General features: G+C 59.1%; 100 protein-coding genes and 1 pseudogene (1 of these 101 only partly in view). 49 read left to right on the top strand and 52 right to left on the bottom strand.

The features are described 5' to 3' along the window. Together Q1A20_RS09205 and Q1A20_RS09200 are read right to left on the bottom strand one after the other, a co-directional pair. Positions 1–340 (bottom strand): annotated as a pseudogene (locus tag Q1A20_RS09205) (signal recognition particle-docking protein FtsY); the annotation flags it as partial. Between the two features lie 83 nt (positions 341–423). Next, the gene (locus Q1A20_RS09200) at positions 424–2,124 is read right to left on the bottom strand and encodes an NAD(P)H-dependent oxidoreductase subunit E (protein ID WP_299403140.1); all 1,701 of its coding nucleotides are present in this window, start codon (positions 2,122–2,124) and stop codon (positions 424–426) included. 215 nt (positions 2,125–2,339) lie between these two features. Here Q1A20_RS09200 and Q1A20_RS09195 point away from each other — a divergent pair, with 215 nt between their 5' ends. Both Q1A20_RS09195 and Q1A20_RS09190 read left to right on the top strand, forming a co-directional pair. After that, positions 2,340–3,425 carry an alkane 1-monooxygenase gene (locus tag Q1A20_RS09195; RefSeq protein WP_299916783.1) on the top strand — a complete coding sequence of 362 codons (1,086 nt, stop codon included), beginning with the start codon at positions 2,340–2,342 and terminating at the stop codon, positions 3,423–3,425. A 91-nt stretch (positions 3,426–3,516) separates the two neighbouring features. Further along, on the top strand, positions 3,517–3,849 hold the full coding sequence (locus Q1A20_RS09190) for a hypothetical protein (protein WP_299403260.1): 333 nt from the start codon (positions 3,517–3,519) through the stop codon (positions 3,847–3,849). A 112-nt stretch (positions 3,850–3,961) separates the two neighbouring features. On the opposite strand, the gene xseA is transcribed toward Q1A20_RS09190, so the two are convergent. Beyond that, a complete protein-coding gene (gene xseA / locus Q1A20_RS09185) occupies positions 3,962–5,503 on the bottom strand; it encodes an exodeoxyribonuclease VII large subunit (protein WP_299916782.1) in 1,542 nt (513 codons plus the stop codon). Between the two features lie 80 nt (positions 5,504–5,583). Here xseA and purD point away from each other — a divergent pair, with 80 nt between their 5' ends. Beyond that, positions 5,584–6,855, top strand: coding sequence for a phosphoribosylamine--glycine ligase (purD, locus tag Q1A20_RS09180; protein ID WP_299916781.1), 1,272 nt, complete (start codon positions 5,584–5,586; stop codon positions 6,853–6,855). Here purD and Q1A20_RS09175 read toward each other — a convergent pair. Both Q1A20_RS09175 and Q1A20_RS09170 read right to left on the bottom strand, forming a co-directional pair. Next, a complete protein-coding gene (locus Q1A20_RS09175; RefSeq protein WP_299403129.1) occupies positions 6,852–7,595 on the bottom strand; it encodes a VCBS repeat-containing protein in 744 nt (247 codons plus the stop codon). The two genes, purD and Q1A20_RS09175, sit on opposite strands and share 4 nt — an antisense overlap. After that, positions 7,595–7,918, bottom strand: a complete 324-nt coding sequence (locus tag Q1A20_RS09170; RefSeq protein ID WP_298973502.1) for a 2Fe-2S iron-sulfur cluster-binding protein — start codon at positions 7,916–7,918, stop codon at positions 7,595–7,597. Before Q1A20_RS09170 ends, Q1A20_RS09175 begins: the two co-directional genes overlap by 1 nt. A 265-nt stretch (positions 7,919–8,183) precedes the next feature. Here Q1A20_RS09170 and Q1A20_RS09165 point away from each other — a divergent pair, with 265 nt between their 5' ends. Next, a complete protein-coding gene (locus tag Q1A20_RS09165) occupies positions 8,184–8,732 on the top strand; it encodes a peptidoglycan-binding domain-containing protein (protein ID WP_299403126.1) in 549 nt (182 codons plus the stop codon). Positions 8,733–8,780: 48 nt separating this feature from the next. On the opposite strand, the gene Q1A20_RS09160 is transcribed toward Q1A20_RS09165, so the two are convergent. From Q1A20_RS09160 to rpiA, 6 genes are all read right to left on the bottom strand, one after another. Continuing rightward, positions 8,781–10,262: a Do family serine endopeptidase gene (locus Q1A20_RS09160; protein ID WP_299403123.1), complete on the bottom strand. Its 1,482-nt coding sequence runs from the start codon at positions 10,260–10,262 to the stop codon at positions 8,781–8,783. Between the two features lie 190 nt (positions 10,263–10,452). Further along, a complete protein-coding gene (locus Q1A20_RS09155; protein ID WP_298973507.1) occupies positions 10,453–10,656 on the bottom strand; it encodes a DUF2065 domain-containing protein in 204 nt (67 codons plus the stop codon). Beyond that, positions 10,653–11,549: a protease modulator HflC gene (gene hflC, locus Q1A20_RS09150; protein WP_298973508.1), complete on the bottom strand. Its 897-nt coding sequence runs from the start codon at positions 11,547–11,549 to the stop codon at positions 10,653–10,655. The genes Q1A20_RS09155 and hflC overlap by 4 nt, the downstream gene beginning before the upstream one ends. Beyond that, complete coding sequence (gene hflK, locus Q1A20_RS09145; protein ID WP_298973511.1) at positions 11,549–12,709, bottom strand: FtsH protease activity modulator HflK; 1,161 nt, start codon at positions 12,707–12,709, stop codon at positions 11,549–11,551. Before hflK ends, hflC begins: the two co-directional genes overlap by 1 nt. A 74-nt stretch (positions 12,710–12,783) precedes the next feature. Next, a complete protein-coding gene (locus tag Q1A20_RS09140; protein ID WP_299916780.1) occupies positions 12,784–14,247 on the bottom strand; it encodes an FAD-dependent oxidoreductase in 1,464 nt (487 codons plus the stop codon). Between the two features lie 106 nt (positions 14,248–14,353). After that, positions 14,354–15,142, bottom strand: a complete 789-nt coding sequence (gene rpiA, locus Q1A20_RS09135; protein ID WP_298973514.1) for a ribose-5-phosphate isomerase RpiA — start codon at positions 15,140–15,142, stop codon at positions 14,354–14,356. Positions 15,143–15,331: 189 nt separating this feature from the next. Between rpiA and Q1A20_RS09130 the strand changes: the two genes are divergently transcribed. The 3 genes from Q1A20_RS09130 to Q1A20_RS09120 all read left to right on the top strand — a co-directional run bounded on the left by Q1A20_RS09130 (position 15,332) and on the right by Q1A20_RS09120 (position 18,377). After that, on the top strand, positions 15,332–16,024 hold the full coding sequence (locus tag Q1A20_RS09130) for a glutathione S-transferase family protein (protein ID WP_299916779.1): 693 nt from the start codon (positions 15,332–15,334) through the stop codon (positions 16,022–16,024). Beyond that, on the top strand, positions 16,025–17,398 hold the full coding sequence (locus Q1A20_RS09125) for an L-serine ammonia-lyase (protein WP_299403114.1): 1,374 nt from the start codon (positions 16,025–16,027) through the stop codon (positions 17,396–17,398). It begins immediately after the preceding gene. Between the two features lie 61 nt (positions 17,399–17,459). After that, complete coding sequence (locus Q1A20_RS09120; RefSeq protein ID WP_299403111.1) at positions 17,460–18,377, top strand: DMT family transporter; 918 nt, start codon at positions 17,460–17,462, stop codon at positions 18,375–18,377. Here the strand turns inward: Q1A20_RS09120 and Q1A20_RS09115 are convergent. Beyond that, complete coding sequence (locus Q1A20_RS09115; RefSeq protein ID WP_299403108.1) at positions 18,295–19,014, bottom strand: thiamine diphosphokinase; 720 nt, start codon at positions 19,012–19,014, stop codon at positions 18,295–18,297. The two genes, Q1A20_RS09120 and Q1A20_RS09115, sit on opposite strands and share 83 nt — an antisense overlap. Positions 19,015–19,152: 138 nt before the next feature. Between Q1A20_RS09115 and Q1A20_RS09110 the strand changes: the two genes are divergently transcribed. Beyond that, positions 19,153–21,348, top strand: coding sequence for a hypothetical protein (locus tag Q1A20_RS09110; RefSeq protein WP_299916778.1), 2,196 nt, complete (start codon positions 19,153–19,155; stop codon positions 21,346–21,348). 72 nt (positions 21,349–21,420) lie between these two features. Here Q1A20_RS09110 and Q1A20_RS09105 read toward each other — a convergent pair whose 3' ends face one another. Both Q1A20_RS09105 and Q1A20_RS09100 read right to left on the bottom strand, forming a co-directional pair. Next, complete coding sequence (locus tag Q1A20_RS09105) at positions 21,421–21,645, bottom strand: DUF2842 domain-containing protein (RefSeq protein WP_299403103.1); 225 nt, start codon at positions 21,643–21,645, stop codon at positions 21,421–21,423. A gap of 9 nt (positions 21,646–21,654) precedes the next feature. Continuing rightward, positions 21,655–22,947 carry an adenylosuccinate synthase gene (locus tag Q1A20_RS09100; protein WP_299403100.1) on the bottom strand — a complete coding sequence of 431 codons (1,293 nt, stop codon included), beginning with the start codon at positions 22,945–22,947 and terminating at the stop codon, positions 21,655–21,657. A gap of 177 nt (positions 22,948–23,124) precedes the next feature. On the opposite strand from Q1A20_RS09100, the gene Q1A20_RS09095 reads away from it, so the two are divergent. Continuing rightward, positions 23,125–23,520, top strand: a complete 396-nt coding sequence (locus Q1A20_RS09095; RefSeq protein ID WP_299916777.1) for a DUF6524 family protein — start codon at positions 23,125–23,127, stop codon at positions 23,518–23,520. A 79-nt stretch (positions 23,521–23,599) separates the two neighbouring features. Further along, complete coding sequence (locus tag Q1A20_RS09090) at positions 23,600–23,818, top strand: hypothetical protein (protein WP_299504296.1); 219 nt, start codon at positions 23,600–23,602, stop codon at positions 23,816–23,818. On the opposite strand, the gene Q1A20_RS09085 is transcribed toward Q1A20_RS09090, so the two are convergent. From Q1A20_RS09085 to nthA, 3 genes are read right to left on the bottom strand one after another with little or no spacing between them, the layout of a single operon-like run. Beyond that, positions 23,815–24,132: a nitrile hydratase accessory protein gene (locus Q1A20_RS09085; RefSeq protein WP_299403091.1), complete on the bottom strand. Its 318-nt coding sequence runs from the start codon at positions 24,130–24,132 to the stop codon at positions 23,815–23,817. The two genes, Q1A20_RS09090 and Q1A20_RS09085, sit on opposite strands and share 4 nt — an antisense overlap. Continuing rightward, on the bottom strand, positions 24,129–24,800 hold the full coding sequence (nthB, locus tag Q1A20_RS09080) for a nitrile hydratase subunit beta (protein ID WP_299403088.1): 672 nt from the start codon (positions 24,798–24,800) through the stop codon (positions 24,129–24,131). The genes Q1A20_RS09085 and nthB overlap by 4 nt, the downstream gene beginning before the upstream one ends. Continuing rightward, positions 24,797–25,429 (bottom strand): nitrile hydratase subunit alpha, encoded by a 633-nt coding sequence (gene nthA / locus Q1A20_RS09075; protein ID WP_299403085.1) that lies wholly within the window; start codon positions 25,427–25,429, stop codon positions 24,797–24,799. Before nthA ends, nthB begins: the two co-directional genes overlap by 4 nt. Before the next feature lie 323 nt (positions 25,430–25,752). Here nthA and secG point away from each other — a divergent pair, with 323 nt between their 5' ends. The 17 genes from secG (at position 25,753) to Q1A20_RS08990 (ending at position 41,520) form a co-directional block, all read left to right on the top strand. Beyond that, positions 25,753–26,115 (top strand): preprotein translocase subunit SecG, encoded by a 363-nt coding sequence (secG, locus tag Q1A20_RS09070; RefSeq protein WP_298973533.1) that lies wholly within the window; start codon positions 25,753–25,755, stop codon positions 26,113–26,115. 173 nt (positions 26,116–26,288) lie between these two features. Further along, complete coding sequence (locus tag Q1A20_RS09065; protein WP_299403081.1) at positions 26,289–27,932, top strand: CTP synthase; 1,644 nt, start codon at positions 26,289–26,291, stop codon at positions 27,930–27,932. 185 nt (positions 27,933–28,117) lie between these two features. Then, positions 28,118–28,768 carry a hypothetical protein gene (locus Q1A20_RS09060; protein ID WP_299403078.1) on the top strand — a complete coding sequence of 217 codons (651 nt, stop codon included), beginning with the start codon at positions 28,118–28,120 and terminating at the stop codon, positions 28,766–28,768. Between the two features lie 113 nt (positions 28,769–28,881). Next, positions 28,882–29,664 (top strand): 23S rRNA (adenine(2030)-N(6))-methyltransferase RlmJ, encoded by a 783-nt coding sequence (gene rlmJ / locus Q1A20_RS09055; protein ID WP_299403075.1) that lies wholly within the window; start codon positions 28,882–28,884, stop codon positions 29,662–29,664. Positions 29,665–29,724: 60 nt separating this feature from the next. Further along, a complete protein-coding gene (locus Q1A20_RS09050) occupies positions 29,725–30,375 on the top strand; it encodes a hypothetical protein (protein WP_299916776.1) in 651 nt (216 codons plus the stop codon). A gap of 6 nt (positions 30,376–30,381) precedes the next feature. Beyond that, a complete protein-coding gene (locus Q1A20_RS09045) occupies positions 30,382–30,819 on the top strand; it encodes a TerB family tellurite resistance protein (RefSeq protein ID WP_299403070.1) in 438 nt (145 codons plus the stop codon). A 37-nt stretch (positions 30,820–30,856) separates the two neighbouring features. Beyond that, a complete protein-coding gene (locus tag Q1A20_RS09040) occupies positions 30,857–31,297 on the top strand; it encodes a TerB family tellurite resistance protein (RefSeq protein ID WP_298973541.1) in 441 nt (146 codons plus the stop codon). After that, on the top strand, positions 31,294–32,034 hold the full coding sequence (locus tag Q1A20_RS09035) for a PhnD/SsuA/transferrin family substrate-binding protein (protein ID WP_299403067.1): 741 nt from the start codon (positions 31,294–31,296) through the stop codon (positions 32,032–32,034). Before Q1A20_RS09040 ends, Q1A20_RS09035 begins: the two co-directional genes overlap by 4 nt. 128 nt (positions 32,035–32,162) lie before the next feature. Next, the gene (locus tag Q1A20_RS09030; RefSeq protein WP_299403064.1) at positions 32,163–32,939 is read left to right on the top strand and encodes an ABC transporter ATP-binding protein; all 777 of its coding nucleotides are present in this window, start codon (positions 32,163–32,165) and stop codon (positions 32,937–32,939) included. 28 nt (positions 32,940–32,967) lie between these two features. Then, the gene (locus Q1A20_RS09025; RefSeq protein ID WP_299403061.1) at positions 32,968–33,693 is read left to right on the top strand and encodes a transporter substrate-binding domain-containing protein; all 726 of its coding nucleotides are present in this window, start codon (positions 32,968–32,970) and stop codon (positions 33,691–33,693) included. Positions 33,694–33,744: 51 nt separating this feature from the next. Continuing rightward, positions 33,745–34,629: an ABC transporter permease gene (locus Q1A20_RS09020; RefSeq protein WP_298974361.1), complete on the top strand. Its 885-nt coding sequence runs from the start codon at positions 33,745–33,747 to the stop codon at positions 34,627–34,629. Next, entirely contained in the window at positions 34,626–35,432 is an 807-nt protein-coding gene (locus Q1A20_RS09015; protein ID WP_298973549.1) for an ABC transporter permease, read from the top strand. Before Q1A20_RS09020 ends, Q1A20_RS09015 begins: the two co-directional genes overlap by 4 nt. Before the next feature lie 85 nt (positions 35,433–35,517). Next, the gene (locus Q1A20_RS09010) at positions 35,518–36,852 is read left to right on the top strand and encodes a glutamine synthetase family protein (RefSeq protein WP_299403058.1); all 1,335 of its coding nucleotides are present in this window, start codon (positions 35,518–35,520) and stop codon (positions 36,850–36,852) included. A gap of 7 nt (positions 36,853–36,859) precedes the next feature. Further along, complete coding sequence (locus Q1A20_RS09005) at positions 36,860–37,537, top strand: type 1 glutamine amidotransferase (protein WP_299403056.1); 678 nt, start codon at positions 36,860–36,862, stop codon at positions 37,535–37,537. Continuing rightward, positions 37,537–38,895, top strand: a complete 1,359-nt coding sequence (locus tag Q1A20_RS09000) for a glutamine synthetase family protein (protein ID WP_299403053.1) — start codon at positions 37,537–37,539, stop codon at positions 38,893–38,895. Before Q1A20_RS09005 ends, Q1A20_RS09000 begins: the two co-directional genes overlap by 1 nt. Positions 38,896–38,937: 42 nt before the next feature. Beyond that, positions 38,938–40,242 carry an FAD-binding oxidoreductase gene (locus Q1A20_RS08995; protein ID WP_299403051.1) on the top strand — a complete coding sequence of 435 codons (1,305 nt, stop codon included), beginning with the start codon at positions 38,938–38,940 and terminating at the stop codon, positions 40,240–40,242. 87 nt (positions 40,243–40,329) lie between these two features. After that, entirely contained in the window at positions 40,330–41,520 is a 1,191-nt protein-coding gene (locus tag Q1A20_RS08990; protein ID WP_299916775.1) for an aminotransferase class I/II-fold pyridoxal phosphate-dependent enzyme, read from the top strand. A gap of 3 nt (positions 41,521–41,523) precedes the next feature. Here Q1A20_RS08990 and phaR read toward each other — a convergent pair whose 3' ends face one another. The 3 genes from phaR to Q1A20_RS08975 form a co-directional block, all read right to left on the bottom strand. Then, positions 41,524–42,087: a polyhydroxyalkanoate synthesis repressor PhaR gene (phaR, locus tag Q1A20_RS08985; protein WP_298973563.1), complete on the bottom strand. Its 564-nt coding sequence runs from the start codon at positions 42,085–42,087 to the stop codon at positions 41,524–41,526. Positions 42,088–42,221: 134 nt separating this feature from the next. Further along, a complete protein-coding gene (locus Q1A20_RS08980) occupies positions 42,222–42,668 on the bottom strand; it encodes a phasin family protein (protein ID WP_298973564.1) in 447 nt (148 codons plus the stop codon). Positions 42,669–42,807: 139 nt separating this feature from the next. After that, a complete protein-coding gene (locus tag Q1A20_RS08975) occupies positions 42,808–44,613 on the bottom strand; it encodes a class I poly(R)-hydroxyalkanoic acid synthase (protein ID WP_299403045.1) in 1,806 nt (601 codons plus the stop codon). A gap of 108 nt (positions 44,614–44,721) precedes the next feature. On the opposite strand from Q1A20_RS08975, the gene phaZ reads away from it, so the two are divergent. Beyond that, positions 44,722–46,002, top strand: coding sequence for a polyhydroxyalkanoate depolymerase (gene phaZ / locus Q1A20_RS08970; protein ID WP_299403042.1), 1,281 nt, complete (start codon positions 44,722–44,724; stop codon positions 46,000–46,002). Positions 46,003–46,011: 9 nt separating this feature from the next. Here the strand turns inward: phaZ and Q1A20_RS08965 are convergent, their stop codons facing one another. The 6 genes from Q1A20_RS08965 to Q1A20_RS08940 form a co-directional block, all read right to left on the bottom strand. Beyond that, positions 46,012–46,722 carry an alpha/beta fold hydrolase gene (locus Q1A20_RS08965; RefSeq protein ID WP_299916774.1) on the bottom strand — a complete coding sequence of 237 codons (711 nt, stop codon included), beginning with the start codon at positions 46,720–46,722 and terminating at the stop codon, positions 46,012–46,014. 128 nt (positions 46,723–46,850) lie between these two features. Further along, a complete protein-coding gene (locus Q1A20_RS08960) occupies positions 46,851–47,657 on the bottom strand; it encodes an ABC transporter substrate-binding protein (RefSeq protein WP_299916773.1) in 807 nt (268 codons plus the stop codon). Next, positions 47,654–48,748 carry a transporter substrate-binding domain-containing protein gene (locus tag Q1A20_RS08955; protein ID WP_299916772.1) on the bottom strand — a complete coding sequence of 365 codons (1,095 nt, stop codon included), beginning with the start codon at positions 48,746–48,748 and terminating at the stop codon, positions 47,654–47,656. Before Q1A20_RS08955 ends, Q1A20_RS08960 begins: the two co-directional genes overlap by 4 nt. Before the next feature lie 108 nt (positions 48,749–48,856). Beyond that, positions 48,857–49,477: a hypothetical protein gene (locus Q1A20_RS08950; protein WP_299632243.1), complete on the bottom strand. Its 621-nt coding sequence runs from the start codon at positions 49,475–49,477 to the stop codon at positions 48,857–48,859. A 17-nt stretch (positions 49,478–49,494) separates the two neighbouring features. Continuing rightward, a complete protein-coding gene (locus Q1A20_RS08945) occupies positions 49,495–49,929 on the bottom strand; it encodes a VOC family protein (RefSeq protein WP_299916771.1) in 435 nt (144 codons plus the stop codon). A gap of 9 nt (positions 49,930–49,938) precedes the next feature. Further along, positions 49,939–50,691 carry an alpha/beta hydrolase gene (locus Q1A20_RS08940; protein ID WP_299916770.1) on the bottom strand — a complete coding sequence of 251 codons (753 nt, stop codon included), beginning with the start codon at positions 50,689–50,691 and terminating at the stop codon, positions 49,939–49,941. Between the two features lie 118 nt (positions 50,692–50,809). Here Q1A20_RS08940 and Q1A20_RS08935 point away from each other — a divergent pair, with 118 nt between their 5' ends. Both Q1A20_RS08935 and Q1A20_RS08930 read left to right on the top strand, forming a co-directional pair. After that, complete coding sequence (locus Q1A20_RS08935; protein WP_299916769.1) at positions 50,810–51,568, top strand: SRPBCC domain-containing protein; 759 nt, start codon at positions 50,810–50,812, stop codon at positions 51,566–51,568. A gap of 3 nt (positions 51,569–51,571) precedes the next feature. Next, the gene (locus Q1A20_RS08930; protein ID WP_298973589.1) at positions 51,572–51,985 is read left to right on the top strand and encodes an MAPEG family protein; all 414 of its coding nucleotides are present in this window, start codon (positions 51,572–51,574) and stop codon (positions 51,983–51,985) included. 22 nt (positions 51,986–52,007) lie between these two features. On the opposite strand, the gene Q1A20_RS08925 is transcribed toward Q1A20_RS08930, so the two are convergent. Further along, positions 52,008–52,253, bottom strand: coding sequence for a hypothetical protein (locus Q1A20_RS08925; RefSeq protein WP_298973592.1), 246 nt, complete (start codon positions 52,251–52,253; stop codon positions 52,008–52,010). Positions 52,254–52,446: 193 nt separating this feature from the next. On the opposite strand from Q1A20_RS08925, the gene thrS reads away from it, so the two are divergent. From thrS to Q1A20_RS08900, 5 genes are all read left to right on the top strand, one after another. Beyond that, entirely contained in the window at positions 52,447–54,405 is a 1,959-nt protein-coding gene (thrS, locus tag Q1A20_RS08920; protein ID WP_299403022.1) for a threonine--tRNA ligase, read from the top strand. Between the two features lie 205 nt (positions 54,406–54,610). Continuing rightward, complete coding sequence (locus Q1A20_RS08915) at positions 54,611–54,913, top strand: DUF2282 domain-containing protein (protein ID WP_299403020.1); 303 nt, start codon at positions 54,611–54,613, stop codon at positions 54,911–54,913. A gap of 96 nt (positions 54,914–55,009) precedes the next feature. Continuing rightward, the gene (locus Q1A20_RS08910) at positions 55,010–55,864 is read left to right on the top strand and encodes a DUF692 domain-containing protein (protein ID WP_299916768.1); all 855 of its coding nucleotides are present in this window, start codon (positions 55,010–55,012) and stop codon (positions 55,862–55,864) included. Continuing rightward, the gene (locus tag Q1A20_RS08905; protein ID WP_299916767.1) at positions 55,861–56,616 is read left to right on the top strand and encodes a DNA-binding domain-containing protein; all 756 of its coding nucleotides are present in this window, start codon (positions 55,861–55,863) and stop codon (positions 56,614–56,616) included. Before Q1A20_RS08910 ends, Q1A20_RS08905 begins: the two co-directional genes overlap by 4 nt. Then, positions 56,617–57,165 carry a DoxX family protein gene (locus tag Q1A20_RS08900; RefSeq protein WP_299916766.1) on the top strand — a complete coding sequence of 183 codons (549 nt, stop codon included), beginning with the start codon at positions 56,617–56,619 and terminating at the stop codon, positions 57,163–57,165. It begins immediately after the preceding gene. A gap of 2 nt (positions 57,166–57,167) precedes the next feature. Here Q1A20_RS08900 and Q1A20_RS08895 read toward each other — a convergent pair whose 3' ends face one another. Beyond that, complete coding sequence (locus tag Q1A20_RS08895) at positions 57,168–57,485, bottom strand: arsenate reductase family protein (protein ID WP_299403009.1); 318 nt, start codon at positions 57,483–57,485, stop codon at positions 57,168–57,170. A gap of 184 nt (positions 57,486–57,669) precedes the next feature. Here Q1A20_RS08895 and Q1A20_RS08890 point away from each other — a divergent pair, with 184 nt between their 5' ends. Continuing rightward, positions 57,670–57,876 carry a cold-shock protein gene (locus Q1A20_RS08890; RefSeq protein ID WP_195820234.1) on the top strand — a complete coding sequence of 69 codons (207 nt, stop codon included), beginning with the start codon at positions 57,670–57,672 and terminating at the stop codon, positions 57,874–57,876. Positions 57,877–58,057: 181 nt separating this feature from the next. On the opposite strand, the gene Q1A20_RS08885 is transcribed toward Q1A20_RS08890, so the two are convergent. The 5 genes from Q1A20_RS08885 to thyX all read right to left on the bottom strand — a co-directional run bounded on the left by Q1A20_RS08885 (position 58,058) and on the right by thyX (position 61,732). Continuing rightward, the gene (locus Q1A20_RS08885; protein ID WP_299738003.1) at positions 58,058–58,348 is read right to left on the bottom strand and encodes a hypothetical protein; all 291 of its coding nucleotides are present in this window, start codon (positions 58,346–58,348) and stop codon (positions 58,058–58,060) included. Between the two features lie 57 nt (positions 58,349–58,405). Then, complete coding sequence (locus Q1A20_RS08880; protein WP_299916765.1) at positions 58,406–59,590, bottom strand: cytochrome P450; 1,185 nt, start codon at positions 59,588–59,590, stop codon at positions 58,406–58,408. A gap of 50 nt (positions 59,591–59,640) precedes the next feature. Next, a complete protein-coding gene (locus Q1A20_RS08875) occupies positions 59,641–59,964 on the bottom strand; it encodes a TraR/DksA C4-type zinc finger protein (RefSeq protein WP_299916764.1) in 324 nt (107 codons plus the stop codon). A gap of 204 nt (positions 59,965–60,168) precedes the next feature. After that, positions 60,169–60,831 (bottom strand): hypothetical protein, encoded by a 663-nt coding sequence (locus Q1A20_RS08870; RefSeq protein WP_299916763.1) that lies wholly within the window; start codon positions 60,829–60,831, stop codon positions 60,169–60,171. Beyond that, positions 60,824–61,732, bottom strand: a complete 909-nt coding sequence (gene thyX / locus Q1A20_RS08865) for an FAD-dependent thymidylate synthase (RefSeq protein WP_299916762.1) — start codon at positions 61,730–61,732, stop codon at positions 60,824–60,826. Before thyX ends, Q1A20_RS08870 begins: the two co-directional genes overlap by 8 nt. Before the next feature lie 185 nt (positions 61,733–61,917). On the opposite strand from thyX, the gene Q1A20_RS08860 reads away from it, so the two are divergent. From Q1A20_RS08860 to Q1A20_RS08850, 3 genes are read left to right on the top strand one after another with little or no spacing between them, the layout of a single operon-like run. After that, on the top strand, positions 61,918–62,346 hold the full coding sequence (locus Q1A20_RS08860; protein WP_298973622.1) for a VOC family protein: 429 nt from the start codon (positions 61,918–61,920) through the stop codon (positions 62,344–62,346). Continuing rightward, complete coding sequence (locus tag Q1A20_RS08855) at positions 62,343–63,056, top strand: DUF1194 domain-containing protein (protein WP_299916789.1); 714 nt, start codon at positions 62,343–62,345, stop codon at positions 63,054–63,056. The genes Q1A20_RS08860 and Q1A20_RS08855 overlap by 4 nt, the downstream gene beginning before the upstream one ends. Before the next feature lies 1 nt (position 63,057). Then, positions 63,058–63,774 (top strand): DUF1194 domain-containing protein, encoded by a 717-nt coding sequence (locus Q1A20_RS08850; RefSeq protein WP_299403250.1) that lies wholly within the window; start codon positions 63,058–63,060, stop codon positions 63,772–63,774. Here Q1A20_RS08850 and Q1A20_RS08845 read toward each other — a convergent pair. The 3 genes from Q1A20_RS08845 to Q1A20_RS08835 all read right to left on the bottom strand — a co-directional run bounded on the left by Q1A20_RS08845 (position 63,768) and on the right by Q1A20_RS08835 (position 65,032). Then, entirely contained in the window at positions 63,768–64,280 is a 513-nt protein-coding gene (locus tag Q1A20_RS08845; RefSeq protein WP_298973629.1) for a winged helix DNA-binding protein, read from the bottom strand. The genes Q1A20_RS08850 and Q1A20_RS08845 overlap by 7 nt on opposite strands. 94 nt (positions 64,281–64,374) lie before the next feature. After that, complete coding sequence (locus Q1A20_RS08840; RefSeq protein ID WP_299402990.1) at positions 64,375–64,641, bottom strand: succinate dehydrogenase assembly factor 2; 267 nt, start codon at positions 64,639–64,641, stop codon at positions 64,375–64,377. Then, on the bottom strand, positions 64,625–65,032 hold the full coding sequence (locus Q1A20_RS08835) for a helix-turn-helix domain-containing protein (protein ID WP_298973633.1): 408 nt from the start codon (positions 65,030–65,032) through the stop codon (positions 64,625–64,627). Before Q1A20_RS08835 ends, Q1A20_RS08840 begins: the two co-directional genes overlap by 17 nt. Before the next feature lie 88 nt (positions 65,033–65,120). On the opposite strand from Q1A20_RS08835, the gene Q1A20_RS08830 reads away from it, so the two are divergent. Continuing rightward, positions 65,121–66,323, top strand: coding sequence for a pyridoxal phosphate-dependent aminotransferase (locus Q1A20_RS08830; RefSeq protein ID WP_299402987.1), 1,203 nt, complete (start codon positions 65,121–65,123; stop codon positions 66,321–66,323). A 13-nt stretch (positions 66,324–66,336) separates the two neighbouring features. Then, entirely contained in the window at positions 66,337–66,744 is a 408-nt protein-coding gene (locus tag Q1A20_RS08825) for a hypothetical protein (RefSeq protein ID WP_298973638.1), read from the top strand. 165 nt (positions 66,745–66,909) lie between these two features. Here Q1A20_RS08825 and ychF read toward each other — a convergent pair whose 3' ends face one another. Next, positions 66,910–68,007 (bottom strand): redox-regulated ATPase YchF, encoded by a 1,098-nt coding sequence (gene ychF, locus Q1A20_RS08820; RefSeq protein WP_299402984.1) that lies wholly within the window; start codon positions 68,005–68,007, stop codon positions 66,910–66,912. A gap of 46 nt (positions 68,008–68,053) precedes the next feature. Next, complete coding sequence (locus Q1A20_RS08815; RefSeq protein WP_298973643.1) at positions 68,054–68,257, bottom strand: hypothetical protein; 204 nt, start codon at positions 68,255–68,257, stop codon at positions 68,054–68,056. A gap of 159 nt (positions 68,258–68,416) precedes the next feature. Between Q1A20_RS08815 and trpA the strand changes: the two genes are divergently transcribed. Continuing rightward, a complete protein-coding gene (gene trpA, locus Q1A20_RS08810) occupies positions 68,417–69,208 on the top strand; it encodes a tryptophan synthase subunit alpha (RefSeq protein ID WP_299402981.1) in 792 nt (263 codons plus the stop codon). Here trpA and Q1A20_RS08805 read toward each other — a convergent pair. Next, entirely contained in the window at positions 69,200–69,664 is a 465-nt protein-coding gene (locus Q1A20_RS08805) for a MarR family transcriptional regulator (RefSeq protein ID WP_298973648.1), read from the bottom strand. The genes trpA and Q1A20_RS08805 overlap by 9 nt on opposite strands. Beyond that, positions 69,657–70,763 (bottom strand): twin-arginine translocation pathway signal protein, encoded by a 1,107-nt coding sequence (locus Q1A20_RS08800; protein ID WP_299402978.1) that lies wholly within the window; start codon positions 70,761–70,763, stop codon positions 69,657–69,659. Before Q1A20_RS08800 ends, Q1A20_RS08805 begins: the two co-directional genes overlap by 8 nt. A 144-nt stretch (positions 70,764–70,907) precedes the next feature. On the opposite strand from Q1A20_RS08800, the gene Q1A20_RS08795 reads away from it, so the two are divergent. Beyond that, entirely contained in the window at positions 70,908–72,074 is a 1,167-nt protein-coding gene (locus Q1A20_RS08795) for an alpha-hydroxy acid oxidase (RefSeq protein WP_299916761.1), read from the top strand. An 18-nt stretch (positions 72,075–72,092) separates the two neighbouring features. On the opposite strand, the gene Q1A20_RS08790 is transcribed toward Q1A20_RS08795, so the two are convergent. Continuing rightward, positions 72,093–73,256: an MFS transporter gene (locus Q1A20_RS08790; protein WP_299916760.1), complete on the bottom strand. Its 1,164-nt coding sequence runs from the start codon at positions 73,254–73,256 to the stop codon at positions 72,093–72,095. A 149-nt stretch (positions 73,257–73,405) separates the two neighbouring features. Between Q1A20_RS08790 and Q1A20_RS08785 the strand changes: the two genes are divergently transcribed. The 5 genes from Q1A20_RS08785 to Q1A20_RS08765 all read left to right on the top strand — a co-directional run bounded on the left by Q1A20_RS08785 (position 73,406) and on the right by Q1A20_RS08765 (position 77,481). Further along, positions 73,406–74,062, top strand: a complete 657-nt coding sequence (locus tag Q1A20_RS08785) for a 50S ribosomal protein L25/general stress protein Ctc (protein WP_298973657.1) — start codon at positions 73,406–73,408, stop codon at positions 74,060–74,062. A gap of 103 nt (positions 74,063–74,165) precedes the next feature. Further along, a complete protein-coding gene (gene pth, locus Q1A20_RS08780; RefSeq protein ID WP_299916759.1) occupies positions 74,166–74,879 on the top strand; it encodes an aminoacyl-tRNA hydrolase in 714 nt (237 codons plus the stop codon). Then, positions 74,876–75,931, top strand: coding sequence for a DUF2332 domain-containing protein (locus Q1A20_RS08775; RefSeq protein WP_299916758.1), 1,056 nt, complete (start codon positions 74,876–74,878; stop codon positions 75,929–75,931). Before pth ends, Q1A20_RS08775 begins: the two co-directional genes overlap by 4 nt. A gap of 1 nt (position 75,932) precedes the next feature. Then, complete coding sequence (locus Q1A20_RS08770) at positions 75,933–77,120, top strand: serine hydrolase (RefSeq protein WP_299402972.1); 1,188 nt, start codon at positions 75,933–75,935, stop codon at positions 77,118–77,120. After that, positions 77,107–77,481 (top strand): DUF2237 domain-containing protein, encoded by a 375-nt coding sequence (locus Q1A20_RS08765; protein WP_299916757.1) that lies wholly within the window; start codon positions 77,107–77,109, stop codon positions 77,479–77,481. Before Q1A20_RS08770 ends, Q1A20_RS08765 begins: the two co-directional genes overlap by 14 nt. Positions 77,482–77,504: 23 nt before the next feature. Here the strand turns inward: Q1A20_RS08765 and Q1A20_RS08760 are convergent, their stop codons facing one another. The 11 genes from Q1A20_RS08760 to trmB form a co-directional block, all read right to left on the bottom strand. Continuing rightward, the gene (locus Q1A20_RS08760; RefSeq protein ID WP_299402970.1) at positions 77,505–77,849 is read right to left on the bottom strand and encodes an SH3 domain-containing protein; all 345 of its coding nucleotides are present in this window, start codon (positions 77,847–77,849) and stop codon (positions 77,505–77,507) included. Between the two features lie 87 nt (positions 77,850–77,936). After that, positions 77,937–79,169, bottom strand: coding sequence for a tryptophan synthase subunit beta (gene trpB / locus Q1A20_RS08755; RefSeq protein ID WP_299402969.1), 1,233 nt, complete (start codon positions 79,167–79,169; stop codon positions 77,937–77,939). Positions 79,170–79,183: 14 nt separating this feature from the next. Next, the gene (locus tag Q1A20_RS08750) at positions 79,184–79,633 is read right to left on the bottom strand and encodes a GNAT family N-acetyltransferase (RefSeq protein ID WP_299916756.1); all 450 of its coding nucleotides are present in this window, start codon (positions 79,631–79,633) and stop codon (positions 79,184–79,186) included. Next, positions 79,630–80,274: a phosphoribosylanthranilate isomerase gene (locus Q1A20_RS08745; protein WP_299916755.1), complete on the bottom strand. Its 645-nt coding sequence runs from the start codon at positions 80,272–80,274 to the stop codon at positions 79,630–79,632. Before Q1A20_RS08745 ends, Q1A20_RS08750 begins: the two co-directional genes overlap by 4 nt. A gap of 45 nt (positions 80,275–80,319) precedes the next feature. Further along, positions 80,320–80,670, bottom strand: a complete 351-nt coding sequence (locus Q1A20_RS08740) for a LapA family protein (RefSeq protein WP_298973673.1) — start codon at positions 80,668–80,670, stop codon at positions 80,320–80,322. Continuing rightward, positions 80,670–80,954 carry an integration host factor subunit beta gene (gene ihfB, locus Q1A20_RS08735; RefSeq protein WP_298973675.1) on the bottom strand — a complete coding sequence of 95 codons (285 nt, stop codon included), beginning with the start codon at positions 80,952–80,954 and terminating at the stop codon, positions 80,670–80,672. The genes Q1A20_RS08740 and ihfB overlap by 1 nt, the downstream gene beginning before the upstream one ends. A 410-nt stretch (positions 80,955–81,364) precedes the next feature. Next, a complete protein-coding gene (gene rpsA, locus Q1A20_RS08730; RefSeq protein WP_299916788.1) occupies positions 81,365–83,134 on the bottom strand; it encodes a 30S ribosomal protein S1 in 1,770 nt (589 codons plus the stop codon). A 153-nt stretch (positions 83,135–83,287) separates the two neighbouring features. After that, positions 83,288–83,833 (bottom strand): hypothetical protein, encoded by a 546-nt coding sequence (locus tag Q1A20_RS08725; RefSeq protein ID WP_299504170.1) that lies wholly within the window; start codon positions 83,831–83,833, stop codon positions 83,288–83,290. Positions 83,834–84,066: 233 nt separating this feature from the next. Next, on the bottom strand, positions 84,067–84,684 hold the full coding sequence (locus Q1A20_RS08720; protein ID WP_299738048.1) for a d(CMP) kinase: 618 nt from the start codon (positions 84,682–84,684) through the stop codon (positions 84,067–84,069). Between the two features lie 6 nt (positions 84,685–84,690). Continuing rightward, entirely contained in the window at positions 84,691–86,043 is a 1,353-nt protein-coding gene (aroA, locus tag Q1A20_RS08715) for a 3-phosphoshikimate 1-carboxyvinyltransferase (RefSeq protein ID WP_299916754.1), read from the bottom strand. Positions 86,044–86,125: 82 nt separating this feature from the next. Next, a complete protein-coding gene (gene trmB, locus Q1A20_RS08710; RefSeq protein WP_299402957.1) occupies positions 86,126–86,827 on the bottom strand; it encodes a tRNA (guanosine(46)-N7)-methyltransferase TrmB in 702 nt (233 codons plus the stop codon). A gap of 142 nt (positions 86,828–86,969) precedes the next feature. Here trmB and Q1A20_RS08705 point away from each other — a divergent pair, with 142 nt between their 5' ends. Continuing rightward, positions 86,970–87,482, top strand: partial view of a response regulator gene (locus Q1A20_RS08705; RefSeq protein WP_299916787.1) — the 5' portion only. 360 nt of this gene lie beyond the right edge of the window; 513 of the gene's 873 nt are visible here — the first part of the coding sequence; its start codon is at positions 86,970–86,972; its stop codon lies off the right edge, out of view.

The raw sequence follows: 87,482 nt of genomic DNA, 5'->3' as shown, positions 1-87,482 counted from the left end.
CTGGCTCTGGCTCTGGCTCTGGCTCTGGCTCTGGCTCTGGCTCTGGCTCTGGCTCTGGCTCTGGCTCTGGCTCTGGCTCTGGCGAAACAACCTCGGGTTCGGGGTCCGCGTCAACAACAATCGTATCCGCTACCTCAACGGCGCGTTCGCGCGCAGCTTCAGGCACGATCGCTTCAGGCGCCAGATCAGCGGTCTCTGCAATCGTTTCCGCCGCCTCTTCAACCGCAGCGGGGACAACGGCCTCCTCAACCCCACCATCCTCGACAATTGCCTCAAGCCCCTCATCGATCTTGGACGAGGATTTGAACAGACGGTCTTTGAGTTTTTTGAAAAATGCCATGCACGGCCCCACTTCTCACGTGATCCCCATCTAAGGGGATTTTGTCAGAAGGGAAAGGGCCGCACCCGGATTGATACGCGGTGTCAGATCTCGTCGGGGAAGTGCTTCATGACCAGACGGATCGGGTTCGGCGCCGCCTGCCCCAGCCCGCAAATCGATGCATCGACCATGGCTGTGCTCAATTCCTCAAGCAGGCCCTGGTCCCACGTGTCCTGCTGCATCAGCTTCACGGCCTTTTCGCAGCCCACCCGGCAGGGCGTGCATTGCCCGCAGCTTTCATCCTCAAAGAACCGCAGCATGTTGAGGGCGGCGGTCCGTGCGGAATCCTGATCTGACAAAACCACAACCGCAGCCGATCCGATGAATGAACCCAGGGGTTGCAATGTATCGAAATCCAGCGGCACGTCATTGATCGAGGCGGGCAAGAGGCCCGAGGACGGCCCACCCGGCTGATAGGCCTTGAATTGATGACCCTCCGCCATGCCACCCGCTGCCTCGACGATGTCGGTAATCGTTGATCCGGCGGGCAAGAGATAGACGCCCGGTGCCGCAACGCGGCCCGAGACCGAATAGCTGCGCAGGCCCTTGCGGCCATTCTTTTCGGTGGAGGACAACACCTCCGGCCCCTCACGGCAAATACGAGCCACCCAATGCAATGTCTCGACGTTATGAACCAGCGTGGGCTGACCAAAAACGCCCACCTGCGCCACAAAGGGCGGGCGGTGCCGTGGCATGCCGCGCTTTCCCTCAATGCTTTCGATCATCGCGGATTCTTCACCGCAGATATAGGCACCCGCGCCACGGCGCAGATCGATATAGCCCGGCTCCACGATCCCGGCTTCTTCCAACGCGTTGATTTCACGCGCCAGAATTTCCAGCACGGCGGGGTATTCGTCCCGCATGTAGATGAAGGCCGTTTCCGCCTCAACAGCCCAGGCTGCGATCAGCATGCCTTCGAGGAATAGATGCGGCACCCGTTCCAGATAATAGCGGTCCTTGAAGGTCCCTGGCTCGCCCTCGTCGCCGTTGACGGCCAGATAGCGCGGGCCTTCATTCGCGCGGACAAAGCCCCATTTCTTGCCGGACGGGAAGCCCGCCCCACCCAGACCGCGCAGACCGGAGGCGAGCACCTTGTCCTGGACCGCTTCCCAATCGCCCTGCGCGCGCAGCTCTTTTAGCGCCGCATAACCGCCTTCGGCCTCATAGGCTGCAAAATCCTGATACGCGGGGATATGCGCATGGGTATCCCCCGCGGCAATTGCCGCCTCTACCTTCTGGGGCGTCGCATGATCGATGTGCGCATGACCCAGCTCCAGCACCGGCGCCGTATCACACCGGCCCATGCAGGGCGCGCGCAGAACGCGGACCTGCGCCGGGTCGAGCCCCTCCTCAAGCGCGGCTTTCAACGCCTGTGCGCCCGCCAATTCACACGACAGCGAATCGCAGATCCGAATGGTCAGTGCAGGCGGCGGTGTTTCCCCCTCTTTGACCACATCGAAATGCGCATAGAAGGTTGCAACCTCATAGACCTCTGCCATCGACATACGCATTTCTTCGGCCAGGGCGCGCAAATGGGCCGCGGACAAATGGCCAAAGTGATCCTGGATCTTGTGCAAATGCTCGATCAGCAAATCGGCGCGGCGCGGCGCATCGCCCAGCAGCGTCTTGACCGCCTCCCAGGCGTCATCTTGCAACTGGCGGCCCTTGGTATGGCGACGACCTTTGCCTTTGCCTGACTTCCACACCCCCTTGCGCGGGGATTTATCTGACGTATCCAATGCCATATTCGGGTCTCCGTGCCGGAGCGGATCGCTCCTGCCTTAGTTTTCATTCGGTTGCACGGACCGTATCAGCCCGGTTTCGCGCAGGATACGGCCAAACCACACGCCAAGTAGGACCAGAAGCGACACTCTGTGTCTGATCAGAAACTTCTGACGTTAACTGAGACAAATTGCGGCGCTTGGAGCAGCGCCTGCAACACGGTAAACAGTTTCCTAATATGACTGCGCGCGCATCTTCATCAACCTTCGCCCTTGCGAGCCTTGGGCCAGCGATTTTGCTGGGTATCGGCGCCTACGCCGGGGGTATCTATGTCTATCTGGGCCTGCTTGGCATCACCGCGCTTGTCCTGATTGCAGACAAATCCGGTCTCGCGGCTGCCAGTACCCCGCGGCAAGGCTATTGGTTGCCGCGCCTTGTCGGTCTCTCCCATTTCGCAGTTCTGACTGCAGGTGTCTGGGCCATCGGTCTGAACGCAGGTCTGGATCTGGCGGAAAAGGCGGCGCTTTTTCTAGGCATTGGGTTATACCTTGGACAGGTCTCAAATGCCTGCGCGCATGAGCTGATCCATCGCAACAACAGGTCCCTGCGCGCCCTTGGCACGGCCATCTATTGTTCGCTGCTGAACGGGCAGCATGTATCGGCTCATATGCTTGTGCATCATGTGCATGCCGGCACCGCGCGCGACCCCAATTCCGCGCCCATCGGCCAGGGGTTCTGGCGCTTTTTCTCACGCGTGGTCGTGCGTGAGTTTCGCGAGGGGCTTTTGGCAGAAAACAAGCGCAGACAGACACATGCCTCCGGGCTGCACCCCTATGCGATCTACATCTCCGGGGCGCTTTTGAGCCTGGGGGCCGCCTATCTGCTGAGCGGTTTTGCGGGGCTTCTGGTGCTTTTGGGGCTGAGCGCACACGCGCAAATGCAACTGATGCTGTCGGATTATCTGCAGCACTACGGGTTGCGACGACAGACGGATGAAAACGGACGGACAGAGCCAATGGGGCCGCACCACAGCTGGAATGCGCCGCACGCCTATTCCGCCGCGCTGATGCTGAACGCGCCCCTGCATTCCGACCACCACATGAACCCCGCGCGCCCCTTTCCCGACCTGCGCCATGATGCGGAGGTCATGCCCACCTTACCGCGTTCGGTGCCGGTGATGGGGGCCATCGCCCTGATCCCGCCCTGGTGGCGAAAAGTGATGGACCCGCGCGTGCGCGAATATCAGCCAGTTGATGCGGCATATCACGGCAACGTCATACGCAACGCCACCCCTGCCCCTGTTCCCAAAACGTCAAACCTGTAAGAGTTATTGTATGTTTTCAGTCTCCAAATTCACCGGCGCGTGCCTGATCGGCCTTTGCCTTGCGATGTCTCCTGCTGTCGCCGAAGGCACCATGAGTGCCGAAGAATTCGACAGCTACACACGCGGTAAAACCCTGTTCTACGGCCAGAACGGGGCTTCGTATGGCGCTGAGGTTTACATGGACAATCGTCGCGTCCGCTGGTCGTTTCTGGATGGTCAGTGCAAGGAAGGCGAATGGTACGAAGACGCCGGTCACATCTGTTTTGTCTATGACGACAATCCTGACCCGCAATGCTGGACCTTCCGGAAAGAGGGCTCCGGGCTGGTGGCGCGTTTTCAGAATTCCCCCGGCACAACCGACCTTTACGAGGCGGATGATCTGGGCCAGGAAATGATCTGTCTGGGTCCTGAAATCGGCGTTTGACCAAATGCCTCAAAGCATTTCACCGTGAACTCGCGTCGCGTAACGCTGCCTGAAACCAACGATTTCAGCGTGTTAGGCGACACACCATGTTTCCAGCTAAGTCCGAAGCGCGCTAGAACAGCGATCCCTGCTCAGGGGTTTTGCGCGCCTCTTTGCGCGCGCCGGGTTTTCCGCCCAGGCTGACGCGACCATCCGCGAACTGGATTTCCAAAGAGGTCGCCGCCTTTGCCGTCTTGCTGTCTGTCACCACCGCGCCGTCGCTGCGCACAACGGCAAACCCCCGTTCCAGCGTCGCCTCATACCCCAGCGTGCGTCTGAGCCGTTCCATCGCGTCAACCTGCCCCCGCCACATCCCGATATTGCGCTGACCAACATCGGACAGGCGTTGGGCGGCGGCAGCAAAATCCTTGGCTTTGCGCGCATGATCCTGGGCCAATGCCGCCGGTCGAAAGCGCCGCGCGCAGGCGGTCAATTGTTCTTGTTTGGCTGAAACGCGTCGGATCAGCGCCGGGGCCAGGCGGGCCGATATCTCGCGCAGGCGGCGTTCTTCGACCGCCAACGATCGGCGCAGCGTCGCAGGCCGCAGGCTGCCGCTCATATCCGCCAGCCGCACCTTGCGTTTTTGCACGCCTGCAATCAGCGCCGGACCCAGACGGGCACTGACCATATCCAAGCGCTGACGGGGGGTGTCCAACAGCGTCTCCGCCCGTGGCAGCGCCCGCGCCACATCCCGCAACCGCTGCCCCCGCTGTGTAAGACCCTGGCTCAACGCCTGCCGCATCCGGGCATCCTGCCCGTCGAGCCAGGCCATCAGCTCGTGACGCACAGGCACCGCAAGCTCCGCTGCCGCCGTTGGCGTCGGCGCGCGCTTATCGGACACATAATCGATCAGCGTTGTATCCGTCTCATGCCCCACCGCGGAAATCAGCGGGATGTCAGAGGCCGCTGCCGCACGTGCGACGCTTTCCTCATTGAACCCCCAAAGGTCTTCAACCGACCCGCCCCCGCGCGCGACAATCAGCAGATCGGGCCGGGGCAACGCGCCACCGGGGGTCATCGCATTGAAGCCTTCAATCGCGCAGGTCACTTCGGGCGCGCATTTTTCGCCCTGAACCGCCACCGGCCAAATCAGCACCTTGCGGGGAAAACGATCCCGCAAGCGGTGCAAAATGTCGCGGATCACCGCACCCGAGGGCGAGGTCACAACGCCGATCACCTCAGGCAAATAGGGCAGCGGACGTTTCCGCGCGGGGTCAAAGAGCCCCTCCGCCTCCAGCATCTTCTTGCGTTTTTCCAGCAGCGCCATCAGCGCGCCCATGCCCGCGGGTTTGATATCTTCGATGACGATCTGATACTTCGACTGCCCGCCAAAGGTTGTCACGCGGCCGGTTGCAACAACCTCCATCCCCTCTTCGGGCTGAGTCTGCAGACGGGCCGCAACCCCTTTCCAGATGACGCCCGAAATCACCGCGCGATCATCCTTGAGGTCGAGATAAATGTGACCGGACCGGGGGCGGGACACGCGCCCGATCTCACCCTTGATCCGCACATGCCCGAACTCGCCTTCGATCACACGTTTGATCGCGCCCGACAGTTCGGTCACGGTGAATTCAGGGCTGTTGAGCCCATCTTCAGGAGCGTCGATCAGATCCATGAAACCTCTGGTGTTGTATCGCCGGTGCGCGCAGCTTAGAACGCGCGGAACCCGAGGCCAAGCAGATCAGGAGCGCGCCCATGAACATTCTTATCCTTGGCAGCGGCGGGCGCGAACACAGCCTGGCCTGGGCGGTGATGCAGAACCCCAAATGTGACCGGCTGATCGTGGCCCCCGGCAATGCGGGCATTGGGGAGATTGCGGAATGTGCGGCGCTGAATATCGAAGACGGCGGTGCGGTCACCGTGTTTGCCGAGGAAAACGCCATTGATTTCGTAATCGTCGGGCCAGAGGCACCGCTCGCAGCGGGCGTCTCGGACCGGTTGCGCGCGGCGGGTTTTCTGGTCTTCGGCCCAAGCGGTGCGGCGGCACGGCTGGAGGCATCCAAGGCCTTCACCAAGCAGATTTGCGATGCTGCGGGTGCGCCCACGGCGGCTTACGGGCATTTCAGTGACGCAGCCTCGGCCAAGGCCTATGTGCAAGCGCAGGGCGCGCCGATTGTCATCAAGGCCGATGGTCTGGCCGCGGGCAAAGGCGTGATCATCGCTGAGACGGTTGCGGATGCTGAAACCGCGGTGGATGAGATGTTCTCCGGCGCTTTCGGCGATGCGGGTACCGAGGTGGTGATCGAAGAATTCATGCAGGGCGAGGAAGCCTCGTTTTTTGTGCTCTGCGATGGCGAGGATGTGCTGCCCATCGGCACGGCGCAGGATCATAAACGGGTGGGCGAGGGCGACACTGGGCCGAACACCGGCGGTATGGGCGCATATTCCCCGGCCCCGGTGATGACCGATGATGTCGTCCAAGCCGCGCTGGACCAAATCGTGAAACCCACCATGGCCGAGATGGCCCGGCAGGGCACACCCTATCAAGGGGTCCTTTTTGTCGGGTTGATGATCGAAAACGGCGTGCCCCGGCTGGTAGAATACAACGTGCGGTTCGGCGATCCGGAATGCCAGGTGTTGATGATGCGACTGGGCGCGCAAGTGCTGGATTTGCTCCAGGCCTGCGCCGAAGGGCGCTTGGCAGATACCCAGGTCAATTGGGCCGCGGACCACGCCTTGACGGTCGTTCTGGCCGCCAAAGGCTATCCCGGCGCCTATGAAAAGGGCTCCGTCATCGGGGGCCTGGAACACCTGCCCGAAGACAGCAGTCACATGGTCTTCCATGCTGGCACGGGCCGGGCGTCAGGGCAGTATATTGCGCAGGGCGGGCGCGTTCTGGCCGTCACCGCGCGCGCGCAAACGCTGTCAGACGCACGGGACGAGGCCTATGCAATGGTGGACGATATCGATTGGCCCGACGGGTTTTGCCGACGTGACATCGGTTGGCGTGCGTTGTCAGGAGACTAAGGCGCGCAGTCCAGCGCCCGGGCAAAAGCGGCACGGCTGGTATCCGTCCCGATCGGACGGGCCACCAGCGTGCTCTCCAGCGTCACACTGATCATCTGAGACCAGTCTGCAGAGGCCACCAGCATTTCCGGCAAACCGTTGCAGGTGCGTATGCCGCCAGCAATGTCTGTTTCGCCAATCCTGTGGTTTGTCAGCCCATCAAGGCTAACTATCGCTTCAAGTTTCTGATCGCGATAGCGAAAGAGACGCAGAGTCTTGGCCAGATGGGGCCGGTCGATAAATGCGATTTCCGTATGGCCATCACCATCCAGATCCGCGGCACCCACAGGTGCCAGCCAGCGAAAACGCGTCCCGATGAACTCTGTTGCCGTGATGCGCCCCCGAGCATCGTAAATCGCCAGGCGGGCACCGCGCGTCTGGCTGCTTTCGACCACAATGACTTCCGGCACCCCATCGAAATCCAGATCACCGACACGTGGGGCGGTATCTTCAAAGACAAGATCTTCCGGAAGGACAAATCGCCGAAATGTGCCATCCGACAGCCCGATCACAAGGGCCGCATGTTCAACAGCATCGCCAAGCACACCATGTGCGTAGCGTGTCGTAGGATCCTCATAGCGGGCCGAGATGATCGCTTCTGTCGCCGCCAAAGACCCTGGCAACACGCACAACGCCAGCAGCGCGCGGCGCGCGACACGGTGCAGACAGCGCGACAACAGACGCCGCGCCTTGGCCCACATCAGATTTGTTTTTCCGGCATTTGCACGACCAGACCGTCCAGGGCATCGGTCACCTTAAGCTGACAGGTCAGACGCGAGCGGGCCGGATCAGGCTCATAGGCAAAATCCAGCATGTCCTCTTCCATGTCTTCCTTGGCAGGCAGCTTGTCAGCCCAGGCGGGATCCACATAGACGTGGCAAGTCGAGCAGGCACAGGCACCACCGCAATCCGCTTCAATCCCGGGGATGTTATTGTCCCGCGCGCCTTCCATCACGGTGAGGCCGTTGGCGACGTCCACCACATGTTCCGTGCCGCCGTGTTCGATATAGGTGATCTTGGCCACGTCTGTCGTTCCCTTCTGATCTGTTTCAGCCTGTCTACCGGGGCGATATAGGACGCGCCAGCCTCTTTTGCGACCCCGAACGACCAGAGGTGCGACAATGCATGTTTGTTTTATCTTTGTTCCCACGCGCTGGCCGAAACCATCGAGGACATCTGCCGCGCGCCGGATGCGCTGTTGGTTTCGAAGGGGGGACCCATACCCCCTAGGCACCTCGGGGCAAAAGCGATAGAAAACCTGCAACGAAAGACCCAAGAGGCATTGGGCCATGACACAGGCACGCAAAATCCCTCTCAGAAATGCGGCATATACCGTTCTCGCCACCGCGCTGCTGACCGCCTGCACCCCCGAAACACCGGTTTTGTCGGCGTCATCACCAGCAAACCAATCCCCCGCCGGCACCCGGACAAGCCCACCGGACGCGGCGCCGGGGACCTGCTGGGATAAGACAGAGACACCGGCAATCATCGAAACGGTCAGCGAACGTATCCTGATCGCGCCTGCGGACATCAGCGACGACGGGATCATCCGCAAGCCTGCTCAATACAAGAAGGAAAATCGCCAGCGCATTCTGCAGCCCAGACAGGAAAACTGGTACCAGATCGTATGCGCGGACGTGCTGACGCCGGACTTCGTAACAACACTCCAGCGTGCGCTCTCTGTGCGCGGGTATTACCAGGGCGCCCCGACGGGTCAGCTCGACACCGCAACGCGGGATGCCATCGCGGGGTATCAAACAGCCCAGGATCTGCCCGGATTCGAGCTGACAATCGAAGCCGCCGAACGCCTCGGGCTTATCGCTGTGCGCAGGTCCTGACACGAAAAGGGCGCCACCAGGGCGCCCCGATCTCATATTTGCTTGAGGCTATTCAGCCAGCGACAGCGCCACGAACCGCGGATCGCCTGCCCGTCGGACCAAAAGCAGCAGCGACTTGCGCCCGGCTTCTTCTGCGGCTTCCACACGTTTTTCCAGATCGGAAATGCTTGTCACTTTCTGCTGCCCGGCTTCGGTGATGATATCACCGGCGCGCAGACCTTTCTCAAAGGCCTCCGAGGTTTCATCAACAGCGGTAACCGCGAGCCCCTGCGCACCCGCATCCGTTCCCAGCTCCTGGCGCAACTCATCCGTCAACGACGTCAGGGTCAGCCCAAGCAGATCTTTGGTAACGGGGTCCTGATCTTCATCAGGGGCAGTCGCAACGGCCGGAACGGCGCCTTCGGCTTCTTCGCGACGGCCCAGCGTCACTCTGAGTGTCACCGACTTGCCGTCACGCATGACAACCACGCGGACCGTTTCGCCGACGGGGCTGTTGCCGACCGTCCGCACCAGACCGCGCGTATCCGCCACTTCGTTGCCAGCAAAGCTCATGATCACATCACCGGCTTCCATACCGGCCTCTTTTGCCGGCCCTTCGGGCACGTCTGTCACCAGCGCACCGGATGCGGACGCCAGACCCATCGCTTCAGCCACATCTTCGGTGACGTCCTGAATGCGCACGCCAAGCCAGCCGCGGCGGGTTTCGCCGAATTCTTTCAATTGGTCCACGACGCGCGTGACAACATTGGAGGCCATCGAAAAGCCAATCCCGATCGATCCACCGTTGGGTGACAGGATTGCCGTATTTACGCCGATCACCTCGCCGTCCATGTTAAAGAGCGGCCCACCGGAGTTACCTCGGTTGATCGCGGCATCGGTTTGAATGTAATCGTCATAGGTGCCGCTCAACGCCCGATTGCGCGCTGAGACAATGCCCGCACTGACAGAAAAGCCCTGTCCCAACGGGTTGCCCATGGCCACCACCCAGTCGCCAACGCGGGCGATATCGCTGTCCCCGAAGGAGACAAATGGCAGCGGGCCATCCGCTTCGACCTTCAACAGCGCGATATCGGTGTTGGGGTCGGTCCCGATCACTTCGGCTTTCATCAACTCGCCGTCGCCGGGATAGAATTCGATCATGATTTCATCGGCACCTTCGATGACATGGTTGTTGGTCACAACATAGCCATCCTCGGAAATTACAAACCCTGACCCCAGGGCCGAGGACCGTCGTGGTCGGTTGCCATCGCCATTGTTACGGTCCTGGAATTCACGGAAGAAATCCTCAAAGGGGGATCCTTCCGGCGCGATCCCCTGCGGACCGGTGCGACCAGCTACCACAGTGGAGGTGGTGATGTTCACCACGGAGGGGCTGATTTTCTCTGCCAACGGTGCCAGACTGGATTGCTGTGCGACCGCGCTCAGCGGTTGCACAAGCATGAAAGCCAGTGTCAGAACCGCCAAGAGCAACAGGCGCATCTGGACGGTGATGGGACTGATGATGGACGTAGTTACTGCCTTGGGCTGCATGCGTCGTCTCCTGAAAATACTTGTTTCTTGGCCTTGGGGCCACATTGGTCTTTGCTCGGTGTGATTGCTCACAGAGTGCATTTAGGGTGACCTTGGTGCAACATCAAAGATGTATCACGCTGGCACAGTTTCAACAGTGTGTTACCAAACTGTGAAGATGGCGCTCTATTTTTAAGGCGTTGCGCAACAGTCAGCCGAAGGTGGCGCCAAGCTGCCAGGCCAGCCAGACAAGGATCAGGCCGCTGACCACGATCAACAATCCGATCTGCCGAACGGCGGCCTCGGGCATCGCGCGCAGGGCCTCCAGCATCCGTTCAATAAGCGAAGGGGCCAGCGCATAGGCCAGCCCCTCCACAATCATCACCAGCCCGAGAGCAAGCAGAAGCGTGCTCACCGCTCGCCCTCATCGGACCGCGCGCCCTGATCGCTGCGCAGGTAGTTGAAGAACTCGCTGTCCGGCGACAGAACCATCGTCGAATTGCTGCCCTTCAGCGAACGCTCATAGGCGGTCAGCGACCGGTAGAACTCAAAGAATTCCGGGTCCTCGCCAAAGGCTTGAGCAAAGATCGCGTTGCGTTCCGCATCCGCCTGACCGCGAATGATGTCCGCTTCTCGCGTTGCATCCGACGTCAGCTCGACCACGGTACGGTCGGCAAGGGCGCGCACCCGCTGGGCAGCTTCCTCACCACGCGCGATCTCGTCCGCCGCTTCGCGTTCCCGCTCCGCCCGCATCCGCGCAAAGGTCGCGTCCAGGTTCTGCTCCGGCAGGTTGGTCTGCTTCAGACGCACGTCAACCACTTCCAGACCAAGCGGCAACGCCCGCAGGCGCGCCTGTTCAGTGATCCGTGCCATCAATCCGGCGCGATCCGCCGACAGGATCGTGTTCGAGGTCACACCGTCCGAACCCAGCACGGCCCGGATGGTCGGGTTCAGAATACCCTCCAACCGGTCCTCGGCGGTGCGCATACCGCCCACACCAACCGCCTGACGGAACTGTGTCACATCCGAAATACGGTAGCGCGCAAATGCATCCACGACGAGCCGGCGATCATCGGAGGGCGTGACCTCGGTCACATCCGTATCCAGCGACAGGATCCGGTCGTCATAGCGGACGACCTCCTGGATCAGCGGGATCTTGAACGCCAGACCGGGGTTTTCCTTCACGGATTTGATCTGGCCGAACTGCAGCACCAGCGCCTTTTCACGCTCATCAACGATGAAAACCGAACCGAGAACGCCCACCACGGCGATCACAGCAATAGGGATCAGAAAATTGCCAGCACGCATCAGTTGTTTCCTCCAGCAACAGCGCCGCGACGCAATTCATTCAAAGGCAGATAGGGCACAACGCCCTGCCCACCGTTTCCGCCGCCCAGATCACTTTCGAGAATGATCTTGTCGACATCGCCAAACACCCGCTCCATCGTCTCAAGATAAAGCCGCTTGCGGGTCACTTCAGGCGCCTTGGCATATTCTTCCAGAACGGAGGTGAAACGTGCCGCCTCACCCTGCGCTTCGTTGACCTGCTGGGCGCGATAGGCCTCGGCCTGTTCCAGCTGACTTGCGGCTTCACCACGTGCGCCCGCTGTCACCCGGTTGGCATAAGCATCCGCCTGACGTTCCAGACGGTCACGCTCCTGCTCCGCCGCCTGAACTTCGCGGAAGCTGTCGATCACCTCGCGCGGCGGATCCGCCTTGTCGAGGTTGAGCCGCACGATATTCACGCCGCTGTCATAGGCGTCGAGCGTGCCCTGGATCAGCTGCTGCGCCTCGTCGGCGATGATCCCACGGTCCCGGTTGAGGATTGGCGCCAGCTGATTGCGCGCGATCACCTCGCGCATGGCGGATTCAGAAACGGCGCGGATCGTCTCCTGCGCCTCGGCGAGGTTGAAGAGATATTTCGCCGGGTCGCTGATGTTCCAAACCACCTGGAAATCGATGTCGATGATGTTTTCATCCGTGGTCAGCATCAGCCCGCTGTCCACGCGCGATCCGATGTCTTCGGTTTGCTCGCGTGTCACAGGCAGAACCTCGGCGGTGACCAGCGGCCAGGGCGCGAAGTTCAGACCGGGATCGCCGGTCGCGTAATATTCGCCCAGGAACAACTCAACCGACTGCTCTTCCGGCGCCACGGTGTAGAAACTCGCCATGCCCCAGAGGATCACAGCACCCAAAACGCCAAGACCAATGGTCCCGCGGGTAAACGCCGGCCCGCCGTTGCCGCCACGACCACTGCCGTTGCCCGCGCCGCCACCTTTGCCGCCCATCAGAACGCGAAGACGTTCCTGACCTTTTTTGACCAGCTCATCGATTTCCGGAATCTGGGGCCCGTCGCCACCTGGCCCACGTGGGCCTCCGCCATTGTTCCCGCGGTTTCCGCCGCCGGGTCTGTCGTCATCGGAATTTCCGCCGCCGCCCCCCCAGGGGCCGCCATTATTGCCAGCCATTCAGTCTCTTTCCCTCCTAAATCGCGCTCATGTGCGATTAAATCATGCCATAGGTACGCAAGGTTGCGCGGAATTCAAGCAGTACGCATCGGGGTGCGCATCGTTACAATCTCTTCGGACATGGTCGGGTGCACCGCCACCGTCCGGTCGAAATCCTCTTTTGTCGCGCCCATCTTGATTGCAACGCCCGCCAGCTGAATCATTTCACCTGCGCCCGGTGCGACGATGTGACAGCCCAGGACCTTACGCGTTTCCTTGGAAACCACCAGCTTCATCAGGACCCGGTCCGGGCGCCCGGCAAAGGCCGTCTGCATCGGGCGGAACGAGGTGCAATAGACCTCAATCGGCTCCAGCTCCCGCGCGTCTTCCTCGCTGAGGCCAACGGTGCCCATCTCCGGTTGGGTAAAGATCGCAGAGGGGATCAGCTCGTGATCCACCGGCGTCGGGTTGCCCTTGAACACGGTCTCGACAAAAGCCATGCCTTCGCGGATCGCCACAGGGGTAAGGTTCACACGGTCGGTGACATCGCCGATCGCGTAGATCGAGGGCACCGCGGTCTGGCTGTATTCATCGACCTCGATCTGCCCGCGACGGCCGAGTTTCACGCCCACGTCCTCCAGTCCCATGTCGCGTGAGTTCGGATCACGTCCGGTAGCAAAGAGCACCATGTCAAAGACACGCTCGCCGCCATTGGTCGATTTGACCCAGATCGGCCCATCGGTGGCTTTGGCAGTGGTCTGCATCTCCTCGCGCTGCTTCACATCCGCGCCCATCGCCGCGTCGGACGCAGTGCCCGCCGAGCTCATCAAATGGTCTTCACTCGCCGGCGCCATCTCCAGTATATTCGTGCCGACCCGCAAATCGATGCCGCGCTCGCGCATGGATTCGGCAACCAGGCCGCGGGCCTCCTCATCAAATCCCCGGAGAATCTGTGCACCGCGATAATATTGGGTCACCTCGACCCCAAGGCCGTTCATGATGCCCGCGAATTCACAGGCAATGTAACCGCCACCGACAATCAGCAGGGATTTAGGCAAAGCCTTCAGATGGAAAATATCATCTGACACAATCCCAAGATGCGCGTTAGGCGTATCAGGTCGCACCGGATGCCCGCCGGTGGCCACCAGGATATGTTTGGCCGTCTTCGTCTCGCCGGTCGAAAGCTTGACCTCATGCGGCCCGGCCACCGACGCCCGCGCATCGAAGGTGTCGACCCCGGAGCCTTTGAGCAAATTGCGATAGACCTGTTCCAGCCTGTCTAACTCGTCATTCAGCCGTTTGCGGAACGCGGGCCAGTCAAACGGCCTTTGTTTCAGATCCCAGCCGTAGGATTGCGCGTCTTCGACAACGCCCGCGTATTCGCTGGCAAACACCATCAGCTTTTTGGGCACGCAGCCCCGGATGACGCAGGTGCCGCCATAGCGGTCGTCTTCGGCCAGCGCCACCTTTGCGCCCGCCTCGCCAGCGGCCACACGCGCGGCGCGCACACCGCCCGACCCGCCTCCGATGACAAAGAGATCATAGTCAAAATCGCTCATCGCGCGGGCCTTTCCAAGTCTTTCGGGTCTTTGAGGGGTCTATATAAGTGTGCGGCAGGTCATTACCACAAGGTCTCGGTGTTTTTGGCAGGCCCTTGAGCGGCACTCAGTCGGACAGATCGGCAAAAAGGTTATCTGATTCAACGAAATCCAGCTGCCCCTTTTCGACCGTGCCTTCGTTGATGTCGCGCACTTCCACCTTGCCGTCGCCGAAGCCGATGATCACCCGATCACAGATATCGATGAACAGGCCATTCTCGACCACACCCGGCATCTGGTTAAGCACCAAGGAAAGCTGCCGCGCATTGCCGATACGCTTGAGATGCAGGTCAATGATGTGATTGCCCTCGTCTGTCACGAAGGGGACCGCGCCATTCATGCGCAGGCTGCTTTCACGGCCCAGCACATCCATGGACACCAGCGTTTCCTCAACCAGCGCCTGGGTTGTCTGCCACCCGAAAGGGATAACCTCGATCGGCAGGGGGAAAGCACCGAGCGTTTCGACCTCCTTGCCCACGTCGGCAATCACAACCATTTGATCAGAGGCCGTCGCCACGATCTTTTCCTGCAGCAGCGCGCCGCCGCCCCCTTTGATCAGGTTCAGCTGACCGTCGAATTCATCGGCACCGTCAATGGTGATATCGAGCCACTTAGCCTCATCAAGCGAGATCACCTCGATGCCGACATCCCGCGCAAGCTCCGCCGTGCGGGTGGAGGTGGGCACCCCTTTGATCCGCAACCCGTCATCACGCACCATCTCACCAAGACAGCGCACCAGCCAGGCGGCGGTTGATCCGGTCCCCAATCCAACGCGCATCCCCGTTTCCACCAGCTGCGCTGCGCGTTTGGCGGAGACGAACTTGGCTTTGTCGATGGGAGAGAGTTCAGAAGGCATGCGCGGAATCCTTGGCGAGAGATGTCAGCCTTATAGAAAACATGTGCACCGGTTGCGAGGGGTGATTTTGAGCAACTTGTGTCTGGTTTGCGGACAATTGGCCTCAGGGCGATGTGCCATGTGCAAATCGCTTTGAAAAACGTCGTTTCCTGCACCGCGCCAAAGGTGGAATCGGAATAGATCTGGGGCATGAAGAACGCTGCCTACATGCTCCATTACGCCCCTGACAACGCCTCGCTGGTGATCCGCTTGGCGCTGGAAGAGATTGGCGCGCCGTATACAACGCAGCTGGTGGACCGCCGCGCGCAGGGACAGCGCACACCGGCCTATCTGGCATTGAACCCCGGCGGCAAAATCCCGGTGCTGGAGACAGAACATGGCGCGCTTTTTGAAACTGCAGCCATACTTCTGTGGTTGGCAGACAAACACGGCGGCTTGGCCCCTGCGCCCGATGCTCCTGAGCGCGGCGACTGCCTGAAATGGCTGTTTTACGTCTCCAACACGGTGCACCCCGCCCTGCGGATGCTGTTTTATCCCTCCGCCTACATCGGGGCTTCCGAAACAGATCAACGGCAGCTTCAAACCGCCGCACGCGCAAGTATCCTGGAGCATTTCGCCCTATTGGACGCGCATTGGCGTCACCGTGAAACACCCTCGATTCTCGACCTCTACACCGCACCGATGCTGCGCTGGATCAGGCTTTATCCCCATAACACCGATACCAGCTGGTTTGACCTGCACCGCTTTCCTGCTCTACATCGCATGGCAAGTGCGCTTGAGACCCGCGCGTCGGTCATCGCGGCCCAGGATGCGGAGGGTCTTGGACCATATCCTTTCACCGCGCCGCAAGCGCCAACCCCGCCCGAAGGAAGTGCTCTTTAGATGTTTCTGTCTGTCTTCGATATGTTCAAGGTAGGGATCGGTCCGTCCTCATCACACACGATGGGGCCGATGGTGGCTGCGGCACGCTTTCTGGACAAAATGCGCGCCTCGCCCTTTGTGTTTCACGGGCTGCGCGCCTCCCTGCATGGCTCGCTGGCCTTCACCGGCGTCGGTCATGCCACCGACCGCGCGACCATCCTTGGGCTCGCCGGGTTTGTGCCCGACACCTACGACGCCGATAAAGCGGACGCAGCGCTTGCGCGGATCAAGGCGGAGGGAGTGATCCACCCCGACGGCCTGCCGGAGTTGTCTTTTGATCCCGCGCAAGATCTTATCTTCGATTTCGATACCATTCTGAGCGGGCACGCCAATGGCATGATGCTGATGGCCACGGATGCGCAGGGCGACGTGACGCTGCGCGAAACCTATTATTCCATCGGTGGTGGTTTTGTCATGACCGAGGCAGAACTGGCCGAAGGCAAGGACGTTGAAGAGGGTGCACCGATCCCCTTCCCTTTCAAAACAGCAGCACAAATGCTGGAGATGTCCGAGGCCTCGGGCCGCACAATTGCGGAAATGAAACGTTCCAATGAATCGGCGCGGGGTGGTGTGGATAACCTGCGCTCCGGCACCAAACGGCTCTGGCAGGTGATGAACGATTGCATCAATCGCGGTCTTTCCAGCGAAGGCGAACTGCCCGGCGGGCTGTCTGTGAAACGGCGCGCCAAGGGGATCCACGAAAAGCTGCTGGAGGAGCGCGGCATGAACCTCACCGCGCCCCACACCATCAACGACTGGATGAGCGTCTACGCGATGGCGGTGAACGAGGAAAACGCCGCCGGTGGTCAGGTGGTCACGGCCCCAACCAATGGCGCGGCCGGCGTGTTGCCGGCAACCCTGCGCTACTATCTCGATCATGTGCCCGGCGCATCAGAGGCGCATATCGAGGACTTTCTGTTGACCGCCGCGGCCATCGGCGGGCTGGTCAAATACAACGCCTCAATCTCCGGGGCCGAGGCAGGCTGCCAGGCCGAAGTTGGCTCGGCAGCAGCGATGGCCGCGGCAGGGCTATGCGCTGTGCTGGGGGGCACGCCACAGCAGGTCGAAAACGCCGCCGAGATCGCCCTGGAACACCACCTCGGGATGACCTGTGACCCCGTGAAGGGGTTGGTGCAAGTGCCCTGCATCGAACGCAACGGGTTGGGCGCAATCAAAGCCGTCTCAGCCGCCTCTCTTGCCCTGCGCGGAGATGGTACGCATCTTGTCCCGCTGGACGCCTGTATCGAGACAATGCGTCAGACCGGGGTGGATATGTCAGAGAAATATAAGGAGACATCGCTGGGCGGGTTGGCGGTAAATGTGCCAAACTGCTAAAAGTTGTGTTAAACGCCGTGCTCTTCTTGCAATGATTGAGTTCCGGTTCTAGCCTCCGCCAATGGCCCTAGATCGTCCCCTCCTCGGCATCACCCTGATGCTCGGCTTCTGCATTCTTGCTCCCGTGGGCGATGCCGTGGCAAAGATATTGGGGCAGACCGTCCCCATTGGTCAGTTGGTGCTCGTGCGATTTGCGGTGCAGGCGCTTGTTCTGATCCCACTTGTCTGGGCGACCGGGCGCATGTGGAAAATGCGCGGCCGCATCCTGGCCCTGACCTTCATACGCACATTGCTTCATATCCTCGGGATCGGCGCAATGGTCACCGCGCTGAAGTTCCTGCCGCTGGCTGATGCCGTTGCCATTGCCTTTGTCATGCCCTTCATCATGTTGCTGCTGGGCAGATACGCCTTGAAAGAAGAGGTTGGTCCGCGACGCATGATCGCCTGTTTGGTGGGTTTCATCGGAACACTCTTGGTGGTGCAACCCAGCTTCACGCAGGTCGGCTGGCCCGCCTTGCTGCCACTGGGGGTGGCGGTCAATTTCGCCCTGTTCATGCTGGTCACACGCCAGATTGCCAAGGAAACCGACCCCATCGGGCTGCAAGCGGTCAGCGGTGTCATGGCGGTTGGCGTCATGCTGCCGGTGCTGCTGATATTTCAGGGCAGCAGCCTGGCGCAGTTGCACCTGATCCAGGTCAGTAACTTCGAGTGGACGCTTTTGATCAGCATCGGGCTCCTGGGCACGGTCGCGCACCTGCTGATGACCTGGTCGCTGCGCTATGCGCCCTCAGCGACGCTGGCGCCGATGCAATATCTGGAAATCCCCTTCGCGACCATCATCGGCTTTCTGGTCTTTGGCGACTGGCCGAATCCGCTGGCCGCCACCGGCATTCTGATCACGATGGCTGCGGGTCTCTATGTGGTGCTGCGCGAGCGGGCCACCGCGCGTGATCTGGCAGCGCAGCAAGCCGTTCCGTAACCGCCGCCAGAAACCGGCGCGGCAGGATACAGAGCATCAAGGGCGCATCAACTTCCAGGCGCAGATCGCCCGTCGCCCGGTTTGACGTCCCCGAGGTGCCGGTGGGTGAAAACGTGAGGCCCTCAATCGGCCACTCCAACCCCCGCGAAACCCCGCGCACCTCTCCCATCGGGAATAACGACACGCGTGTGCCCGGGGCCATGGGAATTTCTATCGTCGGCGGGCAGAGAAAAATGACATCTTCATCCCCCAGCAAGAGACACGCCACATCGGGGCGCATGACAAGTGTGTGCAACACACCCAGTTGATGATCGATCCGCCGACCGCAAAATCCAACGGCCAAAACAACCGGCGCGCTGATATTGCGCAAGGCCTTGTCAAAATCCGTGCTCATCTGTTCGGGGATCTTGTGGAACCGCGCGGTGGGAATTTGCGCTTGCGCCTCGGGTGAGATGGAATCCATATCACCAATGACTGCCGTCAGTTCGATACCCGCCCGCAGTACAACATCCGCCCCGCTATCTGCCGCCACGCAGACCGGCGCCAGGGCCAGAGCCGCCTGCAAATCCTCGGGCCCAACCGCGCCCCCACCCACCAAAGTGACTGCCTCAAATTCGTCTACAATTTTATTATTCACCGAAGTTTAATGTCCTTTTTGGAAACAGAACACAATCTCGCCACGAAATGATACGGTAAAAAGCACAGATTCGCACCGGTTTGGACTTTTGCCGTATGGTAAACAGTTTGTTGAGATCACGCAGAGGACGAGCATCCGATGATGAATAACAACAAGATTTTGACAGTCTCCTACGGGACATTTTCTTGCACGCTCGAAGGATTTGACGATTCTTTCGACACAATGAAAGCGATTGCGGAGTATTTCCGCGATCTGGCTGCAGATGACAGGTATTTTGGCGCAGAACCGCCACAACCCGATGCAGAGATGCTCGCTCGGATTGCCGAACGCGAGGTTGCGCGGCGTGTTGAAGCGCGTGAACATGACGGCCGTATCATGCTTAAGGCACATGATGAGGTTGTCGAAGCCGTCGAACCTCCCAAAGCTGCAGCGGTAACGACAGCTGCTGTCGCCGCGGTTCCGGAGGCGGAAGCCGCTGAAGATATCGTTTCCAATGAGGCAACAACACCGGAGCCGGTTGCGGAGCGCGAAACCGCCTTTGTGGCGGAAGAGGCACCTGCTGCCGAAATTTCGCCCGAAACCCCGATCATCGAAGACATCGCAGAAGAAGAGCCTGCTGAAACGGCGGTTGAGGAAACCGAACCCGCAGTCGATGCATCAGCCTCCGACGCCGATGAGGCGGCACCGGTTGAAGCGGTCACGCCCGCGTTCGAAGACGGTGAAGCTGTCACAGACGCCACGGTGCAAGAGGATTTTGCCGAAGAGATTGTGGCACAGGACGTCGCTTTGAGCGCGGAGGCCTTTTTTGCCGATAGCCCTTCCATCGACGACATCGAAGACGACGTGGAAATGGAAGCAGAGGCCATTGAGCCCTTCGACAGTTTTGTTGCTGAACCCGAATTCGTCGCACCGCCCACCGCTACCGCTGACGCGAGCGATAGTATTGCGGCCAAGCTGCAACGCATTCGCGAAGTGGTCTCGCAGCACGACGACGAAGCCGAGGACGTTGATTACGAAGAAGACATCGTTGAAGCGGAGGATCAGCACGCCAGCGACATCCTCGACGCAGCGTTTGAGACAGAAGCATCAGACAGCGTGCATGATGAAGACACCACGCTGACGGACGCCGCGGAGGACATCGAAAGCGCGCTCGACGCGGATGACCAGATCGCTGCCGAAGCGGAAGAGCCACAGAATGAGGCGGAGGACGAGCTTTCTGGCATCCTGAGCCGTCTTGAGGCTGGCGATGCGCAAAGTGACGCGCTTGAGGAAGAAGACACTCTGATCGGTGCAGACGATGATGATGTGATCGCGGACGAAGCGGGCGAGAACCTTTTTGACGACGACGATCATCTTGAACATGATCATCCCGATGCGGACGACCATGAAGAGCCGACTGCCGAAGTCGAAGAGGCCATTGCAGCCCAGGAAGAGGATGACGACCTGCCCGTAGCCCCCGTTCAGGGCCGTGTGATGAAAGTGGATCGCGCGGAACTGGAGGCTGCTCTGGACTCCGGTGAGCTCGAAGAATTTGACGGCTCCGACGCGCCGGAATTGTCCGATGAAGACGAAGCAGAGCTTCAGCGTGAATTGGACGCGGTTGCCGCCGAAGCGGGTTCTGATGACACAGATGCCCAAGCCACCCGCCCGAGCCTGCCTGCCATCGATGCGGATGCGAGCGAAGACGTGTCACGTCTGATGGCCGAAGCGGACAGCCAAATGGAAGAGCCGGAAGGCGCCACACGGCGCAGCGCATTTGCGCATCTTCGCGCGGCGGTTGCGGCACGTTTTGCCGACAAGACCATGCGCGAGGAACCAACCGAGGAAGAGACCACAAAGGCCTATCGCAGCGACCTTGCAGAGGTGGTTAAACCGCGCCGCCCTGTCGCTTCCGGCAACCGTACAGAGCGTCCGGCAGAAGCCCGCCCGACACCGCTGAAACTCGTGGCCGAACAGCGCATTGACATCGATGGGGCGGGCAATAACGCACCCGTCACACCACGGCGTGTTGCCGCGGCCTTCGATGACGATTTTGATATGGATGAGGACACAGGCTTTGCAGATTTTGCCGAAGAGATGGGCGCAACCAAGCTGCCCGAGCTTCTCGAAGCTGCTGCTGCCTATCTTTCGTTTGTGGAAGGGCATGAGCAGTTTTCCCGCCCGCAACTGATGACACGCGTGCGCCAGGTCGATTGCGGTGAATTTAGTCGCGAAGACGGTCTGCGCTCTTTCGGGCAATTGCTGCGCGCGGGTAAAATCGAGAAAATCAAGGGTGGGCGTTTCACCGCATCCGAGGCAATTGGTTTCAAGCCGGATGAACGCGCAGCAGGGTAACTGCTTATTGCGAAACAAAAAAATGGCAGGCTTTCATCGCCTGCCTTTTTGCATTTCAGACGCCTGTTCTAGCTATTCATCGGGTTTATCCGGATCAGCTTGGCCAATTCCCTTGAAGACAAACTTGAAGGGCAGCGCCCATACGATGCCCAGCACGACATAGACACCAAGCTCCACCCAGAGCGATGGACGTTCCAGCCAATTCACAACCGTCACCGCAGCAACGATATAGGCGGGCAGACCCACCAGCAGGATCAGAAGCGACAGTCGGCGGCGGGCTTTGTAACTGACGGGCATGGGGTTTTCTCAATCGGCAAAAGGGTCCGTCACAAGGATCGTGTCCTCACGCTCGGGTGAGGTGGAAAGTAGGGCAACGGGGCAATTGATCAACTCCTCAACCCGGCGCACGTATTTGATCGCATTGGCAGGCAGATCTGCCCAACTGCGAGCCCCTTCAGTAGATTCGTGCCAACCCGGCATTTCCTCGTAGATCGGCGTGCAACGCGCCTGATGATCCGCCGCTGTGGGCAGATAATCCACCGGCTCGCCATCGAGTTCATAGCCTGTGCAGATTTTCAGCGTGTCAAAGCCATCCAGCACGTCGAGCTTGGTAAAGGCGATCCCATTCACGCCGGAGGTCGCGCAGGTCTGACGCACAAGCACCGCGTCAAACCAGCCACAGCGGCGCTTGCGCCCCGTAACGGTTCCGAATTCGTGACCGCGTTCACCGAGCCGTTGGCCGTCCGCGTCGTCAAGTTCCGCCGGGAAAGGGCCTTCGCCCACACGCGTGGTATAGGCTTTGACGATCCCCAACACGAAGTCGATGGACCCCGGCCCGATGCCCGTGCCCGTTGCCGCCTGCCCCGCGATCACATTGGAAGAGGTCACGAAAGGATAGGTGCCGAAATCGATGTCCAGCAACGCGCCTTGCGCGCCCTCGAATAGAATACGCTTGCCCGCCTTTCGTTGTTCGTTCAGCACCTTCCACACCGGCGCCGCGTACGCCAACACAACCGGTGCAATCTCTCGCAATTTTGCCAACAATTCGTCGCGGTCGACAGCCTCTAGCCCCAACCCGCGGCGCAGCGCGTCATGATGCACCAGCGCACGGTCGACCCGCAATTCCAGCGTCGCCTCATCCGCCAAATCAGCCACACGCACAGAGCGGCGGCCCACTTTATCTTCATAAGCGGGGCCAATCCCGCGCCCGGTTGTGCCGATTTTGGCAACGGAATTCTGCGCCTCACGGGCGCGGTCCAGCTCCCCGTGGATCGGTAAAATGAGCGGGGTATTTTCCGCAATCATCAGCGTTTCAGGCGTGATTTCAACACCTTGGTTGCGCAACCCCTTGATCTCGCTGTCCAGGTGCCACGGGTCCAGAACCACTCCGTTGCCGATCACGCTCAGCTTGCCGCCGCGCACGATCCCGGATGGCAGCAGGCTCAGCTTGAAGACCTCCCCGTCAATCACCAGCGTATGCCCGGCGTTGTGCCCGCCCTGAAACCGCGCGATCACATCCGCCCGCTCAGAGAGCCAGTCCACGATCTTGCCTTTTCCCTCATCGCCCCATTGAGCGCCGACAACGACAACATTTGCCATGGCTGGTCCTTCTTTTCTGTGCTTCAAACCCGCGCCGGTATAGCCGCGCGGCGCGACGGGCGAAACCCGAAAAGAGCCTGCCGCCTGCCGTAAGTTCGGATCTCGACCGCCATAGACATTCCAGCCGCCACGCGGGTATTTTCCGCCAAACCGATCAAAAGCCGGGAGCAATGGATCATGGGATTTCTAACGCGGTGGTTTTTTGCCTTTGCGCTGTTGGCGCTGACGTTCAACCCGACGCAATACAATTACATCAACTGGGCTCGTGACTACGGGGCCATGAACCTGTCGATTGCGGTGCTGCTCGCCCTGATCCTGACCGTCGGGTACATCATTTATTTGCGCGCGACTCTGCGCTCCATCGGCGCTGGAGGCATGGTGCTGGTGCTTGCCATTGTCGGTGCCCTGATCTGGGTGCTCTACGATCTGGGCATTCTGCAGTTGGATAATTCAAGCTTCCAGGTCTGGCTTGGTGTCTTTGCACTGTCTTTTGTGCTGGGGATCGGCCTGAGCTGGAGCCATGTCAGGCGGGCACTGTCAGGGCAGTCAGATGTGGATGATGTCGATGAATAGCGGTCTTTAAACTCATTTGTTCAATCGATCATGGCCAAGTGCTGCGTCACAGACTAGATTTCAGGCGAGGAGACGACATATGCGAAACACGCCGGACAAACCTGAAGACTTTCAAAAGTTCTACTATGCCAAGGTTGGTCTGGGTGAAGGATGTGGCTGCGCCGAGCGGGTCATAGACATGCACGAATTTGATCGTCTCGCAGGCAAGCCACGTTTGCGATTGCCTCGGTTCCCACAAAAGGGCGCATGGCGACGGTTTCTGAACAAAGCCGGGCTCACCGCACGGCCGAAAGGCTAATCTGCAAGCCGAACCGGCGCGCCATGCGGTGTGCTGAGGTAGGCGGCTTCCCACGCGGCCTTGGCCGTCAGAACATCCTGCGTTTCCGCCATGCCCATGCTCGCCAGGTAGTGCTCAAGCGTTTCCAGCCAAGCGATGAAATAATCGTCACCACCGTCGAGTTCCTTGTCCAGACCGTGTCGTTTCAGGGTGGCACCAAATCGGGTGGCCCAATCGGGCCAGTCAAAGTGACCGGCCTCGTTCAGAACCACCGTCAAGGCGAAAACCTGGGCGTGCCACGGCTCGGAAAACTTGGGCTCCGGCGCGCTCGTCATGCCGGAGCCAGATAGGATTGCCAAAGATCAAGGATCACCTCATCGGCAGGGTTTTCCGGATGTGACCATAATTCCGACGCCGCAAAGGCCACGGCGTAAAGCGGCTCCGGGGCGTCTCCTAACCGGTGCGCGGAACTGTCGGGCAGAACATGGGTACCGTGATAGCGGACCACGCGGCCAGTGGCCCCCGCGGCATATTGCGGCAAACGGGTGTGGCCGCCATCGACAAGCATATTCGCCGCGATCTGGCGGGTACGCACCACGTCACCAGGTTTGAAAGCAGGCCCGACGCTGCTTGGTCGATCCGCCGGCCCGCCGCGCGCCAGAACAGCAGGCACGTTTTCCTGGGTTAACATTTTATCCGCCGGTGGTTGGGGTGCCGCATCTCCTGCCGCCAGTTCGGCGGCAGTGACTATACCCGCCTCAACCAAAAGATCTGCGAGCCCGGCCATCCATTTTTCGTAATAGGAAAAGCGCGCATAGTCCATCGGGGCCAGTTTTTCACGAGCATGCCGAGACACGTCGATGTTCCATGCCCCATGGGCGGCGGCCGCCAGCGTAACAGACAGCGCGCGCGCGTGCCAATCTGCATGAAATACCTCACCCTCGGCTTCCGGGATCACCGGGCCGTCCCCATAGCGGCCACCCATATCATGCGGGCGTGTCATGCTTTGGCCTCCGAGGCCTGTGGGTCCAGCGCCAACCCGGTGCCGATCATGCTGTCGCGCGTGACAAGCGCCATCAACTCGGCCTCGTGCATATCCTCGGTGCCGACGGGGCGTTGCGGGATCACCAGATATCGAATTTCTGCCGTCGAATCCCAGACGCGCACCGCCGTTTTTTCTGGCAAGATCACGCCAAAATCCGCCAGAACGGCCCGTGGTTCCCGGACCGTCCGGGCGCGGTAGGCGTCTGATTTGTACCAGCCCGGCGGGATGCCCAACAGCGGCCACGGATAACAGCTGCACAGCGTGCAAACGACCATATTGTGGATGTCGTCGGTGTTCTCGACCGCCACCATGTGTTCGCCCTGTCGTCCGTAATAGCCAAGCTCGGAGACCACAGCCGTGGCATCCTCCAGCAACCGCGCCTTGAACGCAGGGTCCAACCAAGCACGCGCCACCACATGGGCGCCGTTGCGTGGGCCGATCTTGTTTTCATAGGTATCGATGATCTCATCCAGCGCCGCCGGATCAATCAGCCCCTTTCGGGTCAGGATTGTTTCAAGTGCCTTGATGCGCAGGGCGGGATCAGGCGGCAGGAGGCTATGGGGGTGATCAGGGTCATCATGGGGCATGCGTATATCATTGCGGGCCGGTGAATGACTTGTCCAGCGGTTCTCTGCCGCACTTATCCACAGGTTGTATTTTGAGGGCGATTTCTAGCGCAAATCGTGCTATGCATTTTGTATGAAGTGAGTCTTCAGCGCCTCAATTCCAGGATAACCCTCTTAGTCTGCGCGCGAGAGAGAGTAGCTTCGACAGACCGTCGCCCGGACAAATCGACTGGCGGCGGTCTTGACTTGTGAAAACCCCAACGGATTAGCGGCTTTCCTCCCTTGCGAGCCGGGGCAAACTTGCCTAGATACCCCCAAAGCCAAATCAAACCCGCAGGTCCTTAATGGAAAACGTCATCCTGATCGTCCACCTTATTCTGGCGCTGAGCCTGATCGCTGTTGTGCTGATGCAGCGGTCCGAAGGCGGTGGCCTGGGGATGGGCGGCGGTGGCGGTGCCGTGTCCGGGCGCGCGGCGGCGACGGCTCTGGGCAAACTGACATGGCTTCTGGCCATCGCGTTTATCTGCACATCAATCACATTGACCATTTTCGCCGCCGAAAACGCCTCTGGCAGCTCGGTTGTGGATCGGCTGGGCGTCACGCCCCCCGCCCTGAATGAACCTGCAACGCCTGCGGTTCCGGAAAGCGACCTGCTCTTGCCGCCGACACCGGGCGACAACGCACCGCTTGTTCCGACAGCAGATTAACCTCTAACTACAACCCCTTGCGGACGCGAGATGTTTTGCAACATCATGTTGCGGTACGTCTTGCCTTTGCACACCGAATCCTGTTAGGCTTAAGTCCCGTGGAACTGCGAATATCGCGGTCTATTTGAGCGGCCTTTCACACACCGCAAAGATGCACGGGAGCATATCAGACCATGGCACGTTATATCTTTATCACCGGTGGTGTGGTGTCTTCGCTTGGCAAGGGGTTGTCCTCCGCCGCCTTGGGCGCGCTGCTGCAGGCCCGTGGATTTTCGGTGCGGTTGCGCAAGCTTGATCCCTATTTGAACGTTGACCCCGGCACGATGTCGCCCTTTGAACACGGCGAGGTGTTTGTCACCGATGATGGCGCAGAAACCGACCTTGATCTTGGCCACTACGAGCGGTTCACCGGCGTGTCCGCACGCAATACTGATTCCGTCTCTTCGGGCCGCATCTACTCCACCGTCCTCGAAAAAGAACGGCGCGGCGACTATCTGGGCAAAACCATTCAGGTGATCCCCCATGTGACCAATGAGATCAAAGCGTTCCTCGATGTGGGCGGCGATGAGGTGGATTTCATGCTGTGCGAGATCGGGGGCACGGTTGGGGACATCGAGGGCCTGCCCTTCTTCGAGGCCATCCGCCAATACGCCCATGACAAGCCGCGTGGCCAGTGCATTTTCATGCATTTGACCCTGCTGCCCTATCTTGCCGCCTCAGGCGAATTGAAGACAAAACCAACCCAGCACTCGGTCAAGGAGCTGCAAAGCATCGGGATCGCGCCGGATATTCTGGTCTGCCGCTCCGAACAGCCCATTCCCGAAAAGGAACGCGAAAAAATCGCGCTGTTTTGTAATGTGCGCAAAGAGGCTGTTGTGGCCGCGTATGATCTCAAAACCATCTACGACGCACCGCTTGCCTATCATGAACAGGGCTTGGATCAGGCTGTCCTTGATGCTTTCGACATCTCCCCTGCCCCGAAACCGGATCTCAGTGTCTGGCGTGATGTCTCGGACCGGGTCCATCATCCGGAAGGCGAGGTCCGGGTCGCGATTGTCGGAAAATATACTCAGCTCGAAGACGCCTATAAATCCATCGTCGAGGCGCTGACCCATGGTGGCATGGCCAACCGTGTGAAAGTCCGGGTTGAATGGGTCGACGCGGAGCTTTTCGAGCGTGAGGATCCTGCCGCTCATCTTGAGGGGCTGCACGCCATCCTTGTGCCCGGTGGCTTTGGCGAGCGTGGCACGGAGGGCATGATCAAGGCCGCCGAATTCGCACGTACTCGCAAAGTGCCCTACATGGGCATCTGTCTGGGCATGCAGTTGGCGGTGTTGGAGGCGGCGCGCAATGTGGCCGGTATCATCAGCGCGGGCTCCGAAGAATTCGACCACGAATCCGGGAAGAAACGTTTTGAACCTGTGGTCTACCACCTAAAGGAATGGGTCCAGGGCAACGCGAAAGTGTCCCGCAAGGTCGAAGACGACAAGGGCGGTACGATGCGATTGGGCGCCTATGACGCCACACTGAGTGCCGGGTCAAAGGTGGCAGAGGTCTACGGCACGACCACAATCGACGAACGCCACCGGCACCGTTATGAGGTGGACATCAAGTACCGCAAACAGTTGGAAGACGCGGGTCTGAGCTTTTCCGGCATGTCGCCTGATGGCAAGCTGCCGGAGATTGTCGAATGGCCGGATCACCCTTGGTTTATCGGCGTACAATTCCACCCCGAGCTGAAATCCAAGCCCTTTGATCCACATCCGCTGTTCAAGGATTTCATCCGCGCGGCCAAGGAAGTCTCGCGCCTAGTCTGAGCCTTTTTGCTCGTCAAGCCCGGACACGTATCAGACGGGATTTCGCAGAAATCTGCCGCCCTTGCGCGCCGATCTGCGGTTTCCAGCCCAAATTTCCCTCCGACAAAAAAAGGCGGCTTTGCCGCGTTTGTTTTCGCGCATAACGTGAGCTTCGTTAATCATGGTTAATGTAAGGGAATTTTTGGATGAGATTTCAGGCCATATTGATTTTTGCTGCCGCGACTTTTGGCTCAACCGCATCGGCGACAACGCTTGGGTTTGAAGCCGAGTTCCTTGGCGACAGCCTTACCGAATTGCACACGCCCGACGCCGAAGTATGCGATGCCGGTGACAGTTCATGCTTCCCGGTTGGCTTTGAAGTGCCTGCAACCCTGCGCGGCCCATTATCCCCCTTTGCCGGATTGACCAGCGGCAGCATTCTGGAAGTCGATGTTGACCTGTCAGACGATGGTGTAGCGTCTTGTTCCTTTGGAGGAATGTTCGCGTGCCCCTCATTTTCCGAAGGTTTCGAACAGGTTGATTCGAACGATGAGCCGATCATCGTGGATGTTTTCGACGGTCTGGGCGACATCAACATACGCTTTGATCTTGTCGCGGAAAGCGTTGCCTTCTTCGGTGCGGCGGGCAGCTTCCTACCAGGCGGGTGTAGCTTGAGCGATCCACTTGCCGCCTCTTTGCCCGCGGGATATTGCGATTTCTTCGGCTATGAGGCCGAATTTGCGATCGTTCCGGGAAGCTTGAACCCGATCGAGGTGGTGCCGTTGAGCCCGTCTTTCCTCTTTGCTCTGTTCGGATTGGCGGCCCTGGTGACCACGCGGCGTTTTCAGCGGGCATGACAGCATACAGGGCCTAAACGGCCCATGCTCGCCGACCTCCACTTGTGCAAAGCTTGATCCAGGCGAGACGTTTTCGCGTTGCGTCGCGGGATGGGTCCGGTACACGTCGCAGAATGCTCAGCTACCAACATATCTATCACGCCGGGAACCTTGCGGACGTTCATAAACACGGGCTGCTGGCGTGGATCCTGGCCTATATGACCCGGAAAGATAAGCCGCTCAGCTACATCGAGACCCATGCGGGACGGGCGCTTTATGATCTGGACGATCCCTCGGCATTGAAAACCGGCGAGGCGGCGCAGGGCATCGACAAGGTAGCGGCGTGGTTCCCCGCCGACCATCCTTATGCCGAAGTATTGGCGCGAACGCGCGCAGCCCATGGCGCCCGCAGCTATCCCGGGTCACCGCAAATCGCGGCACAGATGCTCCGACCCGGCGATGCGATCCATCTTGCCGAATTACATCCTCAGGAGCATGCAACGCTCGATTTTGCGATGTCCGCCTTCGCCGCGAAATGCCACCTGATGGACGGCTTCGAGCTTGCACATTCACTGTGCCCCCCCACACCACGGCGGGGTGTGCTGCTGATTGACCCAAGCTATGAGATCAAGAACGACTACACCGGGATCCCCAGACACATCGCTCAGATCACCCGCGCCTGGAATGTTGGCGTGATCTGCCTGTGGTACCCGATCCTGAAGTCGCAGGCACACCATCCGATGCTACACACCCTGCAAGCGCAGCATCCGCAAGCACTGCGCCATGAGGTGCATTTCCCCCCGGCACGCCCTGGCCACGGAATGACGGGTTCGGGATTTTTTGTGCTCAACCCACCTTATGGGCTGGACACCGAAGCGCAAAGGCTGTCGGAGTGTTTTGCAACACTCGCGCGCTAAGCCGTTCCCGCACGAAAATCCCGACTAGGCAGCGCGCATATTGCGTGCCAAGGTGCCCAGATGCGCGCGATGATGATCCTGTTCTTTGTCCTGTTTGGCCGTGCGGCGCTGGCCTGCGAGGCGCCCGTGTGCCTTGTCGATCCTGAAGTGCTGCAATTGACCCGCGTCATCACCTTCGAGGACACGCAGTCAAGCCAGGGGCCCGGACATCAGGTCAAGGATCTGCTGGTTCTGGAGGGCGCCGTCTTTGGCGAACGATTTGCCGGACAGGTCACCGTGTCAGAAGGCGATCATGATAAGATACTTGGCGAGGCACTCTCGCCTCTGACGATCATGCCCGGAGAAGACGGGCAGAATCTGTCAGTCGTGTTTTTGCAAGGCAACAACGTGCTGAACGGATACGGCGTGGCGGGGTATCCCAAACGCCATGCCCAGGGCGAGGGGGCGATGGCCTTCTTGTTCGACGACGATCAGTCGGCCCTGTCCTTTCAAATTCGCGGTGGCGAAGAAGGGGCCGTCGTGGTGGTTTTTTACCGCCGCGATGGCGTCGTCATCATGCGTATGGACTTGCCGCCAGCAGGCGAGCATGCCTTTGGTTTCATCCGCGCGACGGGAGAAGCCGATATCGCTGGCGTGCTGATCACGAACACCGATCCACAGGGGATCGCCCTTGACAATGTCCGCTTTGAAAAGACACCGGAACTCAGCTAACCTCCTATGTTTGAAAAACTTTTCCCCCGAAAGACTCCTGACCCGAAACCCCTGCCGCAGCCCAATGCTCAGCTTGCGCTTGGTGCGCTGTTGGTGCGCGTGGCGATGGCGGATCGCAATTACCAAGCCTCCGAGGTGGGCCAGATTGACCGGATACTCGCCGCCACCTTTGACCTCAAACCGCTGGAAGCCGCCAAGTTGCGCGCGACCTGCGAAGCCCTTGAGCGGCACGCGCCCGGCACGCCGGAATTTGCGCAGATCCTGCGTGATGAGGTGGCCTATGACGACCGCAGGGCCCTGGCCGATGCCATGTGGTCCGTTGCCCTGGCCGATGGTGAACGGGACGGAGATGAAGAAGTCCAGTTGCTGGCCATCGAAACGGCGCTTGGGCTGACGGATGAGGACATCGCCGCCGCCCGAAAAAACGCGCTCAGACCCGACTGATATTGGCAGTTGGGAAAATCCTGATTATATCGCGCTCATGTTTGGTGATTTCATAAGACGATTGACACAGCCGGAACCCGATGTGCTTCCCGATGAAGACGCGCGCCTGGCCCTTACCGCGTTGCTGGTGCGTATCGCGCGTTCTGACAATGATTACAGCGACCGGGAAATGGAGCGCATCGACCAGATCAACGCGCGCCGTTACGGGTTGGGGCCAGGAGCGACCGCCGCCCTGCGCGCGGAGGCTGAGGTGCTGGAATCCGAGGCGCCGGACACTGTGCGCTTTACCCGCGCGATCAAGGATGCGGTGCCCTACGAGCAACGCCGTGCCGTGGTACAGGCGCTTTGGCAGGTTGTTCTGGCGGACGGATCGCGCGCGCAGGAAGAAGACGCGCTTGTGCGCATGGTCACGAATTTCCTGGGCATCAGCGACCGCGATTCCGCCCTGGCGCGCCAGGCTGTCGACGACGAGGCATGACTGCCAGCCTGCCGATGTACGACACCGGCACGACACGCTCCGCGAACGACAGGCTTTGGGCATTGATCCGCAAACACCTTGGAAGGGGGCCCTTGGAACTGGATCGCGAGACCGATCCTCACGATACCTGGGACGCGCCGGATCTTATCCTCTCGCAAACCTGTGGACTGCCCTACCGAAGCGAGCTGCATGGTCGCGTTGCACTGGTGGGAACGCCTGATTATGGCGTCCGGGGATGTCCCCCGGGGTACTACAAATCCTACTTTGTCGTGCGCAAAGGTGACCCGCGGCGCGACCTGGCCTCATTCGCGGGCGCGACGCTTGCGCGCAATGATGTCCGGTCTCAATCAGGTTGGGCGGCCGTCGAGGGGCACGTGAGCGAAAACGGTTTTGGCTTCAGCTTTGCGGGCAACACCATCGACACCGGCGGCCATGCAAGATCGGCGCAGGCCGTGCACGCAGGACAGGCTGACATCGCATCCCTCGACGCAGTGACCTGGACGTTGATCAAACGTGAAATGCCGATGGCAAAGGAACTGCGCGTCCTGGCGTCGACACGACCGACACCGGGTCTGCCTTTCATTACATCGAAGGGCGCGGATACGCAGACGATGTTCGAGGCCATCACCCGGGCGATCCAGGAATTGAACGCGCGGGATCGGGCCAGGCTGCTCCTTAAAGGCCTGGTCGCGATTCCGGCCAGCACTTATCTGGCTGAACCGCTTCCGCCTGCTTGAATTGCCGCCGATACCGCGGATTCTGCGAAAGTTATCCTTCGGAAACCCCGTTTCCCCGCTTTCAACATTGCAAATGCAGTATTTTTGACCCCTTATACCGCCTTGAATCAACAATGAGAACGTGCCCCTTGTCCACTCAACCACCGGTTATCGAAATCAAAAACCTGCACAAAGCCTATGGGGCGCTCGAAGTGCTCAAAGGCGTGAGCATCACGGCGCCAAAGGGTCATGTGGTTTCCCTGATCGGGTCCTCCGGGTCCGGAAAATCGACGCTGCTGCGGTGCTGCAACCTTCTCGAGGACAGCCAGCAAGGCGAGATCATATTCAAGGGAGAGCCGGTCGCGTGGAAAGGCGAAGGTCACAACCGGCGCCCGGCGGACGCGGATCAGGTCCTGCGCATTCGCACAAACCTGTCAATGGTGTTTCAGCAATTCAATCTGTGGGCGCATATGTCCATCCTGCAAAACGTCATGGAAGCACCACTGACAGTGCTTAGACGGGACCGGGACGAGGTCGAACACGCGGCGCGCATGTATCTCGATAAAGTGGGCATTGGCGACAAATGCGATGTCTATCCCGCTCAATTGTCCGGCGGGCAACAGCAGCGCGCCGCCATCGCGCGGGGGCTTTGCATGGAGCCCGAAGCCTTGCTGTTTGATGAACCCACCTCCGCCCTCGATCCAGAGCTGGAACAGGAAGTGGTCAGGGTGATCAAGGATCTTGCATCCGAAGGACGCACCATGATGATTGTGACACATGATATGAAACTGGCCGCGGATGTGTCTGACCATGTGGTCTTTCTGCATGCCGGTCTGATCGAAGAACAGGGGCCGCCAGAGACACTCTTTGGTGCGCCCAAATCCGAACGATTGCGCGGTTTCCTTTCGGCAACCCACGCAGCGTAACCCAAATAAAAATAACGGGAGAAACACCATGAAAACACTTATTCTGACATCCGCAGCACTTGCCCTGACAGCAGGAATGGCGCTGGCAGACGGCCACGCGAAAACCATTCGCATGGGCACCGAGGGCGCCTACCCTCCCTACAACTTCCTCAATGATGCGGGCGAAGTTGCGGGGTTCGAGCGCGAGTTGGGCGACGAGCTTTGCGCGCGCGCCGAGCTGACCTGCGAATGGGTCACCAACGAGTGGGACAGCATCATCCCCAACCTGGTGTCCGGCAACTACGATGTGATCATCGCGGGCATGTCCATCACCGACGAGCGCGATGAAGTGATTGATTTCACTCAGAACTACACGCTGCCTGACCCATCGGGCTACATCGCGATGTCCGAGGACGCAGACCTCGAGTCCGGCGTTCTGGCGGCGCAGACCAACACCATCCAGGCCGCCTTCATCGCGGAAGGCAGCGCCACATTGGTGGAATTCGCAACGCCAGAAGAAACCATCGCCGCGGTCAAGAATGGCGAGGCTGACGCCGTGCTGGCCGATAAGGCCTTCCTGACACCGATTGCAGACGCCGATGCTGACCTGATCATGTTGGAGCAGGAAGAGCTGCTCGGTGGCGGGATTGGCCTGGGTCTGCGTGAAAGCGACACGGAATTGAAAGAGAAGTTCAACGCCGCCATTGCCTCGATGAAGGAAGACGGCTCCCTGAACGAATTGCTCGCAAAATGGGAAATTTCCGGACAGTTCTGATCGACCAGAAGGGGCGGCCGTGTGCCGCCCCCTCATATTTAAGAGGCCGCCATTTTTAGTTTTTGCACAGATCCCAGCACCTTGCCCGATTGGCAGTGGATGGCGTGTTACCTGACCACGGGCAAGCACATGTCCATTTACTGGTCCGTGCTGACGGTATTGACCCTGTTGGCGATCACCGCCCCGATTGCATTGCTCTTTGGCTTTGGCGGCGCCTCTGCCGCGCGCTCGCACTTTGCGCCCCTGCGGTGGCTTGGGCAGACCTATATTTCCATCGTCCGGGGCGTGCCGGAGATTGCCTTTTTCCTCTTTTTCGTCATCGCGCTGGATCAGATCATCGAATACCTGCGGCATAAGGTGAAATGCCCTGACTGGTCCCAACCCATCTGGCAAGGCAACGACTTTGTTGTCTGTCAGGCCGCGAAAATGCCGCTGGGCAACGCGCCGCAGTGGGTGCATGAAACCTATGGGTTTTCGATCGCGATCCTGACGTTTGCCATCGTCTATGGTGCTTTTGCTGCCAATGTCCTCTTTGGTGCCATGCGCGCGGTGCCCCATGCACAACTGGAAACGGCAGAAGCCTACGGCATGACCCGCCGCCAGACCTACTGGCGCGTGCTGGTGCCGCAGATGTGGGTCTATGCCCTGCCCGGTCTCAGCAATCTATGGATGGTTTTAATCAAAGCCACGCCGCTGCTGTTCCTTTTGGGTGTCGAAGACATCGTCTACTGGGCGCGTGAGTTGGGCGGGACCAAGACACCACGTTTCACCGACTATCCGCATGGGGATTGGCGGATGTGGTATTTCCTCGCATTGCTGGTCTTTTATCTCGCCTTTACGCGGGTCTCGGAAATCGTGCTTGCGCGGATCATGGCACGTCTGACCCATGGTCAGGCCACGGCGGGTGGCGAAGCACAGCGGAAGGCCACCGCGTGAGCTGCTGGGCTACGATACAAGACTACGGTCTGCGCGCCATCGGGATCGGCGAACGCCTTTTGCCACGTGACGATTTCACGCTGTGTCAGCAGTTCACGCTGATCGGGTCAGGCATGATCTGGAACATCTACTTTGGGCTTTTCGCACTCATGATGGGCTTTTTCCTTGCGACCGCACTGGCCATGGGCAAGGCCTCCTCCAGCGCCATCTTCCGCAAACCTGCGGAATGGTTCATCTTCCTCTTTCGCGGCTCACCCCTGTTTATCCAGTTCTTTTTCGCATACTTCCTGTTTCTCAACCTGAAATCCGTCTCGCCCTTCTTTGACCCTTTCACCGCTGCGTGGTTGGGGGCGCTGATTGTGCTCTTTTTCAATACGGCCGCCTATTCCGGCGAGATTTTCTATGGCGCGCTGCTGTCCATCCCCAAGGGCGATATCGAGGCCGCCGACGCTTACGGCATGTCCGGATGGTCGCGGTTCAAACGGGTGATCTGGCCGACCATGCTGCGGCTCGCCTGGCCCGCCTATACCAATGAGGCGATCTTTCTCTTCCATGCCACGGCGCTGGTCTTTTTCTCCGGCTTTCCGGCCTGGCAGCAACGGGGCGATGCGCTCTATTACGCCAGCTATTTTGCGGACAAGACCTTCAATCCCTTTATTCCCTACCCCATTCTGGCGTTCTATTTCATCCTTCTGACGCTGGTCGTGATCGGCACCTTTGGGCTGGTCAACGCCCGCCTGAACCGCCATTTGCCGCAAAACATGCGCCGCAAAATCAGGTTGCGCCCGAACCTGATCCGGTAGTATCCCTGAATTTGATCAAATTATTTGTGGCGCTGGCCATGCGATAGGTCTTTGGCCTCTCACCAGCCCACCGCATCGGTGACATATGAAGAATTGGCTCCGCAAAAATCCTCAGGTCCGCACCATCCGTGTGGCCGCGGCAGATTTGAACGGACAGGCGCGGGGCAAGCGCATCCCTTCGCGCTATGCAGATAAAGCCGTCGAAGGCGGCACCCGGTTTCCGATGTCAGTGCTGAACCTCGACATCTGGGGCGAGGACATCGACGACAGCCCCCTCGTGTTCGAAAGCGGCGACAAGGACGGCGTTTTGAAACCAACCGAGCGTGGTTTCATGCCGATGCCCTGGCTGGATGCGCCAACGGCCCTGCTGCCGATCTGGATGTTTCACGAAGACGGGCGCCCCTACGATGGTGATCCGCGCCATGCTTTGCGCGCGGTGCTGGACCGATACAAGGCGCGCGGGCTCACACCGGTGTGCGCGGTCGAACTGGAGTTTTTTCTGATCGACGACTCGGGCCGCAAGCTGCAGGTACCGCCCTCCCCCCGGTCGGGGAAACGGCGCGTCGCCGGTGAAATCCTGTCGCTGCGCGCGCTGGATCAATTCGATACCTTCTTCACCGATCTCTATGACGCCTGCGAAGAGATGGACATTCCCGCAGACACCGCGATTTCCGAAGCCGGGCTGGGACAGTTCGAGATCAACCTGATGCATTGTGATGACGCGTTGCGCGCGGCGGATGATGCCTGGCTCTTCAAGATGCTGGTCAAGGGGCTGGCGCGGCGGCACGGGTTTGCTGCCAGTTTCATGGCCAAACCCTATGCGGATTACTCCGGCTCCGGGCTGCACATGCATTTCTCGGTGCTGGATGCAGAGGGCAATAACGTCTTTGACAACGGTGGTGACGACGGCACGGATGTGTTGCGCCACGCGGTGGCGGGGTGTCTCAACGCCATGCCGGGATCGGCACTGATCTTTGCGCCACATGCCAACAGTTTCGACCGGATGGTGCCGGGATCACACGCACCCACGGGCATCAGCTGGGCCTATGAAAACCGCACCTCCGCCATTCGCATCCCATCAGGCCCCCCCGCCGCGCGCCGTATTGAGCACCGTGTCGCGGGCGGGGATGTGAACCCCTATCTGATGCTGGCCGCCGTTCTGGGCGCGGCGATCAATGGGATCGAAGATGCCAAGGAGCCGCCACAGCCGATCACCGGCAACGCCTATGCCGCGGATCTGCCTCAGATCCCCGGCGACTGGAAATCCGCCATCGACGCCTTTGAAGCAGATGCCGAGATTGCCCGCATTTTTGCGCCCGACCTGATCCGGAACCTTGTGCTGACCAAACGGCAGGAGTTGCACTACATGCAGGAATTGACACCGGCAGAGCAGGTTACAATCTACCTCGACACAGTATGAGAACCTCATGAAGATCGGCATATTGATCACCGGACACCCTCCTGACACCCTGATGGCGGGCGGGCTTTACGACCAGTATTTTGCGCGGCTGCTGGACGGGCACGGCTTCACCTTCCAGGGCTGGTCTGTTGTCGACGGCATCTTTCCGGACAGCGTCGAAGAGGCCGATGGCTGGCTGATCACCGGGTCCAAACATGGCGCTTATGAAGACCACGCCTGGATACCGCCGCTGGAGGATTTCATCCGCGCCGCTTACGCCGCCAAACGCCCGATGATCGGTGTATGCTTCGGACATCAGATCATCGCACAGGCCATGGGCGGGCGGGTCGAGAAATTCGCTGGCGGTTGGGCGGTTGGGCGCACCGAATACCAGATGGATGGGGAAACGGTCAGCGTCAACGCCTGGCATCAGGATCAGGTGGTAGAGAAGCCGGATATGGCCGAGGTGATCGGTCGTAACGATTTTTGCGAGAACGCGGCACTGCTCTATGGTGACCAGATGTGGACCATCCAACCGCACCCCGAATACGGATCGGATTTCATCGATGGTCTGATCAAGACCCGCGGACAAGGGGTCGTCCCGAATGCGCTGCTGCACCGGGCCAGTGCGGATTTGGACACCCCAACGGACCGCATGGCTGTCGCGCAGACCATGGCTGATTTTTTCAAGAAAGCGAGGGCCTGATGGCCGATTGGACACATACACTCCCGGCAGCGGCGCAGACCTATCTGGAAGGGCGGCGGCTGGATGAAGTGGAATGTATCATTTCCGATCTGCCCGGCATTGCGCGGGGCAAGGCGGTGCCCGCGTCCAAATTCGCGCGGCAGGATTTCTTTCACCTGCCCGACAGCATCTTTTACCAGACCATCACCGGTGACTGGGGGGAAGCTGCGGGAGAGGACGGGTTCATCGAGAAGGACATGATCCTGAAGCCCGATATGAGCACAGCCTCCGCCGCGCCGTGGACCGGTGACTGGACGTTGCAGGTAATCCACGATGCCTATGACCGGGCGGACAACCCCGTCCCATTCAGCCCGCGCAATGTGCTCAAACGAGTGTGCCAACTCTATCGAGACAAGGGCTGGGAGCCGGTAGTCGCCCCCGAGATGGAGTTTTTTCTGGTCGCGCGGAACCTCGACCCGGCGCATGACATCAAGCCGATGATGGGCCGGTCGGGCCGGCCCGCTGCCGCCCGCCAGGCTTATTCGATGACTGCGGTGGATGAGTTTGGCCCGGTGATCGACGACATTTATGATTTCGCCGAGGCACAGGGTTTCGAGATCGACGGCATCACGCAGGAAGGCGGCGCAGGCCAGTTGGAGATCAACCTGCGCCACGGCGATCCGGTGAAACTGGCGGATGAGGTTTTCTACTTCAAACGGCTGATCCGCGAGGCGGCCCTGCGGCACGACTGCTTTGCCACCTTCATGGCCAAACCGATTGCGGATGAACCCGGCAGTGCCATGCATATTCACCACTCGGTGCTTGAGACGTCCAACGGGCAGAACCTCTTCTCCGACGCCTCGGGCGCGGAAACAGATGCGTTTTTGCATTTCATTGCTGGGCTGCAGAACCACATGCCAGCGGCGCTCGCGGTGATCGCGCCCTATGTGAACAGCTACCGGCGCTATGTGAAAGATCAGGCTGCCCCCATCAACCTGCACTGGGGGCGTGACAACCGCACCACAGGCATTCGCATTCCGCTGTCTGATCCCGATGCGCGGCGGGTGGAAAACCGGCTTGCGGGCATGGATTGCAACCCCTATCTGGGCATCGCGGCGAGCCTGGCCTGCGGCTATCTGGGTCTTGTCCAGGGCCAGTACCCCCGCGACGAGTTCAAGGGCGATGCCTATGATGGAGAAGGGGATATCCCGCGTGTACTTGGCTCCGCGCTCGACCTCTTCGAAGGGGCCACTGAATTGCACGAGGTGCTGGGACCGGAGTTCGCGCGCGTCTATTCCATCGTGAAACGTGCCGAATACGACGAATTCCTGCAGGTCATCTCACCCTGGGAGCGTGAGCACCTGTTGCTCAACGTCTGACACCGTCACAAGGCACCGACCCGGAAACAGGAGCCCATCTCTGTGAACCTGCTCTACGCCAATGACACCCTTGGCCAGTATCCGCCCAGTTGGTACGCCGCAAGCACGCCCACGCTCGCGCCGTTTGACAGCCTGAAGGGCGAGGTCAAAGCCGACGTCTGTATCATCGGTGCGGGCTACACGGGTCTCTCAGCGGCATTGCATTTGGCGCAGGCTGGGCGGCGCGTGGTCGTGCTGGAGGCGCACCACGTCGGCTTTGGCGCATCGGGCCGCAATGGTGGGCAATTGGGCAGTGGTCAGCGGGTCGAACAGGATGCGCTGCAAAAGATGGTGGGCAAGACGCGCGCGAAAGCCCTGTGGGATCTGGGCGAAGACGCAAAAGCGCTGGTGAAATCCCTGATCCACCAGCATCAGATCGACTGCCATCTCAAACCTGGGATCGCCTGGACCGGGTCATCTCAATCCGATGTGACACATCTGCATGACTATGCGGAATTGCTCAATTCTGCCTACGGGTATTCCGACATCCGCGCTTTGACCGCGACGGAATGCCATGAAATTTGCCCCTCCCCCGATTATCAGGGCGGTGTGCTAGACATGGGCGCGGCCCATCTGCACCCGCTGGCCTTCGCGCTCGGGCTGGCGCGTGCTGCCAAGGGCGCAGGCGTTGAAATCTATGAACGTTCCTGCGTGCACACGCTGGCACATGGCACTCCCGCCACGGTCCGAACCGATGCGGGGCGCGTGGTGGCCGACCATGTGGTCCTGGCCTGCAACGGGTATCTGTCGTCCCTTGCGCCCTCGGTCTCCGCCCGGGTGATGCCGATCAACAATTTCATCATCGCGACAGAGCCGTTGGGCGACCGTGTGAAGCAGGTTCTGACCCAAGACATTGCGGTGGCCGACAGCCGGTTTGTGGTGAATTACTTCCGGCTCAGCCACGATGGTCGTTTGCTTTTTGGCGGTGGCGAAAGCTATGGCTACCGCTTTCCCAGGGACATCGCCGCCACCGTGCGCAAACCGATGGAGATCGTTTTTCCACACCTGAGAGACGTCAAGATTGATTACGCCTGGGGCGGTACACTCGGCATCACGATGAAACGGTTTCCCTATCTTGCCCGTGTCGCTCCCAATGTTCTCTCCGCGTCTGGGTATTCCGGCCACGGCGTCGGAACGGCGACCCATGCCGGTCAATTGATGGCGCTGGCGATTGAAGGGCAGACAGACGGCTTCGACACCATGGGCGCCATTCCAACACCCGCTTTTCCAGGTGGTGGCGCGCTGCGTAGCCCCTTGTTGGTGCTGGCTATGAGTTGGTACGCGCTGCGCGACCGGCTTGGATTTTAGCCGAAATCCCCTGTCACAAAAGATTCGCTTGGCCCGCAGACACCATTGATTTAGAATTTCGAAAACTTCAATTTGGGAATTCTAAATATGATGCTGCCAGATATGCACACCGCAGAGCCGATCCCTGACGCGGCACGCGCAGAGATTGAGCGCCTTTTGCAAACCGGCGATCTGTTTCGCTACACCGCGGCGCACGACGCGCCTGTGTCGCTGCTGGAAGCGGAGTTCGCCCAGATGATGGGTAGTAAATACGCATTGGCCGTCTCCTCTTGCTCGGCTGCGCTGTTTTTATCCCTCAAAGCGCTGGATTTGCCGCGGGAGGCCAAGGTCATGATCCCCGGATTTACCTTTGCCGCGGTACCCTCCTCGGTTGTGCACGCCGATTGCCGCCCTGTTCTGTGCGAAGTGGGCGAGAATTACCGCGTTGATCTGGATGATTTTGCTGCGAAGCTTGCAGATGGGATCAGCGCCGTGATCATCAGCCACATGCGCGGGCACACCTCTGACATGGATGCGATCATGCAGCTCTGTGACGCGGCAGGCGTTCCGGTGATCGAAGACGCCGCACATTCTCTGGGCACACTCTGGCGGGGTCGCAAAATCGGGACCATCGGCAAAATCGGGTGCTTTTCCTTTCAATCCTACAAGATGGTCAATGCTGGCGAAGGCGGCATTCTGATCACGGATGACGCTGATCTGGTGGCACGCGCCATCATCATGTCGGGCGCATATGAGCACAATTGGCAGAAACACCCGGTGCTTCTGGAAGCCTTTTCGCGCCACCAGAATAAGCTACCTCTTTATAATCTGCGCCTGAACAACCTCTCGGCAGCCCTCATTCGTCCGCAACTGGACGCGCTGCCGCAACGGGTTCGGGATGGCCGGCACAATCATGACTACGTCGCTGCGCGGCTAAATGCCTCGCCCTTCATCGATGTCCCGGAACCGCTAGAGGGTGAGGAGCGTGCCCCTGACAGCATTCAGTTCAATCTTGTCGGGTTGGACAACAGCGCGATTACCGGCTTTGCAAAGGCTGCGGATCAGGCGGGCGTCAAGGTGCAGGTCTTTGGTCAGAGCGCCGATAACGCCCGCGCCTTCTGGAACTGGCAGTTCATCAAGGATCTGCCCGAATTGCCGCAAACGCGCGAAATGCTGATGAAGGCCTGTGATGTGCGCCTGCCGGTGCGGCTGAAAACCGGGGAGCTGGATGCGGTAACGGATGTGCTCTTGGCGGCAATCGAAACTGTCATGGCACCGCAGGCATCTGCGGTCGCCTGAGCGCTATTTCAACTTGGACAGTTTATCCTGAAGCTCTGCCAGCTGCTTTTTGATGGCGTCGAGATCCTCGGCGCTCTCCTGGTCCTCGGCAGGCTCGTCCTTATCTGGCGCGCTCCAGCCACTGCCTCCGCCCAGGCCACCGGTCATGGCTTTCATGAAGGCCTGTTGCTGCGCTTGCATTAGTTCAAATCCGGGCATTTTCGCCATTGGATTCATAGCGGTCATCTTGTCCATCATTTGTGACTGGCCATCCCGCAGCATTTCAAAGGACGCCTGCAGGAATTGCGGCACCACGCTGGAGCCTGGGGTCATATAGCTGCGCACCAGATCATTGAGCACATCAACCGGCAGGACGCTTTCCCCGCGGCTTTCGTGTTCTGCAATGATTTGAAGCAGGTATTGACGGGTGAGATCGTCGCCGGATTTCAGATCAACGATCTGAACCTCACGCCCTTCCCGGATCAGGGAGGCGATATCTTCCAGCGTGACGTAATCGCTCGTTTCGGTGTTATAGAGACGCCGACTTGCGTATCGTTTGATCAGCAATGGTTTGTCTTTTTCCGCCACGCGAGTTCTCCCTCATCAGACGCTGCAGTGCAGCTTAAGACACAGATTTGTAAAAAGAAAGGGCGGGCTCCAAAAAGCCCGCCCTCTTAGTTGGCGCCGTTCAGGGAGGAAGTAGGCGCTAACTGGGAGACGAATTACTTCGCAGTTGCGGCTTTTTTGACAGCAGCTGTTGCGTCTTTTGTGGCTTTCTTGACAGCGGCAGAAGCGTCTTCGCTCATGTCTTTGCCAGCAGCCATCATCAGCTCGACAGTTTCCATTTGCGCTTTTTTCGCAACTTCAGCGAAAGCGGCCATGTGCTCAGCAGCGGCTTCGGAATACGCGGATGCGAAATCGGTCATCGCTTTTGCGTAATCAACTGGCTCTGATTTTGCTTTCGACATGTCGGCCAGTTTGGCCAGTGTGTCTTGTGTCCATTTGCTGGAGATCTCGGTGGATTTCTCTGCAGCTGTCAGCGCAACGCCGGACAGTTTTTCATTCAGGGAAGCGGTTGTTTTGAACGCGTCTTCCATTGCAGCTGTGTCCACTGGGAATGCGCCCAGAACGTCTTTGAATACGGCGGTCATGTCAGGTGTCTTTGTCATGTCTAAAATCCTTTTGTCGCTTTCCGGATCATCCCGGCTTTCTGCGTCTGGAAAAGGATATACATGCTGCAGTGCGGCATTTCAAGTATTTTTTCTGCACCGCAGCATAAAAATTTTAGACCATAAATTCAATATGAAATCAAAGGGTTGCCTTCTTGGCCACATATGTTCCGGGCGCATCACAGAGGACGGGGTGGCTCGAATCTCCCGGAATACGTGCGGGAATCATCTTTCCGGAACGCTTTTTCAACCAGCTTTCCCAGCGCGGCCACCACGAGCCTTCGGTGAAATCCGCATCTTCCAGCCAATCGGAATAATCCAGCGATAAATCCGGATTTGTATAGTGGCCGTATTTTTTGCGGGTCGGCGGATTGACGATGCCGGCGATATGCCCCGATTGGGTGACGATGAATGTTTTGTCCTTGGCACCCATTTGCTGGACCCCGCGATAACTGTCCTTCCAGGCAGCGATGTGATCTGTCTCGCAGGCGATCGCGCAGAGTGGGATGTCGACATCTTCCAGTGTCAGCTTATGGCCCATCAGATCAAACCCGCCCTGCGCCAGTTCGTTCCGTTGGCAAAGGCCCCGCAGGTATTGCATCGCCATCTTGCCCGGCAGGTTCGCCCCATCCCCATTCCAATACAGCAGATCGAACGCCGGGGGTGTTTCGCCCATCATGTAACTCTTGATCGCGGGACCGTAGATCAAATCATTCGAGCGGAGAAAGGAGAAGGTGCGCGCCATGATCACCGATGGCAGCACGCCTTTATCGGCGATCTCTTCTTCGATCCCGTCAATAAAATCATTGGTCAGGAAGGGTGCAAATTCGCCCTGATCCGAAAAATCTGTCAGCGCGGTAAAGAGCGTCGCGGATTTCACCGATTTGTCGCCACGCTGCTTGAGCAAAGACAGGGTCAGCGACAATGTGGTGCCCGCGATACAGTAGCCGACCGCGTTGACCTGCTTTTCGCCCGTGATTTGCTTGATCTCTGAAATCGCGGTCAGATAGCCGTCTTCGACGTAGTCTTCCATCCCGATGTCGCGATAGGTCGGGTCCGGGTTGATCCAGGAGACCATAAAGACGGTGTAGCCCTGATCGGTCAGCCATTTGACAAGAGAGTTCTGCGCTTTCAGGTCCAGAATGTAGAATTTGTTGATCCATGGCGGGAAGATCACCAGCGGGGTTTTATGCACCTCTTCGGTCGTGGCCTCATATTGAATGAGCTCCATCATCCGGTTGCGATAAACCACCTTGCCCGGCGTTGTGGCGATGTTGCGACCGAGCTCAAAGGCCGTTTCATCCGCGAGCTTTACGACCAGCTCGCCCTTGTTCGCCTCAAGGTCATGGATCAGGTTCTCCAGCCCATGCACGAGGCTTTGCCCTTCGGTCTCAAGCGCTTTTTCCAGCGCATCCGGATTTGTGGCCAGAAAATTGGTCGGGGACATCAGATCGACGATCTGACGCGCAAAATAGGTCAGCCGCTTCTTTTCCTCAGGATCGAGATCGCTGACATCATCAACTGCGGTGTTCAAGGCATCCGCGTTGATCAGGTATTGTTTCTTCACGTAGTTGAAATAGGGGTGCGTATCCCAGAGCGGATTGGCAAAGCGCCGATCCTTTGGGCCCGGATCTTCGGGGGCTGACAATTTGCCCTTCGCCAGTTCTTGCTGCGCCTGCACAAACTGCTTCATCGTGTCCGCCCAATAGGACATCTGATGCTCGAATACTTTCGCGGGATTGTTCACCGCTTCCGCCCAATACGCCTGCGCTGCGCGCCCAAAAAGCTCTTGATTCGGGCCATCCAAAGCCGGGTGATGCGTCTGACGATTGGTCAGAACCCGTTGCAATCTCTCTGACAGTTCCTCAACTTTCTTGAGATTTTCCGTCATTCTCTCAAGCGTTTCTCCCGAGGGGATCACCTCACTGTCAGTTCCTGTTGTCATATTAACCTATCCCTCGTATGTTCGCAGTTGCAGCATTATGTCGTTGGCTTTCAGGGGGCGAAGCGACTGTGTTTACCGGTGCACCCGGATTGTTACAAGGAGACCCCTATGCGCTATATGGCCACTTATGACCTCATGGAAACCATCCGCAACACGAACCAATGGCTGGGCGCTACGGCCCTTGCCATGGGATCATACCCGGCTTTCTCGATGATTCCAAACCCCGGTTTGGCATGGATGACAGCCTGGGGTGAAGTCACGGAGCGCACGTTCCAGCGCATGATTGTAAAGCCGGACTGGAACATTCCGGCTGTGCCATCAAGCGACGGACAAGACCATGTGGTCAGCACCGAGATCGTGATGGAAAAGGATTTCGGGGACCTTCTGCATTTCATCGTGCCCGGTCGCGACCTGCCAAGCCGCAAGCTATTGCTGGTGGCACCCATGTCCGGTCACTATGCCACCCTGCTGCGCTCCACCGTGATCAGCATGTTGCCCGACGCGGATGTCTACATCACCGACTGGCACAATGCGCGCGACATTCCGGTCAGCGCCGGCAAGTTCGATATTGAGGATTACACGCTCTATCTGGTGGATTTCATGCGGGAGCTTGGGCCGGACACCCATGTGATTGCCGTGTGCCAGCCCGCCCCGCTGACCCTGGCCGCCACCGCCTATCTGGCCGAAGAAGACCCCAAAGCGCAGCCCCGTAGCCTGACCCTCATCGGCGGCCCGATCGATCCGAATGCAACGCCGACCGATGTGACCGACTTTGGCCACCGGGTAACGATGGGTCAGCTCGAGGAGTTGATGATCCAGCGCGTTGGTTTCAAATACCCCGGCGTCGGGCGCATGGTATACCCTGGGCTGTTGCAGTTGAATTCCTTCATCTCGATGAACGCCGAAAAGCACAGCAAGGCGTTTGCCGATCAGATCGGTCGTGTCACACGCGGCGAAGCAGCCGATCACGACAAGCACAACCGGTTCTATGATGAATATCTCGCGGTGATGGATATGACCGCCGAATTCTACCTCAGCACGGTGGAGCGCATCTTCAAGAACGGGGAGATTGCCAAGAACGAATTCGTCGTGAAGGGCAAGAAAGTGGATATCGGCAAGATCACAACCGTCGCGGTCAAAACGGTTGAGGGCTCAAAGGACGACATCTCGGCCCCTGGACAGTGCATTGCAGCATTGGACCTGTGCACCGGCCTGCCGGACAACAAAAAGGCAAGCCACGTGGAAGAGGGCGCGGGCCACTACGGTATTTTTGCGGGCAAGAGCTGGCGCAAAAACATCCGCCCACTGGTGCTGGACTTCATTGACGCCAACAGCGGCAAGCCCGCCAAAAAACCCCGCAAAGCTGCAAACAAAAACGCAGCGGCCTGATCCGCGCGACTATCTGAGCACCAGCGGCAGCCCCATCCAGTCCCGCAGGGCCTGGGTGGTCTCGGAAGGTTGTTCCAAGGTCGGCAGATGCCCCGCATGCTCCATGATCCGCAGTGTCGCATAGGGGATCAGTTCCGACATGAATTCATGCCGTTTCACCGGGCATAATGCATCGTGCCGCCCGCATAGCACAAGCGTGGGGACCTTGCATTTTCGCAATGTGCTTTGTTGATCACGCCTGCGCTGCAGCGCGCGTGACTGACGGACAAACACCTCCGCCCCCAGGGTTTCGGCCATATCCATCACCAGATTGAGGACATCCTGTTGATGTGCACCGGGTGCAAGATAGTTCGGCTTCATCTCCTCACGCATCACATCCAGCATGCGACCGGTGCGCGCGGCGACGATCTGAGGTTCGCGCGCCGCTGCGATTTGCGGGGTTTCGGCGAGGGGATTGGTATCCATCAGGGCAATACGCGTTACCCTATCCGGCGCCCGGCGCAAAATCTCCATCGCCACGATGCCGCCCATGCTCAGACCCGCGAGGGCAAACCGGGTTGGCAACTGGTCAAGCAAGGACGAGGCAATCTCTTCAATCCGTTCGCCTTGCGTGATCGGCGCGACCATCACCGCCAGATCCGCGGACAGTTCTGCGATTTGGGGCCCGAACAGCCGCGCATCGCACATCATTCCGGGCAGGAGCACCAAAGGCTCAGCCATGCCGAAGCCTCCTGCCAGAGTGGCGCTGCGTGCTGCTCATGAAATGCCCCGTGATCCGCGATCTTGAAGGCAGTCTTACCCGCTATGCGCGCAATCGCAAGGCTGAGGCGCGGCGCTTTCGGCAAAACTCAGCCTTTGAGCCGCTCCCAATAGATCGCAATGTGACGGGACAGGATTTCGGCGTAGGCGCCTGTCTGTTTCAGTTTCGCCAACCCCGCGTTGAACCGATACATCAGGGCGGTGCCGCGCCAATGGGTGTTTGAGATCACCACATGCAACGATTGGGTGGCGAGAGGGCGGGTTAAAGGCACCACCTTCTCCGTCAGCCCCGCCGCAAACATGTGCTGGACGCCCTGGAATTCGTTGACGGCAACGGCATCTACCCTGCCCGCCATCAAAAGGTCGAAACACGCCCCAAGCGTCTCAGGCCGTCGTACCTTTAGGGCGTCATTCGGTAGCCACTGGGCTTCAAATCCGTTCGGATCATGGGTGAGCGAACCGGAAGGCCGACACAGGGTGCGCCCCGCAAGATCCGCATTCTGGTCGAACTCAAATTCATCTTCCGCTCGTACGAAGAGCAGAATAACCACGTCGATCACGGGCTCCGAATAATGAAAATCGGTGCATCTGGCATCATCCGCGGCGGTGACTTCGCACCCGGGCTGACCCCATGGAAACGCCATATCGTAGGCCTTTGACTTGATCAGATGCGGTTGGGAGGACCAGTTGCCCTGCCAGGTGATGGAGTGCGGCTCCGGCGCCGGGCTTGCCGCCAATGCCGCTGACACCAACTCTGTGAAAATACCTTGTTCCGGCCAGTTTGCCGCGGTGAACGGGGCATTGTCCGGCCTGGTGAGGAGGCTGATGTCTGCCTGCGCCGAAAACGCCACCATGGTCGCAGCCAAGATACATGGGACGGGTCGAAGCCGGATCATAAACCTGCCCAAACCGCGCTCAAATGACGGTCAAGGATGTCTTGGAACCCACCGTCACGCTTGAGTTTTCGCAGCCCGTCGTTGAGCGCCGCCAATATCTTTTGGCTTTGCGGATGCTGCTTGGACACGACGGCATGAAGCGTCACAATACCAAGCGGAGTGTTTCGCAGCGGCGTAACACGATCTGTCAGGCCCAGCGTTGCAACCGCGTTTCGCCCGGTAAATTCATTCACCACCACGGCATCGACATCCCCGCGCACCAGGAGATCGAAGCAGCCTGAAACCGTCGGCGCGCGGACCAATTCAATCAAACCATTTCGCAACCATCCCCGCCCCTCAGCATCCAGCATGAAAACCATCCGGCCCGCGGGTCGGCAGAGTTTTTTGCCATGGATGTCCTCAGTGTTCGCTAGGGGAACCGGCTTGTCTGCGTCCACGAACATCACCATCAACATCTCGAACATGGGGTCGGAAAATGCGTAAGCCTGACAGATGGGCGCGCCAGACAGGTCGTCGCAATCCGGTTTTGGCCACGGGTAGGACACATCCATAAGGTCGCCCGTTAGCAGCGGTTCAAGGTGTGATGCCCAATCGTTGATGCGGAAAGTCTTGACCGTTCTGCTCGTCAGACCCCGTTGCAATGCTTGGTCCATCACTTCGGCCAGCATCCCACCCTGCGGCAGACGGTGGTCCGAAAACGGGGCCTGATCGTCGCCAGTGACCACCCGCAAAGGCGTCGAACGCACCGGCGGAACGCTTGGCTGCGAGAAATTGGTTTTGGCGGGAACCGCATCCAGTTTTAGCCGTTCGCCGGACACCGCGCTGCGGGGGGACATGCCCTTGGACAAACCGTTGATGCACGCGAGCTCCAACCGTGTGCCCACGAGAATTTTGTCGGGATCTTCACCAATCACACTGCGATTCACAGTATGGATTGCCGTCCATTTACCCGCATCTTTGTAGAGGCGATTGGCGATGAGCGAGAGGCTGTCGCCCCGCGCCACCTCGTAGTCGCCACCGCAAGCCTGAGCCATAGCATTGCCCGGGCCAAAAGCGCACAGAACCAAGATATAGAAAAACAGCCTGACCATGAATCATCACCCCCCTGATGACACAGGGGAGACATTGCGCAAATCTCGTTTTAGGTCAACGGTCAATCAATATGTTGTGGATAAGATACCAAAAATACACAATATGCTCTAGTTTTGCGGGAATTTAATGCCGCGATAAGCGGGGAAGTCCGCGTAGCGCCCCCTGCGATCTTCCAGCGATTCCGCTGGCTCGGCACCAGCGCGGAGCAACATCCCCTTGGGGGCGATATAGCTCGAAATCGTGCGCAAGGGGGTGGGTCGCCAAACCAGGTTGAACGCCGCGAGCTTGGGAAAAAACCACGCCTCGGAATAGGGCAGATGATCATGGATCCACCAGGCCAGATCACGCCAATCACGGCCTTGCGCGTATTGATCCGCAAACCAGGGAATGGCCAGCGACGTGCCTGCGATCGCCTCGGCCCCCGCGCCGCGATCCCAGATATGGCACTCGATTGGGTTATCATTCGCCGCGCAATTCAATTTATGCGCGTTGCCATATCCATTCAGTGTTGGGGACCGGTATCCGGACCTGATGGCGAGACGGCCGAAAGTTTCCTCCAACGGATCAAGCAGTTCTGTGCAGAGCATGCGCCCATTCTCAAGCGCCAGTTCCGGATCAGGTGGTACATTGGGCACGCCGTGGATGTTACTGATTTCCGAATAGAGAAAATCTCGCATGTAGAAATGCTTGGACAACCGCACGCGGCCAAGCGTCTCCAGGCTCCACATGGATTTGGGGCTGCGCATCAGTCGTCCGCGTATCCGTTCCACCGGAAAGCGCCATCGTGACGCAGCGGCGAGAACGGGTTGTGCGCGATCTCCCAAATGTGACCTTCGGGGTCGGAAAAATACCCGTGATGCCCACCCCAAAAGACGTCTTGGGCTGGTTTGAGGATTTTTGCGCCAGCCGCCTCAGCCCGGGCCAGCAGCGGTGCGACGTCTTCTTTGGCCGTTACATTATGCGCAAACGTGCTTGCCCCATACCCAAGCTGATCCGGGGACACCCCGATATCCTCGGCCAGCTTGTCCAGCGGATAAAGACCGAGCGTCTGGCCAATCAGATCATAGGCGATCACCCCGTCTGGCGAAGGCGTGCGTTGCCACCCAAGCGCGTCGTAAAATGCCGACAGGGCGTTGATATCACGTGCGCCAAGTGTAATCAGGCTGATCCGCTGGTCCATGGTCTGCTCCTATTCTGCAAGCGCCAGAATCTCTTCGATTGCCGTTTCGATGATGCCAAGACAGGGTCCATCGGAAAACCGATGATCCGCATCCTTGACCAATGTCAGGCGCATGTCCGGGCAGGTTGCGTGGTCCACAAGATGCAATGCCGTTTCGGTGCTGACGGCCGTATCTGCCGTGCCCTGCAGACAGCGGACAGGAAAGGGCAAATCGAGCGGGGATCGCAGCACCAGATGTTTGCGACCATCTTCGATCATGCGCCATGTGATCACGTAAGGTTCCATATAGTCAGACGGGATTTCGACGCGGCCATCCTCTTGCAATTGGGCGCGCTGTGCATCGCTGAAACCCGCCCAATAGCTGTCCTCGGTAAAGTCAGGCGCTGCGGCGATGGTCACCAGTCCCGTGATGCGATCCGCAAGACGTTTGGCCAGCAACAGCGCCTGCCAGCCGCCCATGGATGACCCCACCGGCAAAATCGGCCCATCGGTCAATGCCTGAATGATCTGGTAAGTGTCTTCTGCCCAATCGCCAATGCACCCCTCCTCGAAAGCCTCGGACGATTGGCCGTGACCGGAGTAATCGAACCGCAAGAATGCCCGGCCCTGCGCCCGCGCCCAGTCTTCCAAGTGTAGCGCCTTGGTTCCCTCCATGTCGGATTTCAGCCCGCCCAGAAAGATGATCCAGGGTCCGCGCCCCGGGGTCAGGTGATAGGCGAGCCTGCGGCCTTCCGGCCCGACGAAGGTGTTTGGCGTGGTCATGGATGGGTCCTTTCTGGCGCGATGATGCGCGCAAGCAGAACGAGCCTGCAATCCCCTTGCAGAATTTTTATATGTTACCGACTTGTCACGTGACTAAATACTCACTTATAAAGAATTCATGGATTCGATTTTCAAAGCTCTTGCCGATCCGGCCCGTCGCACGCTGCTTGACAGCCTGCACGTCAAGCCTGGGCAAAGCCTGCAGGATCTGCAGGTACAGCTCGATATGACGCGTTTTGGTGTGATGAAGCATCTGGGCGTGCTGGAAGAGGCAAAGCTGATCGTGACTCATAAAAAAGGCCGGTTCAAATACCACTACCTCAACGCGCTTCCGCTGCAGGAAGCGATTGATCGCTGGGTGGAGCCCCTGCTTCAGCAACCAGCGGCACGAGCGGTGCTTAATCTCAAAACCCAACTTGAAGGAACACCGAAGATGACCAAACCAGATTTCATGATGCAGACCTATATTCACTGCACCCAAGACGCGCTGTGGCATGCGCTGACGGATGCAGAGGCCAATGCCGCCTATAATTTTGTCGCAGGCAGCTGCGTGCGCGCGGGCAACAAGCTGGTTCTGAAATTTCCCGATGACAGCGTGATGCTGGTCCTGACGGAAACCAAGCTGACGCCGAAAACGCGGATTGAAAGCACGTTTGAGCCCCATTGGGCAGGCCCTGATGTGCCGCTGGAACAGTCACGCTTTGTCTACATGATCGAACCGCAGGGCGAGAATTGTATGCTCACGTTGGAGCACTACGATATCCCAGCCGGTCAGGAAGGCGTGGCTGATGGTTGGCATCGCACCCTTGCGGGGCTGAAAACATGGCTGGAGACCGGGCAATCCGTCCGCTTTTCCCATGCAGAGGCGGAGGGTTGATCCATGCCGACAGAAACACTTTCCACAGAAATGGGCATCCTGATCATGCTGTGTATTTTAGCTGCATCCTTGTGGATCCCCTACATCGTCGGCGTGAACACGGACCCCGCGCCCATCGACAATTTCACGCGGCCCGGCGACCTGACGCAGCTGCGTCCCTGGGTCCACCGCGCCTATCGGGCGCATCTCAACCTGCTGGAACAACTGCTGCCCTTTGCCATCCTGGTTCTGATCATTGATCGGCTGGGGGGTTATTCGAGCCTTACCTATTGGACGGCCATCGCCTTTTTCTGGCTGCGGATCGCACATGCGGCAGGCATGATTTCGGGCCTCGCGCGTTTGCCGTTGCGCCCGATCATTTTTACAAGTGGATGGGTGTGCTGTTTGCTGATGGCCTACGCGGCATACGTCGCCTGACAGGGCAACGCCTGCGGCGCAATTACCCGCTGACGTAGGGTGTTGCGCCGGGGCGATAAAAAATCTTTTGGTTGTGCAGGCGCCCAAGCAGCTCTTCGTTTTCGCGCTGGTCGGCTTCGATCACCGTCACCGACTGCAAATCAGCAGGGTTTTCGTCAGACAGCGCCCGCCGCATCCGGCAAAGCTCACGACCGCGCGCGCGCAGAGACTCCTCGATCAGATCGACATCGTGGATACTCAATTCAAACGTACGGTTATAGCTTGGCATCTGGTTCCCCTCGGCGATGAAACTTCTCTTGGTCTATGTCGGATTTAACACGTGAAATGTCGCAGTCAACGTATTCTTCGGTATACAGGCCAAGTGTTTTGCTTGACAGTTTACCGCGCACCCGTCATGTCGCAGGCACATATACCCGCAACCGGGCGTCTCGTAGGCGCCAAACCGACGAGGAGTGCCCAAGATGGCCCCAAAAGACAGTTCAATCTCTCTTACTTTTCCCGACGGCAATGCGCGCGACTATCCGGCTGGCGTGACCGCTGGCGATGTTGCCGCAAGCATTTCGACCTCCCTGCGCAAGAAGGCGATCAGCGCGACCGTGAACGGCGAGCACTACGATCTTGCCTGGCCGATTGAAGGCGATGCCAGCGTCGCAATCCATACCATGCAGGACGAAGAGCAGGCCAATGAGCTGGTCCGCCATGACCTCGCACATATCATGGCCCGCGCGGTGCAGGAAATCTGGCCCGATACTCAGGTCACCATTGGCCCGGTGATCAAGGACGGCTGGTACTACGACTTTGACCGCGAAGACCCGTTCACTCCCGAAGATCTCGGCCTCATCGAGAAGAAGATGAAAGAGATCATCAACAAGCGTGACCCGGTGCGTACCGAGGTCTGGGACCGGGCGCGCGCCATCAAGCACTACGAAGACGCGGGCGAGCCCTACAAAGTAGAGTTGATCGATGCCATTCCAAGCGACGAGCCATTGCGCATGTATTGGCACGGGGATTGGCAGGACCTCTGCCGTGGACCACATCTGCAGCACACCGGGCAGGTGCCGGGCGATGCCTTCAAGCTGATGTCGATTGCCGGGGCCTATTGGCGCGGCGACAGCGACCGTGCGATGCTGCAACGTATCTACGGCGTGGCCTTCACCGGCAAGGAAAAGCTGCGCGCGCATCTCAACATGCTGGAAGAAGCCGCCAAGCGCGATCACCGCAAGCTCGGCCGCGAGATGAACCTCTTTCACATGCAGGAAGAGGCCCCCGGGCAGGTCTTTTGGCACCCCAATGGCTGGTCCATCTACACCACCCTGCAGGACTACATGCGCCGCAAACAGCGCGCCGCGGGCTACCAAGAGGTCAACACCCCGCAGGTCGTCGACCGCAAACTCTGGGAAGCCTCCGGCCACTGGGACAAATACCAGGAGCATATGTTCATCGTCGAGGTGGACGAAGAACACGCGCGCGAAAAGGCCATCAATGCCCTGAAGCCGATGAACTGCCCCTGCCACGTGCAAATCTTCAATCAGGGTCTCAAGTCTTACCGCGATCTGCCCCTGCGTCTTGCGGAATTCGGGTCGTGTAACCGCTATGAGCCTTCGGGCGCGCTGCATGGTATTATGCGGGTGCGCGGGTTTACACAGGACGATGGGCACATTTTCTGCCGCGAAGATCAGATCGAGGCGGAGTGCGCAGATTTCATCAACTACCTCTCCTCCGTCTATAAGGATCTGGGCTTCGACAGCTTCGAGATCATGTTTGCGACCCGGCCCGAAAAGCGCGTTGGCTCAGAGGAAAGCTGGGATCACGTCGAATCCGCACTTGAGAACGCGATCAAGGCCACTGGCCACCCCTACACCCTGGACGCGGGCGAAGGCGCGTTTTACGGGCCCAAGCTCGATTTCAAACTGACCGACGCGATTGGCCGGGAATGGCAATGCGGCACCTTCCAGGTGGATCCCAACCTGCCTGAACGGCTGGGGGCGACCTTCATCGGCGAAGATGGCGCCAAGCACAGGCCTTACATGCTGCACCGCGCCTGTCTGGGCTCCTTTGAGCGGTTCATCGGCATACTGATCGAAAACTCGGCTGGTAAGCTGCCGTTCTGGCTGGCGCCACGCCAGGTTGTCGTTGCATCGATCATCTCTGACGCCGACGACTATGTACAGGAGGTGGTCGAGACGCTGCGCGCGGCCGGCGTGCGGGCCGAAGCCGACATCCGCAACGAAAAGATCAACTATAAGGTGCGCGAGCATTCCGTGGGCAAAGTGCCGGTCATACTGGCCGTCGGTGCCCGCGAGGTTGAGGAACGCACGGTCACTGTCCGACGTCTGGGTGAAAAGCAGACACAGGTTCAACCCCTTGATGAGGTTGCCGCCGCGCTCTCCACGGACGCAACACCGCCCGACCAGTTGTAACAAACTCCGGCCCCGGAGCGGCAAAAGACCGTTTCCGGGGCCGGTTTTGTAACATTTCAGGTGCTTGAAGTGCGATTTTCCGCGTCCGAGATAATTTCCACTGACAGCTCTGTGACACACAGGCTCGTGAGTGGTATATTAACGCCTAAAAACATACCTATACTGCATCAACGACCGCAATGGTCCGCAACAAGGGAATGAATTCATGTCCAACACAATGAAAACCGTAGCGATCGCAGGCGCAGTTGCAGCAGCCATGGCAGCGCAGGTGACAACCGCTCAGGCTGCCGCAAAAGAAAAGTGTTTCGGCATCTCGCTGGCGGGCGCGAATGATTGCGCTGCTGGCCCGGGCACAACCTGTGCCGGTACATCGACAGTGGATTATCAGGGCAACGCCTGGACGCTGGTAGACGCAGGCACATGCGCAGAGATCGAACTGCCCGCGATGGCAGACGGCACCGAGCGCAAGGGTTCGCTGGAAGAACTGGACCGCGATCTACCAGCCTAAGCCGGTTCGCTAAAGACGAGGTCAGGCGGTGATCTGCCGGCTGACCCTCACACCAAACGATGCCCTAGGACACATGAAGTTAGTTGGTGGGTCACGATGTTAGACAACTCCCCTCGCGCGCCCAACCTGCCAAACGCCCCCGGTGTCGGCTATAAACCTCAGCATTTTACGGACTTACGCGCCGATCCAGACCCCGTGCGGTGGATCGAGGTCCATGCTGAGAACTATATGGGTGACGGCGGGCGCCCTCTTGCGCAACTGCGTGCGCTGACGGATCAGTTTGCCCTTTCTGTGCACGGTGTCGGCCTGAGCATTGGTGGCGAAGCACCGCTTGACCGTGACCACCTCGCCCGTCTGAAAACGCTTGTCGGTTGGTCCAATCCAGCCAGTTTTTCGGAACATCTGGCGTGGTCCACACATGGTGCAGAATTCCTGAATGACCTGCTTCCCCTGCCCTATACATCCGAAACGCTGCAGCGGGTGGCTGATCACATCGATCAGGTGCAAACAACGCTCGGACGGCAGATGCTGCTGGAAAATCCGTCCAGCTATCTATGCTTTGCCGAAAGCACATGGTCCGAAACCGACTTTCTGGCTGAGTTGGTGCATCGCACAGGCTGCGGTCTGCTGCTTGATATAAACAACGTTTTCATATCTGCCACCAACCTTGGGCTGTCTGCTGAAAGCTACATCGAGGCTTTCCCGCTGCATGCGGTTGGCGAGATCCACGTGGGCGGCCATGATGAAGATTCCGACGATCACGGCTCCCCTCTGCTGATCGACAGCCATGGCAAACCCGTTGTAGACCCGGTGTGGTCCCTTCTGGCGTTCACGCTCGCGAAAACCGGTCCCAGGCCCGTGCTTGTCGAGTGGGACAATGACGTCCCCGACTGGCCGGTATTGCGCGCAGAGGCCGAACGCGCGGCACTGGCGCTCGCCCCGGTACAATGAGCGTTTCACAGGCCACATTTCGCGGCGCTTTGCTGGACGCGGAAAAAGCCGTGCCCGAAGGTCTCCTCGACGGCTCCGACACCCCAGCAGGCGCCAGATTCTCCGTATACCGAAACAACGTGGTGGTGTCTCTGACCGAGGCCCTGCGCACGGCGTTTCCGTTGATTTACAAGCTCCTGGGTGCGCAGACCTTTGACCGGTTGGCAGCGATCTATGTGCGCCAGCACCCGCCATCGTCACCACTGATGATGCACTACGGACAAGATCTGCCGGAATTTCTGCAAAGCTTTCAACCGCTTTCGCACATCGGGTATTTGCAGGACTGTGCCCGTTTGGACATTGCAATGCGCCGTTCTTATCACGCGAGGGACGCCGCGCCGATTGACCCCAGCGTTTTCCAAACGGATTCCGAAGAGCTGATATCGCTGCAGTTGGCGCTTGCGCCCGCAACCATTGTGCTGCGCTCTGACTGGCCCCTGCATGACATCTGGCGGCTGAATTTTGAGCCAAATGCACCAAAACCACGGGCAACGGCCCAGGACGTCCTGATCACCCGACCGGAATTTGACCCCGCGCCCCATGCATTGCAGCCGGGGGGGGCAGCATGGCTTCAGCACCTGCAAAACGGCATGGCATTTGGGTCGGCGCATGAAGCAACGATCACCGCCGCGCCCTCATTTGATCTCTCGGCAGCGCTGTCGCAGGCGCTGCAAACCGGTGCCCTCACAGAATTCAAGACAAAGGACAGCTAAATGATCTCCGCCTACACTTCAGTCACCGAACGCCTCTCGCGCGCAGACTGGCTCTTGCCGACGCTTGCGCGCCTTGTCTTCGCGGGTACTTTGCTGATGTATTTCTGGGTCTCCGGGCTGACCAAATTGGGGGAAGGCTTTGTCGGGCTCTTTCAGCCCTCTGTCGGTGCCTACGCGCAGATTTTCCCAAAGGCGATGGAAGCGGTGACATATGACACCTCACAACTGTCCCTCTACCATTGGGCGATTGTGGTTGCGGGCACCTGGGCGGAATTCATTCTGCCGGCACTCATCGTTCTGGGGCTGCTGACACGGCTCTCCGCGCTTGGCATGATCGGGTTCATCATCGTGCAATCCTTGACGGATTTGATTGGTCACGGCGGGTTTGAGCACAAGGAAACTTTTGGCGCGTGGTTTGATCGCTTTCCCGACAGCGTGATCCTGGACCAACGCAGCTTCTGGATTTTCGTATTGCTGGTTCTGGTGATCAAAGGGGCCGGGCCTGTGTCGCTTGACAATGCACTGCGCGGCCGCAGCACCCAAACCTGATCTCACTGGACGCCAAGCGCCTGCTGTGTCGCTGGCGTCCACCCCAAATGCATGCCGCTCTCAGTGACAATCAGGGGGCGCTTCATCAGTGTTGGATGTGCCTTGAGCAATTCAGCAGGTGGCTTTTCGCGCTCGGTCGCATCCAATCCGCGCCAGGTGGTTGATCTGGTATTCATCAACGCCTCTCCGAACTGTTCCAGTGCCGCCTGCAAGACAGCCTCCGGCACGCCATCGGCCCGCACATCAATGAATTCCGCCTCCGGCAAGGTTTTCAGCGCCTTCCTGCAGGTGTCACAGGTCTTCAATCCATAAAATCGCATAATTTGCCCACAACTTGGGGTTTTCGGCGCGAAAATCGCAACCTTTGCACCCGTTTTCCTTGATTTTTACATGTGAAGGTCAATCTCTTAAAGGGTGTTCAATGCAATTTTTGTGTTGGGTGCGTGAACAAGCCGCGTCGGAAGAGCTGACGCGGTCTCAAATACAAAAGGAGGCACGGGACTGATGCCAAACGGCACCGTGAAATGGTTTAACACGACTAAAGGTTACGGATTTATTGCGCCGGAAGGTGGTGGCTCAGATGTGTTTGTGCACATCTCAGCAGTCGAACGATCCGGCCTGACCGGACTTGCCGATGATCAGAAGGTCAGCTTTGAACTTTCTGAAGGACGCGACGGACGGCAGATGGCCAGCGATCTGAAACTACTTTAACGCCCCAGGAAACCCCAAAAGACCAGAAACGCGGGCGATCGCCGATCGGCCGCATGAAGACACTGAGCTGCGTATTTGTTTTGGGTATGTGCACAAACAGGCCGCGTCAGGTGATCGTATCTGCTCCTGCCAGCCGGTGATCACACAGGGTTTTCCATCTCCGCATCTCAGAGCAGCTTAATCAGGCCGGGTCGTGTGGCGCGAAATCTATCCAATGCTCGCCCATGGCCACAATGCACGATGTGCCGGAGGCGTAGCGCACCACCATCGTCCAATCTCCACGATCGTCCGTCCAGACTTCCATCACCTGTTCCCGCCCACGCAGGCCGCTGGCCTGACGCTCGCTCCCGTATTGCTGGGCAAGCCGGGAAAGCATCTCGTCTGACGGCGCGCAAATGACCTCACCAATCGGTGTTGTCGCGCCAACCATGGACGCCGAAGACAGAAAAACGACTGCTAACCATTTCAACATGCTCAATCGTAACAGTTTTATGACGTCCTGTGGATAACAAAATGCGCCCAAGTGCGACTATCTGGCGATTTCGGCGCAAAGCGCGGCATATCCCCGGAACCGGATACGTCCCCCATGAATGCGCGCAGTGATCGCATAGTCCGGAAAACGTTTCAAAAATCGCTGAAGCGCGATGCGGCCTTCCATGCGCGCAAGCGTCAGGCCGACGCAAACATGTGGCCCACCCGCAAAAGCCAAATGCCGGTTTGGATGACGGGAGATCTCAAATCGTGTCGGGGCATTAAACGCTTTCGGATCCCGATTGGCGGCCCCGATGCACAGATGCAGGTTAGCCCCCGGTGGGATCGCATAGCCACCCAACGACACCTCAACCGTCGTCTGCCGGTTCCCGAACTGATTGGGCGACCGAAAGCGCAGGATTTCCTCCACCGCCCGGTCGATGAGGTCGGGATTGCGCACCAGCAGGTCGCGCTGTTGAGGGTGATCGCAAAGCAGCGCCATACCATTACCGATCAGGTTCGTGGTCGTTTCATGCCCTGCGTTCAGTATAAAGATGCAATTCTGGATCAGCTCGATTTCAGACAGTTGCCCGCCGTCATCGCCCTCGATCAACCGGGTCAGCACATCGGTTTCCGGGTCGCCGGGATGCGCGCGTCTGCGGGCGATCAGGTCCTGCAGATACTCTTTGAATTCGGAAACGGCCTGATGTCCGCGCGCGAGCTGTGCATCCGTCAGGGTCGGTTCCAAGGCGCCAAGAATGGCAAGGGACCAGTCCCGCAAGGCCGCGCGTTCTGACATCGGCACGTCCAGCAGGTTGCCAATCACCTGAATGGGGATCGAGGCCGCAAAATCTCCGATCAGGTCAGGCTGATCCGGCATCTGATCCAAAAGCTCATCAACGGTCGCGATCAGTCCCGGTTCCATGCGTTTCAGGGCCTTGGGCGTGAGCGCCGAAGTCATGATCCGCCGGACACGGGTGTGCAGCGGCGGGTCGTTGAAAACAAGACTGGCGGTATGGTGTTCAAAGAGCGGGGACCCTTCGCCGAATTTCGGCGCAAAGGCAGCCTTTTTGTCAGAAATATAGCGGGTGACGTCTCGGTAAATCGATGACAGATCCGCATGGCGGGCGAGCAGAAAGGACCCATCGGGCTGCGGGCAGACGGGCGTCTCGCGCAGCCATTGATCGTAGTAGGGAAAGGGGGTCTCCGGGAAGTCCGGCGGCGGGTCTGCGAGGTTGAACATGGGCGAAGTGTGCGGGATCGGGCGGCCTTGTCAAATGCCAAGCAGCTTTGCTAACCGCGCGTGCAATCGAGACAGCGGGCGATGGCGGGGTCAGCTTGGAGCCGTGCGGGCGCAATCTCCTCTCCGCAATCGGTGCAAAAACCGTATTCGCCTTCGTCGAGGCGCTGGAGGGAGGCGGCGATCTTCTGACGCTCCGCCTGCCGACGTCTCGCCTGGGCCTGCGCCATAGCCTGATTCTGCAACGCATCCATGCGGGAAAGCCGCCCCACCGCCTGCTGATCGAGCGTAACGGTTTTCTGACCATCAAGGCCTGCGGCATCCTCTGCGTCGAGGGCTTTCAGGCGGTTGGTGAGCGCGGTGCGTGGATCGGTCATTGGGTGAGTTTAGTCGGATTGGTCGATGGCTCAAAGGTGCTTCGTCAAGCGACCAGATAGTGTATCGGTCCGTTCCCGATGGGTCAGTGGGTGTGATGTGTTGCGGTTGCAACTGGCGCGCCCGAACCGAGGGCCAGGAAGCGAAGCGCCCGCCCCGTGGGGCGGTTCGGACGCTGCCCGCCTTTGGCGGGCAAAGTCGATGTTTTACAACGGCAGGTCTTCGGGCAGTGCAGAACGATAAAGGAAGAGCAGAAAATCATTGCCCTTGCTCGTGAGAAGGAAGCCTTCGTCATGCGACACAATTAATTCGTGGTTCAAAAGGTATTGAACAAATTCCTCGATCGATCTCTCTGAATGAACGGGCTCAGAGGTTTTTAAGTTCTCGAAAAAGCTACTGGCATCTACCAAACTGATGAAAGAACCTCTCTCGCGCATTAGCTTAAGAAACCTAATTTGAGAACCAAATATCAATCGGTAGATAATTAGAAAGTTGACATCTAGCCTTGCTCGCGAAAGCTCCGTCACCAAAACGTCGATCCGATCCTGCTCTTCGAATTGTTCCAAGTTTTTGTGCAACTCAACTTCTAGATCTGCCATGGCGTCTGTACGCTCCATACCTGGCAAGCTTTTCAGTTCCTCCAAAGCGCTTGGCAGTTTTTGAGTTTTCTGTTTGTTTGAAATCGAACTGAATTCTGCTCCCGATAGTGAGACTTTTGTCATTCTTGCAAATAACTGCTTCAGTTCGTCCCGAAAAACTCTGGCGATTACGATTGCGGCTATTGGCCACGATATTGCAGCGAGAAGGCCGATTAATTCGGACCAAAAGGGCAATAACTCAAGCACATAAAACCTGATATTGTCAGTCATCGATCACAGACTGAAACTCCCGCCACTCCCCCTTGGACATCCCAGAAGTCTCCTGCGTGACCTCCTCACCTTTCAGCATCCGCTTCACGCAGTCCAGTGCCTTGCCGGACATCGTCGCGCCGCCCAGACGGTAGTCTTCGAACGCCCCATAGGCCGCGGGCACCCAGTCGGCGACCATGGCGCAAATCGCATCGGCATAAACGCGGATTTCGTATTGGGCGTGGGCATCGGCGCGCAGGCGCAGGAAGTGGAAGAGGTTGTGCAGGTCCACTTTCCAGTACCATTGGGTATAGACATTGGCGGGCAGGTTCATGCGTGCAAGCTCACGCGCCAGACCGTCCTGTCCCTCCTGTGAGATCATGGTTTCGTAGTTGTCATAGCAGCGGTTGCTGTCGGCTTTTAGGATTTCAAGGACGCGCGCGGCCTCATCGCCTTCCAGCACGCCACCGCGCCCCTGATTGTTCACCACCGATTGCGCGTTGATATGTTCCGGCGCGGGGATGTAGAATTCGCGGTCGAGGATTGAGTAGCGGGCGGAGTATTCGTTGACGTTGGCGGTGCGGTGGCGGATCCACTGACGGGCGACGAAAACGGGCAGTTTCACGTGCAGTTTGATCTCGCACATCTCGAAGGGGGTGGAGTGCCAGTGGCGCATCAGATAGCGGATCAGGCCTTCGTCGTTCTGAACGGATTTAGTGCCCTTGCCGTAAGAGACACGAGCGGCCTGGCAGATGGCAGCATCATCGCCCATGTAGTCGATGACACGGACAAAGCCGTGATCAAGCACGGGCTGCGCCTTGTAGAGATGCTGTTCCATGCCGGGGCTGACCGCGCGCAGTGTTGGTGTGGGTATGCTGCGTTGTTCGTCGATTTCGGCCTGTTGTTCAGGGCTCAGCGGCATGGGCGTGGTCCTTTTCGGGTGTGAGTCGGGGATGACTATATCTGGGCAAAGCGCATGGCGGAACAGCTATATGCTGTATTCCGGAAATGTTCTGATGCTACATCACAACTGTCTGATGGTGCTGGCATCTGGGGCGGGGCATGTTAGATTTGCCCGGAGCGTAACCTGAAAACTGGAGGGGCGAGATGAGCCTGAAGTACCTGCACACGATGGTCCGGGTCAAAGACCTTGATGCATCGATCGCGTTTTACAAGTTGCTGGGCCTGGAAGAGACCCGGCGGATGGACAGCGAGGGCGGTCGTTTTACGCTGGTCTTTCTTGCACCGCCCGGCCAGGAGGAGTGTCCTGTTGAGCTGACATATAACTGGGATGGCGACGAGGGGTTGCCGAGTGACAGCCGTCATTTTGGGCATCTGGCCTACCGCGTCGGCAATATCTACGACGTGTGTCAGCACCTGATGGACAATGGCGTGACGATCAACAGACCGCCGCGTGATGGCCATATGGCCTTTGTAAGATCGCCCGACAACGTCTCAATTGAGCTGTTGCAAGAGGGTGACCATCTGGCACCGGCAGAGCCTTGGGCCAGCATGGAAAACACCGGGCATTGGTGATCCGTGCCGGCATCGTCGGGCTGACGCTCTTTGCCAGCGGGGCGGGGGCGGCTGAGTGCCGCCTGGCCCTGGTGTTGGCGTTGGACGTGTCCAGTTCGGTTGATGATGCCGAGGATAGGCTACAGCGGGGTGGGCTTGTGTCCGCCCTGACGGCACCGGAAGTAAGTGCTGCATTTTTTGCGACGGATCAGCCGGTTGCTCTCGCGGTATTTGAGTGGTCGGGGCGGTATAATCAGGAGATCCTGCTGGATTGGACGCTGATAGAGGGACCCGCAGAACTGATCGGCGCCGCGGAAGCGATTGCCGCCAGCAAAAGAAGTCACAACGATTTTCCGACGGCGATGGGGTATGCTTTGGGGTATGGGGCGGGTCTGCTGCAACGCGCGCCCCAATGTCTGTACAAAACTTTGGATATGGCAGGTGATGGCCAGAACAATGAAGGTTTCGGACCTGCCGCAGCTTATGCCGAGTTCCCATTCGAAGGTGTCACGGTGAACGGGCTTGTGGTGAACGGCGCGGACTACGAGGCGGAGACCGGCTTGATTGCATTCTACAAGGGTCAGGTGCTGCATGGGCCAGGTGCATTTATCGAAATCGCGCAAGGATTCGAAGACTACGAGCGCGCGATGCGCCGCAAACTTGAACGGGAGCTGACACCGCCCGTGATCGGAATGGATGGTGCGCGCCCTGAACTGCGACCAAAGGGGTGAGATGATGCGCAGTCTGCTAACCAGCCTGCTGGTCACATGCGCTCTCGCCCAATCGACAGCGGCAAATTGCAGACAGGCCCTCGCGTTGGGGCTTGATGTGTCCGGTTCGGTGGATCTTCGGGAGTACAGGCTGCAGTTGGACGGACTGGTGACAGCTTTGAATCACCCGGACGTTGTAAGTGCTTTGCTGGCATCGCCCGATGCGCCCGTGGCATTGATGGTGTTCGAGTGGAGCGGACCTGCCGATCAATCGATTCTCGTCCCTTGGACGTCCATTTCTGATGCGCAAACTCTGGCGATTGTCAGTGAAACCCTGGCTGGCACACAAAGACGCAACGCGACACCTGGAACGGCTTTGGGTGTGGCGATGACTCTAGGCGCGCAGTATCTTGATCAACAAAAAGATTGCTGGAAACGGACGCTCGATATCTCAGGAGATGGACAATCGAATCTGGGCCCGCGTCCGCGAGACGTGAAACAGGCCATCGGCGCACGTGGGATAACGATCAATGCGCTGGTCATCGGCGCGGATGCTCCGGCAACAGGCGATCGCCGACAATCCGAAATTGGAGAGCTCTCCTCATACTTCCGCGCCGAGGTCATCACAGGCCCGAAGGCGTTTGTGCAGACAGCTCTTGGTTTTGAGGCCTACGCAGAAGCCATGACCGCCAAGTTGAAAAAAGAACTCGACGGCCTGGCTGTCAGTGCGCTTCAGTAGATGTAGCGGATCTGGTCGGACCAGTAACGCTCCATGCGCTTCAGCGACCGGGTGATGTCATCGATCCCATCAGGCCCCAGGACACCTTTGGCCTCGAGCCCATCCGCGTGGCGGGAGAACAACTCTGACACCACTTCTCGGATTTTCTGACCTTTTTCCGTCAGCTTGACACGCACGGACCGGCGATCGATTTCACAACGCTGATGATGCATGTACCCCATATCCACCAGCTTTTTCAGATTGTAGCTGACGTTGCTGCCCTGGTAGTAGCCTCGGCTCTTCAGTTCACCCGCGGTGACCTCGTTGTCGCCAATGTTGAACAGCAAAAGGGCCTGGACCGCGTTGATCTCCAGAACGCCAACTCTTTCGAATTCGTCCTTGATCACATCCAGCAACAAGCGGTGCAAACGCTCCACCAGCGAGAGTGCCTCAAGGTAGTTGACCATGAAGCCCTGCGTGCGGCTCATTGCAGAGGTTTCTGAAGGGATTTGATCTTGAATGCTCATCTACGCGCTCCGACTCGTTCTAATTTGGTCAGAATTTGCGTGGGAAAAGCCAATAATTCGTTAAAAGCGCGAAAAGAAGCCGTTCGCTGCGTTTTCAGGCCGAGGTTTTGGGCAACTGCTCGACAATGCGACCGATCAGATCAGCGTAGGTATCGGGCGGCGTGATCTGCCCGCTAACCCATTGATATAAATCGTGATCATTCTCACTGAGCATTGCGTCATAGAGGCTGAGACCTGCGTCGTCCATCGTATCGAGATTGGCTTCGGCGAAACGCTGCAGGATCAGATCCATCTCCTTGATCCCGCGCCGCATCGACCGCATTTTCAGCCGCTTGACGCGGTGATCATGCGGCTCTTTCATGCGCTTCTTCTTTCAATGCCGTCCGCAATTTCTTCTCCAGACGGCCCATTTGTTCCACGCGGGCGATCATATCTGTCCTCAGATCGCGCAGCTCGTTCAAAATGTCATTCGCTGATGTCGGCAAGGTCGCTTCTTCAAGAGGGGCGTCCAGCCCTTCCCCCTGCCCGTTGATCAACCACATCATGGAAACGTTCAACAATCCAGCCATCATCGACAGACGGTTGGCGCGCGGCTCGCTTAAGTCATCCTCCCAGGCGCGCAATGTGCTGATGCGCACGCCCAGGCGCCGCGCCAGTTGAGACTGTGACATGTCCGCCATTTCACGCGCCGCTGCGACCCGGTCGCCGAATGTTGCGGTCTCGGGGCCATACCAATCTTGTGTCTCGTGCATGCTGTGATCTCCTTTGCGATGATCGCGCTTGAATGGCGGCGGGACGCCCCCTATGAGTCGGCCTTAGTCCTATCAAACGGAGGCCAGAATGGAATTCCTGTCTACGACACTTGCCCGCGTCAAACCGTCTCCCACAATTGCGGTGACGACGAAAGCCGCAGAGCTCAAGGCCGCGGGACGTGACGTTATTGGTCTCGGTGCCGGGGAACCGGATTTTGACACTCCCCAGAACATCAAAGATGCTGCCGTTGCTGCAATTGCCTCTGGGAAAACAAAATACACCGCTGTCGATGGAATTCCAGAGCTTAAAAAAGCGATCTGCGAAAAACTGCAACGCGACAACGATCTGACCTACACCCCCTCACAGGTCAGTGTGGGCACAGGTGGTAAACAAATCCTTTACAACGCCCTGATGGCCACGCTGAATGAAGGGGACGAGGTGGTGATCCCCGCGCCCTATTGGGTGAGCTATCCCGACATGGTGCTGCTGGCGGGGGGCACGCCCGTGATTGCCGAGGCCTCGTTGCAGACGGGCTTCAAGTTGACAGCGGATCAACTCGAAGCGGCGATCACCGACAAGACCAAGTGGCTGATCTTCAACTCGCCCTCCAATCCGACGGGTGCCGGGTACACATGGGACGAGTTGAAACAGCTGACCGATGTGCTGATGCGCCACCCGCATGTCTGGGTGATGACCGACGACATGTATGAGCACCTGGTCTATGACGATTTCAAATTCTGCACCCCGGCGCAGGTAGAACCGCAGCTTTATGACCGGACACTGACTGTCAACGGGGTCTCAAAGGCCTACGCGATGACCGGCTGGCGGATTGGCTATGCGGCAGGGCCCGAAGAGCTCATCAAGGCGATGCGCAAGGTGCAATCGCAAAGTACCTCGAACCCCTGCAGCATCAGTCAGTGGGCAGCCGTGGAGGCGCTGAACGGCACGCAGGAGTTCCTCGCCCCCAACAATGCGACCTTCCAAAGGCGCCGCGATCTGGTCGTCGATATGCTGAACGCCGCCGAGGGCATCCGCTGTCCGGTGCCGGACGGTGCCTTCTACGTCTATCCGTCCATCGCTGGCTGCATCGGCAAGATCTCGGCAGGCGGCACGGCCATTGCAGATGACGAAACCTTTGCCACGGCTTTGCTGGAAGAAACCGGCGTGGCGGTTGTTTTCGGGGCGGCATTCGGCCTTTCGCCGAACTTTCGGGTCAGCTACGCTACGTCAGACGAGGCCTTGAAAGAGGCGTGTGGCCGCATTCAGACATTCTGTGCGGGGTTGACGTAGCAAGGGGCACCACATGGCGGGCGAGCTGCCGGAATACTATTTTCGCGTGCGTGAGAACGGCGCTGCCGTTTTTCGCGTGGACACCGAAAACCGTCAGCGCCGGATCGAGATGGATCAGATTGCGGTGGTGAATATTCGCAATGGTGAGATCAAACCCCAGGGCAATCGCCAGCTGTCGGAGAACGATCTCGGGGTCATTCGGGATTGGATGTCAGAACGCAAAGCGCTTCTTGCGACACGCGACATGGATGACATCCACCGCGCCATCGACCACCTGAACCTTACGACACAGTGGGCGCAGTCGCGTGCGACAACCGCACAGTTGGAAGATGTGACCGACGACCTGCTGCTCGCCATGCATGATTTGCGCTCGGTTCTGGTGCGCAAGAAAGCGGACCGCCTGATGAAGGAAGACACATGACGGGTCAGCCGCCCTTTTAGTAAGGCTGTGCCAGCTTCGCGCCCCATCTTGACGGTAGAAAGAGCGCTTCCTGCCCCTGTGATGCCCTGAAATAAGCGAAACCATCCTAATTTCTGCTGGGCGATCTTGGCAAAAACGCGCCCGCTTGGCCGACCTGCGTGCCGCTTATGTATTGAACAGAAAATGAAGCACGTCACCGTCCTTGACGATGTAGGCCTTTCCCTCGGCGCGCATCTTGCCAGCTTCCTTGGCGGGCCCCTCTCCACCCAGTGACACAAAATCGTCATAGGCAATGGTTTCGGCGCGGATAAATCCCTTTTCAAAATCGCCGTGGATCACGCCAGCAGCTTTCGGTGCGCTGGTGCCATTGCGAATGGTCCAGGCACGCGCCTCTTTCGGACCAACGGTGAAATAGGTTTCCAAGTGCAACAGGGCATAGCCTGCCTGGATCAACCGGTCGAGACCCGCCTCAGACAGTCCCATTTCATCCAGAAACATCGATGCCTCGTCAGGTTCGAGCTGACTGATTTCTTCTTCGATCTGCGCAGAGATTACCACATGCGCATTGCCTTGCTTTGCAGCCATCTCCGCAACCTTTGCGGAATGGGCGTTGCCTGAAGCGGCCTCCGCTTCGCCAACGTTACAAACGTAAAGCACCGGCTTTGTGGTCAAAAGCTGCAAAAGCGACCAGGCGCGCGCATCTTCGTCATCCACCTCAACAACGCGGGCGGGCTTGCCCTTTTCCAACGCCGCCAACGCGGCGCGCATCAGCCGTTCCTGTTGCACCGCTTCCTTGTCGCCACCACGCACTTTGCGCACGATGTTTTGCAGGCGTTTCTCGATGCTTTCGATGTCAGCCAGCATCAATTCGGTCTCGATGGTCTCCGCATCCGCAACCGGGTCCACCCGGCCCTCAACATGGGTCACATCACCATCTTCGAAACACCGCAGCACATGGGCGATCGCATCGACCTCGCGGATATTGGCCAGGAACTGGTTTCCCAGACCCTCGCCTTTCGACGCCCCTTTGACCAATCCGGCGATGTCTACAAAAGTCATGCGGGTCGGAATGATCTGCTTCGATTTGGCGATGTCGGCAAGACGGTCCAATCGCGCGTCGGGAACCGCAACCTCACCCACGTTGGGCTCAATGGTGCAGAAGGGGAAATTCGCCGCCTGTGCTGCCGCCGTGCGCGTCAACGCGTTGAACAATGTGGATTTGCCGACATTCGGCAACCCCACGATACCCATTTTGAAACCCATGTCCGCGTCCTTTTTTGCTGGCGCTTGTCCTAGGGTGTCTCAGGCGTCAAGACAAGTCCCTGCGCTGGCGTCTGTCTTCGCGAGCATGAAAGATCAAAAACCAGGCCAGCAATATGAACATCGGATGGGTCAGCCCACCTGATAAGAACAGCGCGGGAATCCAGATCAGAAACACCAGCACCGCCAGGATCGGGCGCCCCGTCAGCAAGATGGAGAGCGGGGGCAGAAGGATGGCAAGAATGTAGTTCATGACCTCAACCTAGGTGCCAATGTCGAAAACGTAAGGGGGAAAATGAAATTCTACCCCTCATGCGCTGCCCGCACAGCTCCGGCGCGTGGATGTCCAAGGTGCATTGATTTCCCTGCGCGTTTTGGGCATTGCGGGGCAAGTAGAAGAAAGGCACGCCCCATGACCCGCATCGACGCCAAATTTGCAGAGCTTTCCAAGGCCGGAAAGAAGGCTTTCGTTTCCTACATAATGGCAGGCGATCCGGATTTTGAAACCTCTTTGGAAATCGTGCGCGGCCTGCCGGGCGCTGGCGTCGATGTCATCGAGTTGGGGCTGCCGTTTACCGATCCGATGGCGGACGGTCCGACCATCCAACTGGCGGGCCAACGCGCGCTTGAAGGCGGCATGACCTTGCAGAAGACGCTGCAGCTTGCCCGCGCCTTTCGCGAAACCGACCAGACGACACCGATTGTCTTGATGGGATATTACAACCCGATCTACAGCCGAGGCGTGGACAGCTTTCTTGCAGAAGCCAAGGCGGCGGGTATCGACGGTCTGATCGTGGTCGATCTGCCCCCCGAAGAAGACAGCGAATTGTGCCTGCCTGCGCAGGCAGCAGGGTTGAATTTCATCCGGCTGGCCACCCCGACAACGGATGCAAAGCGCCTGCCCCGCGTTTTGCAAAACACTTCCGGCTTTGTCTACTATGTGTCGATCACCGGCATCACCGGGGCGGCCGAAGCGCAGGCAGGCGATGTGGGCCCGGAGGTTGCGCGGATCAAAGGCGAGAGCGGCCTGCCCGTGATCGTCGGCTTTGGCGTGAACACCCCCGAAAAATCGCGCGCCATCGCCAGTGTCGCGGACGGCGTCGTGGTCGGCTCAGCGATTGTTGGCAAGATCGGTGCGGGCGCGCCGGTATCGGAGGTTCTGGCTTTCGTGAAGTCGCTCTCGGATGGGGCGCATTCAGCCTGATTGCGCGGTGCCATTGCGGTCTTCATCCAGGAAAGCCCGCAGATCTTTCAGAACCGGCAGGATGTTCAGCAACCGATCCGTATCGAACCCCTGGGCCAGTCGTTTGAAATCCGGGCCGAGGTCTGCGATCGCCTGATCCCGCATTTGACGCCCTTTTTCCGTAAGCCACACAAGTTTTGATCGGCCATCTTCCGGGTTTGGGCGCACATCCACCAGGTCATGCGCCTCCAGTCCTTTGATGGTATGGGTCATGGTTGTTTTCGGCACCTGAAACGCGCGCGCCATATCGATGGGGGCCCGCCCATCCCCCAGCCGGATCAGATGGTTGATCACGGCAAAATGCGGCGCAATCAGCCCTCCTGGCAAACGCGCTTCCAGCAATGCGCGACTGAGCTGCTCGATAATACCGATCTCATTGAAAACGTCGAAATAGAGGGCTGCACGTTTATCAGGCATTCATCAACTTTGCTTCAAGGGGCCAGCGCGGGGTGCGCGGCGTCATGGGACCGTACCCCAATCGTCCGAGCATTTGAACCGTCTGACCTGGCGACGACAGCACATCCTGCGCGCGGGTGTGAAGTTCGGCCATTTCGGGGTATTCCTGCAAACACTGGCTGACCGGGTGCAGCGCAACTCCCAGGCCCGCGCATTTGAGGTTCAGGCGCACCCACCGGCGACCCGCTTCAATCTGATCGGTCCGCGTATTTCCAGCGGTGACCAAGGCAGCGTATGCGGGCGTTGCATGCAGCATCTCCCGATAAATCTCGACACCCTGTTTGAAGCTCTGGCTTGTGGGATCGGCCTGTTCGTCGCGGGTCAGAACACCGGCCAGCATCAGGCTCTCCAGGAATGGCCCCCCAAGATCAATGCCATCCGGGTTGGCGTTGATCTGGGCCTTGCCAAATCGCATCAGGTCCACCGATTCCTGCATCGTGCGCGGGGCCCGAGCCTCAACCTCCCAGGCGGCCCAGGTCAGCGATTTCAGCGCCTCAACGGTCGGCGCGTCGGTGTATACATCCGCAAAAAGCTCCAGCTCATTTGCATGTGCCACGCTCAAAGCTCTGTTTTCGAAAGGTTCTTTGCACGACCGACGGTGCATCACCTGATCAAAAAGCGGATCATGTGTACCGCCGGGGGCAAAGACCGCCCCTGCAATCGGGCCATTTTCGCCCTCGGGATACAGCGTCAGATCAACGGCATATCCGGCAGCACCCGCGGCAAGAACCATCAGTTCGAGAAAACAGCCGAAGCCAATGATAATCTGCCGGTCAAAGGGGTCGGTTTCGGGCAAACGGCGTGATGCGTCATGATAAATCATCACGCGATCCTCTCCTTCCAGCGCCACTTGCCACGGCTGAAGGTTATGCGGATTTGGGGCCAGCAACGCAAAGCTCAGCGCATTCAGGCGCGGGTCGTCGTAGTCACCGGCCGCGTCCCAGGGGGCCAGGGCATCATGGGGCGTGCGCGTGGTCAAAAAGGCGCCCGCAGAAGCGGAGGCAGCAAGGATCGTGCCCCCTCCGATCAATGTTAGTGTCTTGCGGCGTGTGATGGGCATTCCAGAATTCCTCCATATATAGTACGATTTCGTACTTTATATGGTACGATTTCGCACTAATCAACTTGATTTTTACTTTCCTTTCTCCGATTGATCTTTCCGCCCTCAATTGGTAACTAAAATTGACCAATCCGAGGGGCCAGCATGCCGATCATCACCACCATTCAAGACCTCAAAGACCTGCACAAACGCCGGACCCCGCGCATGTTCTACGACTACACGGAATCGGGCAGCTGGACCGAGCAGACCTTCCGTGAGAACACGACGGATTTTGAAAAAATCAGGCTGCGGCAGCGCGTTGCCGTCGACATGACCGGGCGGACAACGGCCAGCCAGATGATTGGGCAGGATGTCACCATGCCCGTGGCGCTCGCCCCCGTCGGCTCCACCGGAATGCAACACGCGGACGGCGAGATCCTAGCGGCGAAAGCGGCAGAGAAATTCGGTGTGCCCTTCACGCTTTCCACCATGTCGATCTGTTCGATTGAGGATGTCGCCGAGAACACCAGCAAGCCGTTCTGGTTTCAGCTTTATGCGATGCGCGACAAAAAATTCGTCAAAAACATCATCCAGCGCGCGAAGGACGCGAAATGCTCCGCGCTGGTGGTCACATTGGACCTGCAGATCCTCGGGCAACGGCATAAGGACATCAAGAACGGCTTGAGCATTCCGATCAAACCAACGCTGCCGAATATCATCGATCTGGCCACGAAATGGCGCTGGATCGCGGGGATGGCGCAGACCAAGCGGCGCCAATTCGGCAATATTGTCGGCCATATCGACGGGATTAGCGATCTTTCGTCGCTGGCGGTCTGGGCGGCTGAAAGCTTTGATCCGCAGCTGAATTGGGAAGAGGTCAAGGAAATCAAGAAGATGTGGGGTGGGCCACTGATCCTGAAAGGGATCCTGGATGCGGAAGACGCTAAGATGGCGTTGCAGGTGGGTGCCGATGCCATCGTGGTATCCAACCATGGCGGTCGACAATTGGACGGCGCGCTCTCCTCCATTCGCGCGCTGCCCGCGATCATGCATGCGGTGGGCGACAAGGTCGAAGTACATCTGGACAGTGGTATCCGCTCCGGTCAGGACGTCCTCAAGGCGCTCGCGATGGGCGCCAAGGGCACCTACATCGGCCGCGCCTTTGTGCATGGGTTGGGCGCGATGGGCGAGGCTGGCGTGACCAAAGCGCTGGAGGTGATTCACAAAGAGCTCGACACCACCATGGCGCTCTGCGGCGACACCAAGGTCACGGATCTGGGGCGCCACAACCTGTTGATACCCGAGGATTTCGAAGGGCGTTGGCAGCCCTGATCCGAGGCTAAGCTGCGCTCAGACAGTCAGTTCGTTCCGCCGGACACCACGTGCCAGTGCGGGCACGATGGTGGCGCAGGCAATAAACAGAACTGCGGCGATGACAAAAAACGCGGCACGCAGGCCAAAGAGTTCGGAGGTGAAACCCATCAGCGGCGGCCCCAGAAAAAACGCACCATAGCCCAGCACAGACGCCCGGCTGATGGCGGCCAGCCGCGCCTTGGGCGAGACAATCCGCCCTACAAGCGCGAGCGTCACGGGCGCCAGGACGGAAATGCCCAGGCCGCCCAGCCCAAACCCAAGATAAGCGATGCCAAGCGTCGGTGCGGCCCCCGCCAGCGCCAGCCCGAAGCCCGACAGCAAGAGGGCGCAGACCATCATCACCGTATCGGTGACCCGATGCGCGATGATGTGGCCCGCAAGCCGTCCGATCCCCATGGTGAGGCCCAATATGGCAGGACCCAGCGCCCCCTCGGCAGCGCCGCCCCCAAGCGTGCGTTCCAGATGCAGCGCCGACCATCCTTCGGCGGAGGCCTCGGACAGGAAAGCGACCATGACCAGCAGCCCCGCCAGCCAGACCAAACCGTGCGGCATCGCGGCACCCTGGGGGATCTCCGTTTCCATCTCGGGCGGGGTGCGCGCTTCGAGCGTCATCCAGGCCAGAACCGCCACCACGGCGCCCAGCAAGGCAAAGACCTGTAGCGGCGTCCACCCCAATTCGCGAAACGCCCCGGTCGCCAGGGCGGCACCTGCGTATGTGAACGAATAGAGCGCGTGATTGAGGTTCATCAGTTTGCGCCCGGTCCGGGCCTCGATCTCAGAGACACGCACGTTGACCAGCACATCGACCACGCCGGAGCCCGTAGCGGCGAGCAGCATGCCCAGCGTAAAGGCGATCACCTCGGTTGCCGCCCCGGCTCCGATCATGCCCGCGCCCACGGCACAGGCAAAAACCGGCATGGCCCATCGCCCCGCGACGCGGTCCGCAAAGGGGGCCAGCCACATCGCCGCCAGCGCGCCCATCGAAGACACCAGAATCGCCGTGCCCAGAACCGCGTCAGACGCGCCGATCCCGGCCTTGATCGCCGGCATTTGGGCAAAACAGGTCGCCCAGGCACAGCCGATGACCAGAAAGCCGGCCAGCGGTTTGCGCGAGTGTTTGATGTCGTTTATCAGGCTCATGCTCGATGCGTGACACGGGGCCCGATCCCCCGCAAGAGAGAGGGTTCGAAAAACTTCTTTTCATGCTGCGCAAACCGGTCTATACGCGCGACTTCACGCGGGTCTACAGCCTTGGAGGAGGCCCGCCCTTAACATATTGGAGACTAAAGATGGCTGGAGCAATTCCGGATCTTGAAGCTCAGGAACGGACGGGGACAGGCAAGGGCGCCGCTCGTCAGGCACGCCGCGATGGCATGGTTCCTGGGATTGTATTTGGTGGCGACGTTGACCCGCTGCCGATCAACATTCCGTTCAACGTGCTGATCAAGAAACTGCGCGCAGGACGGTTCAAGTCGACCCTGTTCAACATGAAAGTAGACGGCCACGACGACGTGCGTGTGATCTGCCGTGATGTGCAGCGCCACGTGGTCAAGGACCTGCCGACCCACATCGATTTCATGCGCCTGCGCCGCACCACCAAGATCAACCTCTTCATCGCGGTTGAAGTGGAAGGCGAAGACGTAGCGCCCGGCCTGAAAAAAGGTGGCGTGCTGACGCTGATCCGTCCGGAGGTTGAGCTGATCGTGACCGCGGGCGACATCCCCGATCACGTCACCATTGACATTTCCGAAATGGAGATTGGCGACAACATCACGATTTCCTCGGTGACGCTGCCAGAGGGCGCCAAGCCGACAATCGACCGTGATTTCGTGATTGCGCAGCTATCCGCACCTGCGGGTCTGGCCTCGTCTGACGACGAAGATGAAGACGATGCAGCCGAGGGTGAAGATGCACCAGAGGCAGAAGCAGAAGCCACTGAAGAATAAGACAATCCCTTAGAGGATGGTGAATGCGGGGCCCTTTGCGGCCCCGTATTTCGTTTCGGACAGGCCTTTGCTATGCTGCATCGCAACATAAAGGAGCGTCGCCATGAAACTGATCGTTGGCCTGGGTAATCCAGGCGCGAAATATGCCCGTCATCGGCATAACATCGGCTTTATGGCGCTGGACCGCATGGCCGACGACCACGGGTTTGGCCCCTGGAAAGGCAAGCATCAGGGCAGCATCACCGAAGGACGCTTTGGCTCGGACCGTGCGGTGCTGTTGAAGCCCGAGACCTTCATGAACAACTCCGGCCAGTCGGTGCAGGCGGCGATGCGGTTCTACAAACTGGACCCCGAGGATGTGGTTGTCCTGCACGACGAGATCGATCTTGCGCCGGGCAAGGTGAAACACAAGGTGGGCGGGGGCCACGCGGGGCACAACGGGCTGCGGTCGGTGCACGCACATATCGGACCTGACTACGCGCGGGTGCGGCTGGGCGTTGGCCACCCCGGGCACAAGGATCGCGTGCCCGCCTATGTCTTGCATGATTTCGCCAAGACGGACGAGGCCTGGCTGGACGACGTTTTGCGGGGCGTCAGCGATGGCGCGCCTTTCCTGGCCGCAGGTGATCCGTCCAAATTCATGAATGCGGTCGCGCTGCAGGTGTCACCGCCGCGGTCTGGAACCGGCCAGAAAGCCCCAAAGCCCAAGGCATCAGCCGAAGCTGGCCAAAAACCCGTAGCTGCCACGCCGGAACCAGCGGAGGCCGTAACCGAGAGAAAGTCGGCGATCCAAAAGCTGCTGGAGCGCTTTCGATGAACCTGCCTTTGGCCTTTCGGGAACAGGCGATCAGCTGCGAAAGACTGGGCTCGCCCTTCATGGCACAATTGCTCCGACTGCTGGCGGAACATTGGCTGCATGGCAGCAAACTGGACGCTGCGCTCGCACGTTTTACCGGTGACATTGGCCCTGCTGGGGCCTCCCTGCCTCTGCGCACGGCCGGTGGGCTTCACGCTTTGGTTTTGACCGGGCAAGCCCCGGAGCTCGCCGCCGTCTACCCGCCACAGAAAGTGTCCGATCAGGCGTTGTGGCAAGCGGTGCAGGCGGCGATGATTGCGCATGAAGATTTTATGCTCGACTGGGTCACCAGCCCGCCGCAGACAAACGAAGTGCGCCGGTCTGCGGCACTGATGGGAGGCGCAGGCGTCGCGGCCGAGCGTTTCGATCTGCCGTTTGTGATCTCGGAACTGGGGGCAAGCGGTGGCCTGAACCTGATGTGGGATCACTATGCGCTGTCGCTCCCGGGCCTGCTGATTGGCCCTGAAAACCCCGCCATGACTCTTTCGCCTGAGTGGACTGGCCCCATGCCGCCGGTCACACGCCCCAAGATCGCAGCGCGCGCGGGTGTCGATCTGAACCCCCTCGATCCTGCCAACGCCACGGATTTGTTGCGGCTGATCGCCTACCTCTGGCCGGACCAGCCCCATCGGCTCGCCCTGACCCGCGCCGCAGCCTCGGTGATGACCGCTGAAATCGTGCAGGGCGATGCAATCGATTGGCTGGACACACGTTTAAACGAAGCGCCCGAAGGCCATGTGCATCTGATCCAACACACCGTTGCCTGGCAATATTTCCCCCCCGATGCGCAAGAACGTGGCAGATCCCTGATCGAAGCCACAGGGCAACGGGCCACTGAAACCCGACCGCTGGCGTGGTTGTCCATGGAGAGCGATGGCGACACAACCGGTGCTGTTGGCGCGGCGATCACCCTGCGCCTGTGGCCAGGCGATGTGACGCTGCGCCTGGGCCGCGGTGACTTCCACGGTCGGTGGGTGAAATGGGTCGGTGCGAACGGGCAGGATCAGACCTGACATGCACAGCATTTTGAAATGGGTTGTGCGGCTCGTGGTCGCGCTGATGCTCGCAAGCCTGGTCATGGGCTATTGGAAACGTGAAGAACTCTTTCGACTGATCGCTGTGAACAGCCTCTTTCTTCCAGATCAGATCGTCGAAAACTTCAGCCATATGGATCGGGCGTTTTTGAATGCCCCGATCCCACGCGGCAACGGCCCTGTATCCCCCCTGCCCGAAGGCGCTGAAGCCTCCCTGCCCGATGGGTTTGAGCAATTTACGCGAGACCGAAACGTGACCTCGGTTGTCGTGCTCAAGGATGGCGCCATCGTCTATGAACGTTACCTGCAGGGAACGCAGCCGGATGATCTGCGCGTCAGCTGGTCGATGGCCAAAAGCTATCTCTCCGCGCTGATGGGCGTTGTTCTGGCAGAGGGCGGTATCAGCAGTTTGGATGACCGGGTCATCGACTATGTGCCAGCGCTGCGCGACGGGGCCTACCACAAGGCGACCATCCGAAACGTGCTCAACATGGCCACTGGCGTGACCTTTGACGAAGACTATCTGGACCAGAAATCCGACATCAACCGCATGGGGCGCATTCTGGCCCTGGGCGGCGAAATGGATGCCTTTGCGGCGGGCCTGACCGATACCTTTGCCGCGCCCGGCACCGATTGGAAATATGTCTCCATCGACACCCATGTTCTGGGCATGGTGATCCGCGCGGCCACCGGGCGGTCGATCATTGATCTGATGGGCGACAGGATCATCACGCCGCTGGGCGTTGAGCGTACACCTTACTATCTGACCGATGGCACGGGCGTGGCCTTTGTTCTGGGCGGGCTCAACAGCACGACGCGCGACTATGCCCGGTTCGGGCAGATGTATCTGCAGCAAGGGCTGTGGAACGGCAAGCAAATCGTGCCCCGCGACTGGGTACTTGCCTCGACCACGCCGTCGGCACCGACGGATGCGGATCAGATGGGCTATGGCTACCAATGGTGGATGCCTCGTGACGCGCGACCGCGCGAATACATGGGACGTGGCATTTACGGACAATACCTCTACATCAATGAGGAGGCGGGCGTCGTGATCGCCCTGACCGCCGCTGATTTGCAATTTCGCGATCAAACAGTGCAGCGGCAGAACGTTGCAATGTTCCGGGACATTGCCGACAGCTTGCAAGGAGGCGCCGATGGAGAAAGATGAGAGAATTAACGTATTGGGCCAGGCGCTTGCCGTCTGTGGCACCGATCCTGTGACCGGTTTTTTTCGCGATGGCCAATGCAATACCTGCGTCGCCGATCAGGGCAGCCATACCGTGTGTGCCGTGATGACCGACGAGTTCCTGGCCTATTCGAAATACGTCGGCAATGATCTGAGCACGCCACGGCCTGAGTTTGGCTTTGCCGGGCTCAAATCGGGCGATCCCTGGTGTCTCTGCGCGGGTCGGTTTCTGCAGGCCCATGACGAGGGCTGTGCACCCAAGGTACATCTGGCAGCCACGCACCGGCGTGCCTTGGAAATCGTGCCCCTAAAGGTGCTGCAGGCGCACGCTTTGCCCGCGTGATGTTGCCAAGCCGGGAGTTTCGATCAAATCGCGCTGAGGTTTCTTGCAGGCACCCAGCCTTCCGCTCCGCTTTGTGCCCTGCATAGTATCCAGCCGTGCGTCTTACTGAGGGCGAGCAGTTCTTCGCCTCGGTGACACGTCAGCTCGACCGCAGAGAAATCCGCGTTTGCATAGGTCTTACCGGCACGATTTTGGACCAGCGTGTCGGGTATCCAGCCCTCTTTACCCCTTTGATTTCTCGCCCAGACCCAGACATATCCGTCCCACGTGTCTGACTTTCCGCTCAACCAGAGTTCTTCAGGCGCGCTCAGGACAATTGGATCAGGGTACGCCGCTTTCCAATCAGACGTCACGCGATAGCGATCCATCACCCGTCCTCTCCTTCTGATCATGACCATTGGGTCGAAAAGCACTTCAAAATGGCCAGGTAGGCCCATCAGGAATCTGCGACGGTTTTAAGCGAATTCACCCATCTCGAAGCCCAAGGCTTTGGCAACGGTGAAAATATCCTTGTCGCCGCGCCCACACATGTTCATGCAGATGATGTGATCTTTCGGCAGGTCAGGGGCGATTTTCATCACATGGGCCAGCGCATGGCTGGGCTCCAGCGCGGGGATGATCCCCTCCAACTCACAACAAAGCTGGAACGCCGCCAAGGCTTCCTTGTCCGTGATCGATACGTATTCGGCGCGGCCAATGTCGTGCAGCCAAGCGTGCTCGGGACCGATGCCGGGATAGTCGAGACCGGCGGAGATCGAGAAGCCTTCGAGGATCTGACCGTCGTCGTCCTGTAGCAGATATGTACGGTTGCCATGCAGCACGCCCGGGCGTCCGCCAGTCAGCGACGCGCAATGCTCCATCTTGGCATTCACGCCCTTGCCGCCAGCCTCGACGCCGATGATCCCAACTTCCTTGTCATCGAGGAAGGGGTAGAACAGGCCCATCGCGTTTGACCCGCCACCAATCGCGGCAATCAGCGTGTCGGGGAAACGCCCCTCCGCTGCGGTCATCTGCTCGCGGACTTCCTTGCCGATGATCGCCTGGAAATCGCGCACCATGGCGGGGTATGGGTGCGGGCCCGCGACCGTACCAATGCAGTAGAACGTATCGCGGACGTTCGTCACCCAGTCGCGCAACGCATCGTTCATCGCGTCCTTGAGCGTGCCGCGTCCGGAGGTCACCGGCACCACCTCGGCGCCGAGCAAACGCATGCGGAACACGTTGGGGGCCTGACGCTCGACGTCATGCGCGCCCATGTAGACCACGCATTTCAGCCCGAACTTGGCGCAGACCGTGGCCGTGGCCACACCGTGCTGGCCCGCGCCGGTCTCCGCAATGATCCGGGTCTTACCCATGCGGCGGGCGAGGATGATCTGACCCAGCACGTTGTTGATCTTATGTGCGCCGGTGTGGTTGAGCTCGTCGCGCTTCATGTAGACCTTGGCACCGCCCAGATGCTCGGTCAGCCGTTCGGCGTGATAGAGCGGGCTGGGTCGGCCCACATAATGGGTCCAGAGATGGTCCATCTCCGCCCAGAAGCTCTCGTCGGTCTTGGCCACCTCATATTGTTCTTCCAACTCCAGGATCAGTGGCATCAAAGTCTCTGAGACGAAGCGCCCGCCAAAGTTGCCAAATCGCCCGTTCTCATCCGGGCCGGTCATGAAAGAATTGAATAGATCGTTCGCCATCCCGCGCACTCCTGTCAGGTCAGGTTGCGTTTATACCCGATGTGCGAAGGGGTAAAGCCAAGGTCACCGTAGAATCGCGCCGTATCGGTGCGACTTTTGTTCATGGTCAGCTGCATCAGGTTGCATCCTGCGGCCTTTGAACGCGCCACCGCATCCTCGATCATCCGGTGCCCGATGCCCTGGCCGCGCAAGTCGCCGGACACCCGAACGCTTTCAATCTGCGCCCGGCGCGCGGCGCGCAGGGAGAGTCCGGTGATGAAGGTCAGTTGATAAGTCGCGATCACGCGACCGTCCATCTCACCGACAATCAGCTGGTTGCCGCCTTCTTCAGCCATCCTGTCAAACGCGGTGAGGTAGAGCTCCAGATCACTGCCCTCGCGCGTCGCGCCAAGCGCATCGTCCTGCAGCAGGGCGATGATGTCCGCGACCTCCTCGCGTTTTGCGGGGCGGAAGGTAACGTTCATGCGTGGGCCGCCTTCACGAAAGCTTTGATCAGGTCCGGGTCCTTCTCTCCGGGTAAGCGCTCCACGCCCGAGGACACATCCACCTGTTTCGCGCCTGTCATCGCAATGGCTTCGCCCACGTTTTCGGGCGTCAGCCCGCCCGCCAGCATCCACGGGATCGGCCACCGGCGTCCGGCGATCAGCCGCCAATCGAACGACAACCCATTGCCGCCCGGCAGCGCGGCATCCTTCGGCGGCTTGGCATCGACCAAAATCTGATCCGCCACCTTCAGATAGCTTTCCAGCAGAGGTAAATCCGACGCATCCGCAACGCCCACCGCTTTCATGACCGGCAGGCCGTAACGTGCCTTGATCTCTGTAACACGCTCGGGAGTTTCATGTCCGTGCAACTGGAGCATATCCAGCGGCACCTGGGCGGTCACCGCATCGAGAAAGGCGTCATCCGCATCGACGATCAACGCAATCTTGGCGAGCCCCAAAGGCGCGTCGAGGGCCAAGGCGCGCGCTGTGGTCAGCGACAGATTGCGCGGAGATTTATCGAAAAAGACAAAGCCGCAGTAGGCAGCCCCGGCTTCAGCAGCCGCTGACAGGTCTTTCGCTGTGCTCAATCCACAGATTTTTACAGAGGTGTCCTCAGGCATGGCCGGGTTTGATCACGGTCCCCGCGCCAATGCAAGATACTCAGGTCAACTCGCTTCATCCAGAAGCGCCAGAACCTCATCCTTGCCTTCGTGTTTTTCGCCCTTGAGCTTGGCGATCTCACGTTCCAACCGACGCATCTCGCGGGCCTGGCGGGCCGCTTCGGCGCGCTGGTTGTGCTCACGCACCCACTCCCAGACGAACCCGACCAGAAGCCCGACAACAATCCCACCGAAAATCACGATGAAGAGCGGCAGATCGATGCCAGGGTTCATATGAAACCATCCGGCCACTTCCGAAGGGATCAGCTGCAGCGAAACCATCTGACGATTGGCAATTGCCACAGAGATCAAAGCAGCCGCAAAGGTCGCAATGCAGGCGTAGCGGATGTAGCGCATCAGGATTTCCCGTTCAGACGATCACGCAGCAGTTTTCCGGTCTTGAAGAAGGGCACGTGCTTTTCTTCGACGTGCACGGTTTCGCCCGTGCGCGGATTGCGCCCCACGCGCGCATCCCGTTTTTTTACCGAGAAAGCGCCGAAACCACGAAGCTCGACCCGATCCCCACGCGACATGGCCCCGGTGACCTCTTCGAAGATGGTGTTGACGATACGCTCGACGTCTCGCTGATAAAGATGTGGATTTTCATCTGCGATCTTTTGGATCAGCTCGGAACGGATCATGGCAGCACCCCTCTTTGGATTTTAGGGCATATTTTCTCGCGCCCCTTTGACGAACTATAGAAAGAAAGCAGGCTTACGGAAAGTGAACCATTGCCCGCCTTTCAAAGTTTTTTGCGTCGAAGGCGCTGTATTTGTGCGGCTTTTCGCGGGCTTAGGGGCAATCTCGGTTTTTCGGGCCAGACCACCTGTATTGCTGCGTCGCAGCATTCCCAAATGATTCGCGGCGCCCCGGCATGCATCTGATCTTCGGCAAAAGAAGCGTGTTTTGGTCTGGCCGAGCGCTGTTGAAAGGCATTGGTAACAGCCCCGCTACCCAGATCGCCGCAGAAAAATAGGCTCGCTGGTGCCCATGAAAAAGGCCCCGCAGATTGCTCTGCGAGGCCCTCGAATTTTCAGTTCGAGCGAAGCGCTTATTCGTCGCCTTTGAGCGCCGCGCCGAGGATATCGCCCAAGGATGCGCCGGAGTCCGAAGACCCGTACTGTTCCACGGCTTCTTTTTCTTCGGCGATTTCGCGCGCTTTGATGGAGACGCCAAGACGACGGGTCTTGTTATCCACATTGGTGATGCGCACGTCGACCTTGTCACCAACCGAGAAACGCTCAGGGCGCTGTTCGGCGCGGTCGCGCGACAGATCGGAGCGGCGGATGAAAGACTTCATGCCTTCGTATTCCACTTCGACACCACCGTCTTCGATGGCTGTCACGGTCACGGTCACGATCGAGCCGCGCTTCACGCCGCCCACCGCTTCGGCGAACTTGTCGCCACCAACGGCCTTGATCGACAGGGAAATACGCTCTTTCTCAACGTCCACCTCGGAGACAACGGCCTGCACCATGTCGCCTTTGCGGTAGTTCTGAATCGCATCCTCGCCCCGCTCGTCCCAGCTGAGATCGGAGAGGTGCACCATGCCGTCGATGTCGCCGTCGAGGCCCACGAACAGACCAAACTCTGTGATGTTCTTGACTTCGCCTTCGACCTCTGTGCCCTCGGGGTGTGTTTCTGCAAACACTTCCCATGGGTTGCGCATGGTTTGCTTGAGGCCCAGAGACACGCGGCGCTTGGCGCCGTCGATTTCCAGAACCATGACTTCGACTTCCTGGCTGGTGGAAACGATCTTGCCCGGATGCACGTTCTTCTTGGTCCAGGACATCTCGGAGACGTGCACAAGACCTTCGACACCGGCTTCCAGCTCAACAAAGGCACCGTAGTCGGTGATGTTGGTCACGCGGCCTGTGTGCGTCGATTCCAGCGGGTACTTGGCCGCCACCAGATCCCATGGATCTTCCTGCAGCTGCTTCATGCCGAGGGAGATACGGTGTGTATCTTTGTTGATCTTGATGACCTGCACCTTGATCGTCTCGCCAATCGCCAGAATTTCGGACGGGTGGTTGACCCGGCGCCATGCCATGTCTGTCACGTGCAGCAGGCCGTCGACACCGCCAAGGTCCACAAAGGCCCCGTATTCGGTGATGTTCTTGACCACACCGTCGACCGTCTGACCTTCGGTCAGGTTGCCGATGACTTCGGCGCGCTGTTCGGCACGGGATTCTTCGAGAATCGCACGACGCGATACCACGATATTGCCCCGGCGACGGTCCATTTTCAGGATCTGGAACGGTTGCTTCAGACCCATCAACGGACCCGCGTCACGCACAGGGCGCACATCGACCTGAGAGCCGGGCAGGAAGGCCACAGCACCGCCAAGATCAACGGTAAAGCCGCCTTTGACACGGCCGAAGATGGCGCCTTCAACGCGCTCTTCATCGGCGTAGGCTTTTTCCAGACGATCCCAGGCTTCTTCACGGCGGGCCATTTCGCGGGAAATGACAGCTTCGCCACGCGAGCTTTCGACCTGGCGGAGGAAGACTTCAACCTCATCACCAACTTCGATTTTGGGCGCTTCGCCCGGATCTGCGAATTCTTTGAGTTCGACACGGCCTTCCATTTTGTAGCCGACGTCGATGATGGCCTGGCCCGCTTCGATTGCGATCACCTTGCCTTTGACAACAGACCCTTCTTCGGGTGTGTCCATTTCGAAGCTTTCTTCCAAAAGGGCTTCGAAGTCTTCCATAGTTGCGTTTTGCGCCATGTAGCGTGTGTTCCTTTGTACGTTTGTTTCTGGCCGTGCGGTTGTCTCCGCCGGTCTTTGGGTTTGATCTGCCGATACGCGCGGAACCAATGCATTTAACAAACGAAGGGCCGGTTTACACCGACCCTGCTCGTTTGCTCAGCTGCAAAGGCTGTTCCCGCCTTGTCAACGCTCGCGCGTATAGAGGGGTTTTTGTCCGGGATCAACCCATCTGCGCATTTTGCCTGCTGTCAGACATCTGTGCTAAAGCGCCTGCCCCTTGCGCAATTCATCGAGCAGGTCCTGATAAATGCCGTTGCTGTCTCCACCGCCGAAGACTTGCGCACCGCCGGAATAGGTCTGACCATAGGTCCGCGCGACGTTGATCGTCTGCGCGATGGCGGAGAGGAATTGCTCGTGTTGCAGCGGTGACAGCGGGTGAATAAAGACCCCCCAGAGCCTGCCCTGGGCCACGGCGTAGCGGGCGTCCAAGGCGCTATCAAAGTTGGCCTGCATCAGACGCATCAATTCTTCTGCGTTCAGGCCTTCCGCCGATCTGATCGGCACCATCGCCCGCATGCGATCCGCGCGCGGATCGGCAATGACAACCACCGGAATGTCCTGCACCGTGAATTCAATGGCTGCGCCGCGCAGCTGTGCTTCGGCATCGATGACCAGAATAATCTCTGCGAGGCGTTCCAGTGTCATCGGTGGCTCAACCTCAGGTGCGCCCTCTGTCGTTTCGTTTTCCTGTGCCAAACTGAGAGATCCCCAAAGAACCAGGACCAACGTGATGAGAAGTCGTGCCATTGAAATGCCTTTCGCCGTCGTTATGCGGTCAGGCTAGCCGCGCAGGGCATCAAACACCAAGCACCCTTTGGTGATCAGTTTGCAACATCGCGGGCGCGCGCCGGAAGCAAATTCAATCGATAAGGACCCACGGCCCCTGTAATCGCCGCCAAATCGAAACAGGCTGTTTTAGCGGAACCAGCCGGAGTTTGTGCAAAGCGTCACGGGTCACAGACACCACCGGTGATTCCGGCCTAGCCCGCCCGCTTCGCCTCAATCACTGCGATTGCCGCCTCAATTGCGGCCTCGATCTTCATCTCCGACGTGTCGATCTCAACCGCGTCTTCTGCAGGCTTCAGGGGCGCTTCGGCACGGTCCCGATCCCGCGCATCGCGTTCTTTCACATCCGCGAGCACCTGGGCGCGGCTGATCGCAGCGCCTGATGCGGCCAGTTCGGCAAAACGCCTGTCCGCGCGCACCTCTGCACTGGCGGTCACAAAGAGCTTGGCCTCAGCATTGGGGCAAATGACCGTGCCAATGTCCCGCCCATCCAAGACAGCGCCGCCGGCCCGACGGGCGAAACTGCGCTGAAAATCAAGCAAGGCGGCACGCACCTCGGCAATCACGGCCACTTTACTCGCGGCCTGTGCCACTTCAGGGCTGCGCAAATCATCTGCTTCCAGGTCTTCCGCGGTCAGCGTCTGCGCCGCCGTGATCGGCTCCATACCCAATAGCAGCTTCGCGCCCACGGCGCGGTACAGCAGCCCGGTATCCAGATGCGCAAAGCCGAAATGCGCCGCGACCGCCTTGGAGATCGTCCCCTTGCCTGCCGCAGCAGGGCCGTCAACAGCGATGGTGAAGGTTTTGGCCATAGCGTGTCACTGATTGTTGCGCACCAATTGCGCGCCCAAGGCAGACATAAGTGGTTCAAAAATCGGGAAGGAGGTGGCAATCGGCCCGCCATCATCCACGCTCACCGGGTTTTGCGTGGCCATCCCCAGGATCAGGAATGACATGGCAATCCGGTGATCCAGATGGCTGGCGCAGGTTGCACCGCCCGGCACGTTCCCATGCCCAAGGCCCGTCACCGTCCACCAATCCGGGCCCTCGTCCACGGTAATGCCATTGGCACGCAGACCCACCGCCATCGCATCGATGCGGTCGCTTTCCTTGACCCGCAGTTCCTTGACGCCGCGCATCACGGTCTGGCCTTGTGCGAAGGCCGCAACCACAGAGAGCACCGGGTATTCATCGATCATGCTGGCGGCGCGTTCGGGCGGCACCTCGATGCCTTTGAGGTCCGGCGAGAACCGCGCGCGCAAATCAGCAACAGGCTCCCCGCCCTCGGTGCGTTCGTTCTCATAGGTCAGATCCGCGCCCATCTCGCGCAGCGTGGTGTAGAGCCCGGCGCGCGTCGGGTTCAACCCGATGCCAGGCACCAGCACATCCGAGCCCGGCACGATCAGCGCTGCACAGACCGGGAAAGCCGCCGACGACGGATCACGTGGCACGTCGATCTTCTGCGGCTTCAGCTCTGGCTGCCCGGTCAGGGTGATGACGCGGCCCGCCTCCGTTTCCTCAACAGTGATCTCCGCGCCAAAGCCTGCCAGCATGCGTTCGGTGTGATCGCGCGTGGCTTCGGCCTCGATCACGATCGTCTTGCCCGGTGCGTTCAGCCCGGCCAGCAGCACCGCCGACTTCACCTGTGCCGACGGCACCGGCACCGTGTATTCCACCGGCACTGGATCGTCGGCGCCGACGAGGGTCATGGGCAAACGTCCCCCGGCCCGCCCATAGGCCTGCGTGCCGAAGAGCGCCAAAGGGTCCGTCACCCGCGCCATCGGGCGCCCGTTGAGCGAGGCGTCCCCGGTGAAGGTCGCGCTGATCGGGGAGGTGGCCATAGCGCCCATGATCAACCGAACACCGGTGCCGGAGTTCCCACAATCGATCACATTTTTAGGCTCTGCAAAGCCGCCGACACCTACGCCGAAGACCGACCAATCGCCATTGCCATGGTCGGTGACCTCCGCGCCAAAAGCCCGCATCGCAGCAGCGGTATCGAGCACGTCCTGCCCTTCCAGCAGCCCGGTGATCTCGGTTTTACCGACGCTGAGCGCCCCAAGGATCAGTGAACGGTGAGAAATGGATTTGTCACCCGGCACCTGCGCTTCGCCTGTGAGAGGGCCGCAAGGACGTGAGGTCATGGGAATGGGCGCGCCGTGGCTGGACATGGTATTTCTCGGTTAAGTCTGATGTTGCGCGAGGCTTAACGGCTGCGCCCCGGAGGGTCCAGCCCCCATGGCTCCGCCTGGGTCAGCGCTTTCGGAACGTCAGATAGTGGGGGGTGCGCCCCTCGCGCAGGGCCTTTTGTTCATATCGCGTGGAAATCCAGTCGTCCCAAGGCTGCCGCCAGTCGTGCGGTCGCTCGGCCAACCACTCGAACCCATGCTTTGGCACCTCTTCCAGGGTCTGCCGCACATAGTCTTCGATATCTGTTGCGACACGAAAGATCGCGCCGGGTTTCAGGGTCTTGGCCAGCGGTTGCAAATGTTCCGAAGTGACGAACCGACGACGATGGTGGCGCGCTTTCGGCCATGGATCCGGGTAGAGCAAGAAGGCCCGGTCTATCGTATTTTCCGGCAAGACGTCGAAAAGATCGCGCGCATCGCCGGGATGCACGGCGAGATTGTCGACACCGGCGCGCCTGATTTTCCCCAGAAGCATCGCGACACCGTTGATGTAGGGTTCTGCCCCGATCAGGCCGACCTCAGGGTTGTTGCTGGCCTGGTGCACCATGTGCTCTCCCCCGCCAAATCCGATCTCGAGCCAAACCGGTTTGCCACCAAACAGCCCAGGCAGATCAAGTGGTATGCGGTCTGGATTGACTTCCCAAGAGACCGGGCCAGGCGACAACGCACCCAGATCCTCATCCAAATATGCCTTCTGTGATCGCTTGAGGCTCTTGCCTTTCAAACGGCCATAGAAGTTTCTGCGGGGGCGGGATTTCTGCGACATGCGAGGCCTTTAGCTTGGACCAGCCGCTACCGCAATGTCATCTGCTCAATGGCCTTCACTGTTTCATCAAGAATTAAGAAGGCGCTGATACAGAAGGTGCCAGATAGGTATTGCTCCAGAGGGAGGCAGATCATTGAGCCAGATGGGAAAAATACACGCAAAGCTTGCGCCCAGCGTGACCGCCCTACCCAAGTTCGCGAGTATCTTGATCGTCGATGACCAACGCTTTGACCGGGCGCGGCTGTTGCGTCTGATCGATGAGTTGGAATTTGACACCCATGTGGTTCAGGCGGATTGTCTTGAAACGATGGGGGCAAAACTCCAGAGCGATAAATTCGATTTGATCTTCGTGGACTACAACCTGCCCGATGGTACCGGGCTGCAGGCATTGGATGCCATTCGTCTTGATCCGCGCAATCGGCAGGCCGCAATCATCATGATCGCCGGTGATGGTCAAAACGAGATTGCGATCGAAGCGCTGAAGCGCGGGTGCAGCGATTACATTACCAAGGATGACATCTCCGCGTCTTCGTTCAGACGCGCTTCGATCAATGCATTGCAGAAGTCACGCCTTGCCATCGGCATGGAGACTCAGGACAGCAAACGCAAGCAAATGGAAGAAGCGCTGGAACGGTTCTCAACCGAATGCGCCAAT

The organism is uncultured Roseobacter sp. (genome assembly GCF_947501835.1).
GTDB lineage: Bacteria > Pseudomonadota > Alphaproteobacteria > Rhodobacterales > Rhodobacteraceae > Roseobacter.
Note: the sequence above shows the minus strand (reverse complement) of the source record. Positions and strands in the feature narration are given on the sequence as shown.

Coding starts and splice junctions, on each gene's coding strand:
- Q1A20_RS08720 (WP_299738048.1), bottom strand. CDS start 84,684: ATGGCCAAAACCTTCACCATCGCTGTTGACGGCCCTGCTGCGGCAGGC.
- Q1A20_RS09125 (WP_299403114.1), top strand. CDS start 16,025: ATGTTTCTGTCTGTCTTCGATATGTTCAAGGTAGGGATCGGTCCGTCC.
- ihfB (WP_298973675.1), bottom strand. CDS start 80,954: ATGATCCGTTCCGAGCTGATCCAAAAGATCGCAGATGAAAATCCACAT.
- Q1A20_RS08825 (WP_298973638.1), top strand. CDS start 66,337: ATGGCGGGCGAGCTGCCGGAATACTATTTTCGCGTGCGTGAGAACGGC.
- Q1A20_RS08795 (WP_299916761.1), top strand. CDS start 70,908: ATGCCGATCATCACCACCATTCAAGACCTCAAAGACCTGCACAAACGC.
- Q1A20_RS08980 (WP_298973564.1), bottom strand. CDS start 42,668: ATGACAAAGACACCTGACATGACCGCCGTATTCAAAGACGTTCTGGGC.
- Q1A20_RS09130 (WP_299916779.1), top strand. CDS start 15,332: ATGAAGAACGCTGCCTACATGCTCCATTACGCCCCTGACAACGCCTCG.
- Q1A20_RS08765 (WP_299916757.1), top strand. CDS start 77,107: ATGGAGAAAGATGAGAGAATTAACGTATTGGGCCAGGCGCTTGCCGTC.
- Q1A20_RS09025 (WP_299403061.1), top strand. CDS start 32,968: ATGAAAACACTTATTCTGACATCCGCAGCACTTGCCCTGACAGCAGGA.
- Q1A20_RS08950 (WP_299632243.1), bottom strand. CDS start 49,477: ATGTGGAGCCTGGAGACGCTTGGCCGCGTGCGGTTGTCCAAGCATTTC.
- Q1A20_RS09195 (WP_299916783.1), top strand. CDS start 2,340: ATGACTGCGCGCGCATCTTCATCAACCTTCGCCCTTGCGAGCCTTGGG.
- Q1A20_RS09120 (WP_299403111.1), top strand. CDS start 17,460: ATGGCCCTAGATCGTCCCCTCCTCGGCATCACCCTGATGCTCGGCTTC.
- Q1A20_RS09050 (WP_299916776.1), top strand. CDS start 29,725: ATGCGCGCGATGATGATCCTGTTCTTTGTCCTGTTTGGCCGTGCGGCG.
- Q1A20_RS08945 (WP_299916771.1), bottom strand. CDS start 49,929: ATGGACCAGCGGATCAGCCTGATTACACTTGGCGCACGTGATATCAAC.
- Q1A20_RS08775 (WP_299916758.1), top strand. CDS start 74,876: ATGAACCTGCCTTTGGCCTTTCGGGAACAGGCGATCAGCTGCGAAAGA.
- Q1A20_RS08900 (WP_299916766.1), top strand. CDS start 56,617: ATGATCTCCGCCTACACTTCAGTCACCGAACGCCTCTCGCGCGCAGAC.
- Q1A20_RS08885 (WP_299738003.1), bottom strand. CDS start 58,348: ATGTTGAAATGGTTAGCAGTCGTTTTTCTGTCTTCGGCGTCCATGGTT.
- Q1A20_RS09000 (WP_299403053.1), top strand. CDS start 37,537: ATGGCCGATTGGACACATACACTCCCGGCAGCGGCGCAGACCTATCTG.
- Q1A20_RS09045 (WP_299403070.1), top strand. CDS start 30,382: ATGTTTGAAAAACTTTTCCCCCGAAAGACTCCTGACCCGAAACCCCTG.
- Q1A20_RS08860 (WP_298973622.1), top strand. CDS start 61,918: ATGAGCCTGAAGTACCTGCACACGATGGTCCGGGTCAAAGACCTTGAT.
- nthA (WP_299403085.1), bottom strand. CDS start 25,429: ATGCCCCATGATGACCCTGATCACCCCCATAGCCTCCTGCCGCCTGAT.
- Q1A20_RS08960 (WP_299916773.1), bottom strand. CDS start 47,657: ATGATCCGGCTTCGACCCGTCCCATGTATCTTGGCTGCGACCATGGTG.
- Q1A20_RS08905 (WP_299916767.1), top strand. CDS start 55,861: ATGAGCGTTTCACAGGCCACATTTCGCGGCGCTTTGCTGGACGCGGAA.
- aroA (WP_299916754.1), bottom strand. CDS start 86,043: ATGTCCAGCCACGGCGCGCCCATTCCCATGACCTCACGTCCTTGCGGC.
- Q1A20_RS09040 (WP_298973541.1), top strand. CDS start 30,857: ATGTTTGGTGATTTCATAAGACGATTGACACAGCCGGAACCCGATGTG.
- Q1A20_RS08940 (WP_299916770.1), bottom strand. CDS start 50,691: ATGACCACGCCAAACACCTTCGTCGGGCCGGAAGGCCGCAGGCTCGCC.
- Q1A20_RS08935 (WP_299916769.1), top strand. CDS start 50,810: ATGGATTCGATTTTCAAAGCTCTTGCCGATCCGGCCCGTCGCACGCTG.
- thyX (WP_299916762.1), bottom strand. CDS start 61,732: ATGCCGCTGAGCCCTGAACAACAGGCCGAAATCGACGAACAACGCAGC.
- Q1A20_RS08745 (WP_299916755.1), bottom strand. CDS start 80,274: ATGCCTGAGGACACCTCTGTAAAAATCTGTGGATTGAGCACAGCGAAA.
- Q1A20_RS08975 (WP_299403045.1), bottom strand. CDS start 44,613: ATGACAACAGGAACTGACAGTGAGGTGATCCCCTCGGGAGAAACGCTT.
- Q1A20_RS08750 (WP_299916756.1), bottom strand. CDS start 79,633: ATGAACGTTACCTTCCGCCCCGCAAAACGCGAGGAGGTCGCGGACATC.
- Q1A20_RS08785 (WP_298973657.1), top strand. CDS start 73,406: ATGGCTGGAGCAATTCCGGATCTTGAAGCTCAGGAACGGACGGGGACA.
- Q1A20_RS08880 (WP_299916765.1), bottom strand. CDS start 59,590: ATGTTCAACCTCGCAGACCCGCCGCCGGACTTCCCGGAGACCCCCTTT.
- Q1A20_RS09035 (WP_299403067.1), top strand. CDS start 31,294: ATGACTGCCAGCCTGCCGATGTACGACACCGGCACGACACGCTCCGCG.
- trmB (WP_299402957.1), bottom strand. CDS start 86,827: ATGTCGCAGAAATCCCGCCCCCGCAGAAACTTCTATGGCCGTTTGAAA.
- Q1A20_RS08725 (WP_299504170.1), bottom strand. CDS start 83,833: ATGGCACGACTTCTCATCACGTTGGTCCTGGTTCTTTGGGGATCTCTC.
- Q1A20_RS08740 (WP_298973673.1), bottom strand. CDS start 80,670: ATGCGCTACATCCGCTACGCCTGCATTGCGACCTTTGCGGCTGCTTTG.
- Q1A20_RS08835 (WP_298973633.1), bottom strand. CDS start 65,032: ATGCACGAGACACAAGATTGGTATGGCCCCGAGACCGCAACATTCGGC.
- Q1A20_RS09005 (WP_299403056.1), top strand. CDS start 36,860: ATGAAGATCGGCATATTGATCACCGGACACCCTCCTGACACCCTGATG.
- rpiA (WP_298973514.1), bottom strand. CDS start 15,142: ATGCCTTCTGAACTCTCTCCCATCGACAAAGCCAAGTTCGTCTCCGCC.
- Q1A20_RS09095 (WP_299916777.1), top strand. CDS start 23,125: ATGGGATTTCTAACGCGGTGGTTTTTTGCCTTTGCGCTGTTGGCGCTG.
- Q1A20_RS09010 (WP_299403058.1), top strand. CDS start 35,518: ATGAAGAATTGGCTCCGCAAAAATCCTCAGGTCCGCACCATCCGTGTG.
- Q1A20_RS09200 (WP_299403140.1), bottom strand. CDS start 2,124: ATGGCATTGGATACGTCAGATAAATCCCCGCGCAAGGGGGTGTGGAAG.
- Q1A20_RS09090 (WP_299504296.1), top strand. CDS start 23,600: ATGCGAAACACGCCGGACAAACCTGAAGACTTTCAAAAGTTCTACTAT.
- Q1A20_RS08930 (WP_298973589.1), top strand. CDS start 51,572: ATGCCGACAGAAACACTTTCCACAGAAATGGGCATCCTGATCATGCTG.
- Q1A20_RS09175 (WP_299403129.1), bottom strand. CDS start 7,595: ATGTGGGCCAAGGCGCGGCGTCTGTTGTCGCGCTGTCTGCACCGTGTC.
- Q1A20_RS08875 (WP_299916764.1), bottom strand. CDS start 59,964: ATGACCGATCCACGCACCGCGCTCACCAACCGCCTGAAAGCCCTCGAC.
- Q1A20_RS08770 (WP_299402972.1), top strand. CDS start 75,933: ATGCACAGCATTTTGAAATGGGTTGTGCGGCTCGTGGTCGCGCTGATG.
- Q1A20_RS08800 (WP_299402978.1), bottom strand. CDS start 70,763: ATGCCCATCACACGCCGCAAGACACTAACATTGATCGGAGGGGGCACG.
- Q1A20_RS08990 (WP_299916775.1), top strand. CDS start 40,330: ATGATGCTGCCAGATATGCACACCGCAGAGCCGATCCCTGACGCGGCA.
- Q1A20_RS08895 (WP_299403009.1), bottom strand. CDS start 57,485: ATGCGATTTTATGGATTGAAGACCTGTGACACCTGCAGGAAGGCGCTG.
- Q1A20_RS08815 (WP_298973643.1), bottom strand. CDS start 68,257: ATGAACTACATTCTTGCCATCCTTCTGCCCCCGCTCTCCATCTTGCTG.
- Q1A20_RS09060 (WP_299403078.1), top strand. CDS start 28,118: ATGAGATTTCAGGCCATATTGATTTTTGCTGCCGCGACTTTTGGCTCA.
- Q1A20_RS08845 (WP_298973629.1), bottom strand. CDS start 64,280: ATGAGCATTCAAGATCAAATCCCTTCAGAAACCTCTGCAATGAGCCGC.
- Q1A20_RS08850 (WP_299403250.1), top strand. CDS start 63,058: ATGATGCGCAGTCTGCTAACCAGCCTGCTGGTCACATGCGCTCTCGCC.
- Q1A20_RS08760 (WP_299402970.1), bottom strand. CDS start 77,849: ATGGATCGCTATCGCGTGACGTCTGATTGGAAAGCGGCGTACCCTGAT.
- Q1A20_RS09085 (WP_299403091.1), bottom strand. CDS start 24,132: ATGACGAGCGCGCCGGAGCCCAAGTTTTCCGAGCCGTGGCACGCCCAG.
- trpB (WP_299402969.1), bottom strand. CDS start 79,169: ATGGCGAACGATCTATTCAATTCTTTCATGACCGGCCCGGATGAGAAC.
- Q1A20_RS08840 (WP_299402990.1), bottom strand. CDS start 64,641: ATGAAAGAGCCGCATGATCACCGCGTCAAGCGGCTGAAAATGCGGTCG.
- rlmJ (WP_299403075.1), top strand. CDS start 28,882: ATGCTCAGCTACCAACATATCTATCACGCCGGGAACCTTGCGGACGTT.
- Q1A20_RS08790 (WP_299916760.1), bottom strand. CDS start 73,256: ATGAGCCTGATAAACGACATCAAACACTCGCGCAAACCGCTGGCCGGC.
- hflK (WP_298973511.1), bottom strand. CDS start 12,709: ATGGCTGGCAATAATGGCGGCCCCTGGGGGGGCGGCGGCGGAAATTCC.
- Q1A20_RS09160 (WP_299403123.1), bottom strand. CDS start 10,262: ATGCAGCCCAAGGCAGTAACTACGTCCATCATCAGTCCCATCACCGTC.
- Q1A20_RS08965 (WP_299916774.1), bottom strand. CDS start 46,722: ATGGCTGAGCCTTTGGTGCTCCTGCCCGGAATGATGTGCGATGCGCGG.
- pth (WP_299916759.1), top strand. CDS start 74,166: ATGAAACTGATCGTTGGCCTGGGTAATCCAGGCGCGAAATATGCCCGT.
- Q1A20_RS08870 (WP_299916763.1), bottom strand. CDS start 60,831: ATGACTGACAATATCAGGTTTTATGTGCTTGAGTTATTGCCCTTTTGG.
- Q1A20_RS09065 (WP_299403081.1), top strand. CDS start 26,289: ATGGCACGTTATATCTTTATCACCGGTGGTGTGGTGTCTTCGCTTGGC.
- Q1A20_RS08910 (WP_299916768.1), top strand. CDS start 55,010: ATGTTAGACAACTCCCCTCGCGCGCCCAACCTGCCAAACGCCCCCGGT.
- Q1A20_RS08955 (WP_299916772.1), bottom strand. CDS start 48,748: ATGGTCAGGCTGTTTTTCTATATCTTGGTTCTGTGCGCTTTTGGCCCG.
- Q1A20_RS08890 (WP_195820234.1), top strand. CDS start 57,670: ATGCCAAACGGCACCGTGAAATGGTTTAACACGACTAAAGGTTACGGA.
- secG (WP_298973533.1), top strand. CDS start 25,753: ATGGAAAACGTCATCCTGATCGTCCACCTTATTCTGGCGCTGAGCCTG.
- ychF (WP_299402984.1), bottom strand. CDS start 68,007: ATGGGTTTCAAAATGGGTATCGTGGGGTTGCCGAATGTCGGCAAATCC.
- nthB (WP_299403088.1), bottom strand. CDS start 24,800: ATGACACGCCCGCATGATATGGGTGGCCGCTATGGGGACGGCCCGGTG.
- Q1A20_RS09190 (WP_299403260.1), top strand. CDS start 3,517: ATGAGTGCCGAAGAATTCGACAGCTACACACGCGGTAAAACCCTGTTC.
- Q1A20_RS09100 (WP_299403100.1), bottom strand. CDS start 22,947: ATGGCAAATGTTGTCGTTGTCGGCGCTCAATGGGGCGATGAGGGAAAA.
- Q1A20_RS09140 (WP_299916780.1), bottom strand. CDS start 14,247: ATGAGCGATTTTGACTATGATCTCTTTGTCATCGGAGGCGGGTCGGGC.
- Q1A20_RS09165 (WP_299403126.1), top strand. CDS start 8,184: ATGACACAGGCACGCAAAATCCCTCTCAGAAATGCGGCATATACCGTT.
- Q1A20_RS08925 (WP_298973592.1), bottom strand. CDS start 52,253: ATGCCAAGCTATAACCGTACGTTTGAATTGAGTATCCACGATGTCGAT.
- xseA (WP_299916782.1), bottom strand. CDS start 5,503: ATGGATCTGATCGACGCTCCTGAAGATGGGCTCAACAGCCCTGAATTC.
- thrS (WP_299403022.1), top strand. CDS start 52,447: ATGGCCCCAAAAGACAGTTCAATCTCTCTTACTTTTCCCGACGGCAAT.
- Q1A20_RS09110 (WP_299916778.1), top strand. CDS start 19,153: ATGATGAATAACAACAAGATTTTGACAGTCTCCTACGGGACATTTTCT.
- hflC (WP_298973508.1), bottom strand. CDS start 11,549: ATGCGTGCTGGCAATTTTCTGATCCCTATTGCTGTGATCGCCGTGGTG.
- trpA (WP_299402981.1), top strand. CDS start 68,417: ATGACCCGCATCGACGCCAAATTTGCAGAGCTTTCCAAGGCCGGAAAG.
- purD (WP_299916781.1), top strand. CDS start 5,584: ATGAACATTCTTATCCTTGGCAGCGGCGGGCGCGAACACAGCCTGGCC.
- phaZ (WP_299403042.1), top strand. CDS start 44,722: ATGCGCTATATGGCCACTTATGACCTCATGGAAACCATCCGCAACACG.
- Q1A20_RS09105 (WP_299403103.1), bottom strand. CDS start 21,645: ATGCCCGTCAGTTACAAAGCCCGCCGCCGACTGTCGCTTCTGATCCTG.
- Q1A20_RS08830 (WP_299402987.1), top strand. CDS start 65,121: ATGGAATTCCTGTCTACGACACTTGCCCGCGTCAAACCGTCTCCCACA.
- Q1A20_RS08915 (WP_299403020.1), top strand. CDS start 54,611: ATGTCCAACACAATGAAAACCGTAGCGATCGCAGGCGCAGTTGCAGCA.
- Q1A20_RS08805 (WP_298973648.1), bottom strand. CDS start 69,664: ATGCCTGATAAACGTGCAGCCCTCTATTTCGACGTTTTCAATGAGATC.